Source organism: Pseudomonas sp. AM8 (assembly GCF_036346475.1).
GTDB classification, from domain to species: domain Bacteria; phylum Pseudomonadota; class Gammaproteobacteria; order Pseudomonadales; family Pseudomonadaceae; genus Aquipseudomonas; species Aquipseudomonas marginalis.
In genome coordinates this window covers 619,678-735,020 of record NZ_JAOTNX010000001.1, presented here as the reverse complement: position 1 = coordinate 735,020, position 115,343 = coordinate 619,678, and the positions used below count along the sequence as shown (strand labels likewise).

Below are 115,343 nucleotides of genomic sequence, written 5' to 3'. Positions count from 1 at the left end.
ACTTCCGTCGTGCCTACCTTGAATTCGGCGGAACCTTGTACCGCGACTGGAAATATCAGGTCAACTACGACCTGTCCCGTAATACCGGCAACGACTCCGATGGTTACTTCGACGAAGCGAGCTTGACTTATACCGGTTTCAAACCGATCCAGGTGCGCTTCGGCCGCTTTTATACCGATTTCGGTCTTGAGAAGGCCACCAGCTCTAAGTGGACTACTGCTATGGAGCGGAACCTCTCCTACGATATAGCAGATTGGATCAACGACAACGCCGGTATGGGTATCCAGGCCACCAGCACTATTGCTGACATGGCTTACCTGTCCGGTAGCGTGTTTAGCGAGACCAACAATAATACCAATGGCGACAGCGTCAAACGCTATAACGTGCGCGGTGTATTTGCACCGTTGCACACCGATGGGAATGTCCTGCACGTCGGCGCCCAGTACGCTTATCGCGATCTGAAGGACAGCGCGGTGGATACACGGATCCGCTCTCGCTTGGGTGTCCGCGGTGTAGATACCAACGGAGGTGGAGATGCCGGCACCAACGGCAATCGGATGCTGTTTGGCGGCACTGCCGCACAAGACGGCTTGTGGAGCGGCGATTCCGTTTGGGGGATTGAAGGTGCCTGGGCCACCGGTCCGTTCTCGGTGCAAGGTGAGTACCTCCGCCGCAAGTTGAAGGCCGAGCAAGCCAGAAACGACCTTAAAGCTTCGGGTTACTACGCTCAGATGGCCTACACCCTGACTGGCGAGCCTCGCATCTATAAGCTCGACGGTGCTAAATTCGACACCGTCAAGCCACAGAGCAAAGAGCTGGGCGCATGGGAGGTCTTCTACCGCTTTGATGACATCAAAGTAGAAGATGGTAACCTAGTCACTGCAGCGGATCTGTCGAATGAGCGTAAAGCCAAGAGCCACACCGTCGGCGTGAACTGGTATGTCAATGATGCCGTGAAAGTCAGTGCCGACTACATTAATGTTCGCACTGATAATGCCGAGAACACTGTCGGTGATGACGGGGGCAGTGCAATCGTGACCCGCCTGCAGTACGTCTTCTGATAGGCCTCGAGTAGGACGGAAAATCCTGGAGCGCACTGAGCGCTTCAGGTTTTTTTGTCAGTGTTCCAGGATCAGGCGTCTTTGCGATAGGCCAACAAAAGCAAAGCGTTAAATACTACGTGCAGCATCGAACTCTCGTGAACGGGTACTGCGGCGGCAATACTCAATCCTATGATGGTAGAAGGTAAAAGGTGACGACAAGACCCGAGCTGATGGAGTGCTGAGCCTCCGCTCATCCCAAAAGAGCTGGGGCAAAATGTGCTCGACACACACTTACTCTGTTCCCGCCTTGTCTTTCAACTAAAGACGACCTGCAGTGACGCCACCATCGACCGGTAAGACAGTCCCGAGAATTCAAGAGACCTCAGCTGAAACAAGAAATACAATAGTTCAACGTTGATAAGGCTCATAGGCAGCCATCTATCATTGACTTGGAAAACCCCAAGGAAACAGTCCCTCGCTGACGATATGCAGGCGCCCTCATGTGCGCAACTTCCTGCAAGACTGGAAAGGCAAACTGGTGTGCGACGATTTTGGTGGCTACAAGGCCAGTTTCGCATTGGGCGTCACCGAAATCGGTTGCATGGCCCATGCCCGGCGCAAGTTTTTCGACCTGCATGCCACGAACAAGAGCGAGCTCGCCGAGCAAGTACTGCACTCCATCCAGTTGCTATACGAAATCGAAAGGGGGATCCGCGACCTGAAGCCAGATTTACGCCGACGTCTACGGCAAGAAAAAGGTAAGCGTCCGCTCAACACACCTTGCGCAATTCAGTGGGCGCCCAGCATTTTGATTTGCTTAGGAGCAGCAACCAGAGCGAGCCCCAGCAGCAGGTTCGAACAATGACTCAACAATCGTACAGTCTGGAGTTTTCGAACCTAGGCATGTTGACTCACACTTGCTTGCCATTGATAGCAGCTCTATACGGATCTGCTGGAGCTTGGCGACCTTCGACTCTACTTCTGCCAAGTGCTTCTTGACCACCGACAGCGCATCAGCACACGGACGATCAGCATCTGCTGCGAGCGCAATGAGTTCTCGGATATCGTCGAGTGGAAAGCCCAATTCACGATTCTGCCGGATGAAGACGAGTCTTGAACGATGCTTTTCGGTATAGATTCGATGCCGCCCTGTCGACCGCAGAGCTGGAGGTAGAAGGCCTATTTTCTCGTAGTAGCGAATCGTTTCAATGTGGCAACCCGTTGATTTCGACAGCGCCCCGATTCCTGACATGCAAACTCCCCAAGCATTTTCTTGAACCTGTAGTAGCTACAGATATTAACCTGTCTTCAGAAAATAATTTCACGCGTTTGAAGGGCATTTCGTGGACAGAGAACAGCTAGAGAAGAACCAGATTCCCGTTTACTTCGTCGCGGTCATTGTCGCGGCCATCGGAGGCCTGCTCGCACCCAATGCGTCTCAAGCTCTAGGGGCGATGGTGACACCCGCCATCGCAGTGCTGATGTACGCCATGTTTCTACAGATTCCGTTCCTGGATCTCCGTAATGGGCTTGCGAATAAGCGTTTCATGGCGGCGTTGCTGACTGCCAACTTCGTGGCCATCCCCTTGTTGGTCTGGGCATTGACGATGGGGCTAACCGATCACCCTGCGATTTTGGTGGGTGCCCTGTTGGTTTTGCTGACGCCTTGTATCGACTATGTGGTGGTGTTTACCCATATCGGTAAGGGTGACTCCAAACTCACTCTGGCGGCGACGCCATTGCTACTTTTGCTACAGCTTGTGTTGTTGCCGCTTTACTTGGCCTTCATGCTGGGTAACGACTCAGCGGTAGCCATATCTATCGGCCCATTTATTGAGGCTTTTGTAGTGCTGATCGCTTTGCCTCTGGTCTTGGCGGTAGCAACGGCTGCCGGGGCAAAGAGATCCAGCATCGTTGAGGGCTGGAATGATGCATGGACTTGGATGCCTGTACCGGCTATGGCGGCTGTGTTGGTCGTTGTGATCGGCTCTCAGATTTCAGCGGTGATCAGAGACATGGACAAGCTGCTGCCCGTTATTCCCGTCTACATTGGTTTCATGCTCTTGGCACCGTTGGTGGGCGCGCTGGTGGCCGGCGCCTTTAAATTGCCGGCCAGCACGGCAAGATCAGTCGCTTTCAGCAGCTCGACACGAAATTCACTGGTAGTTCTGCCACTGGCACTGGCCTTGCCCGATGAAATCAGAGGGCTCGCGGCGGCAGCAGTCATTACTCAAACGCTGATTGAATTGGTCAGCGAGCTAATTTACATCCGGGCAATTCCTGCTTTGTTGTGGCGCAAAATGTAGATGCCAAGGAAGGCATCAGCCCAAAACACCTTGCGCGATTAAACGGGGGCCCACCTGTGAGGCAGCAGCTCGCTAATCTCACTTGCGCGCTGCGTCGGCAGGCGCGTGAGTACATCTTTCAGATAGGCATACGGATCATGACCATTCAGTCTCGCTGACTGGATCAGACTCATGATCGCCGCTGCCCGTTTTCCGCTGCGTAGCGACCCTGCGAAGAGCCAGTTTTTACGTCCAAGAGCCCAAGGGCGGATCTGGTTCTCACACCAGTTGTTATCTATGGGTACGGCCCCGTCATCAAGGTAGCGCGACAGCGCTGCCCAGCGTTTCAGGCTGTAATCGAGTGCTCTGCTGATGGCTGAGCCTTCGGGCACGAGGTCACGCTGAGCGATCATCCAGGCATGCAACATATTCATCACTGGGACGGCTTTTTCTTGCCGTATTCGGCGCCGTAAATCCGGCCCCAGATCGCGGACTTCGCTCTCGATTTCGTACAACAACTGGATATAGCGCAAGGCTTGCTCGGCGAGCGTGCTTTTATTCGTGGCGTGCAGTTCGAAGAACTTGCGCCGTGCATGGGCCATGCACCCAATCTCGGTCACACCGAGTTCAAAGCTGGCCTTGTAGCCGCCAAAATCGTCGCAGACCAGCTTGCCCCTCCAGTCTTGCAGGAAGTTGCGAGCATGCTCACCGGCACGGCTGGGACTGAAGTCATAAACCACCGCTGCCAAGTCCGAGAACTGGCTGGTGGCTTAGGCCCACACATAGGAACGGTGAGTTTTCTTTGTTCCCGGCATGAGCATCTGCACCGGTGTTTCATCTGCGTGGATGACTTGTTGCCCAAGCACTACTTCGCGCAGCGCGTCGACCAGAGGCTGCAACTGCACGCCCGTCACGCCAACCCATTGAGCCAATGTTGAACGTGGAATCTCCAAGCCTGCTCGACCGAAGATCGATTCCTGACGGTAAAGCGGCAGATGGTCAGCAAACTTGGCAATCATGACGTGTGCAAGTAGGCCCGCAGTCGGGATGCCCTTATCAATAACCTGCGCCGGAACCGGTGCCTGGATCAGCGTTTCGCAGTCATCGCAGACCCACTTGCCACGGACATGGCGTTCGACGGTGAACACGCCGGGCGTGTAGTCCAGCTTCTCACTAACGTCCTCACCGATGCGCTTGAGTGCGCAGCCGCATGGGCAGTGAGTGTTGTCCGGTTCGTGATGCATCAGTGTGCGTGGAAACTCAGCCGGTAATGCAGTGCGCTTGGGTTTCTGCTTTTTCTCGGTCGCAGCTGGCACTGTATGCAAGGCCTGAAGCTCTGCTTCAATCGCTGCGATATCGGTATCGATCAGGTCATCGAGCAAACTGGCCTGCTCAGGATTCATCTGCTCGCTGCGCTTGGCAAACTTCAAACGCTTGAGCTGGGCGATCTCGTGGGTCAGTTTCTCGATCAGCGTTTGGTCGCGGTTGATTTTCTTGCCCATCGTGTCGACTTGCGACAGCAACTGCGCTGCCAAAGCACGCAGTTGGTCGGGGGACATTTGGTCGAGATTGGGAGAAGAAGTCATGCGCCGGATTTTGCCAGAGCAGGCGCTTCGCGGCGATAGACCGATAGACTAATGGCAGCCGTTAAAGCAGTGTGATCGAGCCTCCAGAACCTGCGCGTTGCCATGGCAGACCCAGCACCAATGCCTGAAGTTGCTCGGTATCCAGTTCCATCTCAGAACCATGGCGAATGCCAGGCCAATGGAACTTGCCTTGGTTCAACCGGCGCGCCGCCAGCCATATTCCAAAGCCGTCATGCACCAGCACTTTCATGCGATTGGCGCTGCGGTTGGCGAACAGATAAGCACAGTGCGGCTGCGCCGCACCGAACACGGCGATCACCTTGGCTAACGTCGTTTCGGTGCCTGCGCGCATGTCCATCGGTTCGGTGGCGAGCCAGATGGAGTCAATGCGGATCATCGCAAAAGGTCTCGAAGAAAAGTCGCACAGGCGGCAGCACTTTCAGTCGGCCAGTTCACTTTGATGGTGCCGCGCGGGTGCTGTATTTCAACGCAGATATTCGATGATGCTGGATGGGAGTTTGCCCCGGCCAGCGGCATGGGTAACGGAATAAATGCAGGTGGGAGCGCAGGGCTTTTCTGCGCTTGCAGCCGAATCCATTTGTGGACGAGGTTTGCGTTGAGGCTATGGCCAAGCGCGACGCTGGCAATCGAAGCGCCGGGCTGTGCACACTCTTGAATGACTTGGGCCTTGAAGGACTTGGAATAGGAACGGCGTGTTGGCTGCATGAAATACCCGCTTAAAAGGCTAGAACTGGTGCCCACTTAAATTTAAGTGCACACCATGTCTTAGCTTTGCGGGGCTGGGTAGATGACTTGGCCGGACGCATACAGAAAAAGCCGTCCCCGTGATGGACAGGCTGCACGCCCGGATGATCGCCTAGCGCGAGCTTGTGCATGATGGCATGGCCATTGCCAGGGCTCTGGATTACGGCCTGAAGCGCTGGCCAGCATTGTCACGTCATCTGGATGACGGCGCGGTTCCTATTGATAACAACCACATCGAGCAACAGATCCGGCCATGGGCTCTTGGACGCAAGAGTTGGCTCTTCGCCGGATCGTTGCGTAGCGGCAAGCGCGCGTCGGTGCTGATGAATCTGATCCAGTCGGCGAAGCTCAACGGGCATGACCCATATGCTTACTTGAAAGACGTTCTGGCTGGACTGCCAACACAGCGTGCAAGTGACATCGCCGAGCTGCTGCCCCATAAATGGGCTACGCAGGTGATGTAAATCTGAATGCATCCTCTTGGGCGAGCCGTCAGTTGCATTGAGCTACGATGGGTAAATGTTGATTAGGGGGGTTACTTTCCAAAGGCGATTCAATATAAATTTAACCTGGGTGCGCACTCACTGTTGTGCCCTTTGATATTAACAGGAGGATGCTATGTCACCGTTAAACGTGATGAAGTTCTAAAGGATCAAACTGTCACCCCCTCGCTCGAAAACCTTGAAACACGCTGGTCTCAACGTTGGCAGCTCAAAGGCACGTACGCCTTTGACCACACAGCCCAACGCGACGCTGTGTTCTCCATCGATACGCCCCCGCCCCCGCCGACGGCCTCAGGCTCGTTGCATGTCGGTCATGTCTTCAGCTATACCCACACAGATATCATCGCTCGATTCCAGCGCATGCGAGGTAAGGCTGTGTTCTACCCCATGGGTTGGGACGATAACGGCTTGCCTACCGAACGCGGGGTCGAGAATTTCTATGGCGTACGTTGCGACTCGTTGGCAGCTTATCAGCCTGATTTCAGGCCACCTGAGCCCACTCCATTAAAGCGAGGTGACTTTGCCGTCATCAGTAGGCTTATTGATGAGTGTTAGTGCCGTGCTATCTGCGATTCGCAAAGCAAAATCTGACGCCCGCCAATCCATGAAGGCTTCGGTAGCACGTGTTGAACTGGTTGACAGGGCTGCGCAGCTTGAAATGATAAAAGGCGTTCGCCAAGACTTGATCGAAGCAGGTCAGGTTGAGGCTTTGGTGTTTATAGAGGGAACTGAGCAGCAGGTTGGTGTATGGCTGAAGTGACGTAGACTTAAGGGCAATTCAATTCGCGGGGCGATCAAGGTGATCTCTTCGCGAGCAAGTCTGTAGTCGTCCATCAAACACTTGGTTCATATGCCTGATAGAAAATATGACGTAGTGGTTTGACCTGCAACCAGATCACATTCCGTGTAAGCGGATGGCGAACACACCTACCGAACTCCAGTATTTAGGGCGATGGTATTCGCGTATTTTTAAGCGGACGCGATCACCCTTATCGCCAGGATTTCCATGCGCCAACGCAGCTCTTACCCCAAACTATTTAAAGCCCAAGTCGTCCAGGAATGCCTGCAACCCGGAGCGACGATTTCCAGCGTAGCCATCCATCACGGCATCAACGCCAACGTGATCCGCAAGTGGCTACCGATTTACCGGGATCAATCACCCGCAACTCTGCCGGCCTTCATCCCCGTACAAGCTGTACCCACGCGCGGCGCAAGTTCTTCGATCTGCACGTCGCGAATAAAAGCCAGTTGACGGAGCAGGCGCTTCACTCGATTGGCGGGCTGTACGAAGTTGAGCGACACGCCAAGGAAATGAGCTACGAAGACTATTGGCGATTACGCCAGGAAACGGCGGTGCCCATCGCTGAAAAACTGCATGAGTGGATGCTGGCCACCAACGCGAACTTGTGCCCGAGGGCTCAGCTACGGCCAAGGCCCTGGATTACAGCCTTAAACACTGGGTAGCACTGACGCGCTACCTGGAAGATGGCGCTGTGCCCATCACAACAACCAAATCGAGAACTTGATCCGACCGTGTGCGCTTGGGCGGTCGAACTGGTTGTTTGCTGGGTCGCTGCGCAGCGGCAAACGGGCGCCGGCGATCATGAGCTAGATCCAGTCTGCGCGGGTCAATGGTCATGATCCGTATGCATATCTGAAAGACGTTCTCACGCGACTGCCGATGCAGCGGGCGAGTGAAATCGATCAATTGCTGCCGCATAAATGGTCGCCGGTTTAATTACGCGAGGCGTGATAGCCGGACATATAAAAGGGAATGCCAATGCCAAATGGATTACAAGATGGGAGCCAGCAGCAATGAGCTTTGACATTATTATTTTGAAGCCTACTAACCTCAGTGAAAACGATCTGTCCAACGTCGAGGACGTGCTAGATATTGGATGCCATGAGGCCGTAATCACATTTCTGGAGTTGGTGTTCCCTGGATGTGCCCAAGGTGCATTTTCGGATGGTGAACGCTACTCGCTCGAGTATGCTCAAAATGGAGACCCAGTGACCACCATACACCTTACTCTCAGATACGGGCGAGACTAGTCTGAGGCAACCGATGCTGAGTTCCTGACCCTGCTCTTGAGGCTCTGCCAATTGCTCCAGTCAGTAGCTTTTGCGGTCTCCGATAACTCAAGGATCACACCTTCCTGCTAAAGACGGCGCATCTTGCTCGCCATGGAGCGGCTCACCTAGCCAATTGGTGCGCGTACTTGATCACATGGGCAGGAAAAAATTCTTCATAAAAAGCAGTGGGAATGCCGAGGATACTTATCTCGATGCAATCGGGCAGAAGCTCTTCAGCGTAATCCAGAATGGCGACTCCCATAGATGGAATAACCAAGCCTGCTTCGGTTTTTACTGAAAGGGCCAAACCGGACTGGTTGAAGTGATTTGTGCGGCACTCGTTTTGAATAGCAGGATACCCAGTGGTTGGCTCGAATTGGCCGAAAGCAACGCCCATGGGAGGATCTCCACTCTCCAGCGACGAGTTGCCAACCAAAATCAATCCGCTATAAATCGAAAATCGCGCCATCTGATCGCCTATTGCTTGCCGTGGCATTGGATATTTATGGTGTTTATCACTTGATTAGCTTGAATGCGAGAGCGCCGTGGAGGTTCGGAAGATGACTTGGCCGAACGCTTACGGCCATCAGCAGAGCACTCGATTACAGCCTGAAACGCTGGGCAGCGCTATCGCACTAACTCAATGACGGGAGCGTTCCCATAGATAACAATTGGGCGGAAAACCAAATTAGGCCATGGCGCTTGGACGCAAAACTGGCTCTTCGCAGGGTCGTTGCGTAGCGGAAAAAGGGCTGCGGCAATCATGAGCCTGATTCAGTCTGCGCGCATGAACGGCACATGACCCGTATGGCTATCGCGGTTGTCGACGCAGAGGGCCAGTGAAATTGGACAGTTGTTGGCGCACCAGTGGGTAGCTCCATCGGATTGATCTAATGGGTGTCACCCACTGGATTTCCCATTTTTTTCCCTGTCGTTGGCTAGATTTTCTTAACCGCGCCAAGAATTTCTTAAAATGTGCGCCAAACACTCAGAAAATATTAACCGAAAATGGCCGCGTAACCACTATTTTCGGGTTTTCCGCTTATCGGCGGTAAGCGTCCCGCAATCACACCTTGCCGCACTGTGCTTTCTGGACGACCTGGACTTTGAACGGTTGGCATAAGAGCTACGTTGGCACATGGACATCCTAGCTATAAGGGTGATCGCGTTCGCTTAAAAATACGCGGGCACCATCGCCCTTAATGCTGGAGTTCGGTAGGTGACTTGGCCGGACGGTTACCATTCCGTCAGGCATCTCAGTAGTCAGAACTCCTGCCTGCCTAGATTGTTGCCGTCAGAGTTTTCGCTTTGGGTGGGTTACCAACCGCTTACCACGCACGAGCCTGCTTGGGCGGATGGAACGGCAAGCTGGTCTGCGATGACTTTGCCGGCTACAAGGCAGGCTTTGAGCTGGGCGTTACGCAGATCGGCTGCATGGCCTATGCCCGCAAAGTTCTTCGACTTGCATGCGACCAACAAGAGCTAGATCGCCGAAAAAGCACTGCCCTACATCGCGGCCTTATACGAAGTTGAACGAGAAGTCTGTGAGCTGAAACCGGGTGATCGACAGCGAATACGGCAGGAAAAGCAACGCCAATCACCGACGCACTTCATACCTGGATGACCTCCCAAAGATAGCTTGTGCCTGAGGGTTCGGCCATCGCCAAGGCCCTGGATTACAGTTTCAAAAACTAGATAGCGCGGGCGGTACTGTGCCCATCGCTTACTCTGAGAATTTAATAGCAGCGTAACGCCCAGTCTTTATTTAAAGCACGTAGCGATTTATACCTAATCCTGGCTGGTAGCGTATGGGAGTCAGGAATATTCTGTGAGAGCCTAAAGTTTTCCGACAATTTTAGTGTAGCCACTCACTCATAACGACACGATGACCGCGTAATTACAATCCCGACAGAATCCCGCCTAGACCTTTTGATTTCGCCTGAGTCGCCTTATGATCAAAATCAGTAGCAATCTACCACTTGAAACGTAGCCACCGTTTAGCATGGCGCTTAAAACTCAGCATTCGTAAAGTCGTTATTTTATCCTATACCTGACCAAAATATGATTTTTTCTAAAAGTCGGCGAACAGAATACTTAATTAAGCTATATTTAGGAAACACGTAGCTCCATAGCAGGGCAAGTGTGCGTCCTCTACGTTACGGAAGGAGAAGTATGTGGCATCTAATCACTCTCATGGCGGTGCAGCGCTAAGTGAAGGTCACCAGAAAAAGCTAGTCATGGCACTGGCCTTGACAGGCAGCTTCATGATTGCTGAAGTGATCGGAGCATGGATTACTGGCAGCTTAGCATTGCTGTCCGACGCGTCGCATATGCTTACAGATACTGCCGCCCTGATGATTTCGTTGATTGCGCTTCAAATAGCCAAGCGGCCAGCAGATCAGAAACGAACTTTTGGCTATGCTCGCCTGGAAATTTTAGCATCTACATTCAACGCCCTATTGCTCTTCATGGTGGCTATTTACATTTTGTACGAAGCTTATCAACGCTTCCTAATACCTTCTGAGATCGCAACCGGCGCGATGATGTGGATCGCTATTGGGGGCCTTGTTGTAAATCTGATATCGATGCGCTTGCTCTCCTCAGCGAGTAATGAAAGTCTGAATGTCAAGGGAGCCTATCTCGAAGTTTGGAGCGACATGCTTGGGTCATTGGGCGTGATAATTGCCGCACTTATAATCCGGTTTACGGGTTGGAGTTGGATCGATACGGTCGTCGCCGTAGCGATCGGAGTATGGGTGCTGCCGCGCACTTGGCAGCTAATGCGCGAGAGTTTGGGAATCCTTATGGAAGGGGTTCCTGGCGGCCTCAACATTAAGGAGATCGAGTCGACGATTCTACGTGTCGATGGTGTCACAGACGTTCATGATCTACATGTTTGGGCTGTAAGTAGCGGTCGCAACGTACTGACGTCGCACGTTGTAGTTCGCGACTCAGTAGATCGAGATGCTGCGCTAGCAGATGTAATCAATGCGGTAAGTCATGCGTTCGACATTCACCATTGCACAATTCAAATGGAGAATACGGACTTCCATAAGGACACTCCAATTCCTCCACACTAGTCAACCTAGAAAAATTAAATCGTAGGATTAATATTGAAGGCGTCAGCACCAAAAATTTAGATTAATTTTGGCTCATTACTTAGCGTCGAGAGACAGGTCAATTAAAAATTATTTTATTGTCACGTTGCGTTAGCAACAATGCCACCAGCTGAAGGTTACAAAACTAAAATATTGGCACGTTAACCAGGAATATAATTTTTACTCGGATCGATTGATGCCAAATCACAATGGAACTGACCAAAAAAATATCCAGCGGCTCTCGAGCAGAATAGTCTGGTGCATCCGCCAGTCGTGGCAGTGCTCAACTACCTGATTCATCAAAGCTATGCTGCACCAATAATTTAAATCGCCACAACTTTCAGTGGCCTTGCGATCAAATTAAAAATTTGTAATTTTTCGCCAAAACCCACTATTTCGCGTTAATATTCGAGCATCCTGAGTTGATCACGGCGTATTGATATAGGTAGAAATCACCACATGCCAAGCACGCAGAGAAACTTTAAACTGGCCTTAAATCACGATCAGGGAGAGCTCGGCCCCCTCCTTACTCACACCTTGAGATAAGTTATGCGCGTACTAGTTGTGGAAGACGAGATTAAAACCGCGGAATATATTCAGCAGGGTCTATCCGAAAGCGGGTACGTCGTAGACATTGTACACAATGGTGTTGATGCTCTTCACTTGTTCAATACGATTGTTTATTCGCTCGTACTCCTAGATGTGAACCTCCCTGGCATCGATGGTTGGGACCTCTTGGAAACTATCAGAAAAACTAGCCGGGTTCGCATCATCATGCTGACTGCCCGCGGACGCATTAATGACAAGCTTAGGGGCTTGGATGGTGGTGCAGATGATTATCTCGTCAAGCCCTTTGAGTTCCCCGAATTGCTTGCTCGCATCCGGTCACTGCAAAGGCGTGGCGATGAGCTTGTCGAGAAGAGCACACTTATAGTTGCGGATTTGGAATTGGATTCCTTGCGCCACAGAGTATGCCGAGGAGCGACACGCATTGATCTCACCACAAAGGAATTTGCTCTCCTGCACCTACTAATGAGCAGAACAGGCGAAGCGCTTGCCCGTTCGCAAATAATCTCGTTGGTCTGGGACGTAAATTTTGACTGCGATACTAACGTCATTGATGTCGCCATCCGGAGATTGCGCTCAAAAATTGATGATCCATTTGAGACCAAGCTCATACACACACTTCGAGGCGTCGGATACGTGTTGGAGGAGCGTACATGAGGCCTTTCAGCCTCGCTGTGAAGGTGGGATTCAAAGTTGGAATGATGAGTGCGGCGTTGCTGCTTCTTTTCGCCACCTTCGGTTATCTGATGGTGAGCCAAGCTCTTGAGAGAAACGCCCGAACCGACCTCGAAGTGAAAATGGCAGGCATGGCTCACAACCTTTCCGCAATCACTGCTATTTCTGGTGTAAATGCAGACGCCCACCAGCTTGTTGACTTGGTCATGGGGCATAACAATCTTTACGTCAGCATCTTCGAATCGACACAAACTCTAACTCCATTGCTCTCGATAGGCTCGAAGCAAGTCAACATGGAAGTGCACAAATTCCAGCCTACCGAACAGGCGGAGCAGCGAGAGTGGCGCGACTCGACGGGCCGCCCGCTAATGAGCGCCTCACGAGTCATGCGCTTAGGCGATGGAACCGAAGTTAGTGTATTCATGACCATGGACCAGTCATCTAACCATGCCCTTCTTGATGCGTTGCTCACCTGGGCATTAATGGTGTCGCCTCTTATTCTCATGCTGATCTTGGCAATTGGGTGGTGGACTGTACGCAGAGGACTGCTCCCCCTCACCAAGTTCCTGAAGGTCGCCTCAAGGATTTCCACCGAGAGCCTTGAGCATCGCCTTCCAACAAAGGGGATGCCGGCAGAACTTAAGAATCTCGCCGATGGAATTAACATCATGCTGATGCGTTTAGACGACGGAGTTCAGCAGCTTTCGCAGTTCTCTGACGACCTTGCTCACGAACTGCGGGCACCACTGTCTAACCTGATGGGTAAAGCTCAGGTCGCGTTAACCCGGGAACGATCCCTCCCTGAGTATAGAGAGGTCCTAGAGTCGTGCACAGAAGAGCTACATCGCATGAGCCGGATGGTTTCCGACATGCTATTCCTAGCCCAAGTCAGCCACCCAGCGTCAATGGTAGAGTTCGAAAGCGTATCTCTAATCGACGAAACTCAGCGGGTCTGCGATCTGTTCAGCATTTCGGCCGAAGAAGGTGAGATACAGCTCCAGATCGCAGGAAGTGGAGACGTGGTGCATGGTAATCAGATAATGATTCAGCGAGCCGTCTCGAACCTGGTCTCGAACGCGATCCGCTACTGCCCTCGTGGTCGGACGGTTTACGTGAAGGTTCAACGTGGTGCTGACGGCGCCACATTGAGTGTTGGCAATCCGGGACGTGGGATCGCCAAGGAACACCACGCGCATTTGTTCGAGCGATTTTACCGGGTGGACAAAAGTCGAGCACGAAGCGAGGGTGGCACCGGTCTTGGCTTAGCTATCGTTCAGTCAATCATGATTTTGCATCAGGGTTCGGCAAGCGTGGAAGTTACGGATCAGAATTTCACTTGGTTTCACCTTAACTTCCCCGAAGTTCAAATGAAACAACAAGAAATGAAGCCAGCTTAGCTCCGTGTAACGAAGAAGGCCCGGTTATAGATGGGCCCCCTTCGCTCTAGGTGCAGGCGCGAATGCCTGAGACGTAGCCGACGCGTGGGTGCTCAAGGACTCACTGACGTTATGCGAGAAAAAAACTCTATCGCCAGAATCCTCACATGGCGCGTAGAAAACCGACGGTCTCTGAACTTCAGACCGAATAATTCGCAACCGTTGCTTTTGCCTAGCGCTCAACGATCAGAGACCCCGCTACACTCTGCAGAATTTGAAATGCTTCGAACTGTAAGTCGATCTCGACGGCATGAGGCCGCACCTTCTCTCTTGCACCTTCCCCCGGAATATGCGGCGGAGATCGTAAACTCATGGAAAAAAATCAATTGATCTCCCCCCGACCGCGTCGCGCGCCCTAATGTGAAATGAAAGCTCACTTAGCTGTAAATTGAGTCTTGATGCATGGGCGAAAATCAAAGACTTCTGCCACTCAGGGCTCTAAAACGAACATGATTAGCTCCTTGGCAAGCAAGAAAAGCCTACAGTGTTAATGCACCGGATATCAAAATTGAAAATTAATAAAAGCCCCAGCTCTTCATCGTCTTTTGTTATCGCCTGGAAGACTTAAACCTTCTCGCCAAGCGTAAAATTACGAAATTGTAATTATTAACTCACCTTGCCGTTAGCTTCGTAATCCTAGACTAGTAACCAACAAAGGATGCTATCAAGGCAGACCTAGTGAATATCGAGGCTTCAATGAAATTCGTAAAATACTTCTCTATTGGCAGCCTGCTAATTGGGCTTACAGGTTTCGCGTTTGCTGAAGATGGTTTCGAGCGAACTAAGCAGTTCAAGGAAAACTTCCGAGCCGAACAGGCTCGCTTGTGGGGCCCTGACTCCTCGGAGCAAGGTAAACAGAAAGTTGCTCAAGAAAAGCAGGAAGAGCGTCAGGATCGTCAGGAGCAAGCCGACAACTAATAGGCGGTTAGATGTAAAATGACGATTCGTATCGACGAAAAGCCAGATTAATATCTGGCTTTTTCTTACATTTAGTGTTAGCTATTCCAGCGGTGATAGACGGAACTACTCAGATACAGAGATTATCTCTAAGACTTATTGTTCTTTTAAATCTGAAATAACGTCACGCTTTGAGTATGTCCTTCATCGGATGATCATTTTCGATTAGAGCCCGCTACGCCATCTGCTGCAAAATCTTCACTATCTTGGCCCAGTATTCTCCCAACGACAAAGAAGCAGTAGGCTTGCGTTCGTTTCGGTAACTCTTACGCAACCTAGGCCTGTAGGCAGATCAGCATTGCTGTCGCGCAAACGCCTGGAAAGATAGAAAAAGCTGTTGCGAGGCCACTCATCAGGATCTTTGATGTTTTCGGACATTCCCCTACTATAAAACTCAGAAGAATACGAACGACGGCCAGGATAGATCAGGGCACCCGATTGAGCCGACTGTGCTTTGAACCAGGCGTCAACCACATCTCGCTGGTTTTGAGGGCGTTCGTCTAGTACTCCAGCGTAAATGATACCTGCGCCCACAATTGGCAGCAGGAAAGCGCTCGCTGCAGCAGCCCGGCTGGTATAAAGGCCGACTTCACTGATTCGCCCTGCAAGAAGCAGCGCCCAGGCGGGTAGAGCCGGGAGCAGATAGGTCCAGAGAATGTTGCCAGAGAACGTGAAGAAGAGAGGCGTGGCCAATGCCCAGAGCCACATATAAGCCTCGAAACGCCGCATCGATGCTCTTCTGCGAATCATTAGAGGCAGGAAAAATGCCCAAGGCAACAGCGACAGACCGAGCTGGATCCAGATGGTGCCATATGGCTTGGCATGTGCACTGCCATATAGGTCCCCAGCCCAATCACTAATTACATATCGGCTCCAGTGTTCACCAACAAAAAAATATTCCATGAACCCAGGCGTCTTTATTTCGGCCGCGACATACCAAGGCACAGAAATACCGAGCATGAGAATAATCCCGGTTACCCACGGAAGCATCATCATCCGATTCCATTCTTTGTGGATGACGATCCAGGCGAACGCCGGCATGCCCATCAACACCAGTGTCAGTGGTCCCTTAGCGAGTAAGCCCAAGCCAAGACCTAAGAACATCAGATAGGCATCCGCTTTGCCTGCACACTTCATCCAACGCCAAAAACCATAGCTAGCAAGCAGTATCGAGAACGACAGAACAGGGTCAGTCAGTACAACACCACTGGATACCAGGCCCAGTGTCGTGCTTGAGAAGATGATGGCTCCCCAGATGCCAGCCCTGCGCGACATCTCCTGGGTCGCGAGCTTAATGATGATAAAGCAGCTTGCTAGGTGAAGTAGCCAAGCTGGAAATCGGGCAGCGAATTCGTTGATACCGAATAACTTCATGCTCGCTGCCTGAGTCCAGAAAGACAGTGGCGGCTTACCCCAAAACGGTACTCCATAATCGAACATTGGGGTAATCCAGTCATTCAGTTCGACCATCTTGCGTGCCATTTCGGCATAGCGTGCTTCGGACGTATCCATCAGGGGATATGCTCCCAGCCCCAGAAGACGTAAAAGCAGAATCGAGATTAGGATCCACAGCAGTGTCCGCTCGTTTTTCAAGTTCAGCATTTCTTACTCTCGATCGAGGAAACCGGAGGGTGAATAGTCACGGGGGTTGCTTTGTTATTGCTCTTCAAAAAATAAAGCGGTCGGCGTTTGACTTCCGCGAGCGTCACACCCAAGTACTCGCCCACCATGGCAACCCCCAAGCACATAAATGAAGCCATTCCGAGCAGCAAGTGATGGATGTCGAAGGAGCCTGTCACGAGCGCTGCGAGCAGGAAACAGATACTGGAGACGAAGAAGCCGAAGCTAATGAGGCTGAATATACGCAGCGGCTTTCGAGAGAAACTGAGAACACTTTCAATGGCTAGATTGAACAGCCCAGCGGCGTTCCATTTGGTATTACCCGCATGACGAAAAGTGCGATTGTAGGGTAGCTCTATGGTACGAAAACCCACCCAGCCGATCAGGCTCTTAAGAATTCTGGAGCGTTCGTCTAGCGCTCTCAATGCAGCCAATGGCGCAGGGCCAATCAGACGGAAGTCACTGACATCCGCCGGGAGATCAACTTTCTCCACCAGTCGCTGCATGATCCAGTAGTAACTGCGCGCACTCATGCGCTTTAGCAAGGAATCGCCGGTTCGCAAGTCGCGTTGCATGTTCACAACGTCGTAACCCATCTGCCAGTGGTGCACCATGCTCGTAATGAGTTCAGGCGGGTCCTGCAGGTCCACGTCAATAAAGATCAATGCGCTACCGCGCGCGTGGTCGATGCCTGCACTTAACGCAGCCTCTTTGCCGAAGTTTCGGCTCAGGAATAGGCAGCGTACATCAGATCCATCCTGATAGTGGCGAAGTAAGTCTGCAGTACGGTCATTGCTTCCGTCGTCGATATAAAGAATCTCGCACGAGACAGGCAAACACCTTACGACGCGGGTGATGCGCTTGTGAAATTCGGGAATGGTTTGCTCTTCTTGAAAGCAGGGCACCACAATGGTTAACAAAGGATCAGGGCGTTCGGAAAGCCGATGTAATGTCTGCATGATTGAATGTCCAGAAACGGTGTGCGATGAATCCGAGCGCAGTTAGGATTAACGTCACCAATATCTGGGATATAAACGGTGACAGGTCAATTTTAATTAAGACCCACATGCCCATTCCATTACCGAGGTTTGTCGCCAACGAAATCAGCAAAAACCTAATGGGTTGAAGCTTACAATCTCCCTTCGCTATAAAGCAGAGCCTTTTATTACCAACATAGCTAACAAACGCGCCTAAGACGCCTCCGCTAACGCTGGCCAACACTGGATCAGCAAACCCGCTCGCGACCAGTGCAAGGAAAACAGAGTAATGCATTCCCGTTGCAATAGATCCGACCCCTAGATAACGAATAAATAACGCTACAATAGGCAAGTTTTTATTTTCCATCTGCGAAGCTTAAGGAGTTCAAAGTGAAAAAAAAGTGAAAATTACATGTGATTTCAGAGCTGAATAACTTCAACATGACTCGAAAAATTACAATTTTGAAAAAAAACAGACAATCCATATCACAAGTATAGATACCCCACATTACCCTGCTGCGAGTTGAATGGGTGACCACATAGTAAGTTTGTCTGTCGCAGAGATTAGTTAGTGCAGAGAGACTGGAATCACAATTGTACGCTTCTAGGATTTCCCACATACCACAAGCTTCCAATTTACTCCACAGGTCGAAGTCTTAGAAATACACTGCCCCAATCATTCGGCCTCGCCAATTTTAGCCGTCTTAATATCAAAATATTCAAAAGGTTAAGTACCAAAAGCTCACTCTGAGCAAGCTGCGATCAGGTTAATCTAGGGAAAGTTACTATTGCTTAGCCATCAGGAGGGTCAACCAGATGTTATGAACTCGATCGTTCTGAATGCAGGTGTTCCAACCAAGTATATTAGCTATAACGTATTAAGGGTTGAGGGCGAGTAGCACCGTCGGTGCAACAATTTTTGCCTAGTACCACTCCAGGCGCCTTAAAAAACGCCAGGCATTGCCTGGCGCTTATTAAATGCCTAGCCATTCAAAAAATTCAGCTTTTGTTATTCGGGCATTGCGAGAATACAGAATAGCGAATCGTCTTGAGTTCACCCTGGGGGTCTTCGTAGCTCATCAATCGTGAATAAATCTGGCAAGTACGAGGGTCCTGGGATTGACGTACGAATTTCTCTACATCAATCTTCATACCGTATTTATAGTCGACAATCTCTGGCATAGGCTTGTTATTTTTTTTCGCGTAGGCAGCCACGGCACTTTGGTGCTCCTGGATGTATTCCATCTGCTTCTTCTCCGAAAAAGTAGTGGCTTGCGAAGTCATAGAGCAAAAAACAAGTGCAGCTGCAACAATAAGCTTTTTCATAAGTTTCTCTCGATATCAATGTCACTGGATGCAACCTTATCAATTCATAGGCATCACCGGCATGACGGAAAACTTACAATTTTGAAAGGTGAAATATCGACCCTATAAAAACGAAAAAGCCCACAACTGTTGTTGTGGGCTTTTGTTTATCGGCTATCAGCTTTCTGCTTCATCGCCGTCATCATCCTTGCGATGTGCCCATTGATACAGAGCAGGCAACACCAGCAAGGTAAGTGCGGTGGAGGACAAGATACCGCCGATCACGACTGTAGCCAGCGGCCGCTGAACCTCTGCACCGGTACCGGTTGCCAGTGCCATAGGTATGAATCCCAGGGATGCAACAAGGGCAGTCATCAGCACTGGCCGTAATCGAGTCAATGCGCCTTCATCAACTGCGTGACGTAGGGTACGCCCTTCCTCACGTAGTCCGCGGATAAAGGAAATCATTACCAAACCGTTCAACACAGCTACACCGGAAAGCGCAATGAATCCGACCCCTGCCGAGATCGACAGCGGGATATCCCGCAGCCAAAGCGCGACTACGCCACCCGTGAGTGCGAATGGGATCCCGGTGAAGACCAGCATGCCATCCTTGAGGTTGTTGAACATCAAGAACAACAACGTCATGACCAACAGCAAAGCTACCGGAACAACTACCTGCAGACGTTTGGCTGCTGACTGCAGTTGCTCGAACTGACCACCCCACGTGGTCCAGTAGCCAGCGGGAATCTCCACGCCGGTTGCCAGAGCACTGCTCGCTTCTTCAACAAACGAACCAAGGTCACGCCCCCGAACGTTTGCGCTGACCACAACAACACGCTTACCGTTCTCTCGGCTTATCTGGTTCGGACCTAGCTGCAGATCCAGGCTAGCCACTTGGGACAGCGGAATGAAGCCGATTTGATTCGCCCCTTGTGCCGCATTCGGCGGCACGGGAATCAGCAAGCCGGACAACCCCGCTACATCTGTACGCAGTGTTTCAGATAGACGTACCACCATATCGAAGCGGCGATCGCCCTCATAAAGCGTGCCGGCCTGACGACCACCTACTGCGATTGCAATCGCATCTTGCACTGCGCCGATGTTCAGGCTGTAACGTGCTGCCTTCTCCCGATCAATATTGATGGTAAGTACAGGCAGGCCTGTAGTCTGCTCTACCTTCACCTCCGAAGACCCCTGGACACCCTTTAATGCAGTGGCTATCTTCGCTGCTGTTCGATTTAGAACGTCCATGTCATCGCCGAACACCTTGACGGCCACGTCACTGCGGACACCCGAAATGAGTTCGTTGAAGCGCAGTTGAATAGGTTGGGACAACTCATAGTTGCTGCCAGGCACACTTGCTGCAGCTTTCTGAACTTCAGCAATTAGCTCTTCACGCGATCGATTGGGATCTGGCCACTGGTCTTTCGGCTTCAGCATCACGTAAGCGTCTGAGATATTCGGCGGCATTGGATCGGAAGCAATTTCCGCTGTGCCGGTACGGGCAAACATTCGCTCGACCTCAGGCACCTGCTCAATGACGGCTTTTTCCAAGCGCTGCTGCATGTCTACGGACTGAGTCAAGCTAGTCCCCGGTACTCGTAAAGCCTGCAGCGCAAAATCCCCTTCACTCAGACTCGGAATGAACTCACTGCCCATTCGGCTCGCGAGCACACCACTTAGAACGACCAAGGCTATGGCGGCGGAAAATGCGATGCTTCTATGCTTAAGCACCCACTGCAGAACGGGAGCGTAACGCTGCCGTGCAATACGCATCACCATCCCCTCTTCTTCCTTGACCTTGCCTGTGACGAACATGGCAATTGCCGCAGGAACAAAGGTTACGGAGAGAATCATCGCGCCGACAAGTGCCATCACAACGGTAAATGCCATGGGGTGGAACATTTTTCCTTCGACACCGGTGAGTGCAAAGATCGGCAAATACACAACCATGATAATCAGCTGACCGAAGATCAAGGGGCGGCGAGCTTCCCGTGCAGCTGCAAAAACCTCGTGAAAGCGCTCGGCTTTGGTGAGCATCCGCCCATGCTTGTTTTGTGCATGAGCCAGGCGCCTGATTGCGTTCTCGACAATCACTACCGCCCCATCAACAATGATGCCAAAGTCGAGTGCGCCAAGGCTCATCAAGTTGGCACTGACCTTGTTGTTGAACATGCCTGTAAACGTGAACAACATGGACAACGGGATCACCATGGCAGTGATCAGTGCCGCACGGATGTTACCGAGGAACAGGAACAAGATAACGATTACAAGAATCGCCCCTTCAATCAGGTTCTTCTTCACTGTCGATATGGCTTTTTCAACCAAATTGGTACGGTCGTAGACGGTAACGGCAACAACGCCCTTGGGTAGGGTACGGTTAATGTCAGCCAGTTTGGCTGCAACAGCTTGAGATACTGTCCGGCTGTTTTCGCCGATCAGCATGAACACCGTACCCAATACAACCTCTCGACCGTTCTCAGTAGCAGCTCCAGAGCGGAGCTCTTTCCCGATGCTGACTTCAGCGACATTGCTGACTCGAATCGGCACGCCATCGACACTGGTAATCACAATATTGGCGATATCTTCGATACTGCCTACCTGGCCGGGTGCGCGGATGAGCAACTGCTCACCGCTGCGCTCGACGTAACCGGCGCCAACGTTGGCGTTGTTGCTTTCCAAGGCAGCGACCAGATCATTAAGAGTCAGCTTGTAAGTGGCCAGACGTTTCGGATCCGGAGCAATCAGGTACTGCTTGGCATAGCCACCAATGGTGTTGATCTCGGCCACACCCCGGACGTTGCGCAATTGTGGCTTGATTATCCAATCCTGGATCACGCGCAAATCAGTTGGTGTATAGGCCGTACCATCCTCTTTGACAGCGCCTTTCTCAGTCTCGACAGTCCACAGGAAGATCTCGCCGAGACCCGTTGATACAGGCCCCATCACTGCGTCTACGCCATCCGGCAACTGCTCCTTCGCTACCTGCAGTCGCTCGTTGACCTGTTGCCTAGCGAAGAAGATGTCGGTGCCGTCTTCAAAAATGACGGTGACCTGAGATAGTCCAGAGCGAGAAAGGGAACGAGTCTGCTGAAGGCCCGGCAAGCCAGCCATTGCCGTTTCAACTGGAAAGGTAATTCGCTGTTCGGTTTCCAACGGAGAGTAACCAGGAGCAGCAGTGTTGACCTGAACCTGTACGTTGGTAATATCTGGTACTGCATCAATAGGCAGCTTTTGATAGCTGTAGACACCGATACCGGCCATGATCAGCACGGCTATCATTACAACGATGCGCTGCTCAATGGCGAATCTTATGAGACGTTCAAACATGTGGAATGATCCTGTCAGTTCGCATCAGTGACTGTGCTCGGCACTAGCCTTGCCGAGCTCGGACTTGAGCGTGAAGCTGCCACTGGCTGCCACTTGGGCGCCGGATTGGAGGCCTTCGGTTATTTCCACATAGCCACCTGCACGGCGACCAAGCGTTACCGTGCGAGTGTCAAATCCCTCAGTGGTCCTGACGAATACCGCAGGCTTTTCCTCAACGGTCTGCACTGCGGATTCTGGAACGGCTACGGCCACCCGATCAGTCTGTGAAGTGACCGCGATGCTTACGAAAAGGCCTGGTCGCCAGGCTCCATTAGGATTGGTCAGCGTGACGCGAACGGTCGCTGCACGGTTCTGCTCACCCAGGAGGCTGCCTACATAACCAACCTTGCCGTCCACCTCAGCCTTCATGTCAGGCGAAGAAACCTTTACCGCACGGCCTGTCACAACCTTCCCCAAATCGCTCGGAGGAACTGCGAAGGTTGCCCACACCTGATTGAGGTCTGAAAGAATGAAAGCGTTGGTTGCCTCGCTGACAACCTCACCGACGGTCAGGTGCTTCTCCACGACAACTGCGTCGAAGGGCGCGCGAAGCTCGTAGCGGTTACCGCCGGCAGAATTGACCGATGCCCCGATAGCTCCGACCTTTTGCTTAGCATTGGCCAAGGATATATCTGCCTCTTGCAACCCTTGACGAGCCTGGAGGTAATCCTGTTCGGCGGAGATTTTGTCCTGCCACAACTGTTTCTCGCGGTCGAAGGTCAAACGTGCCAGTTCTACACGTCGTTGAGCGGCTTGTTGCTCACTGCGTAGATCGGAGATCTGTTGACTCGCAATCACCGCAAGGACTTGCCCCTTCTTAACCGACTCTCCGAGGTTGGCCTGAACGCTTTCTACAACGCCAGGTACGCGAGGCACGACATGCGCTGTATGGTCCTCGTCAAACCGTATCTCGCCAGGAAAAGTCACGACGGTGCTAAGTTCGCGGGGAGCCGCAGCTTCGAGGACGACACCGGCAGCCTTGATCTGCTCAGCGCTAAGCGTCATCTTGCCTTCTTCCTCCTCTCCCTTTTCGCTGTCGCTGTGGCCCTCCTCACCGTGGCCATCATCCCCCCCCTCTTCAGCGGGTGCTGCGGCAATCTTCTTATGCTCATGGCCGTCCTCAGCGCCGTGTTCGGCATTACTGGCTGGCGGCTGCTCAGAACTAGAGTTCCAGGCGAAGCTGCCAAATCCAAGGGCTGCCACAGCGACTACCGCCAGTGCGATCTTACGTTTGTTGTCCATTGTTACTCCTGCTGATCGTAGGTAGCGGCTTATTCAAAGACGCGTACCGAGGAAAATGTCTAGGCGTTCAGCGAAAACTGGCATTCGATCCGACGTCGCCATAAACCCTTTCCACCTGCGCACGCGCATTGGTTGCAGCCGCCAACGAGTCGAGGTACTGGCCACGAGCGACTATCAAGGTGCGCTGCGCATCCAGCACTTCGATGAAGCCGAATTTGCCCATCTCAAATCCACGCGTTGCGGTATCCACGGCCAGTTGAGCTGAAGGCAGAATCGTCTTGTCGTAAGACTCGACCTCTTGCATGGCGGTAGCCCACTGGTTAACTGCGGTTTGGGTTTCGGAGCGTAGCCTTAGCTCTACAGCGTTTCGTTGGTCTCGGGCCTGATCTGCGCGGCGAGAAGCGGAAAGAATGTTGCCCTGATTACGATCAAAGAGCGGCAAAGGCATCGACAGCCCCACGAGGTTGACCCGCTCGCGAACAGACCGGTCATATTGGCTACCCACACTCACAGTGAGATTCGGGATACGTTGGGCCTTTTCCGACCCGAGTGAGGCATCGCTCTTGTCTATTTGAGCAAGCGCCTGTCGCATCTCTGCAGTTTGATCAAGCTTCGCCAATAATTCTGCGGCCTGCGGCGGAATGCCGGGAGATAGGTTTGGCGAGTCCAGACGATCAAATGCAGTAGCCGAGCTGCCTATTACCTGGGCCAATTGCTGGTAAGCCGTTGACTTCGCTGTTTCAGCGCGCCTTACCTGTAACTTGGCTTCAGCCAACTGCACCTGGGCGCGCGTAGCTTCCACCGGTGAGGACTTACCGGCGCGCACCCGACCATCGACTATGCGCAGACCGCGTTCGGTGAGCTCCAAAGATTGTTTTGCCAGGTTCAAGCCTGTCTGAGCCCTTAAGGCGGCGTAGAAAAACTGGACAACATCCGCACGAAGACCATTGACTCGTCGGTCCAGCTCTAGCTGCGCGACGGTTTGACCGTAGGTGGCAACTTCGATACGAGCACTTCGTTTGCCACCCAACTCTAAAGGCTGACTAAGGGTGACTGTGGTCGTGCTTGTATTACGACGGGTGTCTTCCACGTCATACGAAATTTCAGGATTAGGGATGAGTCCCGCTTGCTTGCGAACTCCTTCCGAGATGCCGATTTCCTGACGCGCAGCTGCAAGATCGGGGTTAGCATCCATTGCAGTGGAAAGCGCTTCGGCCAGGCTAATACTCTGAGCAAATGCGGCTGGCACGATCGCTCCTGAAAGGAGCGTACAGAATGCAATGGCTCTCAAGGGAAAGACAAAGACAGAGGTTTTAGATAAAACGTTGTGATTATACCAGGGCACTTTATGGTCCTCGTGCACAAACTTTGATAAAGCTTGGCGAGAACGTATTTACAGCCGCCAAGCTCCACTGGATCAGGTGATGGCACTCTAATCAGCGATCGCTATCAGTGGGGTGGCTGTAAAATTACAATTTCGTTAGAAAGTACGTTCGACATTAAAATTTCCCGCCCAGTTGCGCACGGGACAAGCTATTGAGTAAATCAGTCCGCAGCTACAAAACGTCCTTAAATACGACAGATAACAATTAGATTACCAAATTGTAATTTTTCTATCACCAATCCGTTATCTTTGATCTGCAACTATCATGTCAGGTCCTACGCAGGTGCCCGGCCGGGCCACAAAAAAAATATAGCCGTGTCGGTAAATCAAAATAAAAGCTGCCGTAATCAAAGGGGCATCAAATGAAAATTAAAGTACCGTTGTGTGTGTTGGCAGCTTCTGCTTTTTCCATAAGCTATACAGCTATAGCAAACGCGGAAGATAAGTCATCAGAAGGTTTTATTGACGGTAGCAGCCTCACTGTTTTAAACCGAAACTTCTATTTCAATCGTGATAATCGCAGCTCTTCTGCGCCAACGTTCAATAGCGGCAAGGGAAACACCAACGGATATTCTGAAGCTTGGGCGCATGCGATAATTTCTAAATTCAACTCGGGCTTCACCCAAGGCACCGTCGGCTTTGGTTTAGATGCCTTCGCTATGATCGGCCTCAAGCTCGATACAGGCGATGGCCGTAACCGCGGCCGAAGCTCCTTCGATGTGTTGCCAGTTGATGGAAAGGGCCAGGCCCGTGATGAATACACGAAGGTTGGGGGGGCTGCCAAAGTCCGCCTGTTCGATACCGTAGTGAAATTGGGTGATGTCTTCCCAGCGACACCAGTCGTTGCATCAGGAGACGCACGTCTACTGCCAGAAAGCTTCCGCGGTGTAACGGTTGAAAACACCAGCATGCAAGGCCTCACCCTGCAGGGTGGTAGACTACACGCGATGAGCCAACCAGTATCCAGCGACCTGAACGATAACTTCGTGACCTTCTATGGCGGCCCAGTCAACTCGCCTTGGATCGGTTACGGTGGCGGCGATTACAAGGTCAACGACAGTGTTACTGTAAGTCTCTATGCCAGCCAGCTAAAAGATGTATGGAATCAATACTACGCCGGGACAAGCGTCTCCTACCCGCTTAGCAATGATTTGACCCTGATCAGCGGCTTTAATTACTATAAAGCTGTTGACGAAGGCAAGAAACGTTTGGGTGAGTTCGATAATAATATCTGGAGCGCCAAGCTCGGCGTCAGGTATGGTGCACACACCCTCGCACTGTCGCATCAGCGTAACAATGGCGATGACGATTTCGACTATTTACGTCAATCAGACTCGATATTCGTCGACAACTCAATTCAGTACAGCGATTTCAACTCGCCAAAAGAACGCTCTTGGATGCTGCGCTACGACCTAAACATGACCGACTACGGTATTCCAGGCCTTTCGTTCATGACTCGCTATGCCAAAGGCTCTGGCGCGGACTACTCTAATGCCAATCAGTTTTACATGCGTACCGATGACAATGGCAATCCGCTCACCAATCAGAAACGTTGGGAGCGTGACATTGAGGTTAAATACGTAGTGCAAACAGGAGCTGCCAAAGACCTTTCTTTGAGATTGCGCCAAGCAAATACACGAGCAACTGCTTTCGAATCGGATTTGGATGAAGTGCGCCTGATCGTTGAATACCCACTTTCGGTACTATAAGCCATTGCGTTGCTCTGCTACTCCTCCAGCCGAAACTTCTGAAAAGCAAATCGCTAGTTCAACGAATTCACCTTGAGTTGCTTAAATGCTCCTTTGGTAAAAGGTGAATATTTTACGCCCTTCGGGGCGTTTTTTTTTACTAAAATTCCAATACCTGTTCAAGGATGTGCATGGCATCCCGATGGAGTTCATGGCTGCACCAGTGGCCCACGTCCTCAACGTGAGAGTCGACCCCATCATCTGAACGGAACAGAGCGCCCACGACAAATAGAACAACCCAATATTTCATAAGGTAAATTCACCTAATGGGGGAGGGTCCGCAATTGACAAACCCAGATGGCGACACATTAACCTGCGAGGTTATCAAGCGTATTGCTTAACAATTACAAGTCCGTTATTTAAGCCACGGACAGTTAGTTTTGATTTACCATTCCCCCCAATGATGACTGCGCACTTGCGTGGTTAAAACTGCTGAGTAATATCGAGACAAAATCCAATGCGAATTCTGGTAATTGAGGATGAAGTAAAAACTGCTGAATATGTACGCCAGGGCCTCACTGAGTGCGGATATGTAGTGGATTGCGTACATACCGGCTCTGACGGGCTATTTCTGGCCAAGCAGCACATGTACGAACTCATTATTCTAGATATCAATCTTCCAGAGATGGATGGTTGGCAAGTTCTAGAACTATTACGACGGAAAGATTGCTCTTCGCGTATTATGATGCTCACTGCCCGCAGCCGACTAATCGATAAAGTCAGAGGTTTGGAGAATGGAGCTGATGACTACCTAATTAAACCCTTCGAATTCCCCGAATTGCTTGCTCGAGTTCGCGCATTGATGCGTAGGTCGGATAGTGCTGCATCTGTAGAAATCATTCGCGTAGCTGACCTTGAGTTGGATCAAAGCCGCCACAGAGCGTTCAGAGATGGTCAGCGTATAGACTTAACAACAAAGGAGTTTGCTCTGCTGCACTATCTAATGCGGAATACGGGCATTGTTCTGAGCCGCACACAAATCATATCTCAAGTGTGGGATATGAATTTTGACTGCGACACTAATGTCGTTGAGGTTTCCATAAGAAGACTTAGAGCCAAGATGGACGACCCTTTTGAGAGTAAGTTAATTCACACACTTAGAGGCGTGGGATATGTTCTAGAAAAACGCTAGATTTACATTATTAAAAATAATGAACGTGCGAATAATATTTGATGCTTTCAAATAATGCCCCGTTCAAAATCCTTGGTAGCAATATAAAGCGCTCAAATTCAGACTATTAAAAGTGTTCGTTCAGGAGGGTGTTTTTAGCAGAGCAGTCAGGAAAGCCTTAAATTTTAATATGTCGCCAAATTCATGCTCCCAAGTGGCGCTCCGCAGATTCACTACTTTGAGATTGACATCATCGAAATGGCGCCGCCATAGGGCAATTACTTGTCGAATACTGCAGAGAAAATCTTACTGCCGCCTTGTTGTTGGTCTTGTAAAGACCTGTAAGCCTTCAGCCACTTCCCGGCCTCCCGCTCAGCTCTTGTTCTCTCGAACAGCATCTGGGTCTGAGACTCAAGTGCTAACTCAAAGCGCTTCTTAAGATCAATGTTTTCTTGTTTTATCTCTTCAATTTTTTTTGGCAGCCTCACCACGTTGAGGCAATTTTCTTTTTCCATTTTTTAAAACTATATCCCTCACTTAATAATATTTAGTATTTGATCAAGCTATGAGGGATCGAGACCTACCAGTCTCGTCGTCTACGGCGGACAACGTGAATTCTACCTTGGCTTTGCGCTGCATTTCTAAATTTTTATGATTACGGGGCACGTTGTTTACCAGCCTCTCAAAAGCATCGCTTATAATATCAAGCTCGTCAATAGAGCGTTTTCGAAAATTAGTCATTGATATTAAATTGCCGCCTATTCCGACTAATTACCCAAAGACAAAATCCTTATAGTTTTTCGCCTGTTCAGCCTGTTTACGGATAACAGCGAATGAAGATTCACTCTTAGGCATATCCGAAGTCAAGAAATTCGAATATTCTGAATATCGATATTTCCAGAATGATAAATGGCTTCTGTTAATAATAAAACATTGACATCCTAAACATACGCTAAGCTGCTGAGTTTTATAATTAGGTGCTCTATCTATCGGGGCCTTCTTCCGCATACTCGATGTCACTGCATCTGCGAATCATCTAGAGGAAGACCAGTGGCGTGCGGTGCGAACCAGATAACCAATCCTTTTTCAAACAAATAAGTGTCTAACATCAGCCCATCCTTGGGCCTTATTTTGACCCTTTTGCTATCGTGGATACCACATAAAGCGTTAACCAAAGTAGGAGAAAATCCTCTTCTAACAACAAACTTTGACTGACGGGAGGAGGCCACCATAACAACCACTGTCGAGTCCGCGACTAGACAATAGGCGCGTCCAGGAAAGTAAAATCCAACCTAATCTGTTGCCGCTGACCGAAAACTGACCCATTGGGTCAGTTTTCAATCGGCGCCAACATACGACAATTTCGCGGGCATCCGACAGAGCTTCGGCGGCACGTTTGAAATCTGACATCAGAAAGCTCCTCGGTAAGGAGCCACGAGACTTAAGCGAACTTGGGACTGATCGTCGACTTGCGCCTCAGGTAGAGGGGAGCGTACATCTGGTGACTGGCTGATTTGGGAGCCGGCACTGATATCCTAGGGCGGTGATTTTCCAAGCGCTTTTTCGAGAACCACACCTGTGATGTCTTTTTTTTGCGAAGGTCCAGCTCTCCCATTTTGTAAACACCGCGAGAGGTGCGATATACAACAGCACTTTCTTGAGTTGCTATGCCTTGGAAGCAAATAATTTGGTCCAGGTCCTCCAAACTCCATCTGCCGGAACGGGTCAGGGCTGGTGGGCACAGCATCTGCACGTGACTGATGACAACGTCAGGAGCAGCATTCATATAGTACTGAAGTTCATACGCACAGCTGACCATCGCAGCGCGATCACTCATCCCTGTCTGGGCTGAGGTAATGGTGATAAGAAATCCCACCCCCTCTAGTTCACAGTGTGTCCTAGTGAAAACTTTACGTTCTGCAGGGTCAAGTATGTATATCAATTGCCAACCCATTCCCGATTCAGTCCGTGCCGCTCGTACACTCACAGTGGAAAAATATTCGGTATCGCAGGACTCATCTCGACTGCGTTGTGAGTGTTTGAGGATTTGTAGAACGTTCCTGGAAGGATGAGGATTCCAAGCTTACGCGCTATATATGCATTTTATACCCCCACGATGTGATGCGTCAAAGCGTGGCTTTATTCTCTCTTTTGTGAGTACACGGAAGAGAGATGGATTATTTGGAGGCTTTGGGGCAGGTCATAAGGGAAGTCCGGGTTGCTGCTGGGCTCAGTCGAGAGGGCTGTGCACAAGTCCTAAATCGAGATCATCTTGCCAAGGTCGAACAAGGACGCCTGGCCATTTCTGTTCTCAAACTCTATTCTTTATGCGAATGCCTAGGCATCTCCCTCAGCCTTGTGCTTATGGCTGTGGAGGCGCGCATGGTTGGTATCGACCTTGAAGCCTATCGGCATCAGCAAGAACGTGATTTAAACCGACTTGTCGGAGCTGGCCTGCTGAGTAGTGTTATCAATCATGGTGCGAGCCGCGGGGTACGTGGAAAGCGGGCAGAAGATAATCGTTTGGCCATCCAGACTTTGCAAACCGAAGGATTAGCAAAAATGGAGATCGTTCGTAGACTGGGTGTCAGTCGCGCCACAGTCGACCGTTATTGGCTGAAGCGATGAGCGACCAAACACTCCCGAGGGGGTTGTAATTTTAAAAATATTCCAAACATTCCCATTACGCTGGAGCTTAGTTTGCATAAGCTCCAAACGCTTACTAAACGGTCAATCACGTTCGAAGGCTCTGACCTATTTCATCCTTCAGTACCAGTGGCTTCAGAAAGCTCGCTCAAAGCGCCCACATTGTTTTTGAAAGCTGCTGCAAACACTGAGCGATTTTTAGCCATGTAGATGCTCACATCCTCTGCGTGTTTCTCAGATAGCCCCGGTACATGCTTCATCAGTGTGTCCGTCAGCAGCTCCGCCAGCTCAAGCATTTGATCATGCGCATCAGCGAGTTTGCGGTCCACAAAAGTAGTCTCCAGGTCTCGGGTACTGCGATAAAGAGTCTCAACTGCCATTTTGGCCTCGTCGTCTGTCTGTCCAGCGTGTATGAGGAAGCATTTGTTCAAATCAAATGCTGGCCGATGAATCTTGCGAACTGTTGCGCTAAAGCCCTACGAGCTAACTAGGCAGGGTGGCAAAAGCGAAAACTAGGCAGGATAATTGGTTTCGAAGGACAATATTTCTCCATCTGGATACGTAGGCTGCTGATACTACGGCAGTTTTAGATGCAGCTACCCCGACCAATGGCCTATCTAGGCAGTCCGCTAGTCCGCAAAACGATATACAAACGCTCCAGATCTCGGCTGCTGCGGTATACCACTTCGACGGCCATTCACCACCTCACATGCCTTCACGATAGTTGTCTTTTGTGACTACTGTATTTATATACAGCTAAAAGGGTAAGCCAAACCGTGGGGTTTGGGTAGCAGTTTTTTAATGTAGCCGGGAAATAGGGGTTTGCTACACCGGAAATTTCTGACAACTTGCCGGGGTTGCGCTGGAATTGTCCGGTGGCTTACTTTCACCGGGCGCTGCAAATGCAGCTAGCGGGCTTGGCGGCCCAACAAGGAAGCGCAACAACACCCCTATAAGATTGCAGGCGTTTTTTGCATTTGCATTCTTGTGTCATGGCGGGTTGCGCATGGACCCTTCGGGGTGCCGGGTTGTTCCTTACCGGTCCGCCAACCTTGTGCAATCCGTCACCCAACCTGCTTGGCGGCAGGCGGTGATGGTTTCTTAACTAAGGAACTAATCTATGAAAAAAATCACTCCCAACCCCCCGTTCACCGATTCGACGCTATTCAGCGTCACGCCTGAAGCTGACACAGAAACCTTACTGGCTAACGCCAGCGAAACCCTGAACAGCGCCCGTGAAATGGCTAATATGCTGGCATTCGACCTTGAAGGTCCGCAGCGAAGTCTGGTATTGGCCATTCACCAATTGGTTGAGATTGGCGGTCTGTTAGTCGACCAAGCGCCAGAGAAAGTCGCACCAGTTTGATGCCAAGCCCTCTGACCGTTCCTACGTTTATGGGAACGGTCAAAAAATAGTCACAAATGGCTTCGATTTTTCCTGTTACTCACTTCATCGCTCGGAGCACGACAGTAAAAACTCCAGCGACTAGACTCCTTCTTCATCGACAACGGAGGCTTTTATGGACACTTCCTTTTCCTCAGGTATCCCCGCAGATACCGAAGAGCAGGCCGACAGCTATGACCGCTGGTTTCGCGCCAAGGTACAGGCCGCTCTTGATGATCCAAGCCCTGGCATTCCTCATGATGAAGTGATGGCAGAGATGCGCGCGTTAATTGAATCCAAACGCAAGAAAGGCGATGCTGATTGAGTGGGCTCCCGCAGCGCGGGTGCAACTCCGGCAAATTACTGATTACATCAGCGACCGCAATCCAGTTGCTGCGCTTGAGCTAAACCAAGCAATAGAAGCCTCCGTGCTGGCTCTTTCTCGTAGGCCCCATCTTTACCGCCCTGGGCGTGTCATCGGCACGCGAGAGATGGTGGTACACCCGAATTATCTGGTCGTTTATAAGGTGACAGACAACACTCGGGTCATTTCGGTTTTACACGCCCGCCAGCGATATCCTTGAAAAATCCGCTTCTCGGATGGGCAAAGTATCTACTCTGCTCATCCTCCCACGTGCCTCATGTCACCCCGCCATCATCTTATACCCGCCTCTGGCCTTTTTTCTGCATGCAGAACAACCGTCACGTCCAACCCGCATTATCCGGTCGAACCGACCTAAGGAAGCACCATCGTGAAATTTAATTGGGCCGAAAAGCTGCGCCATCAAGTCCATGGGCTGGCCGAGTCCCTGGGTAACCTGTTTGTCGAGTCGTTCCATTACCTGGCGTTGTTCGCCATCGGTGCGGTGACCGCCTGGGCAGCGGTGATGGAATTCCTGGGGATGCTGGAGAACGGGCACATCAAGATCGATGACATCCTGCTGCTGTTCATCTACCTGGAATTGGGCGCGATGGTCGGGATTTACTTCAAGACCAACCACATGCCGGTGCGTTTCCTGATCTACGTGGCGATCACCGCGCTGACGCGCCTATTGATCTCTAACGTGTCCCACCACAACCCGCCCGACATCGGCATCATCTACCTGTGCGGCGGGATTCTGCTGTTGGCGTTTGCGATTCTGGTGGTGCGCTACGCGTCGTCGGCGTTCCCGTCGGTGAAGGTCGAAGGCCCGCGTCGCAAGGGCGAGGCGAACCTGGAGACCGAGAAGGGCGAGCTTTAAAGCCCGACGCTGAAGGGCAGGGGGCGGGTCGGTGGTCGCTGCAACAATTTGTGGCTGTCGCCGTCCGTCATTACCGCCAGGATCTCCATGGCGCTGTGGCCCTGCTCGATGGCAATGCCGAATTGAATGCTTTGCACCAGGCGTTTGAGCCGTTGCGGATCGTTGCGTTGTTCGGCGCTGATCATGCGTTTGGCGACTACGCCCGTCTCGTCCGAGAGGGTGAGCATGATGCTGCCGTCGAGCCGTTGGATGCTCAGGTTGACACGGTATTTTGGGGTGAAGGTGTCGGTGATGATCTGAAAAGGATTGTCCATGGTGCGTTACCGCCTGATAAGAACATGCAGTCATTGACGACCGGTGTCGTGATTAGTTCGCGTTGCCTGACCACCGGCCACTCCGTCGCTGAGGTGGTACAAATTCCGTTTACCTCATGGGCTGTACAGCAAAGGGCGTGCCGTACAGCGGTCTGTCAAACAATGAGCTCCTTATGTGGGAGGGGGCTTGCTCCCGATAGCGGTGCATCAGTCAATGAATACTTGGCTGATGCACCGCTATCGGGAGCAAGCCCCCTCCCACATGGGTTCTATGTTGTTATTGAAATCGGTGATCCGTTTCAGGGCAACACGGAAAAAACGATCGCTGACAGCGCAATCAGCACTCCACCCAGCTGACCGCCAGGCCGCCATTGCGGGCATGGGCGTGGCGATTGCGCGACGTACCTTGCTCAATGATGAACGGGAGCGCGGCACCTTGATCGTGCCGTTCGGCCTCGCGGTGCTCAACCACAAACGCTATGTGCTGCTGTATGCGCCGGGCGCGCTGAGTCATCCGGGCGTGCGCGCGGTGCATGACTGGCTGGTGGAGGAAGCAGGGATTTTTCGCGCATTGCACCCGCTCGGAGAGGGGCAATTGTGAGGATCGCAGGGCGTAAGAAGATGTAACTAACTCCCCACCCTAACAGCGTTTTTGCTTGTCGTCAGGGTTAATTTGTAATGTAGGATTTATCTTTGCAAAGGGGTTGAAATGTTTCTCTGGCTGCTCAATTGTGTAATCAAGAGGTCATGGTTTCACCACCCCGGTGTTGCAGTTTGTGACCTCTCGCGAGCTAGCTGAAATAAGGGAAGAACTATGCAAATCCAAGTCAATAGCGATAACCATATTGAAAGCAGCATCCGACTGGAGGAGTGGGTACGTACTACCATTGAGAGCACGCTCGAACGTTATGAAGAAGACCTGACCCGAGTGGAGGTCTACCTGCGGGATGAGAACGGCGACAAGCCCGGTCCCCACGATTTAAGTTGCCGCCTGGAAGCGCGGCCAAAAGGCCATCAACCGCTGTCGGTGTCCGCCAAGGGCGATACCCTGGAACAAGCGATTGACAGCGCGGCCACCAAGCTGGATCACGCATTGGAACATCTGTTTGGCCGACTGCAAGGCAAGCCCCGCGCTGCCGCGAAAAACCAGCCCATCAACAAAGTGAACGAAGACGCGCTGGAACAGGAATTCCTGGAAAACGAAAACGCGGTCATCAACGGCTGACGTTCTTTTCACCCCCTGCAAACGGGCCTGCATCTGCAGGCCCGTTTTCGTTCAGGCGCCGCGTCGGAAAAAATACCGGCTCAACAGCGCCAGCCCCCCAGCCCCCAACCCGGCAAACAGCATCGCCCAACCGGTGCCGTGGCGCAGTGCCGCCTGGGCATCGTTGGCTGCCAGCCCCATCGACTCCAACTTTCCTGCGGCAATGTTCTGGCTGATGGCCGGCCACTCCATTGCCGTGGTGGCGGGCAGCATCTCGGCCAGCTGATGGCTGATCCCCAGCAACAGCACCAGGCCCATCAGGGCAATGTTGAGCGCCAGGGTGATCAGCCGCGCACTGAGGTCGATGCCGGAGGCCATGCCCGCGCGGTCGGCCGATACCGAGCCGGTGGTGGTATTGGTGGTGGGCGAGTTGGTCAGCGCCAGGCCTGCGCCGGCGATCACGCAACTGAGCAGCACCAGCCCGATACGTGGGTGCTCGGCGCCGTTGACGGCGGCCATGGCCAGAAAGCCCGCGCCCATCAGGCCCAGGCCGAGGGGGATGATGCGTTCGGCGCCATAGCGCAGGGCCAGGCGCTCGGCCAGTGGCGGTACCAGCAAGGTCGGCAGGGTATAGGCGAGCAGAGCGGCGCCGGTGGTCAAGGTGTCGTAACCCAGGCCTGCCTGAAAGTACAACGGCAGGTAGATCATGAACGGCCAGAAGCTGAAGTTCATGCCGATCGAACCCATCAACGCGCCGTTGAACCGCTGGATGCGGAACACCGAGAAGTCGAACATCGGGTGCGCACTGCGAAGCTCGACCGTGATGAACAGCAGCAGGCCGAGCCCCGACAACGCCGCCCAACCGAGCATGGCCGGTGTGCCGAAACCGTGTTCGCTGCCTTGGGTGATGAAGTACACCAGGGCAAACACCGACAGGGTCAGGGTGAGCATGCCGGCGATGTCCAGGCGATGGGCGGCCGGGTCGCGGGATTCCTGCACGCTGATGCGCAGCAGCACCAGGGTGAACAGGGTGAGCGGCACATGTACGAGGAACACCCAACGCCAATCCGCCACCGCCAGGATCAATGCGCCGATCATCGGCCCGAAGCCCAGGCCCACGCCGGCAATCACGCCCCATATCGCAAACGCCCGTGCCCGTGCTGCCGGTTCGCGGAACAGGTGCGAGAGGATGGCGAATTGGCAAATCATCATCGCCCCGGCACCGATGCCCTGGATAAACCGCGCCGTGATCAGCAGCGAGGCATCCTCGGCCAGCCCGCAGGCCAGTGAAGCCAGGCCAAACACCCACAGGCACAGCACCAGCATGCGGCGACGGCCAAAGCGGTCGGCCAATGTGCCCGCTGCCATCAGCACGCTGGTGCAGGCCAGGGTGTAGGCGTTCATGATCCACTGGGCGTCCTGGAAGCCCGTGCCCAACTCCCGCTCGAGCGTCGGCAGGATCACCGGCACGCTGGAAATCTCCAGGCCGAACATCAGGGCGACAAGGCACACGGCCGTGAGGGCCAGCCCATTCCTGGCGGTACGCGGGGGGCTGGCGGTAGTTAACGTGGCGGCGGGTGGCATGGGATTCTCCTGTGGATGAAGTGTCGCGTTATTTTCAGGGGAATCTGTTTCGTTATTCGTGATAAGTTTTCCGCTCATAGGGGAATTAAGGGCGACAATAGAGCCATGACGACACCGCGTTTTGATGGCGTTGAGCTGTTTCTGCACATCGTCGAAAGCGGCAACCTGACCGGGGCCGCCGAACGGCTGAACCTCACCCGCTCTGCGGTCGGCAAGGGCCTGGCGCGATTGGAAGCGCGCCTGGGCACATGCCTGTTGCAGCGCTCCACCCGCCGCCAGCGTCTGACCGAGGACGGCCAGGCGTACTACGAGCATTGCCTGCGCGCGTTGGCGGAACTCGAGGCGGCCGAATCGGTGCTGGAAAGCGGCCGGCAACAGCCACGCGGCCGCTTGCGGGCGAGTTTGCCACTGGCCTTCGGGCATCACTACGCGGCCCCGGCATTGTGGGGGTTGATGGCGCGCTATCCGGAACTGGAGATCGAGATCAGCTTCGCCGATCGGCTGGTGGACCTGGCACAGGAAGGCTTCGACGTCGCCGTGCGGATCGGCCCGCTGCCCGACACCGACCGCCTCAGTGCACGTCGCCTGGGCGAACAGGCCGTTGGGCTGGCGGCGTCACCGGCGTACTTGCAGCGCGTCGGGCCGATTGAATGCATCGAAGACCTTGCCGGCCATCGCGGCATTGCCTATCGCAGCACGACCTCGCAGCGCAATCCCGTGGCCTCGCCGTTGATGATGGACGACCTCCAGGCGGTGGCCGATGCCGCCATCGCGGGCGTCGGCCTGGCCTGGTTGCCGAGTTGGTTGATTGCGCACTATGTGCTGCGGGGGCAGTTGGTCGCGGTGTTGCCCGGCTATCGCGAGCAACCTGCGCCGATCCATGTGATCTGGCCGACAGCCGTGCATATGCCGGCCAAGACGCGTTGTGCAATCGACGCTCTGGTCGCCGCCACCCCCAGTTGCCTGGCGGGCAGTTAGAACGCGATGGAGGTCTGCACGTACAGCGTACGCGGCTCACCCACGTATTTGCCCTTGTTGTTGTCGTCGAACGAGCGGGTGAAGTACTGCGTGTTGAAGATGTTCTTCACGCCGACCGCCACATTCAGATCCGACAGTTGCGGGCCGAAGTCATAGGCTGCGCGGCTGCTGAACAGCATGTAGCCGGGGATTCGACCGTTGGCGCCGTCAGCACTTTCTGCCTGAGTGTTGGCGTTGTCGGCGAACTGGCTGCTCTGATAGCTGCTGTCCACATTGAGTTTCCAGCGCCCTTCGGTGTAACCCACGCCAAGGGTGCCCTTGTGCTTGGACGAGAAGGGCACGCGGTTGCCTTTGTTCGGGCCGTCTTCGCGGATGGTGGCGTCGACGTAGGCGTAGGTAGCGTACACATCGAAACCGGCCAACGCCGGGCTCAAGCCATCGAGGGCGTAGTTGACGCTGGTTTCAATACCCTGGTGGCGCGTTTCGCCGCGGGCGATCACCGAATCGTTGGTCTGGTTGCTTTCATACTGGTTGTCGAAGTTGATCAGGAACGCGCCGATCTCTGCGCGCAAGGTGCCGTCGTCATAGCGGGTACCCAGTTCCCAGGTGCGGGCTTTTTCCGGTTTCACTTCACCGCTGGTCACACGGTTGGGCATCTGGCTGTACTGCACGCTGCCGAATGAACCTTCGGTGTTGGCGTACAGATTCCAGTCGTCAGTCAGGTGATAGAGCACGTTCAACGCCGGCAGCGCGGTGTTGTAGTCGCCTTTGTATTTGACGTTGGTCAGGTTGTTGCTCTGCTGGGACTCGATCATCTCGTAGCGGATGCCCGGGGTGATGGTCCACTTGCCGATATCAATCCGGTCATCGACGAAGAACGCATTGGCTTCGGTGCCGCCGCGGGTGTCGCGGTCGTTGCGGCTGTCGGTGCTGGGGATTTGCTGGTTGTTGGCGGAAATCGGCGTGCGGTAGCGCAACTCGTGGCCGGCTTCGTTGATGTAGCGGTAGCCGACGCCCACTTCATGGCTGGTCGGGCCGAGGTCAAAGCCTTGGGCGAAACGGGTTTCCAAGCCGCGCACCCAATACTCACGCGGGGACAGCGACAGGAAGGTGCCCTGGTCCAGGTAGCCGCTGCGCAGGGTCTTGGTGAAGAAGCTGTTGACGGTGAATTCGCGGCGGTCCTGCTCGTAGCGATAGCCGACGTTGAACATCGTACGGCGGCCCCAGAATTTGTCGTAGGGACGGGTGGACTGATATGGATCGGCCTTGTAGTCCGCGACGTTCAAGCCCCCAGGCATATCGGCCTGGCCTTCATAGTACTGCGCCATGGCGTTGAAGCTGTTGGCGTCGTCGAGCTGGTATTTGCCTTTGAGGATCAGGTCGTCGATGCGCGTGTTGCTGTTTTCGCGCCAGTCGCCGCCACGGGTGCCGGAATACAAAATCGCGCCGCCCAGGCCATTCTCGGCAGTGCCGCCGGCCAGCAGGTTGCCGGTGGTCTTGAAGCCGTCATGGCTGGAAGACGGGCTGGTCTCGGTCTGCAAGCCACCTTTGACGGTGGGTGCATCCGGGATCGCGCGGGTCACGAAGTTGACCACGCCGCCGACGTTCTGCGGGCCGTAGCGCACCGCGCCGCCGCCACGCACCACGTCCACGGCGTCCATGTTGCCCATGCTGATCGGTGCGAACGACAGCTGCGGCTGGCCGTACGGCGCGAAGGGCACAGGGATGCCGTCCATCAGCACCGTTGAGCGCGAGGCCAGGCGCGGGTTGAGACCGCGAATGCCGAAGTTCAGCGCCATATCGTGGCTGCCGGTGCCGTTATTGTCCGGAGCGTTGACGCCGGGTATGCGGTTGAGCACGTCCTTGGCCTGGGTGGCGCCCTGGCGTTCGAACTCTTCGCGGCGGATCACGTCACGGGCGCCGGGGTGTTCGAAGACATTGGTTTGTGCCGCATCGCCGAGCCAGTCGCCGACCACGCTGGAGGTCGCCAACTCGACAGCCGCCGGCGCCGTTGCCGGTTGCAGGCTGTAGGCGTTGTCGCCTTCGGCGCGGGCTTGCAGGCCGGTACCTTCCAGCAGCTTCTGCAGGCCTTCGGCGGCGCTGTAGCTGCCGGACAAACCACGGCTTTGCATGCCCGCCGTGACTTCGGAACCGAAGGAAATCAACACGCCGGCTTCACGGCCAAACTGGTTCAGGGCTGCTTCCAGCGAGCTTGGGGCGATGTGATACGGCTTGGTATCGGCCGCCATCACGCAAGGCAGTACGGTCAGGCTGAGGCTGGCGCCCAGCAGCAGTTGGCGCAAGGTGCGGGCGAGAAGGGTGGGTTGCTGGGGCATGGAGGGCGGTCCTGAGAAGGAAGGATCAAGGTGGCTTTCCTTCTCTGTCACGCGAGGTGCGGAAAACGGCTCACGGTGGCTGAAAATAATTTATGCACGTGCCTGGACGCTCACCCAATAGCGGGTAAAACGCCGCACCTTGACCGGCAGGCTGACCTCCAGCAGGTCGAGGATGCGTTCGCTGTCGTCCAGCGGGTAGCTGCCGGACAGCAGCAGGTTGGCGACTTGCGCATCGCAATTGAGCTGGCCACGGCGGTAGCGACCCAGTTCGGCGAGAAAGTCCTCCAGGCGCATATGCGCGGCCACCAGCATGCCGTCGGCCCAGGCGCCGCTGTTGGCATCGGTAGGTCGCGGAGTGTCCCAGCCTTTACGGGTGAAATTGACCTGGCGCGCCGCTTCGACCGTCAGGGGCAGGCCGCTGTAGGTGTTGGGCATCACCTCGACGCGGCCGTCCAAGACCGCCAGTTGGGTGTGGTCGTTGAACTGGCGCACATTCAGGCGCGCCGCCTGGCTGCTGAGCAGGCCCTGGCCGGTCAACACCTGCAGCGGCGTGCTGCCGGCATTGCCGGTGAGCAGGATCTCGCCTTCGAGCAGGCGGATCAGCGGTTGCCGGCCGTCGAAATGCACATCCACGGCGCTGCCGGTATTGAGTTGCAACTGGCTGCCGTCGGCCAATTGCACCTTACGCCGTTGGCCGACGGGGCTGCGATAGTCGGCGCTCAACGGCGGCAGGATATGCTGCTGGCGCAGGCTCCAGGCGGCGGCCGAACCGGCGCCGAGGATCAGCAACAACTTCAGCGCCTGGCGCCGGCTGCTGGACTTAGGTGCGTTCAACGCCGCATGGACCAGGGGCGAGGGCATGCCGCGCAGGCGCTGGTTGACGCGCTGGATATGGTCCCAGGCGCGCTGATGTTCGCTATGGGCATTCAGCCATTGTTGCCAGGCCGCCTGCTGGCGTGGGTTGAGCGCGCCTTGCTGCATTTCCATCAGCCAGTGCACGGCCTGTTCGGCAACCTGGGTCGAGACATTCATAGGGCGAAATAGCAGCGCATGGCGGCTTTATTCAGGTGGCGTTTGACGGTGGCGATGGAGATGCCCAGTTCGGCGCCGATCTGCGCATACGTCAGGCCGTCGAGCTGGGCCAGCAGGAACGTGCGTTTGACCTGGGTGGGCAAGCCATCGAGCAACTGGTCCAGCTCCAGCAGGGTTTGCAGGATGATCGCGCGCTCTTCTTCTGATGGCGCTACCTGCTCAGGCATCTGCGCCAAGGCGTCGAGGTAGGCGCGTTCCAGGTCCTGGCGGCGGTAGAAGTTGAACAACACACGCTTGGCGACCGTGGTGAGGAACGCGCGGGGCTCGACCAGCGTCGGCGCCTCCCGTGCGGTCAGGACCCGGATGAAGGTGTCCTGTGCCAGGTCTGCAGCACTTTCCGGGCAGCCGAGCTTGCCTCGCAACCAGCCGGTGAGCCAGTGGTGATGGTCGTTGTAGAGCACTTCGACAGGGTTGGACGGCTGCAACGCAAACACTCCACAAGCATGGGCATGCTTTAGAGAACAAGAATTGTTCGCATTGTAGGGCGCCGCCAACCGTTCGGCAATGCGTGAAGGCAGGTGTTTCATCCGTTCTGTTTTGCTTATGAGAATATTTATCATTAATATTGCGCGCTGATGAACCTGGCGCCTCCCGCATGAAAAGCAAAACCTCACTGCCCGCCTCCTATCGTCTCGCCGTCACATCGCGGGTGCTCGCCGCTGTGGTCGGCGGTTACCTGATGGCGTCCCTGGCCAGTATCTGCCTGGCACTGTGGATGCCTGTCTCCCGCGCCGATGCGGTGATCACCGGGATGATGAGTTCGTTCGTGTTCTACCTGTTGGCAGTGCTGTGGTGCTTCGCCTGCCGTACGGCATGGCGCGCGTGGTGCGGCATGATGCTGCCGAGCGCGGCGTTCGCCACCTTGGCAGGCCTGGGCTTGTGGATGGCACGCACATGAAAGAGGGCTTTCGTCAGGCCATGGCCTGGTTGCATACCTGGGCCGGGCTGATCTTTGGCTGGCTGCTGTTTGCGATTTTCCTGACGGGCACCCTGGCCTATTTCAAGGATGAGATCAGTCACTGGATGCAGCCCGAAGTGCAGGCCCATCCCCTGGATGATGCGCGCAGCCTGAGTGTCGCCCAGGACTACCTGCAGAAGGTCGCACCCACGGCCGCACGCTGGTTCATCACCTTGCCGGATAGCCGCGACCCTGGCCTGTCAGTGATGTGGCAAGACAAAGTCGACCCCGGCAAACGCGGCAATTTCATTCAGAAAACCCTCGACCCCGTGAGCGGGCAGGCCGTAGAGGCCCGGGAAAGCATGGGCGGGGATTTCTTCTACCGCTTCCACTTCCAGCTGCAAATGCCTTACCCGTGGGGCCGCTGGCTGTCGACCATTGCAGCGATGGTGATGTTCGTGGCGTTGATCACGGGCATCATCACCCACAAGAAAATCTTCAAGGACTTCTTCACCTTCCGCCCCCGCAAAGGCCAGCGTTCCTGGCTCGACGGGCATAACGCGGTGGGTGTGCTGGTGCTGCCGTTTCACCTGATGATCACCTACAGCAGCCTGGTGATTTTCATGAGCATGGTGATGCCGGCGCCGATCGTGGCCTCCTATGGCAACGACACCCGGGCCTTCTTCAATGACGTGTTCCCCGCCACCAACAACGCGCCGGCGCTGGGCCAGCCAGGCCAATTGCTGTCATTGCTGCCGATGTACGAGCAGGCGAGGGCGCAGTGGGCGGGTGGGCATATCGGGCGGCTGGCGGTGAACAACCCGAGTGATGTAAACGCTTCGGTGAACCTGTTCCGTGCCAGCTCCGACCGCGTGGTGCATGACTTCGGCAGTACCGTGTCGTTCAACGGCAACACGGGTGAGTTGTTGCGGGTCAGTGCTGAACAATCGCTGCCGGCGGCGATCGGCGGCAGCTTCTATGGCCTGCACATGGGCCATTTCGCCGGTCCGGTGCTGCGCTGGTTGTACTTTATCTGCGGCCTGGCGGGCACGGCGATGATCGGCACGGGACTGGTGATCTGGCTCGGCAAGCGGCAACTCAAACATGCAAAAAGCGGCGTGATGCCGTTTGAACTGCGGCTGGTGGAAGTGCTGAACATCGCCAGCATGTCCGGGCTGTTGATCGCCATTGCAGCCTTCTTCTGGGCCAACCGTTTATTGCCGGTGGGCTTTGCCGAGCGCTCCGATTGGGAAGTGCAGGCCTTCTTTATCGCCTGGGGCCTGAGCCTGTTGCACGCGATCCTGCGCCGGGGCCGCCAGGGTTGGGTTGAGCAATTGAGCTTCGCAGCACTGCTGTTTGCCGCAATCCCGTTGCTTAATGCCCTGACCACGTCGCAGCACTTGGGCGCTTCACTGGCGACGGGCGACTGGGCCATGGCGGGCTTCGACCTGACCTGCCTGGCCAGCGGTGTGTTCCTCGCCTGGGCAGCCTGGAAGATGCAGCACCGCAAGGCCCCGCAGCCCAAGACCGAACGGGCGCGGCCGCTGCAGCTCAAGCAGGAGGCGAACTGAATGCTCCTCGCGCTGCTGATGTGTTACGCCGGGTTTACCGCCTTGTGCCTGTCCACCGACCGTCACCACGGCGAACTGCTGCACAGCAGGCCATCACCTCGGCGGCGTATTGCTTTGCGCGTCATCGGTTGGCTGCTGCTGACCGTCTCGATCTGGCCCGCCGTGGCTGTCGCCGATTGGGGCCAGGGTCTGGTGGAGTGGTGCGCGGTGTTGATGCTCAGCGCCCTGTTGCTGGTGCTGTTGTTGCCGTATCGGCCAAGGCTGGCCTTGATCCTGGCAGGCGTCGGCCTGCTGGCCTGTCCTGTTGCCGCCTTCGCAACGTTCTGAGCCGCCGCCATGATGATCAGCACCCCACCCGATTCCCAGGACAGCCCCCAGGCTGACGCGGCGGGTGGGCGCGCGCATTTCCTGCAGGTGTTCTTGTCCCAGCGTTCGCAGATGGAAGCGTTGGTGAGCCGCCGTGTCGGGTGCCGCGCCACGGCGGCCGACCTGGTGCAGGACCTGTTCCTGCGGTTTTGGCGTCGGCCATTGGTGCAGGTCGAAGAACTCAGCACCTACCTGTTGCGCTGCGCCGGCAATATCGCCATCGACCACCTGCGCAGCGAAGGCGCGCGGGTGCGCAGCAGTGAAGGCTGGCTGCCGGAACAGCAGGATAACCAGGGCTCCGAACCCCAGGCGGCGCTCGAGGCGGGCAACGACCTGCGGCATGTCGAAGCCGCCCTGCGCAGCCTGCCGGAGCGCACCCGGCAGATCTTCCTGCTCAACCGCATTCACGGGCGCAAGTACGCGCAAATCGCCAAGGCCATGGGCCTGTCCCAAAGCGCCGTGGAAAAACATATGATGCGTGCCCTCGAAGCCTGCAAAGCCAGCCTTCGAGAACCATCGCCATCGCGCACGCCAGGGAAAGCACCGTGAATCCGACCCCCACACCTGACCAGGAACAAGCCGCACTGGCCTGGCTGAGCCTGTTGCACGACCAGCCCAGCAGTGGCGACCAGGCCACGTTCAGCCGCTGGCTAAGGGCAGATTCTGCGCACGTCGAAGCCTATGCCCAGGCCCAGGTGCTCTGGGAGTTGAGCGAAGTGCCGGCACGCCAACTGGCGGATGAAGACGCGCTGGCATTGCAGGGTTACCTCAATGCGATGAACACCCCGACGCGCTCGCGGGTGGTGCGCTGGTCCGGCGCATTAGCCATGGCGGCGTGCCTGGTGTTGATGGTGTCCATGGGCGCCGGTTGGCAGCCTTCGCGGTGGATCGATGACTTCGGCGCCGATTACGTGAGCGCACCGGGAGAAGTGAAGACCGTCACCCTGGCCGATCAATCCCGGGTCACGCTGGATGCGGACAGCGCCATTGCCGTGGACTTCAGCGACGGTGAGCGGCATATCCAATTGCGTCGCGGTGCAGGTTTTTTCAGCGTCACCCACACCGGCGAGTCCTTTGTGGTCGAGGCGGGCGGCGGCGAAGCGCGGGTGCTGGGGACGCAGTTCGAAGTGCGCCTGCAACCGGCGGGGGCCGAGGTGACGGTGTTGTCGGGACGGGTGGGCGTGACCGCGTCGAAACAGGGCCCGCAGCAAATTCTGACGGCGGGCCAGCAAGTGGCCTACGCCGATGGCAGCGCCGATCCCTTGCACGCGGTCGACAGCGAATCCCGCCTGGCCTGGCGGGATGGCTGGCTCAACTACTACAAGGCGCCGCTGGCGGAGGTGGTCAAGGACTTGGGGCGTTACTACCCTGGCCGCATCCTGCTGCTCAACGAAGCGATGGGCGCCAGGCGCGTCAGCGGCAGCTTCCCGAGCAAGGACCCGCAGGCGGTACTCAACGCCTTGCAAGCGGTGTTGGGGTTCGAGCAGCACAGTCTGTTGGGGCGGGTAATCGTGGTGCGCTGATTACTTCAGCGCGGCCATGATCGCGTCAGGGTTGTAGTCGCGAATCAGCGTGCCGTTCACGTCCACAAACGGAATCCCGCCACCACCCAGCGCCTCATACGCCTTGCGCGCCTGGGCGTCCTTCTCGATATCGACGGCCTGGTACGGAATGCCCTTCTGGTCGAGGAAGCGGCGGATCTGCTTGCAGTAGCCGCACCACTCGGTGGCATACAGCACCACCCGCGCCGAGGCTCGCGTCTGCTCCGGGACCACCTGGGAGGGGTTGAACAGCCGCTCGATCTTGCCCCAGTTCTGGATAACCACCACCACCAGCAACACCAGCAGGACTTTCTTGAGGACCCCGCCGAGCATCAGTTGCGGCGCTTGAGCTGGTCGGTCAGTTGGGTCGGCAGGCCCTTGATGATCAAGGTGCCGGCGGCCTCGTCGTACTCGATCTTGTCGCCCAGCAAGTGTGCTTCAAAGCTGATGGACAAGCCCTCGGCGCGCCCGGTGAAGCGGCGGAACTGGTTGAGGGTGCGTTTATCCGCCGGGATTTCCGGCGACAGGCCGTAGTCCTTGTTGCGGATATGGTCGTAGAACGCCTTGGGCCGATCTTCATCGATCAAGCCCGACAGCTCTTCAAGGCCCATGGGCTCGCCGAGCTTGGCCTGGCTGCTGGCGTAATCGACCAGGGTCTTGGTTTTTTCGCGGGCGGATTCGTCCGGCAGGTCTTCGCTTTCGACGAAGTCGCTGAAGGCCTTGAGCAGGGTGCGCGTCTCGCCCGGGCCGTCGACGCCTTCCTGGCAGCCGATGAAGTCGCGGAAGTATTCCGAGACCTTCTTGCCGTTCTTGCCTTTGATAAACGAGATGTACTGCTTGGACTGCTTGTTGTTCTGCCACTCGGACACGTTGATACGCGCTGCCAGGTGCAACTGGCCCAGGTCCAGATGGCGCGACGGGGTGACGTCCAGCTCGTCGGTTACCGCCACGCCTTCGCTGTGGTGCAGCAGGGCGATGGCGAGGTAGTCGGTCATGCCTTGCTGGTAGTGGGCAAACAGCACGTGGCCGCCGGTGGAGAGGTTGGACTCTTCCATCAGTTTTTGCAGATGTTCGACGGCGGTGCGGCTGAACGTGGTGAAATCCTGGCCACCCTCGAAATATTCCTTCAACCAGCCGCTGAACGGGTGCGCGCCGGATTCGGCATGGAAGAAACCCCAGGCCTTGCCTTGTTTGGCGTTGTAGCTCTCGTTGAGATCGGCAAGCATGTTCTCGATGGCGGCCGACTCGGCAAGCTCGGAGTCGCGGGCGTGGAGAACTGCAGGTGTGCCGTCGGGTTTTTTGTCGATCAGGTGGACGATGCAATGACGGATCGGCATGGGCTTCTCGGCTGGTTGAAGGGGAGCGGTCGGCCTCCCCGAAAAGTCGCCCAGTGTACCGCACCCATTGGTCAAGACACGCGTCGAAGGGCATTTTGGGTGCTCTCGGACGAGGCATATGCCTTTTTTTCACGGTTTAGAGCGATAAAGCTGACCAAATGGGTAGGTAGAGGCGGATATTTCCCCGTCTCTGTGCTAGTTTTGCCCCGTCTTACGCCAAGTCTCGGCGATAAGCGTGCATTCAGCATCTGTCAGGTCGAACCAATCCCCGTTTCAAGCATCTATAACCCCGATCTCCGTGGTTATAGCCGGGGGTGCCAGGCCATGACGGTCGGGCTCGACGGCTGACACTGCACTCTGCAATCCATATGAATTTGATAGGGAAGGAACACCACAATGGCTATTACTAAAGACCAACTGATCGCTGACCTGGCTGAAGCAGTAGACGCACCGAAAACCACCGTGCGCGCTCTGCTGGACCAACTGAGCCAAGTTGTTGCTGACCAGCTGGAAAACGGCGGCGAAATCACTCTGCCAGGCGTTGGCAAACTGAAAGTGACCGAGCGTCCTGCCCGTACTGGCCGTAACCCTTCGACTGGCGCTGCCATCGAAATCGCTGCCAAGAAAGTTATCAAGCTGGTTGTGGCCAAAGGCCTGACCGACGCTGTTAACAAGTAAGACGCAGCAAAAAAAACCGTGCTCCGGAGCGATCCGGGCACGGTTTTTTGTTGCCTGCGATTTTTTACCTGTAGGAGCGAGCTTGCTCGCGAAGGCCGTTAACGATAACGCGGCCATCCCGGATGAATGCGGTTTCTTGGCGTTTTTCGCGAGCAAGCTCGCTCCTACAGGTTGGCGTCAGCGCACCCAGCGCTGGCGCCAGATCTGCTGTTCGTTCTTGGTCTGGAAGGTCCAGGCCACGAAACGGCTCTGCTTCTGGCCCTGGGACATTTCCACCACCTGGCTTTCCAGCACGCCGGCTTTTTTCAGGGCGGTCTCGATCGCGGGCAAATTTGACGCTTTTGACACCAGGGTGCTGAACCACAACACCTTGTGGGCAAAGTGCGCACTCTCGGCGATCAACTGCGTCACGAAGCGCGCTTCACCGCCTTCACACCACAACTCGGCCGATTGGCCACCGAAGTTGAGCACCGGCAATTTGCGCTTGGGGTCGGCCCGGCCCAGGGCGCGCCACTTGCGCTCGCTGCCCTTGGTGGCTTCGTCCATGGACGCATGGAACGGTGGGTTGCACATGGTCAGGTCAAAACGCTCACCCGGCTCCAGCAGGCCCAGCAGGATGTGCTTGGGGTTTTCCTGCTGGCGCAACTGGATGACCTTGCTCAGGTCGTTGGACTGCACGATGGCCTTGGCGGCGGCCACGGCGATAGGGTCGACCTCCGAGCCGAGGAAGTTCCAGCGGTACTCCATATAGCCAATCAGCGGGTAGACGCAGTTGGCGCCCATGCCGATGTCCAGCACCTTGACGATTGAACCGCGCGGGATCTTGCCCTCGTTGACACTGGCCAGCAGGTCGGCGAGGAAGTGCACGTAGTCGGCACGTCCCGGTACCGGCGGGCACAGGTAATCCGCCGGGATGTCCCAATGCTGGATGCCATAGAAGGCCTTGAGCAACGCCCGGTTGAACACCCGCACCGCGTCCGGGCTGGCGAAGTCGATGCTCTCTTTGCCATAGGGGTTGATGATCACGAATTGCGCCAGTTCCGGCGTGGTCTTGATCAACGCCTGGAAGTCGTAACGGCCTGTGTGGCGGTTGCGTGGGTGCAGGGTAGCCTCTTTGCGCGGCGCGACGGGTTTGGCCGTGGCTGCGGTCTTAGGCTTCTTGCGTGGAGGTTTGGGCGTAGTGGGGGCGGTCATGATGATTCTGGTGTTGGCTCAAAGTGGCGGCCATTGTCACACATTCCCGAGGATAACTCGGTCAAATGTGGGAGCAAGCCCCCTCCCACATTGACCGCAAGCACAAAAAAAGAGACCCGAAGGTCTCTTTTTTCACACGGATTGCCCCTTAGAGGCTGGAAATCCGCGCATGTTGCTCCGCCAGCTTGCCCAAAGCCTGTTCGGCCTCGGCCAGCTTGGCGCGTTCCTTATCGATCACTTCAGCCGGTGCCTTGTCGACGAATGCCGCGTTGGACAGCTTGCCGCCCACCCGCGCCACTTCACCTTGCAGGCGCAGGATTTCCTTGTCGAGACGGGCCAGTTCCGCGCCCTTGTCGATCAAGCCGGCCATCGGCACCAGCACTTCCATCTCGCCGACCAGCGCGGTCGCTGACAGTGGCGCTTCGGCGCCATCCGCCAATACGGTGATCGATTCCAGCTTCGCCAGCTTCTTGAGCAGCGCATCGTTCTCGGTGAGACGACGCTGGTCTTCGGCGCTGGCGTTCTTCACGAACACCGCCAGTGGCTTGCCCGGGCCGATGTTCATTTCGGCGCGGATGTTGCGCGTACCGAGCATCAGGGTCTTGAGCCATTCAATGTCGCTTTCGGCCGCCTCATCGATACGTGCTTCGTTGGCCACCGGCCAAGGTTGCAGCATGATGGTCTTGCCGTCTTTGCCGGCCAGCGGCGCGAGGCGCTGCCAGATTTCTTCGGTGATGAACGGCATGAACGGATGCGCCAGGCGCAGGGCGACTTCGAGCACGCGTACCAGGGTGTGACGGGTGCCGCGCTGACGTTCGATCGGCGCGTTTTCGTCCCACAGCACGGGCTTGGACAGTTCCAGGTACCAGTCGCAATACTGGTTCCAGATAAACTCGTACAAGGCCTGTGCGGCCAGGTCGAAACGGAACTGGTCGAGTTGACGGGTCACTTCGGCCTCGGTGCGCTGCAGCTGCGAGATGATCCAGCGGTCGGCCAGGCTAAGTTCGATGGCCTCGCCGTTCTGGCCGCAGTCTTCGCCTTTGTCCAGCACGTAGCGCGCGGCGTTCCAGATCTTGTTGCAGAAGTTGCGATAGCCTTCGACGCGGCCCATGTCGAACTTGATGTCGCGACCGGTGGACGCCAGCGAGCAGAAGGTGAAGCGCAGCGCATCGGTGCCGTAGCTGGCAATGCCGTCGGCGAACTCGTCGCGGGTCTGCTTCTCGATCTTCTTCGCCAGTTTCGGCTGCATCAGCCCCGAGGTGCGTTTCTGTACCAGGGTTTCCAGGTCGATGCCGTCGATGATGTCCAGCGGGTCGAGGACGTTGCCCTTGGACTTGGACATCTTCTGGCCCTGGCCATCCCGCACCAGGCCGTGCACGTACACGGTCTTGAACGGTACCTGCGGCGTGCCGTCCTCGTTCTTCACCAAGTGCATGGTGAGCATGATCATCCGGGCAACCCAGAAGAAAATGATGTCGAAGCCGGTGACCAGCACGTCGGTGGAGTGGAATTTCTTCAGGAATTCGGTCTGCTGCGGCCAGCCCAGGGTGGAGAACGTCCACAGGCCCGAGCTGAACCAGGTGTCGAGTACGTCGTTGTCCTGTTGCAACGCCACGTCCGGGCCGAGATTGTGCTTGGCACGTACTTCGGCTTCGTCGCGGCCCACGTAGACCTTGCCCGACTCGTCGTACCAGGCCGGAATACGGTGGCCCCACCACAGCTGGCGGCTGATGCACCAATCCTGGATGTCGCGCATCCACGAGAAGTACATGTTTTCGTACTGCTTGGGCACGAACTGGATACGGCCGTCTTCCACGGCAGCAATCGCCGGCTCGGCCAGTGGCTTGGTGGACACGTACCACTGGTCGGTCAGCCACGGTTCGATCACGGTGCCGGAGCGGTCGCCCTTCGGCACTTTCAGGGCGTGGTCGTCGACGCTGACCAGCAGGCCTGCAGCGTCGAAGGCAGCAACGATCTGCTTGCGCGCTTCGAAACGGTCAATGCCGGCGTATTCGGCCGGGATCTTGCCGTCGATGCTGTCGTTCAGCGTACCGTCCAGGTTGAACACCTGGCAGGCCGGCAGCACGGCGGCATTCTTGTCGAAGATATTCAACAACGGCAGGTTGTGGCGCTTGCCGACTTCGTAGTCGTTGAAATCGTGGGCCGGGGTGATTTTCACGCAGCCGGTGCCGAATTCAGGGTCGCAGTAATCGTCGGCGATGATCGGGATGCGGCGGCCTACCAGCGGCAACTCGACGAACTTGCCGATCAGTGCCTGGTAGCGCTCGTCGTTCGGGTTGACCGCGACGGCGGCGTCGCCAAGCATGGTTTCCGGACGGGTGGTGGCGACGATCAGGTAATCGTTGCCCTCAGCGGTCCTGGCGCCGTCGGCCAGCGGGTACTTGAGGTTCCACAGGAAACCTTTCTCGTCGTGGTTTTCCACTTCAAGGTCGGAAATCGCCGTGTGCAACTTGGTGTCCCAGTTGACCAGGCGCTTGCCGCGGTAGATCAGGCCGTCTTCATGCAGGCGCACGAAGGCTTCTTTCACCGATTCCGACAGGCCGTCATCCATGGTGAAGCGCTCGCGGCTCCAATCCACGGACGAGCCGAGGCGACGGATCTGACGGCTGATGTTGCCGCCGGACTGGTCTTTCCACTCCCAGATTTTTTCCAGGAATTTCTCGCGACCCAAGTCGTGACGGTTCTGGCCGGTGGCTTCGAGTTGGCGCTCCACCAGCATCTGGGTGGCGATACCAGCGTGGTCGGTACCCGGTTGCCACAGGGTATTGCGGCCCTGCATGCGGCGGAAACGGATCAACGCATCCATGATCGCATTGTTGAAGCCATGGCCCATGTGCAGGCTGCCAGTGACGTTCGGTGGCGGAATCATGATGGTGTAGGACTCGCCCGCGCCTTGCGGAGCGAAATAGTTCTCGGACTCCCAGGTGTTGTACCAGGAAGTTTCAATAGCGTGCGGCTGGTAGGTCTTATCCATGCGCGGCGGGACCCTAGTTGGCATATATTCAGGAAAGCCGGCAAGTATAACGGGGGATAGGGCGCAGGGCGAGGCGAAGGCGGGCTTAAGGTGCAGGCAATCAAATGTGGGAGGAGTTTGCCACCTCCCACAGGGGATCTATGGACGGTTCAAGACTGGTACTGGCTGAGCAGCCGCTCCATCCGTGCATCCATCCGGCGCTTGATCTCGGTTTCGATATGGGGGGCAAAGTCGTCGATCACGTCTTGCATGATCAATTGCGCAGCGGCACGCAGTTCGTTGTCCAGGTGCAGCAGCAGGGCGTCGGGGCCCTTTTCAGCCGCAGCAGGGGCAGCGTCCACCACAACGGGGGCTTCGACAACCGGTTCCGGGGCGACCTGCTTGCCGCCGACCATGTCGAACAACAGCGGAATCTGTACCTCGCCATCGGCCTGTTCGGTCAATAGCGGCGGTTGCAAGTCATCATCACCCAGCAACTGACGGATCGACTCGAGGTCGTCCAGCAGGTGGTCATCTTTTTTTGTCGGGTTGGGAGTGTCCATCATGTACTCAAAGTCGTTGTAGCCGGTGATCTTGCAAAGGATAGCCCTGTTCGCGGTAGAAACGGAAACTCTCCCGCGCGGCCTGACGAATAGCCGGATCTTCCACCACCACTTCCGCCACACGGGCGAAGGCCTTGGCAAAAGGCGGTACTTTCAGGTCCAGGTTGACCAGCAGGTCCTGGTGATTGCCGCAACTGTCCCCCAAACCCAGGACAACCTGGCCTTCGGGTTCTGATTCTGCGGGGCCGTGGGGCACGAAGCTTTCGCCCTTGAAACGCCACAGGCGGGCGTCGAGCTCGTCGCGTTGGGCTGCATCGCTGCAATGCAGGTAGATGCGGTGGCCCATGCGCCAGGCTTTTTCGGTGAGTTTGCAGGCGAAGTCCAGGCGCGCGAGCGGATCGGCGCTGGGCAATATATAGAAGTCGACTTGGGTCATTGCGGTTCCTGGGCTGCCGCGCCTGCCGCCGTCATAATGTAGGAGCGAGCTTGCTCGCGAAGAACCTGAGAACAATGCGTTCATCCAAGATGAACGCGTTATCGTTGACGCTCTTCGCGAGCAAGCTCGCTCCTACAGTTGACCGCGGCAGGCAGCTGGGCAGGTGTTTAGGCTTTGGCGCGGTCCAGCAGGTATTGGGTCAGCAATGGCACCGGACGGCCGGTGGCGCCCTTGTCCTTGCCGCCGCTGGTCCAGGCCGTGCCGGCGATGTCCAGGTGCGCCCAGTTGAAGTTCTTGGCGAAGCGCGACAGGAAACACGCAGCCGTGATGGTGCCGGCTTTCGGGCCGCCGATGTTGGCGATGTCGGCGAACGGGCTGTCCAGCTGTTCCTGGTACTCATCGAACAGCGGCAGTTGCCAGGCGCGGTCGTCGGCGGCCTTGCCGGCGCTGAGCAGCTGCTCGATCAACTCGTCGTTATTGCCCAGCAGGCCCGAGGTGTGGGAACCCAGGGCAACGATGCAGGCGCCGGTCAGGGTGGCGATGTCGATCACGGCCTGTGGCTTGAAGCGCTCGGCGTAGGTCAGGGCATCGCACAGCACCAGGCGGCCTTCGGCGTCGGTGTTGAGGATTTCCACGGTCTGGCCGCTGAGGGTGGTGACGATGTCGCCCGGACGGGCCGCGCCGCCGCTCGGCATGTTTTCGGCGCAGGCCAGAATGCACACCAGGTTGATCGGCAGCTTCAGTTCCAGCACGGCGCGCAGGGTACCGAACACGCTGGCGGCGCCGCCCATGTCGTACTTCATCTCGTCCATGCCCAGGCCCGGCTTGAGGCTGATGCCGCCGGTGTCGAAGGTGATGCCTTTACCCACCAGGGCGTAAGGCTTCTCGGACTTCTTGCCGCCGTTGTATTGCATCACGATCAGGCGTGGCGGTTGGTCGCTGCCCTGGCCCACGGCATAGAACGAGCCCATGCCCAGTTCCTTGATCTTCTTCTCATCCAGGACTTCGACTTTCAGGCCCTTGAACTCTTTACCCAATGCCTTGGCCTGTTCGCCCAGGTAGGTCGGGTGGCAGATGTTCGGCGGCAGGTTGCCCAGGTCGCGGGTGAACGACATGCCATTGGCGATGGCCTGGGCGTGAGTCACGGCGCGCTCGACTTCAGCCTGGGCGGCCTTGATGGTCAGCAGGGTGATTTTCTTCAGGGCGCGGGGTTCGGTTTTCTGGCTCTTGAACTGATCAAAAATGTAGCCGCCGTCCACCAGGGTTTCGGCCAGCAGGCGGGTCTTGCCGTAGCTGTCACGGCCTTTTACGACGATTTCATCGAGTGCCAGTGCCGCATCGCTGCCGCCCAGGCCCTTGAGGGTGTTGAGGATGCCGCTGATGATCTTGCGGAACGGACGGTCGCCCAGTTCAGCGTCCTTGCCCACGCCCACCAGCAATACGCGGTCGGCTTTCAGGTTAGGCAGGCTTTGCAGCAGCAGGCTCTGGCCGACTTTGCCGGCCAGGTCGCCGCGCTTGAGAACCGCGCTGATCGCGCCGCCGCTGAGTTCGTCGAGCTGCCTGGCGGCTACGCCGAGCTTGCGGCCTTCGCCGATGGCGACCACGAGGGTGGCGGTTTTCAACGTTTCGGGGCTAACGCTTTTTACAACCAATTCCATTTTCGGGTCCCTTATATAAGGTCTGAGAGCCTGGCGTCTGTACGCAGGCTTTAAAGCGTGGCGGCTGTGTAAACCACCAGCGACAAAGGCCGCAGTTTGAACCTCGCCGACGGAGCCTGACAACCCTTTGTGCCTGCGCATGAGGTTGCGCAGTGACAGGCGCGGTCAATCACAGGATAATGCGCCATCTTTTTAGCCGGCCCGGTGCAAACGGGCTGACTCGGTATGCTTGCTTGTTTGGCCGCCTTAGCCTGACAACCCTGGAGTGTCTGGTTTGATCGTCTTCCGTTATCTGTCCCGCGAAGTCCTGTTGACCCTGAGTGCCGTGAGTGCGGTCCTGCTGGTCATCATCATGAGTGGTCGTTTCGTCAAATACCTGGCCCAGGCTGCCTCCGGCGCCCTGGACCCAGGCTCGCTGTTCCTGATCATGGGCTTTCGCCTGCCGGGATTCTTGCAACTGATCCTGCCGCTGGGCCTGTTCCTCGGCATCCTGCTGGCCTACGGCCGCTTGTACCTTGAAAGTGAAATGACCGTGCTCTCGGCCACCGGCATGAGCCAGCAGCGCCTGCTGGGCATGACCATGATTCCGGCGGCCGGCGTTGCGCTGATCGTGGCCTGGTTGAGCCTGAGCCTGGCTCCCCAGGGCGCGATGCAGTTCCAGTTGGTGCTGAACAAACAGGACGCGATGACCGAGTTCGACACCCTCGAGCCGGGCCGTTTCCAGGCACTCAATGATGGCTCGCGGGTGACTTACACGGAAACCTTGACCGACGACCGCGCCAACCTGGGCGGTGTGTTCATCTCCGAGAAACGGTTTGGCCAGGACAAGAAAGACCGGGGCATTTCCGTACTGGTGGCCGATTCGGGCCGCCAGGAAGTGCGTCCTGACGGCAGCCGCTACCTGATCCTGGAAAATGGCTATCGCTACGATGGCAGTCCAGGCATGGCCGACTATCGCGCGATCAAGTACGACACCTATGGCGTGATGCTGGCCCGCCCGGATATCAGCGACGAAGTCACCGACCGCGACGCCATCCCCACGGCGGACCTGCTCGGCAGCAAGGAACTGCGCTCCATCGCCGAGCTGCAATGGCGGATTTCCCTGCCGCTGCTGGTGTTTATCGTGACCCTGATGGCCGTGCCGCTGTCGCGCGTCAACCCGCGCCAGGGCCGTTTCCTCAAGCTGTTGCCGGCGATCCTGCTGTACATGGCTTACCTCACCATCCTGATTTCCGCCCGTGGCTCCCTGGAGAAAGGCAAGCTGTCGCCGGTCCTGGGCCTGTGGTGGGTGCACGGCATGTTCCTGTTGATCGGCCTGGGGCTGCTGTATTGGGAGCCTATTCGTTTGAAAATGATGAGCCGTCGTGGCCAGAAGGAGTTGGCTCGTGGCTAAGCTCGATCGCTACATTGGTAGCAGCGTCCTGATCGCCATCCTGGCGGTACTGGGCATTATCCTGGGTCTGGCCTCGTTGTTCGCCTTCATCGATGAAGTCGGCAACGTCAGCGACACCTATACCGTATGGGACGTGCTCGGCTACGTGGCACTCACCGCGCCGCGTCGTCTCTACGACATGATGCCGATGGCCGCGCTGATCGGTTGCCTGATCGGCCTGGGCAGCCTGGCCAGCAACAGCGAACTGACCATCATGCGCGCCGCCGGTGTGTCCATCGGGCGTATCGTCTGGGCGGTCATGAAGCCTATGTTGCTGCTGATGCTGTGCAGCGTGCTGATCGGTGAGTACGTAGCGCCGCCGGCCGAAACCACCGCCCAGGCCAATCGAGCCCTGGCCCAGGGCTCGGGCGATGCACAAAGCGCCAAGCATGGCCTGTGGCACCGCCAGGGTGATGAGTTCATCCACATCAACGCCGTGCAACCGGGCGGGCTGTTGATCGGTGTGACGCGCTATACGTTCGACAAGGAACGTCACATGCTGTCGTCCAGTTTCGCCAAACGCGCGCAGTACGGCGACGAAAAATGGCAACTGACCGACGTCACCACGACTTACTTCCGCAATGTCGGCCAAGGCACCAAGGCCAGCACCGAAGTGATCAATGTGCCGAGTGAAGAGTGGGATATCGCCCTCAAGCCGGAACTGCTCAATACGGTGGTGATGATCCCCGAAAGCCTGCCGATCTCCGGGTTGTGGGGCTATATCCACTACCTGAAGGATCAAGGCTTGAATAACGGTCGTTACTGGCTGGCATTTTGGGTCAAGGTGTTGCAGCCGGTGGTGACCGCCGCACTGGTGCTGATGGCGATCTCGTTCATCTTCGGTCCGTTGCGCTCCGTGACCCTCGGCCAGCGGGTATTCACTGGCGTGCTGGTCGGTTTCACCTTCCGCATCGCCCAGGATCTGCTCGGCCCGTCGAGCCTGGTGTTCGGGTTCTCGCCGCTGTTTGCAGTGCTGGTGCCGACGGCCATCTGCGCCCTGGCCGGGTTCTGGCTGCTGCGCCGGGCCGGCTGATACCGCACCGTTGGATAAAAAATGCCCCGCTCGGATGAGTGGGGCATTTTTGTTCTGGTCAGCAAAGATGACGCCCGGCCTGAGCATCAGGTACAATTCCCGGCTATTTTTCAGCGGGCAATCTGCCTGCAGCCTTTTTGAGTGTTGATCCGTGAGTGATTTGAGTCATATCCGCAATTTCTCCATCATCGCCCACATTGACCATGGTAAGTCGACGCTGGCCGATCGATTCATCCAGATGTGCGGCGGCCTTGCCGAGCGTGAAATGGAAGCCCAGGTGCTGGACTCCATGGACCTCGAACGCGAGCGCGGGATCACCATCAAGGCCCACAGCGTTACCCTGTACTACACCGCCAAAGACGGTATCAAGTACCAGTTGAACTTCATTGACACCCCGGGCCACGTGGACTTCACCTATGAAGTCAGCCGCTCCCTGGCGGCCTGCGAAGGTGCGCTGCTGGTGGTGGACGCGGGACAGGGTGTTGAAGCCCAGTCCGTGGCCAACTGCTACACCGCCATCGAGCAAGGCCTGGAAGTCATGCCGGTGCTGAACAAGATCGACCTGCCACAGGCCGATCCGGACCGCGTAAAAGAAGAAATCGAAAAAATCATCGGCATTGACGCCACCGACGCCGTCGAGTGCAGCGCCAAGACCGGCCTGGGCGTCGACGAAGTGCTCGAGCGCCTGGTCAAGACTATCCCTGCCCCCACCGGCAACTACGAAGATCCGCTGCAGGCGTTGATCATCGACTCCTGGTTCGACAACTACCTGGGGGTTGTCTCCCTGGTACGCGTGCGCCACGGCCGTGTGAAGAAGGGCGACAAGATCCTGGTCAAGTCCACCGGCAAGATCCACCTGGTGGACAGCGTCGGTGTATTCAACCCCAAGCACACCGCGACCACTGATCTGAAAGCCGGTGAAGTAGGTTTCATCATCGCCGGCATCAAGGACATTCATGGTGCGCCGGTGGGTGACACCCTGACCTTGAGCTCCACCCCTGACGTCGACGTGCTGCCGGGCTTCAAACGCATCCAGCCGCAGGTCTACGCCGGCCTGTTCCCGGTCAGCTCCGACGACTTCGAAGACTTCCGCGAAGCCCTGCAAAAGCTGACCCTCAACGACTCGTCGTTGCAGTACACCCCGGAAAGCTCCGACGCCCTGGGCTTCGGCTTCCGCTGCGGCTTCCTCGGCATGCTGCACATGGAAATCATCCAGGAGCGCCTTGAGCGCGAGTACGACCTGGACCTGATCACCACGGCGCCGACGGTTATTTTCGAGCTGCTGCTCAAAAACGGTGAAACGATTTACGTCGACAACCCGTCCAAGCTCCCAGACCTGTCTTCCATCGAAGACATGCGCGAGCCGATCGTGCGGGCCAATATCCTTGTGCCGCAGGAACACCTGGGCAACGTCATTACCCTGTGTATCGAAAAGCGTGGCGTGCAGCACGACATGCTGTTCCTCGGTACCCAGGTGCAAGTGACCTACGATTTGCCGATGAACGAAGTGGTCCTGGACTTCTTTGACCGTCTCAAATCCACCAGTCGCGGCTATGCTTCGCTGGATTACCATTTCGACCGTTACCAATCGGCTAATCTGGTGAAACTGGATGTGCTGATCAACGGCGACAAGGTCGATGCCCTGGCACTGATCGTGCACAAGGACAACGCGCACTACAAAGGTCGCCAGTTGACCGAGAAGATGAAAGAACTGATTCCGCGCCAGATGTTCGACGTCGCGATCCAGGCCGCCATTGGCGGGCAGATCATTGCGCGAACCTCCGTCAAGGCACTCAGAAAGAACGTACTGGCCAAATGCTACGGTGGCGACGTCAGCCGTAAGCGCAAGCTGCTTGAGAAGCAAAAGGCCGGTAAAAAACGCATGAAGCAAGTGGGCAACGTGGAAATTCCACAAGAAGCCTTCCTTGCGGTGCTCAGGTTGGATAGTTAGGTCCTATGTCGCTAAATTTCCCGCTGTTGCTGGTCATCGCCGTTGCCGTTTGCGGTCTCCTGGCGTTGCTCGATCTGGTGTTCTTCGCCCCGCGTCGGCGGGCGGCTATCGCGTCCTATCAGGGCAGCGTCAGCCAGCCCGATGGCATGGTGATCGAGAAGCTGAACAAAGAGCCTTTGCTGGTTGAATACGGCAAGTCGTTCTTCCCGGTGTTGTTCATCGTGCTGGTGCTGCGCTCGTTCCTGGTGGAACCGTTTCAGATCCCGTCGGGGTCGATGAAACCTACCCTGGACGTGGGCGACTTCATCCTGGTGAACAAGTTTTCCTACGGGATTCGCCTGCCGGTGATCGACAAGAAGGTCATCGAAGTCGGTGATCCGCAGCGCGGCGACGTGATGGTGTTCCGCTACCCGAGCGACCCGAACGTCAACTACATCAAGCGTGTGGTAGGCCTGCCGGGCGACGTGATTCGCTACACCAGCGACAAGCGTCTGTTCATCAACGGCGAGTCGGTGGCCGAGAAGCTGATCGGTTCCGAACCGAACAGCCTGGGCAGTGCCGAGCTGTACCAGGAAAAACTCGGTGCGGTAGAGCACGAAATCCGCAAGGAAATGAGCCGCTACCGTGCCATGCCTGATGGTGAGTGGAAAGTGCCGGCCGGGCACTACTTCATGATGGGCGACAACCGCGACAACTCCAATGACAGCCGTTACTGGGATGACCCCAGCATTCCCAAGGACCTGCTGGGCATGGTTCCCGACCAGAATATCGTCGGCAAGGCCTTTGCGGTCTGGATGAGCTGGCCGGAACCCAAGCTCAGCCACCTGCCGAACTTCTCGCGGGTCGGGCTGATCAAGTAATACAAGCGGCGCTGTGCACACAGCGCCGAATGCTTTTCTGGGGCCTGGACATTTCCCGTCCCCGTGCAATACCAACCAGGATTTGAATTTGAACACTGCGTCAATCGTCGATGGCCGCCGGTGCCACCACACAGATATGGGTAAACCGTGACCGTTTCTCTAAGTCGTCTCGAGCGCCAGCTCGGCTACACCTTCAAGGATCAGGAATTGATGGTCCTTGCCCTCACACACCGCAGCTTTGCAGGGCGTAACAACGAACGCCTGGAATTCCTCGGTGATGCCATCCTCAATTTCGTCGCCGGTGAAGCTCTGTTCGAGCGCTTTCCCCAAGCCCGTGAAGGCCAGCTGTCGCGTTTACGCGCACGCCTGGTAAAGGGCGAGACCCTGGCCGTACTGGCCCGTGGTTTTGGCCTGGGTGAGTACCTGCGCCTCGGCTCCGGTGAGTTGAAGAGCGGCGGGTTCCGCCGTGAGTCGATCCTGGCCGATGCGCTTGAGGCATTGATCGGCGCGATCTACCTCGATGCCGGCATGGAAGCGGCCAAGGAGCGCGTCACCGCGTGGCTGACCTCCGAGATCGAAAGCCTCACGCTGGTCGACACCAACAAGGATCCGAAGACCCGACTGCAGGAATTCCTGCAATCGCGCGGTTGCGACCTGCCACGCTACGAAGTGGTGGATATCCAGGGTGAGCCCCATTGCCGCGTGTTCTTCGTGGAATGTGAAATCACCTTACTGAATGAAAAAAGCCGAGGTCAGGGTGTGAGCCGTCGCATTGCCGAACAGGTAGCGGCCGCTGCAGCACTGATTGCCCTGGGCGTGGAGAATGGCCATGACTGATTCAACCGCAACACGCTGTGGCTATGTTGCCATCGTCGGCCGCCCGAACGTGGGCAAGTCCACGCTGCTGAACCATATCCTCGGCCAGAAGCTTGCAATCACCTCGCGCAAGCCGCAAACCACCCGCCACAACATGCTGGGCATCAAGACCGAAGGCAGCGTGCAAGCGGTCTACGTCGACACCCCGGGCATGCACAAGGGCGGCGAGAAAGCCCTTAATCGCTACATGAACAAGACGGCCTCGGCGGCGTTGAAAGACGTGGACGTGGTGATCTTCGTGGTCGACCGCACCAAGTGGACCGACGAAGACCAGATGGTTCTCGAGCGTGTGCAGTACGTCACCGGCCCTTTGATCGTCGCGTTGAACAAGACCGACCGCATCGAAGACAAAGCCGAGCTGATGCCGCACCTGAGCTGGCTGCAGGAGCAACTGCCGAACGCCCAGATCATGCCGATCTCGGCCCAGCACGGCCACAACCTCGAAGCCCTGGAGCGCGTGATCGCCGGCTACCTGCCGGAGAACGAGCACTTCTTCCCGGAAGACCAGATCACCGACCGCAGCAGCCGTTTCCTCGCCGCCGAACTGGTGCGTGAGAAAATCATGCGCCAGATGGGCGCCGAGCTGCCGTACCAGATCACCGTTGAAATCGAAGAGTTCAAGCAGCAGGGCAAGACCCTGCATATCCATGCGCTGATCCTCGTCGAACGTGACGGCCAGAAGAAAATCATCATCGGCGACAAGGGCGAGCGCATCAAACGCATCGGCACCGAAGCGCGCAAGGACATGGAATTGCTGTTCGATTCCAAGATCATGCTTAACCTGTGGGTGAAGGTTAAGGGTGGTTGGTCCGATGATGAGCGTGCGTTACGCTCCCTTGGCTACGGCGACCTGTAAGGACACCGCAGGGCAAAAAATGTGGGAGGGGGCTTGCCCCCGATAGCCATGGATATCTACACAATTTTCCGTGGTCTGTGGCGAGGGAGCTTGGGCCCGTGGCGGCCTTCGGGCCGACCGCTTTTTGGGGTTTGGGGGAGTACATATCCGTTGCTGCGGTCACGGCGACTTAGGGTTCCGCCCTTACGGCGGGTCACTTTTGGAAGAGCCCAAAAGTAACCAAAAGGCTCTCGCCCCACCACTCGGTACCTCGCCTAGGCTCGGTATGCCCGAACGCAGGCTTGAATCCGTGGGCCGCCGTCATGGGCCATCCCTGGCCCAGGACGGCTAACCCGGCGTCCTGCCGGGTTACCCACGGATTCAAGCCTGCGTTCGGCCAGCGTGGTTAACGGGGCGCCTGAGATCAAGATCAAAAGCCAGAGCCAGAGCAGATCAAAAGATGGCTGACTTCGTCAGCGGTTAAGGAAGTAGAAGCCACACCGCGTACGCTTCAAAGATCAGGTCGGCTTTAAGGCCGCCTCGTCTTGTTTTTGATTTGGGGCGAAGGCCTTTTGGTTACTTTTGTGCCTTTACAAAAGTGACACGCCGTAAGGGCGTAACCCTAAGTGGCCGTTACCGCAGCAACGGATATGTACTCGGTCAAATCCAACGACATGGTCGGCCCGAAGGCCGCCACGGGCCCAAGCTCCCTCGCCACAGGCCGCTGAAAAAAGTTGTGTAGATACTTATGCCCCGATAGCGGTGGGTCAGTTAACCAATAAATGACTGACACACTGCCATCGGGGGCAAGCCCCCTCCCACATTAGGTTTGTGTTGTTTTCAAGATAGAGAACCCATGTCCCAATCCCAACCCATCAGCCAACTCGCCTACGTCCTGCACAGCCGCGCCTACCGCGAGACCAGCGCCCTGGTGGATTTCCTTACGCCCCAAGGCCGCCTGCGCGCGGTGTTGCGTAGCGCGCGGGGCAAGGCGGGGACATTGGCGCGACCTTTCGTGGCGTTGGACGTGGAGTTTCGCGGCAAGGGCGAGTTGAAGAACGTCGGCCGCCTGGAAAGCGTCGGCACGTCCGCCTGGCTCAATGGCGATGCACTGTTCAGCGGCCTCTACCTTAATGAACTGCTGATCCGCCTGTTGCCCGCCGAAGACCCGCACCCGGCGGTCTTCGATCACTACGCCGCCACCTTGCTGGCCCTGGCCGAGGGCCGCCCCCTGGAGCCGCTGTTGCGCGCCTTCGAATGGCGCCTGCTCGACGACCTGGGCTACGGCTTCGAACTGCACAACGACCTGCACGGCGACCCCGTCGCCGCCGACGGCATGTATCGCCTGCAGGTGGATGCGGGCCTGGAGCGTGTGTACCTGCTGCAACCGGGACTGTTCCAGGGCACCGAGCTGCTGGCCATGAGCGAGGCCGACTGGAGCGCCCCCGGTGCCTTGTCCGCCGCCAAGCGCTTGATGCGCCAGGCCCTGGCCGTGCACTTAGGCGGACGGCCGCTGGTCAGTCGCGAGTTGTTTCGAAAGCCCTGACATCCCCGTGTATGCTGTGCAGCGTTTCTTCCCCTTTTCAGGAGCGCTTCCGTGACCACCAGCAATCGCATTCTTCTTGGCGTCAACATCGACCACGTCGCTACCCTGCGCCAGGCCCGGGGCACCCGTTACCCTGACCCGGTCAAGGCCGCGCTGGACGCCGAAGAAGCGGGTGCCGACGGCATCACCGTGCACCTGCGCGAAGACCGCCGCCACATCCAGGAGCGCGATGTGCTGCTGCTCAAGGACGTGCTGCAAACCCGCATGAACTTCGAGATGGGCGTCACCGAAGAAATGATGGCCTTCGCCGAGCGCATTCGCCCGGCGCACATCTGCCTGGTCCCGGAAACCCGCCAGGAACTGACCACCGAAGGCGGCCTCGACGTGGCCGGCCAGGAAGCGCGGATCAAGGCCGCGGTGGAGCGCCTGTCGAAGATCGGCAGCGAAGTGTCACTGTTCATCGACGCCGACGAACGTCAGATCGAAGCGTCCCGCCGTGTCGGCGCGCCGGCCATCGAACTGCACACCGGCCGTTACGCCGACGCCACCACACCGACCGAAGTGGCGGATGAACTGCAGCGCATCATTGACGGTGTGAACTGCGGCCTCAATGAAGGCCTGATCGTCAACGCCGGCCACGGCCTGCACTACCACAACGTCGAAGCAGTGGCTGCGATCAAGGGCATCAACGAGCTGAACATCGGCCACGCGCTGGTAGCCCACGCGCTGTTCGTCGGTTTCAAAGGCGCGGTGGCCGAGATGAAAGCCCTGATCCTGGCTGCTGCCAAGGCCTAAAAAACACTGAAAATCCAATGTGGGAGGGGGCTCGCCCCCGATAGCGGTGTATCAGCCATAAAGGTGGTGGCTGACACACTGCTATCGGGGCATAGGTATCTACACAACTCTTAGAGGCAGGCACAAAACCCTGTGGTGAGCGGGGCAAGCCCGCTCACCACAAGGGCCTCGTTCGCTAAGGGTAGGTTTTCACCAAAGATGTGTAGATACCTATGGCTATCGGGGCAAGCCCCCTCCCACATGCGAAGCCTTACTGTTTAGCCAATGCAGGTGTATCGTATCTGCCCTTTGCAGGCCCTGTGCCTGCGGCAGATACGTGAGGTTGTTGTGTCCCGATCCTTTTCCCGTCGACAAATCCTGGGTGGTCTTGCAGGCCTGGCCGTAGTGGGCGTCGGTGCCGGTGGCGCCTACCGCTACTGGCTGGGGAAAGTCGCCGAAGCCGAAGCGGGGCATGATTACGAACTGATCGCCGCGCCGCTCGACGTAGAACTGGTGCCGGGGCACAAGACCCAGGCCTGGGCCTTCGGCCCTTCGGCACCGGGCACCGAGTTGCGGGTGCGCCAGGGTGAGTGGCTGCGGGTGCGCTTTATCAACCACCTGCCGGTCGCCACCACGATCCACTGGCACGGCATCCGCCTGCCGCTGGAAATGGACGGCGTGCCCTACGTCTCGCAATTGCCGGTGCTGCCCGGCGAATACTTCGACTACACATTCCGCGTGCCCGACGCCGGCAGCTACTGGTACCACCCCCATGTGAACAGCAGCGAAGAACTCGGCCGCGGCCTGGTCGGCCCGCTGATTATCGAAGAACGCGAACCCACCGGGTTCAAGCACGAACGCACCCTGAGCCTGAAGAGCTGGCATGTGGACGAAGAGGGCGCCTTTGTCGCCTTCAGCATTCCCCGTGAGGCCGCGCGCGGGGGCACGGCCGGGCGGTTGTCGACCATCAATGGTGTATCCCAGGCGGTGATCGACCTGCCTGCCGGGCAGATCACCCGTGTGCGCCTGCTCAACCTCGACAACACCCTGACCTATCGCATCAACATCCCTGACGTCGAAGCGCAGATCTACGCGCTGGACGGCAACCCCGTCGAACCACGCCCGCTGGGCAAGGAATACTGGCTGGGTCCGGGCATGCGCATCTGCCTCGCGATCAAGGCGCCGCCGGCGGGCGAAGAACTGTCGATCCGTAACGGCCCGGTGCGCCTGGGCACTTTCCGCTCAGTCGTCAACACCGATGCACCGACCGAATGGCCCCCGGCATTGCCCGCCAACCCGATTGCCGAGCCTGACCTGGCCAATGCGGAGAAACTCAACTTCAATTTCGAGTGGGTCGGTTCAGTGTCGGTGAATGTCGATAATGGCAAGCCGCCGAGCCTGTGGCAGATCAACGGCCAGGCCTGGGACATCACCGACAAGACCTGCGCCGACCGCCCGATTGCCAAGCTGGAAAAAGGCAAGAGCTACATTTTCGAATTTAAGAACATGACCCAGTACCAGCACCCGATCCACCTGCACGGCATGAGCTTCAAGGTGATCGCCTCGAACCGCCATAAGGTGATCCCGTACTTCACCGACACTTACCTGCTGGGCAAGAACGAACGTGCTCGAGTGGCCTTGGTGGCGGATAACCCAGGGGTGTGGATGTTCCATTGCCATGTGATCGACCACATGGAAACCGGCCTGATGGCCGCCATCGAGGTGGCGTGATGCGCCAGTTTCGCCCCACGGCGATTATCGACCGCAGCCGCGATCAGGATTTCATGCGCGAAGCCCTGGCGCTTGCCGCCCAAGGCGCGGCGCTGGGCGAAGTGCCGGTGGGCGCGGTGCTGGTGCAGGACGGTGAAATCATCGGTCGCGGCTTCAACTGCCCGATCAGCGGCAATGACCCTAGTGCCCACGCCGAAATGGTCGCCATTCGCGCCGCTGCGCAGGCTGTCAGCAACTACCGACTGCCGGGCAGTACGCTGTACGTGACCCTGGAACCGTGCAGCATGTGCGCCGGGCTGATCGTGCATTCACGCATCGCGCGGGTGGTGTATGGCGCGTTGGAGCCGAAAGCGGGGATCGTGCAAAGCCAGGGGCAGTTTTTTACCCAAGGGTTTCTTAACCATCGGGTGTTGTTTGAAGGCGGGGTGCTGGCCGAGGAGTGCGGCACGGTGTTGAGCGAATTCTTCAAGGCCCGCCGAGCCAAGCCCCCGCTCTAAAGAACACTTCATTTTTTCAGGGAGTTTGGGGGCTTACTTTTTAGCGATGATCACCGCCCGCATCGGCGCCGGCAGCCCTTCAATCGTCTTGCAGTGATCCTGTGGATCGAGGAAGTCGCTGAGGGACTGATACTTCATCCACGCCGTCCCGCGCTGTTCCTCCACCGTGGTCACGCTCACATCCACGCACCTCACATCACTGAACCCGGCACGCCGCAGCCACAGCATCAACGCCGGCACTGAGGGCAGGAACCACACGTTACGCATCTGCGCATAACGGTCTTCCGGCACCAGCACCTGTTGCTGGTCGCCTTCCACCACCAAGGTTTCCAGGACCAGTTCGCCGCCCTTGACCAAGGTGTCCTTCAGCGCCAGCAAATGCTCGATCGGCGAGCGGCGGTGATAGAACACCCCCATGGAAAACACCGTGTCGAAGCCTTCCAGGTTCGCCGGCAGATCTTCAAACGGGAACGGTAGGTGCCAGGCCTTGGGTTCGGACAGGTAACGCTGTACGGCCTGGAACTGGCAGAAGAACAGCCAGTTCGGGTCGACGCCAATCACGCTGTCGGCCCCGGCGCCGAGCATGCGCCACATGTAGTAACCGTTGCCGCAACCGACATCGAGAATACGCTTGCCCTTCAGGTCCAGGTGCGGGGCCACACGCGACCACTTCCAGTCCGAGCGCCATTCGGTGTCCACATGCACGCCGAACAGGTGGAACGGGCCCTTGCGCCACGGGCTCAAGCCCATCAGCGCGGTGTGCATCTGCGCGCGGGTGGCGTCGTCGCAATCGGTGTCCAGCACCAGGCCATTGAGCAAGTCGACTTCACTGGGCTGGATCTTGGGCAGCGCGTCCAGGGCACTCTGCCAACGCTCCAGGTCGCCATGACCCTTTTCCATCTTGCTATCGAGCTGCGCTTGCAGGCCTTGGGCCCATACAGCCAGGGGGGTACCGACCAGATGGCGGGCGAGGGGGGACAGATCAATCATGGCAAGGCAATCAACGAGGCAAAGTTAAGACACTGGAACCACGGCACGACTTTCGAAAACCCGGCCGCCAGCAGGCGTTCGCGGTGTTCTTTGAGGCTGTCGGGCTTCATGACGTTTTCGATGGCGCTGCGCTTCTGGGCGATTTCCAGTTCGCTGTAGCCGTTGGCGCGTTTGAACGCGATATGCAGGTCGGTGAGCAGCGCATGTTCTTCCAGGTCGTTGAAGCGCAGCTTTTCCGAAAGGATCAGTGCGCCGCCGGGCAATAACGACTGGCGGATACGCCCGAGCAACGCCAGGCGCTCATCCGGGGCGATAAATTGCAGGGTGAAGTTCAACGCCACCACCGAGGCCGGTTGGAACTGCAGCGCGAGGATGTCGCCGTCGATCACCTCGACCGGCAGCAGCTCCTGGAACATCGAGTCCTGGCCATTGAGGTATTCGCGGCAGCGCTCGACCATGGCCGCCGAGTTATCCACCGCGATCACGCGGCAACCGTCGGTGCGCACATGACGGCGCAAGGCCTGGGTCACCGCTCCCAGGGACGAGCCCAGGTCGTAGAGCACGCTGTGTGGTTGGGCAAACTGCGCTGCAAGCACGCCGAGGTTTTCGACAATCGTCGGGTAACCGGGCACCGAACGCTTGATCATGTCCGGGAACACCCGCACCACGTCCTCGTTAAAGGCGAAGTCCGGCACCTGGGGCAGGGGCTGGGCGAATAGGCGATCGGGTTCTTTGCTCACGGTTGTTCCGGCGACGAAGGGGAAAGGCCGGCATTTTAGCCAAGTTGGCCCTCGTGTGCGCGGGTTGTCTGATGGAAAGCCGAGGCGGTGATGCCCCACTGTCCGAGCCAGTAGGTGACGATCAACAAATACGGCGCGGCGTCGAATGACAGCACAAACCGATTGATGCCGATCAGCGTGTCGGAAAACACAAACGACACCGCGCCAGCCGCCGCCAGCAGCGCCGAGCGTTTCGGTACATCGCTGCCCACACGTGCCAGCGCGCGCCAGAGCATGGCGCTGATCACCAGTGCGTAAATCACCACCGGTATCAGCAGTTCACCGAGGCCATGGGAGATCAGGATGCTCAGCAGGACCGCGCCCACGCCCAGCGCCAACGCCAACGGCAGCAGCGCCAGGCGGCGGCAGTCGCTGCAATAGGCTTTGAGGTAGGCCAGGTGGGCAAACAGGAAGGCGCCGAGGCCGAAGATAAACAGGTCGCCCGGCCAGGCCAGCAATACATCGCCGACCAGGGAGAAAATCAGCCCGAGGCTGATCCAGCGTCGATACTCGGTCGGCGGCGCGTCATGCAGCCAGCCCAGCAGCGCCAGCACCGGCAGCGGCTTGACCAGCAGGCACAGCAACGTGGCATGGGTGCTCAGGCCGTAGATAAACGTGCCGGCGCCCATCAACGCAAGAATCAGCCATGGCATATCAGTTCACCGTAATGGCGCAGTCGAAGGTCTCGGCGGGTTCGGCTTCCGGTTCCCAGGGTTGCTGGGAGGTCAGGCGCAACCGCCCCTGGCCGGCCGCGAATGCCTGGAAGCGCCAGGTGGACTGGCCGCCGCCGCCGATCACACCGGATTCCGAGCTGCTGTACACCTCGGGGCCCAGGGCCCGCAATACGCCGCCGGCGGAATCCTGGATGGCCCAGCGGTAGCCGGTGGTGGGGTTGCTCGGCAGGGTGAGGATCAGGTTTTGCCCGGTCTTGAGTTGCAGCGGGCAGGCGCTCTGGTTGTCCACGGTGACGTTTTGCTTCGGCGCACTGGCGCAGGCGGCGAGCAGGCAAAGGCTCAGGGGGAGAAGCAGGCGGGCGGCGATCATGGGGGCTCCGTTGTTTGGCGACGAAGACCGAGCATAACCGAAGATGAGACAAGGTGTGACAAGAGGGCTGCCGGGTGCCGTTTGTGGCGAGCAGGCTTGCCCTGCGTTGGGCTGCGAAGCAGCCCCTCTTAAAAAGACCCCCATTCTTTCTGAAAGAACAGGGTCGTCAGTTTCGGGGCTGCTGCGCAGCCCAACGCAGGGCAAACCTGCTCACCACAGGGGCCCACTCGGGCTAATGAGGTATCAGAAGAGCACCTTCGCCACATCCGCAAAGCGCTTGGCAAAGTGCACGGTCATGCCTTCCTTCAGGTACTCCGGCAACTCTTCAAAACTGCCGCGATTGGGCTCCGGCAAAATCAGCTCGTGAATCTTCTGGCGGCGCGCCGCAATCACCTTCTCGCGTACCCCGCCAATCGGCAGCACATGCCCGGTCAACGTCAGTTCGCCGGTCATGGCCACGCCTTTTTTCGGCGCTTGATTGCGCGCCAGGGACAGCAGCGCGCTGGCCATGGTCACCCCGGCGCTCGGGCCGTCCTTCGGCGTGGCGCCTTCCGGTACGTGCAAGTGCACGAAGGCTTCGTCGAAGAACTTCGGATCGCCGCCAAACGACTTCAGGTTGGAGCTGATGTAGCTGTAGGCGATTTCGGCGGACTCTTTCATCACCTCACCCAGCTGCCCGGTGAGCTTGAAGCCGCGATTGAGGGTGTGGATACGGGTCGCCTCGATCGGCAGGGTCGCGCCACCCATGCTGGTCCAGGCCAGGCCGGTGATCACGCCGGTACCCGACAGCACCTGTTCGTTGCGGAACACCGGCATGCCGAGGGAGCTTTCCAGGTCCTTGTTGCCGATCTTGATCACCGAGTTCGGTTCGTCCAGCAGCTTGACCACCGCCTTGCGCACCAGTTTGCCCAGTTGTTTCTCCAGCTGGCGCACCCCGGCTTCACGGGCGTACCCGTCGATCAGTGCGCGCAGGGCGCCGTCACTGATGCTCAGGCTGTTTTTCGAAACGCCGGCTTTTTCCAGCTGTTTTGGCCACAGGTGGCGTTTGGCGATGGCGACTTTTTCTTCGGTGATATAGCCCGACAGGCGAATCACTTCCATACGGTCCAGCAGCGGGCCGGGAATCGAGTCCAGGGTGTTGGCGGTGCACACGAACAGCACCTTGGACAGGTCCAGGCGCAGGTCCAGGTAGTGGTCGAGGAATTCGACGTTCTGCTCCGGGTCGAGGGTTTCCAGGAGTGCCGAAGCCGGATCGCCCTGGAAGCTCTGGCCCATCTTGTCGATCTCGTCGAGCATGATCACCGGGTTCATCACTTCCACATCCTTGAGCGCCTGCACCAGCTTGCCCGGCAGGGCGCCGATGTAGGTGCGGCGATGGCCCTTGATCTCGGCCTCGTCGCGCATGCCGCCGACGCTGAAGCGATAGAACGGCCGCCCGAGGGACTCGGCGATGGACTTGCCCACGCTGGTCTTGCCCACGCCCGGCGGGCCCACCAGCAGCACGATGGAGCCAGCGACCTCGCCTTTATAGGCGCCCACCGCGAGGAACTCGAGGATGCGGCTCTTGATGTCATCCAGGCCGGCATGGTGCTTGTCCAGCACCTTGCGTGCGTGCTTGAGGTCGAGTTTGTCCTCGCCATACACGCCCCAGGGCACCGAGGTGGCCCAGTCCAGGTAATTGCGCGTGACGGCGTATTCCGGCGAGCCGGTTTCGAGGATCGACAGTTTGTTCAGTTCTTCATCGATACGTTTTTTCGCCTGGGCCGGCAGCACCTTGCCTTCCAGGCGTTGCTCGAACTGTTCGACGTCGGCGCTGCGGTCGTCCTTGGTCAGGCCCAGTTCCTGCTGGATGACCTTGAGCTGTTCCTTGAGGAAGAACTCGCGCTGGTGTTCGCCGATCTTGCGGTTCACCTCGGCGGAGAGTTCTTTTTGCAGGCGCGCGACTTCCACCTCCTTGCGCAGCATCGGCAGGACTTTTTCCATGCGCTTGAGCATCGGCACGCAGTCCAGCACTTCCTGCAGCTCATTGCCTGTGGCCGAGGTCAGCGCGGCGGCGAAGTCGGTGAGGGGCGACGGGTCGTTGGGGCTGAAGCGGTTGAGGTAGTTCTTCAGCTCTTCGCTGTACAGCGGGTTGAGCGGCAGCAGTTCCTTTATCGCATTGATCAGCGCCATGCCATAGGCCTTGACCTCGTCGGTCGGCTCGCTCGGCTGGTGCGGGTATTCCACTTCCACCAGGTACGGTGGGCGGTGGTGCTTGAGCCAGGTCTTGATCCGCACGCGGGTCAGGCCCTGGGCGACGAATTGCAGCTTGCCGTTCTCGCGGCTGGCGTGGTGCACCTTCACCAGGGTGCCGTACAGCGGCAGGGCGGAGGTGTCGAAATGGCGTGGATCTTCCGGCGGCGTGTCCATGAAGAACAGGGCCAGGGAGTGATGGTCGGATTTGCTCACCAGCTCCAGGGTCTCGGCCCACGGCTCTTCGTTGACGATCACCGGCAGCACTTGCGCCGGGAAGAACGGCCGATTGTGGATCGGGATGATGTAGACCTTGTCCGGCAGGTTTTGCCCAGGCAGGGCCAGGCCGGTATTGGACGAAGGGGTTTCAGCGTTTTCGGGGTCGGCGTAATCGTTGAGGTCGTAATCAGGGAATTCTTGCTGGTCGCTCATGGGGCACCTGCATAAGGAAGTATGCAGCTTAGATGGGGCGGGGCAGCAGTGGTTTCAATGGTGGGGGTGAGATAGCAACATATTGCAGGAAATTACTGCGGCGACATTGGTCAATATGGGTCAGCTGATTTTGTGGAGGTAGGTGGGGAGTGGCTGTTCTGGCAGCACCGAGAGCACTTTCAGGCGCTGCAACATCCGCTGCCGCGCCCGCTGCAAATGCTCGCGCAGGTTCAACGCCGCCGCATCGAATGCGCCATGCAGCAGCAGCTCCAGAATCAATCGATGTTCGGCAAGCATCGCCGGATCAGCGCCGATCCCCAGCAATCGGTAAAAAATCCGACTGATGATCATCGGGCTCTGGCCCTGGCGAATCAGCGCGGCAATCTTGCGGTTTTGCAGGCCGGCCAGGCAGCGCTGGTGCAGGTCCTCTTCGATCTGCTCGATGGCTTCCAGGCTGCACTGGGGGCTGTCCTGGGCATCCAGCACGCGCTGCAGCATGGCTTCCAGCATGTCGCGGTCGAGGTTCGGGGCACTCTGGCGCAGGGCTTCGGGTTCCAGGCAGGCGCGCAGTTCGTAATCTTCGGTGACTTCCCGCGCGGTCAGGGGCCCCGCCAGCCATTGGGAATAGGGCTCTTTTTCCACCAGGCCGCGGTCGCGCAGGCGCATCAGCGCTTCACGCACCACCGCGCGGCTGACGCCGTAGTGGTCGGCGGCGGCTTGCTCATCCAGGCGGTAATGGCCAAAGGCGATACAGGTGGACAGCGCCGCGCCGATTTCCTCGACGATGCGCTCGCCCAGCGGCCGGGTGTCCACCAGTTCGGCCTCGCCATTGAGGCCCAGGTGCCCATGGCTCAAGGGCAGGCGCAACGGCTCCATGGCCAGGCCGTCGGGGTTGATCAGGTAGCCCCGGCCGTTGAAACGGCAGATCAAGCCCTCAGCGTGCAGCAGGTCCAGCGCCTTGCGCACCGGCACGCGGCTGGTGCCGAACAGCTCGGCCAGGGGCGCTTCCAGCAATACCAGGCCATGGCGGGCAGTGCCATTGACGATCGCGTCGCGCAACACCTGGTGAATCATCGCGTAACGGGAGGCCGAGGCGGACACTGCTTTCATCGATTTCTCAAAGGCATGTAGGACGATGGCCGGGGATTCTCTCATAAGTTGCGCCTGTCACTCTGCGCCACGTCGGTGGCACTTTTTTGGGGCCTTGAATGTAGGAATGTTACTTTTCTGCACCAAAATGTACTTATTAATAAAAGATACATTATTTCATTGAGGACGCTTCGTAACCGTGGCGCAAGATTTTTTTCCATCGATCAACACCATCTATCCTGTAGCTCTGGGTAAGAATGCGTAATCGCGCCAAGAGCGCTACGCAGAGACTGGCACGAAAGCTGCCTTTGTAAAATGTACATTTTATTAATATGTACGTTTTATGAGGTTTCCCTGATGTCAGACGCCACTTCACTGGCCGAGGATTTCGCCAGCGGTCGCAGCGACCCGGTGCAAGTCCTTGAGCAGGCACTCGATCAAGCGAGCCGCTCGACCAGCGTATTTATTGCCCTGACCGCCAAGCGCGCCCGCCGTGAAGCCGAAGCGTCCGCCGCCCGGTGGCGTGCCGGCCAGCCCTTGAGCGTGTTCGATGGCGTGCCCCTGGCCTGGAAAGACCTGTTCGACGTAGCCGGCAGCATCACCACCGCCGGCGCCGCTTACCGCCGTACTGCGCCCGCCGCGTTGCTCGACGCCCCCAGCGTGGGCCTGTTGTGCCGTGCCGGGATGGTCAGCGTCGGCAAGACCAACCTCAGCGAACTCGCCTATTCCGGTTTGGGCCTGAACCCGCATTTCGGCACGCCGCACAATCCCCATGGCACGGACCAGGCGCGCATTCCCGGCGGCTCGTCGTCCGGGTCGGCGGTGGCGGTTGCGGCCGGTATCGTGCCGATCGCCATGGGCACCGACACCGCAGGCTCCATCCGCATTCCGGCAGCGCTCAACGGCCTGGTGGGGTACCGCAGCAGCAGCCGACGCTACAGTCGCGACGGTGTGTTTCCCCTGGCCCGTTCCCTCGACAGCCTTGGCCCGTTGACCCGCAGCGTGCGCGATGCCTTGGCCATCGACGACCTGCTCCATGGCCGTGCCCGGCAGCACAGTGCCCGTCGCCTGAAAGGGCAGCGTTTTGTGTTGGAACAGGGTGTGCTGGCTGACGTGGAGCCTGCCGTGCGCAACAACCTGCTGCGCGCCGTTGAGCGACTGAAGGCGGACGGTGCGCTGATTGAAGAGCGTGAAAGCACCCCGTTCCAGGCCACCCTGGACCTGATCAAGCACCAAGGCTGGCTCGGCGCGTTCGAAGCCTTCGCCCTGCACCAGGACCTGCTCGACAGTGCTGACGCCGAACACCTCGACCCCCGTGTGCGCCGCCGCCTTGAAGCCGCGCGCGCATTGCCGGCCAGCCAGTTGATCCACCTGACCGACGCACGCCGTCGCCTGCAACAGCAACTGCTCGACGCGCTTGACGGCGCGATCCTGATCACCCCCACCGTCGCCCATGTCGCCCCGGCGTTGGCACCGCTTGAGGCCGACGACGAACTGTTCGTCAAAACCAACCTCGCCACCCTGCGCCTGACCATGCCCGGCAGCTTTCTCGACATGCCAGGCGTCAGCTTACCCAGTGGCCGCGATGCCCAGGGCCTGCCCACCGGGCTGCTGCTGAGCGCCCCGAGCGGAGAAGACGCGCGGCTGTTGCGCGCGGCCTTGTCCGTCGAGTCCGTACTTAACTTTTAAGGAGACACACCATGGCTAAAGACATCCTCTGTGCATTTGGCGTCGACGTCGACGCCGTCGCCGGCTGGCTCGGTTCCTATGGCGGCGAAGACTCGCCCGACGACATCTCCCGCGGCCTGTTCGCCGGTGAAATCGGTGCGCCGCGCCTGCTCAAACTGTTCGAGCGCTACGGCCTGCGCACCACCTGGTTTATCCCCGGCCACTCGATGGAAACCTTCCCCGAGCAGATGAAGGCCGTGGCCGACGCCGGCCACGAAATCGGCGTGCATGGCTACAGCCACGAAAACCCGATTGCGATGACCGCCGAGCAGGAAGAAATCGTCCTCGATAAATCCATCGAGTTGATCACCCAAGTCACCGGCAAACGCCCCACCGGCTACGTCGCGCCGTGGTGGGAATTCAGCAAGGTCACCAACGAGCTGTTGCTGAAAAAAGGCATCAAGTACGACCACAGCCTGATGCACAACGACTTCCACCCCTACTACGTGCGCAAGGGCGACAGCTGGACCAAGATCGACTACAGCCAGCACCCCGACACCTGGATGAAACCCCTGGTGCGCGGCGAAGAAACCGATCTGGTGGAGATCCCGGCCAACTGGTACCTCGACGACCTGCCGCCGATGATGTTCATCAAGAAAGCCCCCAACAGCCACGGCTTCGTCAACCCGCGCCACCTCGAAGAAATGTGGCGCGACCAGTTCGACTGGGTCTACCGCGAGCACGAACACGCGGTATTCACCATGACCATCCATCCCGACGTGTCCGGCCGCCCGCAAGTGCTGCTGATGCTTGAACGCTTGATCGAACACATCCAGAGCCATGCCGGCGTGCGCTTCGTCACCTTCGACGAAATCGCCGACGACTTTATCCGCCGCCAACCGCGTACCTGATCCCAACCCTGTAGGAGCGAGCTTGCTCGCGAAAAGCCTGAGAGCACCGCGTGCATTCAGGATGCCCGCGTCATCGTTGACGATTTTCGCGAGCAAGCACGCTCCTACAGAAAGCCCACTCCACCTCCCGAGGCGCGATTATGTCCATCTACAACAAGCTTGACCTGACTGGCTGGAAACCCCGGCAACTGACGTCCCAGGAAGTGCGCTTCGCCACCTGGATCGCGTTTTTCGCCTGGGTGTTTGCGGTGTACGACTTCATCCTGTTCGGCACCTTGCTGCCGGAGATCGGCCGACACTTCGGCTGGGGTGAAGTGGAGCAGGCTGAAATCGCGACCTGGGTGGCGGTGGGTACCGCCGTGGTTGCCTTGGCCATCGGGCCGATCGTCGACAAGCTGGGGCGGCGCAAAGGGATCATTTTCACCGTGGCCGGTTCCGCACTGTGCTCGGCGCTGACCGCCATTGGCGGGGCGTGGGGCAAGTCGCCGCTGATTCTGATTCGTTCGCTGGGCGGCCTGGGGTATGCCGAAGAAACCGTCAACGCCACCTATTTGACCGAGCTGTATGGCGCCTCGGAAGACCCGCGACTGACCAAGCGCCGCGGCTTCATCTACAGCCTCGTGCAGGGCGGCTGGCCGGTCGGTGCGTTGATCGCCGCCGGCTTGACCGCGCTGTTGCTGCCGATCATCGGCTGGCAGGGTTGCTTCATCTTCGCCGCGATCCCGGCGGTGGTGATCGCGATCATGGCGCGCAAGCTCAAGGAGAGCCCGCAATTCCAGATCCACCAGCGCATCAGTCAGTTGCGTAAAAGCGGCGCGGTGAAAGAAGCACAAAACGTTGCCGTGACCTACGGTGTGGACTACGACGAACACAGCAAGGCCGGCCTCAAGGCGGCCTTCCGTGGCCCGGCCCGTCGCGCCACCCTGGTGATCGGCGCTGCGCTGCTGCTCAACTGGGCAGCGATCCAGGTGTTCAGCGTGCTCGGCACCTCGGTGATCGTCAGCGTGCACCACATCTCGTTCGAGAACTCGCTGATCATCCTCGTGCTGTCCAACCTGGTGGGTTACTGCGGCTACCTCAGCCACGGCTGGATGGGCGACAAGATCGGCCGTCGCAATGTGATCGGCCTGGGTTGGATGCTTGGCGGCCTGGCGTTTGCCGGCATGCTGTTTGGCCCAAGCAATATGCCGATGGTGGTCGGGTTGTACAGCCTGGGCCTGTTCTTCCTGATCGGGCCGTACTCGGCGGCGCTGTTCTTTATCAGTGAAAGTTTCCCCACCAGCATCCGCGCCACCGGCGGCGCGATCATCCATGCCATGGGCCCGATTGGTGCCGTAGTCGCGGGCTTTGGTGCGACCCAGGTGTTGTCCGCCGGCAGTGACTGGCAGACCGCCGCGCTGTGGTTCGGCGCGCTGCCGTGCTTCTTGTCCGGCGCCCTGATGTTTGCCGCCCGCCATGTGCGTCCGGAAACCGTTCAGTAAGGAGAGTTCGATGAGCCGTAAAGTTGCCTTGATTACCGGCGCCGCCAGTGGCATCGGCCAAGCCCTCGCCGTGGCCTATGCACGTTGTGGCGTGGCGGTGGTGGGCGGGTATTACCCGGCCGATCCCCACGACCCGGGCACCACCGTGTCGTTGGTGGAAGAGGCGGGGGGCGAGTGCCTGATGTTGCCGCTGGACGTGGGCGATACCGTCTCGGTGGACGCCCTCGCCGAACAGGCGGTACAGCATTTCGGTCGGCTGGATTACGCGGTGGCCAACGCCGGTTTGCTGCGCCGTGCGCCGCTGCTGGAAATGACCGACGAGTTATGGAACGAGATGCTCAATGTCGACCTGACCGGGGTGATGCGCACCTTCCGCGCGGCGACGCGGCATATGAACGAAGGCGGCGCGCTGGTGGCGATCTCTTCGATTGCCGGCGGCGTGTATGGCTGGCACGACCACAGCCATTACGCTGCGGCCAAGGCCGGTGTGCCGGGGTTGTGCCGTTCGCTGGCGGTGGAATTGGCGCCCCTGGGCATTCGCTGCAATGCGGTGATCCCGGGGTTGATCGAGACGCCGCAGTCGCTGGATGCGAAGAACTCGCTGGGTCCGGAAGGTCTGGCAAAAGCGGCGCGAGCGATTCCGTTGGGGCGGGTAGGGCGCGCGGATGAAGTGGCGTCGCTGGTGCAGTTCTTGACCAGTGAAGCGTCGAGCTATTTGACCGGGCAGAGCATCGTTATCGACGGCGGCCTGACCGTACGTTGGCCCGACTGACTGGTGTACTCGATCCAAATGTGGGAGGGGGCTTGCTCCCGATAGCGGTGGGTCAGTCACAGTAGTTCTAACTGAACCACCGCTATCGGAGCAAGCCCCCTCCCACATTGAAACTGTGTTTGCTTCAGGAGATTTAACATGTTCCAACTGACTGACCGCCGCGCCGTGATCACCGGCGCCGGCAGCGGCATCGGTGCCGCCATCGCCCGCGCCTATGCCGTTGAAGGCGCGCGCCTGTTATTGGCCGACCGCAACTCCGCCAGCCTCGCCGAAACCGCGACCGCCTGCCGTAACCTGGGCGCCGAGGTGGTCGAGTGCGTGGCCGATGTGGGCACGGTCGAAGGCGCCCAGGCCAGTGTCGACCGTTGCGTCGACCACTTCGGCGGCATCGATATCCTGGTCAACAATGCCGGGATGCTCACCCAGGCGCGTTGCGTCGACCTGTCCATCGAAATGTGGAACGACATGCTGCGCGTCGACCTCACCAGCGTGTTCGTCGCCAGCCAACGTGCCTTGCCCCATATGCTCGCGCAGCGTTGGGGACGGATCATCAACGTGGCTTCGCAACTGGGTATCAAGGGCGGCGCCGAACTGACTCACTACGCTGCCGCCAAGGCTGGAGTGATCGGTTTTACCAAGTCCCTGGCGTTGGAGGTGGCCAAGGACAATGTGCTGGTCAATGCCATCGCCCCCGGACCGATCGAGACGCCGTTAGTGGGCGGTATCAGCGACGATTGGAAGCGCGGCAAGGCCAAGGAGCTGCCCTTGGGGCGCTTCGGCCTGGCAGACGAAGTGGCGCCCACCGCCGTGCTGCTGGCCAGTGAACCGGGTGGCAACCTGTTCGTCGGCCAGACCCTGGGCCCGAACTCCGGCGATGTCATGCCATGAGCGGGGTGTAGCCATGTGCGGACTCTGCGGATTGCTCGGCGAAGACCTGCACTGGAGCGACCCCTTGGGTGATGAATTGCCCAGGCGCCGCGAACGCCTGCGCCGTATCGCCGCGATCAACCAGGTGCTGGCGGTGTTCCGGCTCAAGGTCGAAGACTTCCAGGGCGCGTCTTATCTGCTGTTGGGCGCCACCGGTAAACAGGCACTGGCGAGCGGCTTGGATCAACTGTGGCAAGCAGCTGAAGCCATGCTCGGCCGGCCGCTGGATCCCCTTGATCCGCGTCTGCTTGACCACCTGGAAAACACCCCACTGTAGGAGCGAGCTTGCTCGCGAAAAACGTCAACGATAACGCGTGTTGTCTGGATGTACGTGGCGCTCTCGGGTTTTTCGCGAGCAAGCTCGCTCCTACCGGGCGTGGAGGTAAATATGAGCATTGCTCTAAATGTGATCACCGGCTTCCTCGGCAGTGGCAAGACCACCTTGCTCCAGCGCCTGCTGCAAGGCGAAAGCCTGGGCGACACCGCGTTGCTGATCAACGAATTCGGCGATATCGGCATCGACCATCTGCTGGTGGAAGAAGTCGCGCCGAACACTGTGCTGCTGCCCAGCGGATGCATTTGCTGCTCCATCCGTGGCGAGCTCAAGGACGCGTTGCTCGGCCTGTTGCAACGCCGCGAGCGTGGCGAAATTCCTGCGTTCAAACGGGTGATCCTCGAGACCACCGGCCTGGCCGACCCGGCCCCGATCCTCGCCACCTTGAACAACGATGTGCAACTGCGCGGGCGTTTTCATATCGGCCTGGTGGTGACGCTGGTCGACGCCAGCCACGCCGCGTTGCAGGAACGCCTGCACCCGGAATGGCTGGCCCAGGTTGCGGCCGCAGACCGTTTGCTGCTGAGCAAGACTGATCTTGTGGATGACTGCGAACCGCTGCGTGCGCACCTGCAGGCGCTCAACACCGGTACGCCGATCCTCGATACCCACGCTATCCACAGTGGCGACCAACTGTTGCTCGGCGAAGGCCTGCGCAGTGCCGAACCCGCCCTGGAAGTCAGCCGCTGGCAATTGCACCAGACCACCAGCGCCAGCCATGGGGCGGCCCAAGTGTGCAGTATGACCTTTGACCAGCCGCTGGACTGGGTCGGCTTCGGGGTGTGGTTGTCGATGCTGTTAAGATGCCACGGCGAACGAATCCTTCGCGTCAAAGGACTGCTCAACGTGAACGCCAGTAACGCCCCCATCGTCATTCATGGCGTGCAGCATTGCCTGCATGCCCCGGTCCATCTGCCCACGTGGCCAGGCACCGAGCGGCAATCTCGGCTGGTGTTTATCCTGCGTGGCCTGGACCCCGCGCTGCTGCAGCGCTCGTTTGAGGTGTTCTCGCGGAGGTTCGCCGAATGATCACCTTACGAGTGCTCGGCACCTCGGTCACTTTGCTCGAATGCCTGCGCGTGCGCGCCGAACAGGAACTGGGGATTCGCCTCGTGTACCAGGTGCACGATGTGGAACAGGCCCAGCGCATCGCAGTGATGCAGCCCGACAGCTACGACCTGTACGACCAATGGTTTCACAACGTCGACTTCGTGTGGCCGGCCCGGGCGATCCAGCCCATTGACACGCGGCGCATCGCGCTGTGGCACGAGATCAACGACTTGCCCAAGCGCGGTCGCCTGTCACCCAACGACCGGCTGGGCAGCGGCAGTGTGCCCAGTGAGCGGTTGTTCGTGCAGCACGATGGCAGCCTGGGCAGCACCGTCACCGAACGCATCAGCATGCTGCCCCTTACCCACAATGCGGACAGTTTTGCCTACCGCCCCGAGCGCCTGCCCGAGGGTTTTTGCCACGGCAACGAAAGCTGGGGCTGGCTGCTGGACCCGGCCTGGCGTGCCCGCACGGCACTGCAAAGCGACGCCGCCATCGGCGCCCTGGATGCGGCGCTGGCGGTACAGGGCGCGGGGCTGGCGCGCTTCAACGACATCGGCAATATGAGCATCGAAGAGATCGACGTGCTCGCCGATATTCTGGTGCGCAAGCAGAAGGAAGGGCATTTCGCTGCGTTTTGGTCCGACGATGAAGAGGCGGCGCAACTGATGCTCAGCCCGAGCATCGATATCCAGAGCCTGTGGTCGCCAACCTTGATGCGCCTGCACCGCGCCGGGGTGAAATACCGCCTGGCGGTGCCCCGCGAAGGCTATCGCGCCTGGTTCGGCGGCTTGTCATTGTCGCGCCATGCCCAGGGGCCGGTGCTGGACGCGGCCTACGCGTACCTCAATTGGTGGTTGTGCGGCTGGCCGGGCGCGGTGATGGCGCGCCAGGGTTACTACATCGGCAACCCGGCGCGCAGCCGTGATCACCTGAGCAGTGCCGAGTGGGATTACTGGTACGCCGGCAAGCCTGCGCGGGAGGAGCTGCTCGGCAGTGATGGGTTGCCGTTGATCGATATCGGCGAGGTGCGCGATGGCGGCTCCTATGAGCAGCGCATGGGGCATATTGCGGTGTGGAACTCGGTCATGGATGAGCACAACTATCTGGTGCGGCGTTGGGGGGACTTCATGCGCGCCCGCAGCTGACAGGCGGGTATGGCCAAGCGGTTGTCGCCAATAAAATGACAGTTAAATCCCCGGTTTTATTCGGTGCGCTTCTGCTCTGTCCCAGCTACTCTGCTAAAACAAAATGTCCAGTCTAAATAGATGTTTTTTTGACGGCGGGTTTGGGCGCAGGGACTGCACATGACTAAGGGACGCGGCGGCAGAGAGAGGCGAACGCTGCCAGAGGGCACTGCCATGACATGGCGCCATACCTTTCAAACCCGCATCGCCGGGGTGTTGGCGCTGTTGCTGCTGGTGGTGGTCGCCGCCACCTATTTCGCCGTCAAGAGCGCCACCCGCCGTGCCGTGGAGAACCAGGCACAAGTCCAACTGAAAACTGGAACCCAGGTATTCGAGCGTCTGCTGGACCTGCGCGGGCGGCGCCTGCAATACGGGCTCGACTGGCTCGCCGGCGATGGTCCGTTCAAGCAGGCCGTGGCCGGAGGCAAGCCCGCGCCGATCCTGGCGGCACTGCGTCGCCACGGCACCGGCATCCGTTCCAGCGACGTGTTTGTGCTGGGCCTGGATGGCAAGGTCATGGTCAGCACACTCCCTATCCTCACCCGCGGCCAGCCGTTCCCCTATGACGCCGCCTTGCGCCATGCGCGGCGCAATGGCCTGCACATGGTGATCGTGGCCCTGGATGGGCGGCCTTACCTGCTGGTGCACGATGAAGTGCGCGACCCGTTGCCCATCGCGCGCATCGTGATGGGCTTTGCCATGGACCAACTGTTCGCCTATGAACTGCGCTCCATGAGCAACCTGGAAGTGTCGTTTCTCAGTGTGCAGGACGGCACGCCCGGCCCGCTGTTCAGCACCCAGCCCGACGCGTACCGGGCCACCGCCCTCAGCCTGCTGCACGACGCTCCGCTCAACCCTGAGGCACAGATCCATGGGTTCCACGGTCAGCGCGTGCTCAGCCGCGTGCTTCCATTGGCCAATACCGGCGACGGCGATGACGTGCGCGTATTGCTGCAAAGCCCGCTGGACCATGCGCTGGAATCCTTTGCGCCGCTGGACCGGCAGTTTCTCGGGATTGCCCTGGCGGTGCTGCTGGTGTCGTTGGCCGGCGCGTTGTTCCTGGCGCGGCGGGTGTCGCGCCCGCTCAACGCCCTCGTGGAGGCGGCGGGGCGCATCGGCGCCGGTGATTACCGCACGCCGGTGCGGGTACGCAGCCAGGATGAGTTCGGTTTGCTGGCACGCGCCTTCAACGCCATGCAAAGCGGCATCGCCGTGCGCGAACGGCAACTGGCCCACAACGCCCTGCACGACCCACTCACCGGTCTACCCAACCGGGCGCTGGCGATGGAGCGCCTGGGCAGCGCGATCAGTGCGCGGCGGCCGGTGGTGTTGCTGTACTTGGGCATCGAGAACTACCGGGTGATCAACGAAGGCTTCGGCCCCGAGGGCGTGGAGGAGATGATGCGTGAAGCCAGCCGGTGTTTGTCCATGAGCCTTCTGGCCAGCGATACCGCGGCGCGCATCACCGGCAGCGAATTCCTGCTGTTGCTGGAGAACACCGAGATCGACCGTGCAGTGACCCGCGCCGACCGCCTCTACGCACTGCTCACCGAGCCCCAGCGCATCGGCAATGACGAAGTGCGCCACGAAGTCAGCATCGGCATCGCCGCCTATCCCGCCGATGGCCAGCAGGTGGAAGAGTTGATCAGTCGCGCCGCCATCGCCCGCCACGATGCGGCGACGCTGCCGGGTTATCTGCAGATCTACCAGCAGGACCGCGACCTCGCCCACCAGCGCCAGATCACCCTGATCCGCGACCTGCGCCGGGCCGTCGTCGAAGGCGAGTTGTACCTGTGCTACCAGCCCAAGCTCGACCTCAAGCATGGCGAGGTGTGCCAGGCCGAAGCCCTGCTGCGCTGGCAGCATCCCACCCTGGGGCTGGTGTCGCCCGCCGAATTCATCCCCCTGGCCGAGCGCACCGGCAGCATGGGCGGCCTGACCCTGTGGGTGATCGAAGAAGCCATCCGCCAGATCGGCGAGTGGTCGCAGCGCGGCATGCACATTCAGTTGTCGGTGAACATCTCGGTGGATGACTTGGCCGATGATGACCTGGCGACCCGCGTCACCACCTTGCTGGCGCACTACCAGGTGCCCGCCCAGCAGCTGATTTTCGAGATCACCGAAAGCGCGATCATGCACAACCCGCAACAAGCCTTGAGCGTGCTGGAGCAACTGCGCGGCTGCGGCATCAGCCTGTCGGTGGATGACTTCGGCACCGGCTACTCCTCACTCGCGCAATTGCAGCGCCTGCCGGTGCAGGAGTTGAAGATCGACCAGTCGTTCGTGCGCAACCTCGATAGCGCCACGGGCGACGGCGTGATCGTGCGCTCCACCATCGAAATGAGCCACAACCTGGGGCTCAAGGTGGTGGCCGAAGGGGTGGAGTTCGAGCCTAGTCTCAAGTTGCTCAAACAGTGGAACTGCGACACGGCCCAGGGCTATCTCATCAGCCGACCGTTGAATGCCCTGGCGTTCGAGCGGTGGATGCGGCGTGAGCGGGTGGCACCGTGACTGACCTATTCCATGCCGTTTTGGCTGGGTGAAACAGCTTCTAAAATTTTCGTCTCGCCGATTTTTCTCCAAGTTGCACTCAGGTTACTCCGGAACTCTCTCCGGCCTTTCCTAACCTTGGCCCGCTCTCGACGGGCCTGTGAGGGGCAATTCATGCGCACCATTCCTACAACCGTCCTCCCTGGCCAATCTCGCCCTGAACTTCAGTCGCCCCTGCCCTGGGAAGGGCATCAGCGCGAACCCATCCAAATCCATGATTCAAGCTCGCCACCCGCAGCCGTGCAGGTAAACCCTGGGCGCTCGCTGCAAAGGTCACTGTCTAGCTCTGAACAGAGCCTGGATGAAGCGAGAGAACGGCTTGGCAATACCCGCAACACGCAGAGCCTGATAACGGCCTTGGGGGCGGTGCAAAAGGCCGCGCTGGAAAACCCGAGCCTGAAGGTTGCAACCTTGTTGGACCGTCAGATGATGCCTGCTGATGCCCTTTCAACGTTTGGACGCGAAAATCGGCTTGAGCCTGCTTCGCAAGTGCCGGTGGCCTGGTTTCTAAGGGAGTCCGGCTTGAATGTTCCACACACCCCGGAACAACTGGCAGACCTGCTCTACGCGAGTTCAAACCCTCTGCCCGAGCCGCTTGAACGGGGCAACTACTGGGGCCTTTTGTCCACGCCGCTTGCGCTGGACGCAGAGCAAAGGCGTCGGCTGCAGGCGATGGTCTCGCAGACCCTGGCCGAGGTTTCGCCTGGCAAGGGTTTGTTCGCGCTCTTTCAGGAGAAACACGTTGATTCAAGTCGACCCGCAGGCGTCGTGCAGCGGATTGAACAGATGATTGAAAGTCCCGAAGTCCAAGCGTTGGGGAAAAAACTCGAGGCGGCTTTCGACGGCGTATCTACACCTTCCAGCGCCGCTCAATGGGCGATGGCAGCGATGGTGCTGGAACTTGACCCGCACGCAGGCAGCCAACGCGGGCAGGTGGCCGGGTATGACTTGCTGGCGCCGGCCAACTGGGGGGTAAGCCCGGCCGTGGTAGTGGAGCGATTGAGCCAGCACTTGGTGGCGCAGGGCAAAGTCACCTCCGCCTTGGCTCCTGCGGCGGCCTGGCTGCTGCTCGTGGGCGCGGCACCGACCTTTCTTGTGCCTGATATGCCCGCCAATCTGGTGGTGGGGTCACCCGCCTGGATGAGGCTCACGGCAGTGGTTGAGGCCAGCGAACACGCGATACCGGGTGTTGCCGCGTGCATTCCTTTTGGCGAGTGGATGACGCGTGAGAGCCATGGTCCGGTCTCGCTGACTCAGGCAATCGTCGAGCGTCACGCCCAGGAGCAGGCGCTGGTCGATTGGGGCATTGCCCAGGGCAGAGTCCCGGCCAATCCGAGGGTGTATACGCCCGAACAACTGGATGGGTTACGGACAACCTTCAATGAAACCATGACCAGGCTGCAAAAGGCGCAGAGTCAGTTGGCCGCGACGATGCCCACCCGAAGAGACATTGCGCTTGCCGAACTGAAAAAAGCCTATGGAGACGATGTTTCTTTTGAAGTCCCAAACATCAGCATCACCCACATTGATGCCAGCGAGAGTGAGCTGCACTCACTGCTGGACATTTACATGGCCGGCAAAATGGACCGTATCCCGCGAGGGGTGCGTCACGATTTTTCCCTGGGTAATCGGCATTACAGGGTCACGCCGCTGCCTGACGTTGGAAAAATCTTCGATGAGCAATTCGATGCATACGTGAGTGGCCTGAAGGCGAGTCTCACGACATTGGTCGCACATCAACTCTCGCAATTGCCGCTGAGCGACAGGCAAACCATCGCGTCCGGCCAGGTAGAGTTTTTTTCCTTGCGCAAGGCCAGTGAGGCCCAGGCCGAGGGGCTGGAGTCCGACGCCGAAGCGCAGGCCGCCGTGGCGCGCTACGGTTTGTGGATGCGGGTCCTGACCCCAAGGGACAAGCGTGACACTGGCCGGGCCTATGCCGACTTCAAGCATGCGTCCTATGAGTTTTTCCCGTTGCAGGGGCTCATTCGAAAGCGCGAGGACCTGCCCAGGAATCCGCCGAATCCAGCGCCCCGAGTGGCGGATCCTGAGGGGTATGCAGCCCGTCAAGCCAAAGGGATCGGCGAATGGCTGGACTACGAGGCTTACCGTTCAGGCACTGCCCCGCGACCGGGCACGTACTCCCATGATTTATTGACCGAAAAACTCAATGCGCCGCTCTTGCCCGAGGACAGAAAGGCGATGGACGACGCGGTTCCGACTATCGACCATCCTCGCTTCGGCCAGATTGCTGAGGTCATGGCCAATCACCTGCTGTATGACCCAGCAGCGATGAAAGCGGCCGCACGCGGGTCGACGGCGGTGGAAGATGAGGAGGCGCAGATCAAGGCCGGACATGATTTTGTCACGGGTTTGATTCCGCTCAAAAACGCGATCGAGAATGCCGCCAACGGAAACGTCGGTGCTGCTGTGCGCGATTTTGCGCTGGATATCTTTGGTTTCGTCGTGCCAGTCGGCAAGGGGCTGGGTTCGGCGGCGAAGGTGGCTGGCAAAGTGACTGAGCGGCTTGGAACGCGAGCGTTCAAGGCGTCTGACATCCTGTTCCGGGCCGCCCTCAGCGGTCTGAACCCGGTGGAAGGTCTAGGGGGCTTGGGGCTGCGGGCCACCCAAGGCATCAAAACGCTCTGGCAGGCCGGTCATAGGGAACTGAAATGGCTGCAGGGGCAGGGTTTCAATCTCAACGCCTACGCAAAAATGTCGGGTGCTGTCGAAGGTGAGATGGGTTTGGCGAGTGCATCGACGCAGGGATTGAAGGTTATTGCCAAGCGTCATCGGGGCAAGTGGCATGCCTACGATGTCACTACTCGCACGGCCTATGGCCCGGCGCTCAAGGATTTTCGCCCTGTCAGCCCACCCGCAGTTGCGTCGGGTGCCGTTGATAATGTGCACTTCGACAAGTATGCGGTCAGTAAAGCGAAGTTGGCGGGGTTGACGCCTGACAGCCAGGGTATCTACCGAGGGGAGGACGGCGCACAGTACATTCGCCACGCGGACGGCTCGGGGAAAACCTCGGTTTATAAAGTTCGCGAGGTGTCGCAGGCCGGCAGCCCGGGGAGTGTGCAGGCGCGGCTGATTAACCCGAAGACCAACCGGCAAACCGAGTTCCTGTTCAGCAACCGTGGCAACGAACAGTGGCGTCGCTTGGGGTTACAGGGTGGAGACGGCATTGCGTCACAGGACTACAAGCTGGTTGAACTGCCGATGGACGAGGTTGAGCAAGTGGTGAGGAGGGATGGGCAAATAACCTTTCTCGCTAACTTTACGACTGAAGTCAGGTTTGATGCCGAACTGGGCGCTTGGCGTAAAATCGGCCGGGGCGATGCGCTGGGTGATGTTTTCTGGCGAGCCGGGCCTTACGACTGGCGCGCCGGGCCGTTACAGGAATACTTGAAAGTCAAAGACACATTGCCTTCGCCCAGCAGTATCAGAACCGTGCGCGTTGCAGCGCTGCCTATTCCCGAGGCAGCCACCGCCATCCCCAAGGAGATCAATTACATCTGGGCGGGCGGCAGCATGCCGGATGATCGGCTCGCCACTGTTCTCAGTAACGCAGAAAAGACCTCTGCTTATAAAACCATTGTGCATATCGATGCGGACACACCGCAGGTGTTCGAGCAGATAAAAGCGCAACTTCAGGGCAAAGGCCGCAACCTGGACGTGCGTAACTTGAACGATGATGCCTTTTTCAAAGCCTTCAAGGCATCGGATTCCGGCGAGGTTTATCAGTTCTTCCGCCAAGGCGCGGGGCAAAACTACGCGGCGGCCAGTGATGCATTACGTTACCCGCTGATCAATCACCGGGGCGGTATTTACCTGGACAGTGATGACGTGGTCACGGCCAATATCGGTGAGGTGGAGCTCAAGGCGACGGGTAATCAGGTGTTATTGAACTCGCATGTTTCCTATGCAGACACCGATTTTATTGGCTACAACACCAGTGTGTTTGCAAGTCATCCCAATAATCCTGTGCTGCGCGATATCAGCGATGAGCTGTACCGTCGTTTCAAAGGCAATCAGCAATGGCTCGAAGGTAATCGCCCTTACTTGAAGGGAACCCCTACCGCCGAGCAGATAAAGACGTTCAATGAGTACCAGACCAGGATTTTTGAAGTCACGGGGCCGACCTTGTTCAACGACGTGCTGAGGAAAACCATGGGCAGCGCCTATGACTTGAGTTGGGCGGCAACGGATCCGTCGCTCGCGGGTATCAAGCTGTCTTCTTCAGACGCCACAGCCTTTGCCGAGGCTTACAACCATTACTTGCCCTTCAACAGCAAGTTTGCGGTAGAGATCGGTTCGCAAACCAGCATGGCCAGGGCAGTAGATTGAGGTAGCCGTGGCGGCCGGAAAAAACGGGCGCTCGGCTACAGCTTTCTCTTGAATGGTCGACATCCTCTACAGAGCTTGACCGATTGCATAGGTTTTTGCCGACCAACGGTCAAGCCTCATCTCATAATCAGTGATGGCATTTTGCCTTGCTTGCGGCATCATGGCTGTGCTTCGTTGTGCCAGGGCTGGCCGCTCTTTTTCCATTTTTTGCGGATATCCCATGGCTCGAATGACTGACTTCTTATCCCGTGTAGCGCTGGTGCTGGCAGTGGCATGCCCCGCGTCGGCGGCCACGCTTGAGGTCTCGATGCGCCAGGCCGATGGCAGCCCGGTTGCCGATGCAGTCGTGACCCTCCAGGGCCCGGCAGGCGCGCCTGCCGGTGTGCTCAAGGCCAATATGGACCAACGTGGCCAGCGTTTTGCCCCACATGTGCTGGCGGTCCATACCGGCACCCAGGTGCGTTTCCCCAACAGCGATAACATCCGGCACCAGGTGTATTCCTTCTCCGCGGCCAAACGCTTCGAACTGCGCCTGTATGAAGGCACGCCCAGCGAGCCGCTGCTGTTCGACAAGCCCGGCGTGGTGGTCTTGGGCTGCAATATCCATGACTGGATGCTCGGCTATATCTACGTCACCGACGATCCGCACTTTGGCGTCAGCGATGCCCAGGGCCAGGTGCGCCTGGAGCAACTGCCTCCCGGCGATTACCACGCCACCCTGTGGCATCCGCAATTGGCGAATATGCAGCCCTTGGATGGCGGCACCCTGCATGTTCCCGCCGCCGGCCTGAGCCACCGCGTGGTGCTGGCCCTTGAGCCCGCGTCCGAAGATCTTCCACCCACACCGATGCCAAGCGCCTTTGGCGATGCCTTCAACCGAGCTGCCCGTGAACCTGCGCAGTAGTTTCCAGGCGCGGGTCGCCAGCGTTCTGATCCTGCTGCTGCTGGTGGTGATCGGTGCGCTGTACTTCAGCGTCAAGGCCGCCACCAGCTCGGCGGTGCGCAGCCAGGCGCTGGCCCTGTTGGACGTGGGCGCGCGGGTGTTCGAGCGCTTGCTGGACGCACGCGGCCGGCGCCTCGCCGACGGCGTGCAATTGCTGGCGGCCGACTTCGGTTTTCGTGATGCGGTGGCCAGTGGCGATTCGGCGACGATGCGCTCGGTGCTGCTCAACCACGGCAAGCGCATCAACGCCAGCGACATGATCCTGCTGGGCATGGACGGCAAAGTCCTGGCCAGCACCCTGAGCGAAGTGCCCGAAGGTTCGACCTTCCACTATGACCAATCGCTGCGCGAAGCCCTGCGCAATCGCCAGGCCATGCTGATCGTGCCGCTGCAAGGCAAGCCGCACCTGCTGGTGGAGGCCTCGGTGCTGGCGCCGTTGCCGATTGCGCGGGTGGTGATGGGCTTCAGCATGGACGGCGTGTTCGCCGATGAGTTGCGTTCGTTGAGCAACCTCGAAGTGTCGTTCCTGGCGATTGATAAAGACCAGCCCGGCGAGTTGGTCACCACCCAGCCCCAGGCGCTGCGCGGGAGTATCCTGAGCCTGATGCAGGGCGATTCCACGCGCCGTGGCGTGTCCACCACCGATCATCTGGAGCAGAGCTTCCTCAGCCAGTCGCTGGTCTTGGCCAGTGATGAAAACGGCAAGGTCCTGGCCTTGCTGCAAAGCCCGCTGGATGCGGCGATGCAGGCCTTTGTGCCGTTGGATGAAAAGATCCTCGGTATCGCATTGATCGCATTGCTGGCCTCGTTGATCGGTGCCTTGTTGCTGGCGCGCACCGTGTCGCGCCCGGTGCAGGCGCTGGCCCTGGCGGCCGAACGCATTGGCCAGGGCGATTATCAGACGCCGGTGGCCCTGGCCCGCAGCGACGAACTGGGCTTGCTGGCCCATGCGGTCAACTCCATGCAAAGCGGGATCGCCGAGCGCGAACAGCAGCTTGCCCACAACGCCCTGCATGATCGGCTCACCGGCCTGCCGAACCGCGCGCTGGCCATGGAGCGCCTGGGCAGCGCCATTGCGTTGAATCGGCCGGTCGCGCTGATTTACCTGGGCATCGACAACTTGCGCGCCGCCAGCGAAACCGCCGGGCCGGATGCGGTGGACCAATTGCTGCTGGCCGTCAGTCGTCGCCTGGAGGCGGTGTTGCGTCCCGGCGATACCCTGGCGCACTTGATTGCCGACGAGTTCCTGCTCCTGCTCGAAGGCGCCGGCAGCGACGAGGCGGTGGGCATGGCCGACAAGCTCCAGCAACTGTTGCTGCGCCCCCAGCGCATCAACGGCCATGACCTGGCGCTGGACTGCCGCCTGGGCATCGCGGCATTCCCGGCCGATGGCGAAAGCCCGCACACCTTGCTCGAGCGCGCAGCCATCGCCATGAAAGACGCCGCGCAAATGCCCGGCCGCCTGCAAATCTACGAGCAGGGCCGCGACCTCGCGCACCGCCGCCAGATCACCCTGATCCGCGACCTGCGTCACGCGCCCAACCAGGGCCAACTGCTGCTGCATTACCAGCCCAAGCTGGACATTCGCCAAGGCCATGTGCGCCAGGCCGAAGCCTTGCTGCGCTGGCAGCACCCGCAGTTCGGCATGGTCTCGCCAGCGGAGTTCATCCCCCTGGCCGAACGCTCGGGCAGCATCCAGTTGTTGACCCATTGGGTGATCGAGGAAGGCATTCGTCAGTTGTGTGAATGGAACCGCCGTGGCCTGTACCTGCAGCTGTCGTTGAACATCTCGGCAGACGACTTGCTCGGCGATGAGCTGGCTCACCGCGTCTCGGCGTTGTTGCGGCGCTATAACTTGCCGGCGGAGCAGTTGGTGTTTGAAATCACCGAGAGCGCGGTGATGCGCGAGCCGGAAAAAGCCCTCAAAGTCCTGCACCTGCTGCGCGATTGCGGCATCAGCCTGTCGGTGGATGACTTCGGCACTGGCTACTCGTCCCTCGCGCACCTCAAGCGCTTGCCGGTGCAAGAATTGAAGATCGACCAATCCTTTGTGCGCAACCTCGATGAAACCAGTGAAGACGCGGTGATCGTGCGTTCCACCATCGAGATGAGCCACAATCTGGGCCTCAAAGTGGTCGCCGAGGGCGTTGAATACGCCCACAGCCTGCGTCTTCTGGAACGCTGGCAGTGCGATACGGCCCAGGGTTATCTGATCAGCCGGCCCTTGAGCGCCGACGCTTTCGAAGCCTGGGTGGCCTTGCCCCTCAGTGCGCAAACTTCCCTGGTTCATTGAGTGGCTGACGTGCGTCTTTCTCTAGTGATCGGCTGCCTGGCCGCCCTGACGGTGCAAACCACCCTGGCCGATAACGGTCGCCTGATCGCCACCGGCGGTGCCAGCAGCATCGAGGGTACGGCCGGCGGTGGGATCACGCCGTGGGCGGTGTTGACCGGCTACGGCGAACAGCATGAGTGGGGTGCCACGGCGTTCGCCACCACGGTCAACCTGCCGGATTATCGGCTGGACGTGGCCGGGTTGGCGCTGGCCTATGACAACCGGGTCGAAGTGTCTTTCGCCCGCCAGCGCTTTGACCTCGGTAGCCTGGTGCATAAGCTCAACCTGCCCGAAGACAACCTCGGCCAGGATGTAATGGGCGTGAAGGTTCGCCTGTTCGGTGACGTGATTTACGACCGCTTGCCGCAGGTGTCCCTCGGCCTGGAATACAAGCACCAGACCAATTTCGATATCCCCAGCCTGGTCGGCGCCAAGCGCGACAGCGATGTGGAGGGCTACCTCGCCGCCAGCCGCTTGTTCATGGGCGCCGCGTTTGGCTACAACGTGCTGGTCAACGCCAGCCTGCGCTACAGCCGCGCCAACGAAACCGGCCTGCTCGGCTTTGGCGGCGACCGTCGCGACAGCCGCAGCCTGCTCAAGGAAGGCTCGCTGGCGCTGCTGTTCAACCCGCGCTGGGCGGTGGGCGTGGAGTACCGCGAGAAACCCGACAACCTGTCGTTCGCCGGCGAAAGCGACTGGGCCGATGTGTTTGTCGGCTACTTTCCCAATAAACACCTGTCGTTTGTGCTGGCCTACGCCCGCCTCGGCGAAATCGCGACCTTGGATAACCAGAACGGCACCTACCTGTCGGTGCAGGGGAGTTTCTGATGCGCTTTCTACCCATCGCCCTGGTGCTGCTGCTCAGCGCCTGCGCCCAGCAACCGCCCAAGGACGACAGCCTGTACCGCGACCTCGGCGCCATGCCCGGCATCACGCGGATTGTCGAAGGCATGCTGCTCAACATTGCCCGCGATGAGCGCATTGTCGAACGCTTCCGACGCATCGATATCCAGCGTTTGCGCAACAAGTTGATCGAACAGTTCTGCGTCGAGGCAGGCGGGCCGTGCACCTACACCGGTGACAGCATGGCCGAGAGTCACAAGGGCCAGAACGTGAGCCGCAGTGACTTTAATGCGTTGGTGGAGGATTTGATCAAGGCGATGGACCGCGAGGGCATTGCGGTAGCGGTGCAAAATCGATTGATTGCCCGGCTGGCTGCGATGCGTGGAGAAGTGATCGAGCGCTAGTCTGCTGAACACCACATTCAGTCCTGCATCACACATAAAAAAGGCGGCTACCTGTTGAGGGTAGCCGCCTTTGTTTTACCGCCAGTCTTGCTTAATCCGGCAGTTTAAACGCCATCACATAGTCACCCTGCTTAGTCCCCAGGGAACCATGACCACCCGCCACGACCAGCACGTATTGCTTGCCGTCCTTGCCGGTGTAGGTCATCGGGGTGGTTTGCGCGCCGGCTGGCAGGCGGCCTTCCCACAGTTGCTTGCCGTTTTTCACGTCATAGGCACGCAGGTACTGGTCGAGGGTACCGCTGAGGAACGACACGCCACCGGCCGTGGTGAAGGTGCCGCCCAGGCTCGGTACGCCCATGGTCAGCGGAACAGGAACCGGCGAGCTGTCACGCACGGTACCGTTCTTGTGCATCCAGATAGTCTGGTGGGTGGTCAGGTCGACCGCGGCCACATAACCCCACGCCGGTGCCTGGCACGGCAGGCCCAGGGGCGACAGCAGTGCTTCGAGGATCACGCCGTACGGCGCGCCTTTGTTCGGCTGCACGCCCTGGGTTTCGCTGACGCGAGGGCCTTGCTTGGCGATATCGGCCGCCGGGATCAGCTTGGATTTGAACGCCATGTAGCTCGGGTTCACGAAGGCGATCTGGCGTACCGGGTCGACGGAAATACCACCCCAGTCGAACACGCCAAAGTTACCTGGGTAAACGATCGAACCTTGCAGCGATGGCGGGGTGAACGGGCCGTCGTAGCGCATGGATTTGAAATCGATGCGGCACAGCAGTTGGTCGAACGGTGTCACGCCCCACATGTCACGCTCCTTGAGGGGCGGTGGCATGAAGTTCAGCTCGGACTTCGGCTGGGTCGGGGAAGTACGGTCGCCCGCGACAGCGCCCTGGGGCACGGCCACTTCGTGGATCGGCACCACCGGCTGGCCGGTGGCGCGGTCCAGCACGTAGATGCTGCCTTGCTTGGTCGACGCCATCACCGCTTGCTTCACGCCGGCTTCGGTCTTGATGTCGATCAGCGACGGCTGGCCGCCGACGTCCATGTCCCACAGGTCATGGTGAGTGAACTGGAAGGTCCACTTCACGTGGCCGCTGTCGATGTCCAGGGCGGTCAGGCCCGCAGCGTATTTCTCGGAATCGTCGGTACGATCGCCGCCGTACTGGTCGGGCATCTGGTTGCCCATCGGCAGGTAGAGCATGCCGAGTTTTTCATCCACGGCGAACATGGACCACATGTTCGGCGAGTTGCGGGTGTAGGTCTTGCCTTCGGCCAACGGGGTAGTGTCGTCCGGGTTGCCGCTGTCCCAGTTCCACACCAGCTTGCCGGTGTGTACGTCGAACGCGCGGATCACGCCGCTGGGCTCGTCGGTGGAGACGTTATCGGTGACGTGTCCACCGATCACCACCAGGTTTTTGGTCACGGCCGGTGGCGAAGTGGAGTAGTAACCGCCTGGGGCGAAGCTGCCGATGTTGGCACGCAGGTCGACCTGGCCTTTGTCACCGAAGTCTTCGCACATCTTGCCGGTGTCGGCGTTCAGGGCGATCAGGCGGGTGTCGGCGGTCGGCACGAAGATGCGTTTCGGGCAGGCATTCGGTGCGGCGGCCGGGCTGGCGCTGCCGGTCGGGCTCTGCTCGGAAGCGTAGGCGGCGTCATCGTGATACGACACGCCACGGCAGGTCATGTGCGCCCAACCCTTGAAGTTCTCGGCACCCTGGCTGCTGATCTTCGGATCGAAGCGCCAGATTTCCTTGCCGGTGTCCGGGTCCAGCGCAATCACCTGGCTGTGGGGCGTGCACACGTAGAGCATGCCGTTGACTTTCAGCGGGGTGTTTTCCGCGGTGGTCTCGCCTGGATCGTTCGGGCCGGGGATGTCGCCGGTGCGATAGGTCCATGCCGGTACCAGCTTGTGCGCGTTTTCCGGAGTGATCTGCGCCAACGGCGAGTAACGATCACCGTAGGCCGAGCGGCCATAGGAGTTCCAGTCGCCATCGGCCTGGGACGGTGCAGCGCTGGCCATGCCCGGTACCGCGTCGCGGTCCAGTTGGCCGGTCTTGACCATTTCACCGGGGTTGGTGAATTGGCTGGCCAGGGCGGTTGCACCGGCCAGCACCACGGCCACGCTCAGCGCACCAGTGCCCAGCGGGGCAGGTTGGCCGCGCAGCAACGGACGGCGAAACCACGGGAGCAGCATGACGATGCCCAGGGCGAACAGCAGCGCCAGGCGCGGCACCAACTGCCACCAGTCCAGGCCGACTTCCCACAAGGCCCACACGGTACTGGCGAACAGCACCAGCGCGTACAGGCCCAGCGCTGCGCGGCGGGTAGCCAGCAGCAGGAGGCCGGTCAGGGTGATGCCGATACCGGCCAGCAGGTAGTACAGCGACCCGCCGAGCAGGCTCAGCTTGACGCCGCCGGCCAGCAAGGCCAGGCCCATGATCAGCAGCAAGATCCCCAGCAGCCTGGGCAGCAGGCGGCTTGGGCTCGAAGCACCATCAGTGCTCATAGTGTGTTTCTCCGTGACGTTGGAATAATTGTGTAACCCCGTGCTTCATTCACTGTAGATGACGATTCGGCACGGGCTTGGTTCAGCGTTAATTCGGTTTTTCTGGGGAAAGCGGGGGTTATCCACAGGCAGGTGATATATCCCCAGGCGCAGGTCGATGTAAGACAGCGCTGTCTTGGTGGGCAGGAATAATCAGCAAGATAGGATCGACCGGGGAAGTGAAACGTTTCAGTTTATTGCCGACAAGAATAAAGCGCGGACGCGCCGAGAGAAAGCGCAAATCGCAAGATGCATCATTTCCGATTTGGTAACAGTGACAGATCGTCGCTGCCAAATAACGGTGGGAGGGGCAAGCCTCCTCCCACAGGGGAATTTCAGTGTGTTTAGAAGGTGGTGCGGATGCCCAATTGCACACTGCGTCCCGGTGCCGGCGCGATATCGCGCAGGATCGAGCTGGCATAGCGCACGGTCTGGTTGGTCAGGTTTTCACCGTTCACAAACGCCAGCCATTGGCTGCCGCCGACATTGAAGTGATAACCGGCGCTCGCGCCCAATGTGGTGTAGCCATCGGTGCCGCTTTCGTTATCCGGCACACGGCCCTGGCCAGCGGCGTGTTCGACGTCGATGCGTGCCTGCCAGCGGTCCAGTTCCCACAGCAAACCGCTGTTCAAGCGCAACGGGGCGATGCGCGGCAAAGCTTCGCCGGTGTCGAGGTTGGTGGCGCGGGTGTAGTCGCCTGACAGCTCCAGCGCAAATTTGCCGTAGGCGCCTTCGCCGAGCTTGATGTGATCCTGGGCTTCGAAGCCGGCGAAACGTGCCCGCACGCCGGAATATTCGTACTCAGGAATGCCATCCGCGTCTTCTTCGCCTTCATCGTTCAGCGTACGACCCGTGCCCAGCAGGCCGATGTAATTGGAGAAGCGGCTGTAGAACACGCCGAAGCTGCCCTTGTGCGTGCCATTGTCAAAGCGCAGGGCCAGGTCGCTGGACACGGCCTTTTCTTTTTTCAGGTTGGCATCGCCCAGTTCATAGGTGCCGGTGGCGACGTGGGCGCCGTTGGCATACAGCTCGTAGAAGGTCGGCGCGCGCTCGGTGTAGCCCAGGGTCGCGGCCAGGGACCAGATGGGCGTCAGCGTATACACCGCGCCGGACGACAGGCTGCCGGCGGTGAAGTCGTTGGTCTTGTCGGCACCGGCAAAACGCGCGTTGCCCTTGGCGTCCGGGTCGACGCTGGTGTGCTCCAGGCGCCCGCCGAGGCTGAGCTTGAGGCGCTCGGTGGCCTGCATTTCTTCGAGGATAAACAGCGCGCCGGCGTTGGTGTCGGTCTGCGGCACGAAGGCTTCTTCACCGAGGGCCGAGAATTCGTTGCGGGTTACTTGGGCGCCCACCACGCCATCGAACGGGCCAACGGGCTGGTGACGCGCTTCGACGCGGGCTTCATAGCCTTTGTTCTTGAAGATCGTGCCGGTTTCGCCGCCTTCGATTTCGCGGTGCTCGTAGTCGGTGTAGCCCGCGTCGAGTTTGACCGAGGTGAACGGGCCTTGCAGGTTGCGGATCTCGGACGCAAAGGCGTAGTGATCCTGCTTCATGCGGATGCGCACTTCCTGCTCGGCCGGCGAGCCGTAGTTGCTGTCGTAGTTGCTGTAGGACAGCCCGGCGTAACCGTCGTCCCAGGTGTAGGAGCCGCCTACCGCACCGCCGTCCTGGCGCCCGTCGCTGTTGCCCAGGCGGCCGTTCCTGCCGGGTGCGTCATCGCTGTCCGGGGCGTGGCGGCTGCGGGCCTGGCCGGGGATTTTCAGGTCGTTGAATTCCCGCGCGTTGGCGTCCAGGTGCAAGGCGAAGGTGCCATTGCCGGCTTCCAGCTTGCCCGCACTGCTGCGCGTGGTATCGGCGCCGCCGTAACGCAATTCACCGGCGCCGTGGATGCCCTCGATGGCTTCGGTGGGGATGCGGTTGTCGAAGGTGTTGACCACGCCACCGATGGCGCTGCCGCCATACAACAGCGCTGCCGGGCCGCGTACGATTTCAATGCGTTCGACGTTGACCGGGTCCAGCGGCACCGCGTGGTCATAGGACAGCGACGACGCATCCAGCGCGCCCACGCCGTTGCGCAAAATGCGTATACGGTCGCCGTCCTGGCCACGAATGATCGGCCGGCTGGCGCCTGGGCCAAAGTACGAGGAGGACACGCCCGGCTGCTTGTTCAGGGTTTCGCCGAGGCTGCCTTTTTGTTGCAGGGTCAGCTCATCGCCCTCCAGCACGGTGGTCGGCGAGGCGAGTTGCTCGCTGCCCAGCGGGTTGCCGGTGATGACTTGGGGTTGCAGTTCCAGGGCGTGGGCTTCCGAGCTGATCAACAGGGCGGCGGCGAGCGGCGACAAGCGCCACAGGGAGGAGAGGGACATCGGACATTCCTTGGCAAAACGACGAAAAGATTTGAGATTTATAGTTACAATATAACATCTCTTTTTTGCCGGGAGCGGGAACTTTTTTTACCTGCCAGGGCGGAGTGATAAGGTGTGCGCCTTCGTGAGCACTTTTTCATAGGCCCGGCATGACCGCGACAAACAACGACCCCCTCCACGGCGTGACCCTGCAACACGTCCTCACCACCCTGGTGGAACACTACGAATGGTCAGGCCTGGCCGAACGCATTGATATCCGTTGCTTCAAGAGCGACCCGAGCATCAAGTCGAGCCTGACTTTCTTGCGCAAGACCCCATGGGCGCGGGAGAAGGTCGAAGGCTTGTACGTCAAGCTGATGCGCACCAAACGCCCGCTGGATTGACCTCATGAAGCGGTATGTGGCGGCAGCGGCGCTGGCCGGTTGGGTGGGCCTGGCGATTCAGCAATACCTGATTTTCTATTCGCGCTGGGAGTCCGGCGCCAGCCTGCTCGGCGGGCTGATCAACTTCTTCAGTTTCTTCACGGTGCTGACCAATACCCTGGCAGCGGTGGTACTGAGCTATGCGTGGGTGAAGCGCGATTCTGCAGCCAGGCGGTTTTTCCTCGCCCCCGGCGTCAGCAGCGGCATCGCCGTCAGCATCGTGGTGGTCGGCTTGGCCTACAGCCTGTTGCTGCGGCATCTGTGGCAGCCCGAAGGCTTTCAATGGATCGCCGATGAACTGCTGCACGACGTGATGCCGCTGCTGTTCGTGCTGTACTGGTGGCGCTGCGTGCCCAAGGGCCAGTTGCACCTCAAGCACATTGGCCTGTGGGTCATCTACCCGCTGGTGTACTTCGGCTATGTGCTGCTGCGCGGGGATTTGCTCGGGCAGTACCAGTACCCGTTCATCGATGTCGGCACCCTGGGTTATCCACAAGTGTTTGTGAATGCCGGGGGGATCCTGCTGGGGTTCGTGCTGGTTGCCCTGGCGGCGGTCGGCCTGGACAAGACCTTGAAGTCACCCCGAATTTAACCTGTACGGATCTCTGGGCAGGGAGCAACTCCCTTCTCCCAGGCTTTAAGCCTCGTCATTCCCCCCACTGCGCACCGTCCATGGTTTTCCATTGAGCGGTGTTTCGCCACGTCGCGCACTTATCAACACGTTAGTTGATGTGCTCGAGTAAATGTTGTTATTTTTCGTTGAGTGTAATCCCTCTCTTACAGTTATATCTGAAGACAAGCTTTTGCAACTAAGACCGATGTAGTCCAATTCTTACGGATGTTTTTAAAGTTTTGGCAATTTGCCATGTTTTTCCTATGTGTTTAAGTGTTGCAGGGCTACGTAATTAGAAGAACTGGCCGACTTATGTTTTTGGAATCTGGTCGGGATAATCGCCTGGCTTCAAATGAGCTGGTTTGCAATACAAGTAATTGGAATAAATAGAGGAATTCTGTGCGCCACGGCGGCGGAATCACTTAAACGACGTTTATTACTAATGTGGGCATCTATAAATGAAAGCTAAAATGAAAACCGCGCTGTTCTCTATCGGGCTGTTGGTGGGGTCGATGTCCGTTGCCCAGGCGGCGGACGGAACTGTCACGTTCTTGGGGTCGGTCCATTCGGGTGCCTGCTCTATCAAGCCTGATTCGGTCGATCAGACCATTCCCCTTGGCGCGATCGCAAAACATCAATTGCAAGCGGGCGGGAAGTCCGAGCCGCGTCGCCTGCTGATTGAACTTGAGGGCTGCGACCTGGCGGGTCTCACCGATAACACCGTGACCACCACCTTCACCGGAGCGCCATCGAGCGTTGTGCCGGGTGCACTGGGCACCGTCGGGAGCGCGGGCAATGTGGGCATCATGATGACCCATGGCAGTAAACCCGTTGAATTGGGCGTGGCTACCACGCCGCAAGTGATTGCCGCCGGTGACAACACGCTGGAGTTCGGTGCCTATGTACAAGGCGCTGCCACGGGCGACATCGTGCCAGGCGACTTCAGCGCGGTGACCAACTTCACCTTGGCTTATCAGTAAGCGTTTTCCCCCGCCACCCAGCGTGGCGGGGGAGGCTGGTGGAGGCACAGGTGAAAACATTCATAAGTCTCGCTATCTCCTCTTCTTTGGCGATGTTCATCAGCCCTGGGGTGGTTGCCCAGGAGCCTGCTCAAGGTGATGGGCTTGTCACGCTGGGAGGAGAGGTCGTCGACTCGGCCTGCGGGCTGGAGTTGGTCAGCGTCGATCAAACCATCGATATGGACCCCGAGCCCATTGGCCGGTTCCTGCGGCGCGCCAGGGGCCAGGACCAGTCCTTCCAGTTGCGCCTGGTCAATTGCACCTTGAGTCGTACCGATCCATCCCGTCCAGGGGTAACGCTGCCCGACTGGCAGCACCTTCGGGTGACGTTTGACGGCCCCACCGACAGAGGCGGTCGTTCTTTTGCGGTCTTTGGTGGCTCCCAAGGCGTTGCGATGAATATTGAGGATTCCGCTGGCCAGTTAAGTGTTCCGGGTCGGCCGATGACTCCACATCCGTTAACGGAAGGCGATATGACGCTGCACTACACGCTTCATTTTGTCGGTAACGGATTGCCCATAGTGGCCGGAGCCCACCGTACTGCCGTGCGGTTCAAGTTGGAATATTTTTGAACGTTGATGGGTTGCTTGCATGTTAAATACAGCGAAGGTCAAAAATACGCTGCGCCCAAGCCTTTTTGGCGGGTTGATATCATTGGCAGGCACTGCACTGGCTGCTGGGGATATTGAGTTTAATACTGATGTTCTTGATCTGAGTGATCGCACTAATATTGACTTGTCTCAGTTTGCCCGCAGCGGGTTTATTCTGCCGGGCACCTATTCGATGGTAGTGCAGATCAATGCCCAGCCCATTGCTGAGCAATCGGTGGCTTTCTATCCCCCCGATAATGACCCTAAAGGCAGCCAGGCATGTTTATCGCTGGATCTTGTCGATCAATTGGGTCTCAAGGCGTCGGACGCGGCCAAACTCAAATGGTGGAAAAACGGCGAGTGCCTGGATACCGAAAGTTTGCCTGGCATGGAGGTCAGTGGCGACCTGGCCACCTCCACACTGAACATCAACCTGCCCCAGGCCTACCTCGAGTACAGCGCCATCCATTGGGATCCGCCGTCCCGGTGGGATGAGGGGGTGCCGGGGCTGCTGGTTGACTACAACATGACGGCGCAGTCCAGCTATCAAAAGAATGACGGCACCCGCAACAACCTCAGTGGTAACGGAACCCTTGGCGCCAATGCCGGGGCCTGGCGCCTGAGGGCCGACTGGCAGGGGCGGATCGAGAAAGGCGTGGAGGGGGCACCCAGGGATCAACAACAGTTGGAGTGGAGTCGTTACTACGCCTATCGCGCAGTGCCTGCACTGAAGGCACGCTTGACGGTCGGAGAGGACTACCTGTACTCGGACATCTTCGACAGCTTCCGTTTTACCGGGGCTTCGCTGATCTCGGATCAAAGCCAACTGCCACCCAACCTGCGTGGCTACGCACCGGAAGTCGTCGGGGTCGCCAAGACCAACGCAAGAATCATCATCAGCCAGAAGGGCCGCGTGCTGTATGAAACGCTGGTCGCCGCAGGCCCTTATCGCATTCAGGACCTCAGCGACGCCGTGAGTGGCACTCTGGATGTGCGGGTCGAGGAGCAGGACGGTTCGGTTCAGACCTTCCAGATCGATACGGCAGGCGTTCCCTACCTGACACGTCCTGGGCACGTTCGATACAAGCTGGCGACCGGGCGCCCGTCCGATCTTCAGTACGGCGCCAACGGCAGCGTTTTCGGCACCGGCGAATTCTCCTGGGGGATCAGCAATGGCTGGTCGCTGTTTGGCGGCGGGATAACGGATAACAACTACCGCGCATTGTCTGTCGGGGTCGGTCGCGACCTGCTGGCGTTCGGCGCCGTATCGCTGGATGCCACCCAGTCCCACGCCAGTGTGTGGAACCAGACATTCTCGGGCAAATCCTACCGCCTTCAATACTCCAAGCACTTCGAGCAGTACGACAGCCAGGTCACGTTTGCCGGTTACCGGTTTTCCGAGAAAAACTACTTGAGCATGAGCGAGTACCTGGACGCCCGTCATTACGGGTTGAACGGTGAGCGCGGCGGGATCGAGCGCGGTGAATACATCGAGGGCTGGAAGCCGATTGGCGACAGCAAGGCCCTGTATACGGTGACGCTCAACAAGCAGTTTCGTGACCTTGGGGCGACCGTCTACGCCAGCTACAACAAGCAGACGTATTGGGGGCGCCCGGACACTCAGCGTTGGAACCTGTCGATGTCGCGCTACTTCAATGTGGGAACCGTCAGGAACATGAGCCTGTCCCTGAACATGTTTCGCACCCAGGAGTATGCCTACAAGGATAACGGAATGGCGCTGACGGTCAGCCTGCCGTTGGGGCGCAGCGGCACCCTGTCGCTGGACGCCAACAGGACCTCGGGTAAAGAGAGTTTCTCGACGCGCTACAGCGATCGCCTCGATGAGCGCAACAGTTACCAGCTCAATGCAAGCGACCGCTCCGCCAGCGGCTATCTGAGTCATATCGGCGACCAGGCCGACATCGATCTCAGCGCCAGCACCCAGGAAGGCAGTGGCAGGACCCTCAGTGCATCCATTCGCGGCGGCGGCACGCTCACGCCCTACGGTGCGGCGCTGCACCGAACCAATGGCACCGGTGGCACCCGCCTGATGCTCGACACCGGAGGTGTGCCCGATGTGCCTGTGCGTGGTTACGGCACATCGACCCGCACCAACGCGTTCGGCAAGGCAGTGATTTCCGATATCAGCAGCTACCAGCGTACGGCCGCCAGTGTCGACCTGGAGAACCTGCCGAGCAACGTTGAAGCCACTCAATCGGTGACCCAACTGACCCTTACCGAAGGGGCCATTGGTTATCGGTCCCTGGACGTGATTGCCGGTGAGAAGGCCATGGCTGTCCTGCGCCTGCCGGATGGCAGTGCACCGCCCTTCGGCGCGACGGTGAAGAACACCAAACAGCAGGACACCGGGATTGTGAACGACGGTGGCGCTGTTTACCTGAGCGGTATTCAGGCCGGTGAGCAAATGATCGTCAGTTGGGGCGGCATCGAACGCTGCCTGCTCACGCTGCCCGTCGCGCTGCCCGCAGACAGTTTGACCGATGCCTTGCAATTGCGCTGCCAGAGCGTAGCCACTGATCAATCCTCACCCGAGCCAGCAGCGCTGACCGGGAAGCGTACCGATACGGAGAACAACGCCTCATGATGCTCAATACGCACCCCACACTCCTGGTCTTCGCACTGCTGGCTCTGGGGCTGAGCCAGAGTGCCGGCGCCGCGGTTGGCCTGGACCGAACCCGGGTGATTTTTGACGGTGGCAAGGATGCGACCAGCGTGAATATCACCAATAACAACACCCAACTGCCGTACCTGGCCCAAGGCTGGATCGAGGACGAGGAGGGCAACAAGATCACCTCGCCCTTGATCGTGCTGCCGCCGGTTCAACGCTTGGAGCCCGGCAAGCAAAGCCAGGTGAAAGTGCAGGCGTTGCCGGCGGCCAAGTCGTTGCCGCAGGATCGCGAGACGGTCTACTACTTCAACCTGCGGGAGATTCCACCGCGCAGCGACAAATCCAACACCCTGCAAATCGCGCTGCAGACCCGGATTAAATTGTTCTACCGACCGCAGGCCATCGCTCCCAGTCAGCAAGACCTGTCCAACCCCTGGCAGGAAAAGCTGACCCTGACCCGCCAGGGCGACCGTTACCAGGTGAACAACCCTACGCCTTACTACGTGTCTCTGGTGGATGCTCGCAGCAGCAAAGACGGCAAGACCGTGCCGGGTTTCGAGCCCGTGATGATCCCGCCTAAAGGCACGCAAACCCTCGGGCCGACGGCCAAGGCGCTGGGCAATTCACCCTACCTGGCCTACGTGAATGACTACGGCGGGCGTCCATTACTGGCGTTCACCTGCACGGGCGAAACATGCAAGGTGAACTTGCAAGTCTCGACGCCTAATGAGTAGCAGCCTGCAGCGGGAGAGCGTCATGAAGTTGCACAACGTGAAAGTCCTGGGCTGTGTGTTACTGGTCCTGGCAACGCGCGCGGGCGCCGAGGATGACGATGGAATCGATGGCCAGCGTGGCCGGTTGAACGTTTCCGGATCCATGCATGAGTCCCCTTGCACGCTGGAGATGACATCGTTGCATCAAACGGTCGACTTGGGCGCCGTGTCTGCCAGTCAGCTGCAACGACCTGGCGATCAGGCCCCATCGAAGCCGTTTCAACTGCGTTTTCAGGATTGCCAGCGCACCGCAGGCAGTATCCGCAGCGAACGTACCGGGAACCTGGCATGGAGCGCTCACCAACCGGTGTTGTCGGTGACGTTTGTTGCCCCTGCCGATGCCGACGACCCACGACTGGTCAAAGTGCAAGGCATCACCGGGATGGGACTGCGGTTGACCGATGCCCTGGGGCGCGATGTACAGCTGGGCTCCAGGGGCGAACCGTTGTTTCTGAGCGAGGGCAGCACGACCCAGACGTGGAATGTTCAACCCACGCGTACCTCCGCGCCGTTGACCAGCGGAGCGTTTCGGGCCGTGGTGGATTTCAGGCTCAGTTATGAGTAAGGGCAAAACAATGGCTAAGTCAGTCGGCTCGCGGGCCATTCTTATCGTGGGGGGCCTGTTGTGGGCGGTCAGTCAAGGCGCGCAGGCCGAGACCAGCCTGATCATCCGCGCAGTCATCATTGCGCCTCCGCCCTGCGTCATCAATGGCGGCGGTACGCTCAATGTGCCTTTTGGCAATGACCTTCTTACGTCACGGATCGACGGGGTCAACTACCGTCGCAACGTGCCTTACACCGTCACCTGTGACGCCCCGTTCAGTAACGCGATGACTCTCCAGCTCAGGGGGACCGGGGCTTCGTTCGATGGGCGTGTGCTCTCGACCCGCAACCCGGACCTGGGGGTCAAGCTGTCGCTCAATGGCGCTGACTGGGCGCTGAATTCGAGCGTGAATTTTACCTATCCGAACTTTCCCGTGGTGCAGGCGGTGCCTGTCAAGCGCGCGGGCAGCCGGCTGGTGGGAGGCGCATTCGACGCTGCCGCCACCTTCGTGATCGATTACCAGTGATGAGGAGCGCGCAATGACATGCTGGCAGCAGCGAGCCTTGCTCGCTTTGTGTTCCATCGGCCTCTGCCATAGTGCGTCGGCCAACGTAACGTTCAGCGGAACGCTTAACGAGCCCCCGCCCTGCACCATTGATGCGGGCAACGAGATTGACGTCGACTTTGGGGATGTGGGGGTCAAGCGGGTCGATGGGGTGAAATATCGCCGGGGGGTGGGTTACACCATCAATTGTGGCGTCGACACGCTCCCGTGGGTACTCAAGTTGAGTGTCAACGGTACCCCCACGACGTTCGACGGCGCGGCATTGCAGACCAGTGCACCTGACCTGGGTATTCGGATATTCCAAAACAACCTGCCGTTTCGACTCAATACGCCACTGGACATCACCCTGTCTTCCCCGCCGGTATTGGAAGTCGTGCCGGTCAAACAGCCCGGTGCAACGCTTGCCCCCGCCAGGTTTACCGCGGTGGCGACGTTGTTGGCCGAGTACCAGTAGGAGTTGGATATGGGACATGAAACTGTTCATAGGGCCAGGCTGTACGCCGTGCTGGCGTGCCTGCCGGCCCTCGGCCTGATCTGCGAAGCACACGCGGCGGATAACCTGAATTTCAAGGGCAACCTGGTTGAAGAAGCCTGCACCATCCGCCCGGGTGACGAGGCCATCAGCCTGGAACTCTGGGACCTGACCAGCAAGCACCTCTACATCAATACGCGTTCGGTGGGCAAAGGTTTCAAGCTGCACCTGGAGGACTGCGACACCACCATCGGCGACACGGTGACCATCACGTTCGGCGGCGTAGAAAACCGGGAGCTTCCGGGGTTGCTCGCACTCGATGGTGGAAGCGGCGCCTCCGGTATCGGGATCGGTATAGAGACGCTGGGTAACAAGCCCTTGCCGCTGAATAAAACCAGCGACGAACAGGTACTGAGTAATGGCAGCAATGTCATCGAACTCAAAGCCTACGTGCAAGGGGAGCCGATGGCCATCAGGGACCAGACCATAGGGCACGGCAGCTATACCGCGACCTCTACTTTTACGCTGGATTATCCGTAGTCGTGAGCCGTCATTGACCGGCTGAAAACAGCATTGGACAAACTTCACATCTCTCCTGGGCGGCTTAAGGTACGAACTCCGCGTTCGCAGGCCAACGCCTGGTGGAGGAGCAACGAGAGATCAAAATGAAACGATTCTATGGAGCCATTGCACTGCTCGCCTTGATGGGTGCAACTGCCACCGTGAAGGCCGCAGAGTGCCGTGTGAATGGCGGGCCGTGGGGGTGGTCCCTGCAGGTCCCTGTGACTGTGACCTTGGCGGCGGATCGTACGCGGATCCTGTTGGAAGGCGCCAGGCTGGAATGCCGATACAGCGCCGGGCATGGCCCAAGTTGGGGGGAAGATTACTGGGCAACGGGGAACGGCACTATTACGCCTTGGACCCCTGGCCCCAAGTTTGCAGGCGAAAGGACGGGGCTACGAATTAACGGGGCTTTTCACAACACCCCGATCCCGAACGGTATACGGTTGGCAACGATGCCCAACAATGGGATTGCTTACCCGATCAATGTCACGCCTTTTATTCTGGTACGCAACAGCCCGTCTAATCCGATCAATATTCGAGTAGGAGACAACCTTGGCCGGTTGCATCTCACTGCGACGAACAATTACAGCGCCGAAGTGGCGGAAGTCATCCTCATCTACACCGCCGCCAACAACTTCGACATCTCGCCATCCACCTGCACGATCAACAACAACAACCCGATCGAGATCAACTTTGGCAACGTACACCAACGGGCGATAGGCACCGATCCGCTGACGACCTCCATCCGCAGCAACCGCCGGCTCACCTATTCATGCCCGGACGGCGGGATTACCACGCCGATCACCATCACCTACAAAGGTACCGCCTCGTCGTTCGACACGCGCCTGCTGCGCATGACCAACCCGGACGTGGGCACGGCCCTGGTTCGTGGCGCAAGCGCGGTTCAAGTCGGTGGTTCATTCCTGACCCAAATCACCAACAGTGTGGGGAGCGACGATGTGACGTTTTCCCTCGTACGGCGTTTCGGTTCACTGCCTGCCGCTGGGGTTGTCAGCGGCAGCGGCGTCCTTGTAATGGGGGTGCCCTGAGGCTTACTCCTCTTCGCTGCCTTCCGCACGCCAGTAACCCACCGCCTTGAGGAACGCCTCATTGACCTTGTGTGTGTCCAGCAGCACCCGGCGGACCTGGCGCGACAGCCTGGTTTCGGTGGCGACAAAGCTGTACAACGAACCGCTCGGCAGCGTCAGTTTCTGCACGGTGTCGAGCAGGTCGTCCTGGCCGCGCACGATCCATTTCACCTCCACATCGGCAGCACTTGCCAGTGCCTGCCGTTCCGCCGCATTGGCGATTTCGATCACCGCCAGCACCTTGCGCCCGGCCGGTAATTCTTCCAGGCGCCGAGCAATGGCCGGGATCGCCGTCTCATCGCCGATCAGCAAATAGCTGTCGAACATATCCGGCACGATCATCGAGCCCCGTGGCCCGCCGATATACAGGTGCTGGCCGACCTTGGCCTGTTCAGCCCAGGTGGAGGCCGGGCCGTCGCCGTGCAGCACGAAGTCGATGTCCAGTTCGCCGATGTCCAGGTCGAAGCGGCGTGGCGTGTAGTCGCGCATCACCGGCTGCGGGCCGTCGCCCTTGATGTTGAAGGTCGGGCTTTCCAGCGCCGCTTGTTCCGCAGCGTTCTGTGGGAACAGCAGCTTGATGTGATCGTCACTGCCCAGGCTGATAAAGCCCGCCAGTTCCGGGCCGCCCAGGGTGATGCGGCGCATGCGCGGGGTGAGGTCGACTACCCGCAATACTTCAAGGCGGCGGCGTTTGATTTCGTGGGTGACACGGTGGATGGCTTGCGTATTCATTGAGCTGTCCCGTCGGCAATGGCTTGGGCGGCGCCGTTGAGCAGCGCCGCGACACGAACGATTTCTTCCGGGCTCCAGCGCCCGTGGTGCGAATGCAAGGCGTGGCGCAGGTTATGCACCGCCTCGTGGATTTGCGGCGGGCGGTCGTGACCGCGCAGCGAGCGTTTGCTCAATTGGATGCGCATGCGCACACCGTCCAGCGCAACCGCCTGTTCGCTTAAGAAGAGACGTCCGGCGTCGGTGATTGTGTAGCGTTTTTTTCCGCCTTCGGCGTCGCCGCTGATCAATTCGCTTTCTTCCAGAAAGGTCAGCGTCGGGTAGATCACCCCTGGGCTTGGGGTGTAGGCGCCGTCAAACAGGCCTTCGATCTGGCGGATCAGGTCGTAGCCGTGGCAGGGCTGTTCGGCGATCAGGGCGGGCAGCAGCAGCTTCAGGTCGCCCGGCGCAAAGACGCGCGGGCCACGGCCGCCGCGTTCGCGGACGGGGCGTTTTTCGAAGCCGTCGCGGTCGTCACCGTGGTCTCGGTGGTGATGAGGGTCTCTCATGATCGTTCTCTCCTGTCTAATTAAGATACAACTTAAGATATATCTTACGAGAAGCGCAAAATCGCCTGACGAACGGTAGCGCAAGCAAATCTGCGCTTGGCGGGTGGTCGGTAGGGGTGAACGGAGCGTGGCAATGCTCGCCTTTAAGTGGGCGAACACATGGCATTTGCATGAATATTAAATACAGTTGTTAGTTGGAGTGTTTACTCTAGAAGTATGCAGACTCAAGCCCGCTCTAGTCGTGTGGCCGATCTCCTACAGCTTTATGATTTATATAAGTAGTATCAGTGATGTTTGGATGTAATTAGTGGATGACAGTTAATATTTATAATATTGAATATTAAGGTTTTTTTCTTTCCGGTCGGGTCGAGATTTATTACGCGCTAAAGCGAAGTTGCTGGCATCGTCAAGTGTGATTTCCAAGCACTATTTGCCTGCGTCGCAAGACCCGGTTTATTCGTGTTTTGTCGCATTGGGAAAATCGGTTTCCCAACCAATATCTAATGCCACAACAGGTACTTAAAATGCTTAAGAAGACCGCTTTCGTACTGCCGTTTCTCGCACTGGCTTTCAGCACGTCCAGCGTGTTCGCCGCAGGTGAAGCCAGCAGTGTCATCAACATCAAGGCAACGATTCCGACCAAGCAGTTCCACGCGCAGCCACGTGACCCCAACTTCGGTCGTGACGAAACCATGAACTACAACACCGTCACCGGCGAGTTGAGCCAGTTGCGCGCCACCTACGATGTGAAAAACACCGACGGCTCGATCAAGGCTTACATCGAGGGCGGCCCTGCTTCGTTGACCAACGGTAGCGACGCGATCGCACTGACCAACACCTTCAACGGTGTCGTACTGACCGGCTCGCCGCTGGAAGTGGTCGATGATGCCAGCTCCACTCCAGGTACCCAGGCGGACCTGGTAGTGGCCGCTGCCAAACCTGCGGATGGCGTTTCCGGGCTCTTCACCACCAACTACACCATCGTGTTCGACCACGAGCCGCGCGTCACGCCGTGAAGCCAGGCTCGTTGAGCGGTAAGCACCGGCCTGTGGCTCGGTAGTCAAACCGGTCGGCAGTCAGTCTCTGTCTGTCGGTCGGCCGGTTTTCTCGTATTGAAATTCGAAATCAGAGTATTCCGTTCATGTTCCCGATGACTCCCATCGCGGCAGCGCTTGCCTTGTTGTTTTGTGCGAACGCGCTGGCGGCAGGTACTGCCGACGGCACTACACCTCGTAGTCTGCTTTCCCAGGCCAAGGGACTACCGGCGGACTTTGAAGAGCATTTCTTCGATGTGCCCCTGGCAGTCAAGGTGGATCTGGACCAAGAGTTTGTGTCCGAGGCGATGATCGTATTGACCCGTGATGACGGGCTGACCTTACTCGACTTTACCGACCATGACGGCAGCGTGGTCAAGGATGACGAGCGTGACCGCTGGGCCGAGTACCTGAAACAAGGCGTGCCCCTGGGGGCATGCGAAACCAATTGCCCCGACGGGCTCATGGCCGTGCATTACAACCTGGAAAACTCCACGGTTTCCCTGCTGACCGAAAATGCCGAGCGCGACGCCGAGGAGCAGCGCTACTACTTTCTGCCCACCGGCGGCAGCACCGGCCTGATCGTGCGCAACCAATTGAACCTCAGCGGCGGCGAAGGCCAGGACCTGGGCGGGCGCTTCGGCATCGATGCCAGCAGCAGCCTGGGCCTGTGGAGCCAGACCCTGAACATGCAGTTCTCGCGCCTCGGCGGGCCGGACGACGATGACCTCAACCACGCCGTGTATGCGCTCTATACCCAGCGTGAACTGCAGGGCAATTTCCTGCGCCTGGGTTATTTCACACCCAATGCCGAAGGCCTGACCCGCCAGTTGCGAACCTTTGGTGCCAGCCCGGACACCGCCGTGGGCGTGATGTATGGCAGTTCCGACAGCCTGATGATCAATAATTCCAAGCCTGCCGTTTACCCGATCTATGTCACCGCCAGCCGCCAGGCAGCGGTGGAGATTTATCGCAATGGCCTGCTGATCAACACCCAGCCGGTCAGCAGCGGCTTGCACAGCCTGGACACGCGGCCGCTGCCCGGTGGCATTTATGAAGTGGAAGTACGCCTGGTGGAGGACGGCCAGATCACCAGCACCACCCAGGAGTTGGTGTACAAGCCCAACAACTGGCGCAACCACGACGAGCGCTGGCGCTACAACCTGTTTGCTGGCCGGGAAAGCAAACTGCTGAGCAACTTTGATGAGCAGAGCAGCGGCAGCCCGACCGCAGGCATCTCGGTGAACTACCTGGCTCACCCCCGTGTGGTGTTGGGGGCGTCCGGTCGCCAGGTCAAGGACAACATGCAATACGGCACCTCGGTCGACTGGACCCTCGCCGACCAGGCCAGCCTGTATGCCAACGTCTACTGGACGGAAAAATACGGCACCGGCCTCGACCTCAACGGCCTGTACAACTACGGCCTGGGAAGCGTCGTGTTCAACCACACGCGCAGTTGGCTAGACACCCGTAACACCTATGAAACCCTGCCGGATGGCACGCGCATTCGCCAGCGCGATGTGTTTGTGGGCCAGACCAGTAACTCATCGATTTCAGTCAACCACCGCTTGAGCAACCTGCGCTCGATCAACGCTCGCCTGTTCTACAGCGAAGGCAACAGTGAAGGCGTCGGCCTGGACCTGGGCTGGACCGAGCGCACCCATCTGTTTGGCAACGACGCCAACTGGCGCGTGTCGGTATTTGACCGGCCAGCCACCGCCAGCACGGGCGACCGGCGCAACCGTGGGGTCGACCTGAGCATCAGCCTGGCCCTCGGCGCCCCCGGCGAGCAGTGGTCCGCCAGCATCGGCACGCGTACCTCCCGCGAGGGCACCCGCGACAACAATGCCTCGCTGACCTACCGCAAGGACCTGCAAGACCACATGCTGCAAAGCGTCTCCGCCACGGCGATCACTGACACCTACGGCATCGGTTTGTCCGGCATGGCCAGTTTCGAGAACGAGTTTGTCAGTGGTGATGGCTACGTCCAGCGTTCTTCATTCAACAATGAGCTGGCGGGCGGCCTGAACCTGGACAGCACCTTTGCCCTGGGCCAACAAAAAATGGTGCTCACCAGCCAATACCACGGCACCGGCTCCGGGTTGATCGTGGATGTCGAAACCGACGTCGACGACATCGCCCTGCGCGCCGATGACTTGAGCGGCGGTAGCACGGCCCTGCGCCCTGGTCGAAACTTCATCCCGATCACCGCCTACAAAGGCAGCTCGGTGAGCTTCGACTTCGAAGGCAACCACGCGCCCTCGGCCTCGATTCAACCGCCGCGCACGCGCTACCACCTGAACAAGGGCGGCGTGGAGTACCGCAAGGTCAGCGTGATGCAAACCGTCACCGTGCTCGGGCGCCTGGTGGACCCCCAGGGTAAACCGCTCAAGGGCCTGCATGTGATCAACCACGCCACGCGTGGGGTGAGTGAGGTCGACGGGTTCTTCTCCCTGGAAATGAATGCCAGTTCGCCGACCCTGGAAGTGCGCCGCAACAACCAACTGCTCTGCCAGTTCAGGCTTGATCCTTCCAAGGCGCGCCTTGAAAACAGTGTGCTGATGATCGGGGACTTGCGCTGCACGCCGGATACGTTGGCGGAGTCCACAGTCACCGAACAAATCGCTGGATAACGTACCTGTGACTGGCCACCGTGAAATGGGATTTTGATCTATGAAAACTGTATTACCACTGGCATTTGTCGCACTGACAAGCCTGCTGGGCGGTGGGTTCAGCGGGGCCGCGCAGGCGATGTCTCAGGACATCACCGCAGTGTTCACGCCTGACCCGGCGAACCCAATGCGAAATGAGTTTCGCAACACTACACCGGTGACAGGGGTATGTGCCTGGCATATGCCCGCTGCGTGCGAGCGGATGAAGATTTTTACGATACGCACGGACAGTTTTGTTGCCAACGCGAATGCACCTATTCAGGCGTTTCATGAGGACCCGCGCCAGGGCGCCATGTGGAAGGTGCCGTCTGAGTGGCGGGACGTGCTGGTGACCCACACGCGGACTGGAGAAACCGCAATCGTGCAGGTGCGGATCGCCGGTATCGGCCACCGATGGGATGCTCGGCCGAACACGAGTGTCTGGGCGCGGCCGGGCGTGTCCTGGACTTCGCAATGGGTCAATGCGCCAGCCCCTTGCCAGAGCACCGGATTTCTCACGGGAAGCAACTCACTTGCGCTGTTCTTCTGGCTTGTTCCCGAAAATGCAGGCGTGTGTAGCCGCTACCCCGGCACCACAATCGACCGCTTCTGGTACAGCACCTTCGAGTTTGCCTACGCGCTGCGAACACCCAACCCGTTGGGCATGTCGTCGGGGCAGTACACCGGCAATATCACTTACAGCATGGGCCCGCGCCAGGACTTCGACTTCGGTGATGTGGTGATCCCGGGTGATGATCAATTGACCCTGAATTTTACCCTGGACGTGCAGCACACCCTCCAGTTGGAGGTGCCGCCCGGTGGCAATCGCGTGGAATTGATCCCTCAGGGCGGTTGGCAGGCCTGGCTGAACCAGGGGCGTAAACCCGTGCGGCTGTTTCGCGATCAGACTTTCAATATCTCTGCGTCGTCGCGCTTCAAGATGCAACTGGAGTGCGAGCGAGTGATGGGCGACACCTGCAGTATTCGCAACGGTAATGACCATCAAGTGCCACTCACCATGAGCGTGAGCTTGCCCCACGGCCTGAACCGCGCCGATGGCTCGGCCGTGGTTCGCCAACCCTTGCTGTTGAGCGGTGCCGGCACCGAGCAATTCCAGCCGGGGTTCTATGTGAACCGCCGCCCTGGAACCTTGCATTTCGAGGTCGCCAAGGAACATGTCGACGCCATGCTCAGCCAGGGCGGCAGCACCTATTCGGGGCAGGTCACGGTGATCTGGGATTCGGACCTGTAAACGGAGAGCGTTATGTGGATCAAGTATGTGTTGGCCCTGTGGGTGCTCGGCGGCTTGCCGCTGTGGGCACACGCCGGCCCGAGCCTCAACGTCGGGGCGTTCTACGACTACCTGGAAGGCGATAAGAGTACCTACCTCAAGCGGGTCTTCAATGCTGGCGACAGCACCGCCTTTGTACGGATCCAGGTGCAGGAAATCCTCTACAACAATGACGGAACCTCCGAAGAGGTGGCGCTCAAGCCGGCCGCCGACCCCAGCATTCGTGACGGCCTGATGGCCAGCCCGACGCGCTTGATCGTTCCGGCCGAAGGCATGCAGGGCACGCGCCTGTTGTACCTCGGCGAGCGCGAAAAAGAGCGTTATTTCCGCGTGCGCTTCGTGCCGGTGATGCCAGAAAAGGACGACGAGTTTGCGGTTTCGAATGAGGAACGCGAAGCCTACAAAACGTCCTTGTCAGCCGGGGTCACGGTATTGGCAGGGTTCGGCACGGTGTTTTTCGTGAGGCCCAAGGTGACGCGCTTTGCGACGGGCACCGATGACAGTGCCGGGAGCTACCGTCTGCGTAACGACGGCAATAGCGTGGTGGTGATCGATGAGTTCAAGGACTGTTCCACCGCCGCGCCCCAGGACTGCCAGCCCACCACCAAGCACCACATTTTGCCAGGCCGCGCGTTTGACTTTGACAAGCAGGCCGGGCGGACTTACCGCTTCACTCTGATCGAAGGCGGTGACAAAAAACCTTATGAGGTCAAAGGATGATGAGCAGTGAAACAACCCACGTCGGCTGGCGCGGACGGCCGTCGGAGACGCTGTACAAAGGCCTCGCGTGGGCGGTGTTGTTGGTCGCCGTGCTGTTCAGTTCATCGGCGCTGGCGGTTCGCGAAGCGCGGGTGTTCGATGTGTCGGTGACCATCCCGACCTCGGACTTTTACGTACTGCCGATCACCCCAGGGTTCCTGGAGCGTGAGCAACAGATGGTCTGGGACCTGGTGCCGGGTCGCCTGCGTCCGCTGCGCGAACACTTCGACGTGAAGAGTTCGGCGGGCGGGATCAACGCGCGGCTGGGCGCGGTGCCCATGTTGTTCAACGGCGGGCGTACCTATATCGACTTGAGTGTCACGTTCAATGGCCAGGCGCTGAGCCTCGACGACACTCTGGTGGTGCCCCAGGACGAAGCGCGCCAGGGCAAACGTGTGCTGCTGGACATCTCGGCGGTCGAGCCGGCGGATGGGTTTACCCCCGGCGAGTATTACGGCAGCGTCGAGCTGCTGTTCGACGCGGTACGCCCATGACGATTTTTAAAGGAGGGGTTATGAAACGTGTAGCGGCAATGCTGGGCTTGATGGTGTGTTCGTTGAGTGCCCAGGCCGGGCCGAACATCAACATTGGCGACTTTTACGACTATTTGCGTGGCGATAAAAGCACCTACCTCAAGCGTGTCTTCAACGGCGGCACCAAGACTGCCTTCGTCAAGGTCAACGTCACCGAAATGCTCTACAAACCCGACGGCAGCTATGACGAAGTGCCGCTCAAGCTCGAAGCCGACGGCAGCGTGCGCAATGGTCTGGTCGCCAGCCCGGCGCGGCTGATCGTGCCGGCCGATGGCATGCAGAGCACACGTTTTGTATTCATCGGTGAGCGCGATAGCGAGCGCTATTTCCGGGTACGTTACCTGCCAGTGGCGCCCGAGAAAGACGACGGCTTTGGTGTCACCGATGAGGAGCGCAAAGCCTATGAAGAGACCTTGGTGGGCGGTGTGCAGGTGATGGCTGGCTACGGCACCGTGTTCTTCGTGCGGCCCAAGGACAGCCGCTTCGATACGCGGGTCGAAAATGGCGGGCAGCGTTACACCTTGCGCAATGCGGGGAATACGGTGGTTGTGGTGGATGAGTTCAAAGATTGCGCGGCCAATGACCGAACGTCGTGCGCCCCCACCACCAAGAATCATATTTTTCCGGGGCGGGTGTTCAGCTTTGAAAAACAGGCCGGGCGTACTTATCGGTTCTATTTGGTAGAGGGCACTACCCAAAGAATCGTCGAAATCAGTGGCTAGCAGCGGTGCACAAGGTATGGCTGCCCGGTTGCAGATAGGGCATCAGCACCGGCGCCATGCCCTTGAGCACCTGCACCGGCAGCGCTGAGGTAAAGGTGAAATTCTGCGCGCCGCTGCCGGGAACAAAGGCAGTCAGGGTGCCGAAGTGGTGTTCACCGATGTAAAACACAAAGGTCGCGGTGCGGTTGATCGCCTTGGAACTCAGGACCCGCCCACCCGCGCCAATCGCCTCAATGCGGTTATCCCCGGTGCCGGTCTTGCCGCCCATCGCCAAGGGGCTGCCATCGGCCAACTTGAAACTGCCGGAGACACGTTTGGCGGTGCCTGCGTCCACCACTTGCGACAAGGCCCCACGCAAGGCGGTGGCCACTTCGCTGGGCATCACCCGTTTGCCGCGATTCGGGTCATTGATCAGGCGGGTTTCATAAGGTGTGCCGGCGGCAAAGTGCAGGCTGTCGATGCGCAGGGTCGGTTGGCGCACACCGTCATTGAGGATCGTGCCCACCAGTTCGGCGAGGGCCGCGGGCTTGTCGCCAGAACTGCCGATGGCCGTGGCCAGGGACGGCACCAAGTGATCGAAGGGGTAGCCGACGGCTTTCCAGCGCTGATGAATATCCAGGAACGCTTCGATCTCCAGCATGGTGCGGATGCGGCTGTCGCGGGCGCTTTTGTGCCGGCTCTTGAATAGCCAGCCATAGACTTCCTGGCGTTCATGCTCGCTGGCCGCGACCGCCTGGGTAAAGGTCGCTTCGGGATGGTTGAGCAGGTAACCGAGCAGCCATAGGTCCAGTGGGTGAACCTTGGCGATATAGCCTTGGTCCGGCAGGTCGTAGGCGCCGGGGCCGTAGCTCAGGTAGAGTTTTTGCAGGCGCTCGTCGCTGAGTTTTTCGCTGGTCTTGCTGCCGCTCAGGTGGGAGCGGATGAAACGGTCGAAACTCTCTTGGCTGGCCTGGGGCAGCAGGTAGCGATGCACGGCCGCCAGACGGATGGCAGTGGGGTGCAGGCCGTCGAGGAAGGTGTTGAGCCGGGCCTGGGTGTCCTTGTTGCGGTATTTTTTCCAGAAGCGCAGCAAAAACGTCGTGCCCTCGCGGTCGGCGAACTGGGCCAGGTATTCCTGGCGCCGTGGGTCGCTGTCGTCCTTGAGTAATTGCGCGCTGTTGCCCGGGGCCTGGTAGGTGCTGTAGCGCACCAGGTCGCGCATCAGGCGGATGAAGGGCAGGTTGATCGACTCGCGCAGGGCGTCACGCAGGGTCGGGCTGCGGCCGTTGTCTTCGTTGCGAAAGTTGTGGAAGTG

Annotated in this window: 103 protein-coding genes and 6 pseudogenes (2 of these 109 only partly in view); 71 read left to right on the top strand and 38 right to left on the bottom strand. The window is 58.6% G+C overall.

The genetic code is table 11. From position 1 onward, the window contains the following. Window positions 1–1,061: the 3' portion of an OprO/OprP family phosphate-selective porin gene (locus V3W40_RS03565; RefSeq protein ID WP_153326442.1), read on the top strand. 247 nt of this gene lie to the left of the window's left edge; 1,061 of the gene's 1,308 nt are visible here — the last part of the coding sequence; the start codon falls outside the window, past its left edge; its stop codon occupies window positions 1,059–1,061. A gap of 481 nt (window positions 1,062–1,542) precedes the next feature. After that, window positions 1,543–1,800: pseudogene (locus V3W40_RS03560) on the top strand (IS66 family transposase); the annotation flags it as partial. Window positions 1,801–1,860: 60 nt separating this feature from the next. On the opposite strand, the gene V3W40_RS03555 reads toward V3W40_RS03560, so the two are convergent. Then, complete coding sequence (locus tag V3W40_RS03555; protein ID WP_003444064.1) at window positions 1,861–2,295, bottom strand: MerR family transcriptional regulator; 435 nt, start codon at window positions 2,293–2,295, stop codon at window positions 1,861–1,863. A 91-nt stretch (window positions 2,296–2,386) separates the two neighbouring features. Here V3W40_RS03555 and V3W40_RS03550 point away from each other — a divergent pair, with 91 nt between their 5' ends. After that, entirely contained in the window at window positions 2,387–3,349 is a 963-nt protein-coding gene (locus V3W40_RS03550; protein ID WP_330214445.1) for an arsenic resistance protein, read from the top strand. 38 nt (window positions 3,350–3,387) lie between these two features. On the opposite strand, the pseudogene tnpC reads toward V3W40_RS03550, so the two are convergent. The 3 genes and pseudogenes from tnpC to tnpA (V3W40_RS03535) all read right to left on the bottom strand — a co-directional run bounded on the left by tnpC (window position 3,388) and on the right by tnpA (V3W40_RS03535) (window position 5,640). Further along, a pseudogene (tnpC, locus tag V3W40_RS03545) lies at window positions 3,388–4,914 on the bottom strand (IS66 family transposase). A 61-nt stretch (window positions 4,915–4,975) separates the two neighbouring features. Beyond that, complete coding sequence (gene tnpB / locus V3W40_RS03540; protein WP_017736217.1) at window positions 4,976–5,311, bottom strand: IS66 family insertion sequence element accessory protein TnpB; 336 nt, start codon at window positions 5,309–5,311, stop codon at window positions 4,976–4,978. After that, window positions 5,308–5,640, bottom strand: a complete 333-nt coding sequence (tnpA, locus tag V3W40_RS03535) for an IS66-like element accessory protein TnpA (protein WP_003444070.1) — start codon at window positions 5,638–5,640, stop codon at window positions 5,308–5,310. The genes tnpB and tnpA (V3W40_RS03535) overlap by 4 nt, the downstream gene beginning before the upstream one ends. Window positions 5,641–5,732: 92 nt before the next feature. Here tnpA (V3W40_RS03535) and V3W40_RS03530 point away from each other — a divergent pair. From V3W40_RS03530 to V3W40_RS03510, 5 genes and pseudogenes are all read left to right on the top strand, one after another. After that, window positions 5,733–6,143, top strand: a pseudogene (locus V3W40_RS03530) (IS66 family transposase); the annotation flags it as partial. A 123-nt stretch (window positions 6,144–6,266) separates the two neighbouring features. Further along, a complete protein-coding gene (locus V3W40_RS03525; protein ID WP_442962812.1) occupies window positions 6,267–6,737 on the top strand; it encodes a class I tRNA ligase family protein in 471 nt (156 codons plus the stop codon). After that, window positions 6,727–6,942 carry a hypothetical protein gene (locus tag V3W40_RS03520; protein ID WP_017736215.1) on the top strand — a complete coding sequence of 72 codons (216 nt, stop codon included), beginning with the start codon at window positions 6,727–6,729 and terminating at the stop codon, window positions 6,940–6,942. The genes V3W40_RS03525 and V3W40_RS03520 overlap by 11 nt, the downstream gene beginning before the upstream one ends. A 246-nt stretch (window positions 6,943–7,188) precedes the next feature. Further along, window positions 7,189–7,434: an IS66-like element accessory protein TnpA gene (gene tnpA / locus V3W40_RS03515; RefSeq protein WP_081609225.1), complete on the top strand. Its 246-nt coding sequence runs from the start codon at window positions 7,189–7,191 to the stop codon at window positions 7,432–7,434. After that, a pseudogene (locus tag V3W40_RS03510) lies at window positions 7,380–7,920 on the top strand (IS66 family transposase); the annotation flags it as partial. The gene tnpA (V3W40_RS03515) and the pseudogene V3W40_RS03510, both read left to right, overlap by 55 nt. Before the next feature lie 456 nt (window positions 7,921–8,376). Here the strand turns inward: V3W40_RS03510 and V3W40_RS03505 are convergent. Continuing rightward, window positions 8,377–8,652 (bottom strand): hypothetical protein, encoded by a 276-nt coding sequence (locus tag V3W40_RS03505; protein ID WP_017736212.1) that lies wholly within the window; start codon window positions 8,650–8,652, stop codon window positions 8,377–8,379. Between the two features lie 182 nt (window positions 8,653–8,834). Between V3W40_RS03505 and V3W40_RS03500 the strand changes: the two are divergent. The 6 genes and pseudogenes from V3W40_RS03500 to V3W40_RS03475 all read left to right on the top strand — a co-directional run. Next, window positions 8,835–9,144: pseudogene (locus V3W40_RS03500) on the top strand (IS66 family transposase); the annotation flags it as partial. A gap of 419 nt (window positions 9,145–9,563) precedes the next feature. Next, window positions 9,564–9,788, top strand: a complete 225-nt coding sequence (locus tag V3W40_RS03495; RefSeq protein ID WP_153326449.1) for an IS66 family transposase — start codon at window positions 9,564–9,566, stop codon at window positions 9,786–9,788. 641 nt (window positions 9,789–10,429) lie between these two features. Continuing rightward, window positions 10,430–11,335 carry a cation diffusion facilitator family transporter gene (locus V3W40_RS03490; RefSeq protein ID WP_330214444.1) on the top strand — a complete coding sequence of 302 codons (906 nt, stop codon included), beginning with the start codon at window positions 10,430–10,432 and terminating at the stop codon, window positions 11,333–11,335. 567 nt (window positions 11,336–11,902) lie between these two features. Continuing rightward, window positions 11,903–12,577, top strand: a complete 675-nt coding sequence (locus V3W40_RS03485) for a heavy metal response regulator transcription factor (protein ID WP_017736210.1) — start codon at window positions 11,903–11,905, stop codon at window positions 12,575–12,577. Then, the gene (locus V3W40_RS03480) at window positions 12,574–13,992 is read left to right on the top strand and encodes a heavy metal sensor histidine kinase (protein WP_330214443.1); all 1,419 of its coding nucleotides are present in this window, start codon (window positions 12,574–12,576) and stop codon (window positions 13,990–13,992) included. The genes V3W40_RS03485 and V3W40_RS03480 overlap by 4 nt, the downstream gene beginning before the upstream one ends. 735 nt (window positions 13,993–14,727) lie before the next feature. Next, window positions 14,728–14,949, top strand: coding sequence for a hypothetical protein (locus V3W40_RS03475; RefSeq protein WP_026136731.1), 222 nt, complete (start codon window positions 14,728–14,730; stop codon window positions 14,947–14,949). Window positions 14,950–15,189: 240 nt separating this feature from the next. Here V3W40_RS03475 and V3W40_RS03470 read toward each other — a convergent pair whose 3' ends face one another. The 7 genes from V3W40_RS03470 to V3W40_RS03440 all read right to left on the bottom strand — a co-directional run bounded on the left by V3W40_RS03470 (window position 15,190) and on the right by V3W40_RS03440 (window position 24,849). Next, complete coding sequence (locus V3W40_RS03470; protein WP_017736207.1) at window positions 15,190–16,590, bottom strand: ArnT family glycosyltransferase; 1,401 nt, start codon at window positions 16,588–16,590, stop codon at window positions 15,190–15,192. Continuing rightward, entirely contained in the window at window positions 16,584–17,567 is a 984-nt protein-coding gene (locus V3W40_RS03465) for a glycosyltransferase (protein WP_330214442.1), read from the bottom strand. Before V3W40_RS03465 ends, V3W40_RS03470 begins: the two co-directional genes overlap by 7 nt. Next, window positions 17,533–17,952, bottom strand: coding sequence for a GtrA family protein (locus V3W40_RS03460; RefSeq protein WP_081609224.1), 420 nt, complete (start codon window positions 17,950–17,952; stop codon window positions 17,533–17,535). Before V3W40_RS03460 ends, V3W40_RS03465 begins: the two co-directional genes overlap by 35 nt. 632 nt (window positions 17,953–18,584) lie before the next feature. Further along, the gene (locus V3W40_RS03455; protein ID WP_017736204.1) at window positions 18,585–18,911 is read right to left on the bottom strand and encodes a DUF2790 domain-containing protein; all 327 of its coding nucleotides are present in this window, start codon (window positions 18,909–18,911) and stop codon (window positions 18,585–18,587) included. Window positions 18,912–19,067: 156 nt separating this feature from the next. Beyond that, entirely contained in the window at window positions 19,068–22,223 is a 3,156-nt protein-coding gene (locus tag V3W40_RS03450; RefSeq protein WP_017736203.1) for a CusA/CzcA family heavy metal efflux RND transporter, read from the bottom strand. 24 nt (window positions 22,224–22,247) lie between these two features. Beyond that, window positions 22,248–23,504, bottom strand: coding sequence for an efflux RND transporter periplasmic adaptor subunit (locus V3W40_RS03445; RefSeq protein WP_017736202.1), 1,257 nt, complete (start codon window positions 23,502–23,504; stop codon window positions 22,248–22,250). Between the two features lie 67 nt (window positions 23,505–23,571). After that, window positions 23,572–24,849: a TolC family protein gene (locus V3W40_RS03440; RefSeq protein WP_081609223.1), complete on the bottom strand. Its 1,278-nt coding sequence runs from the start codon at window positions 24,847–24,849 to the stop codon at window positions 23,572–23,574. Between the two features lie 401 nt (window positions 24,850–25,250). Here V3W40_RS03440 and V3W40_RS03435 point away from each other — a divergent pair, with 401 nt between their 5' ends. Together V3W40_RS03435 and V3W40_RS03430 are read left to right on the top strand one after the other, a co-directional pair. Continuing rightward, complete coding sequence (locus tag V3W40_RS03435) at window positions 25,251–26,597, top strand: OprD family porin (protein WP_330214441.1); 1,347 nt, start codon at window positions 25,251–25,253, stop codon at window positions 26,595–26,597. A gap of 496 nt (window positions 26,598–27,093) precedes the next feature. After that, window positions 27,094–27,768 carry a heavy metal response regulator transcription factor gene (locus tag V3W40_RS03430; protein ID WP_017736199.1) on the top strand — a complete coding sequence of 225 codons (675 nt, stop codon included), beginning with the start codon at window positions 27,094–27,096 and terminating at the stop codon, window positions 27,766–27,768. Between the two features lie 257 nt (window positions 27,769–28,025). Here V3W40_RS03430 and V3W40_RS03425 read toward each other — a convergent pair whose 3' ends face one another. Beyond that, window positions 28,026–28,262, bottom strand: coding sequence for a hypothetical protein (locus V3W40_RS03425; RefSeq protein WP_017736198.1), 237 nt, complete (start codon window positions 28,260–28,262; stop codon window positions 28,026–28,028). 926 nt (window positions 28,263–29,188) lie between these two features. Beyond that, the gene (locus tag V3W40_RS03420; protein WP_026136727.1) at window positions 29,189–29,623 is read right to left on the bottom strand and encodes a hypothetical protein; all 435 of its coding nucleotides are present in this window, start codon (window positions 29,621–29,623) and stop codon (window positions 29,189–29,191) included. A 296-nt stretch (window positions 29,624–29,919) separates the two neighbouring features. Between V3W40_RS03420 and V3W40_RS03415 the strand changes: the two genes are divergently transcribed. Further along, the gene (locus tag V3W40_RS03415; protein ID WP_017736196.1) at window positions 29,920–30,375 is read left to right on the top strand and encodes a helix-turn-helix domain-containing protein; all 456 of its coding nucleotides are present in this window, start codon (window positions 29,920–29,922) and stop codon (window positions 30,373–30,375) included. A 131-nt stretch (window positions 30,376–30,506) separates the two neighbouring features. Here the strand turns inward: V3W40_RS03415 and V3W40_RS03410 are convergent, their stop codons facing one another. After that, window positions 30,507–30,773 (bottom strand): YebG family protein, encoded by a 267-nt coding sequence (locus tag V3W40_RS03410; protein ID WP_026136726.1) that lies wholly within the window; start codon window positions 30,771–30,773, stop codon window positions 30,507–30,509. 740 nt (window positions 30,774–31,513) lie between these two features. Between V3W40_RS03410 and V3W40_RS03405 the strand changes: the two genes are divergently transcribed. The 4 genes from V3W40_RS03405 (at window position 31,514) to V3W40_RS03390 (ending at window position 33,018) form a co-directional block, all read left to right on the top strand. Continuing rightward, window positions 31,514–31,759: a DUF6124 family protein gene (locus V3W40_RS03405; RefSeq protein WP_330214440.1), complete on the top strand. Its 246-nt coding sequence runs from the start codon at window positions 31,514–31,516 to the stop codon at window positions 31,757–31,759. A 154-nt stretch (window positions 31,760–31,913) separates the two neighbouring features. After that, complete coding sequence (gene relB, locus V3W40_RS03400) at window positions 31,914–32,102, top strand: type II toxin-antitoxin system RelB family antitoxin (protein ID WP_115487608.1); 189 nt, start codon at window positions 31,914–31,916, stop codon at window positions 32,100–32,102. Continuing rightward, entirely contained in the window at window positions 32,092–32,361 is a 270-nt protein-coding gene (locus V3W40_RS03395) for a type II toxin-antitoxin system RelE/ParE family toxin (RefSeq protein ID WP_330214439.1), read from the top strand. Before relB ends, V3W40_RS03395 begins: the two co-directional genes overlap by 11 nt. Window positions 32,362–32,529: 168 nt before the next feature. Continuing rightward, window positions 32,530–33,018 (top strand): phosphate-starvation-inducible protein PsiE, encoded by a 489-nt coding sequence (locus V3W40_RS03390; protein WP_323147125.1) that lies wholly within the window; start codon window positions 32,530–32,532, stop codon window positions 33,016–33,018. On the opposite strand, the gene V3W40_RS03385 is transcribed toward V3W40_RS03390, so the two are convergent. Continuing rightward, window positions 33,015–33,332, bottom strand: coding sequence for a DUF3509 domain-containing protein (locus tag V3W40_RS03385; protein ID WP_065924197.1), 318 nt, complete (start codon window positions 33,330–33,332; stop codon window positions 33,015–33,017). The two genes, V3W40_RS03390 and V3W40_RS03385, sit on opposite strands and share 4 nt — an antisense overlap. A 361-nt stretch (window positions 33,333–33,693) precedes the next feature. On the opposite strand from V3W40_RS03385, the pseudogene V3W40_RS03380 reads away from it, so the two are divergent. Next, window positions 33,694–33,933 (top strand): annotated as a pseudogene (locus V3W40_RS03380) (LysR substrate-binding domain-containing protein); the annotation flags it as partial. Between the two features lie 213 nt (window positions 33,934–34,146). Then, window positions 34,147–34,557: an HPF/RaiA family ribosome-associated protein gene (locus tag V3W40_RS03375; RefSeq protein WP_027604683.1), complete on the top strand. Its 411-nt coding sequence runs from the start codon at window positions 34,147–34,149 to the stop codon at window positions 34,555–34,557. A gap of 51 nt (window positions 34,558–34,608) precedes the next feature. On the opposite strand, the gene V3W40_RS03370 is transcribed toward V3W40_RS03375, so the two are convergent. Next, a complete protein-coding gene (locus tag V3W40_RS03370) occupies window positions 34,609–36,120 on the bottom strand; it encodes an MFS transporter (RefSeq protein WP_330214438.1) in 1,512 nt (503 codons plus the stop codon). A gap of 105 nt (window positions 36,121–36,225) precedes the next feature. Between V3W40_RS03370 and V3W40_RS03365 the strand changes: the two genes are divergently transcribed. Next, complete coding sequence (locus V3W40_RS03365; protein WP_323147123.1) at window positions 36,226–37,098, top strand: LysR family transcriptional regulator; 873 nt, start codon at window positions 36,226–36,228, stop codon at window positions 37,096–37,098. Here the strand turns inward: V3W40_RS03365 and fecA are convergent. The 3 genes from fecA to V3W40_RS03350 all read right to left on the bottom strand — a co-directional run bounded on the left by fecA (window position 37,095) and on the right by V3W40_RS03350 (window position 40,951). Next, on the bottom strand, window positions 37,095–39,434 hold the full coding sequence (gene fecA / locus V3W40_RS03360) for a TonB-dependent Fe(3+) dicitrate receptor FecA (RefSeq protein ID WP_065948905.1): 2,340 nt from the start codon (window positions 39,432–39,434) through the stop codon (window positions 37,095–37,097). The genes V3W40_RS03365 and fecA overlap by 4 nt on opposite strands. Window positions 39,435–39,524: 90 nt before the next feature. Further along, window positions 39,525–40,466, bottom strand: a complete 942-nt coding sequence (locus V3W40_RS03355; protein WP_330214437.1) for a FecR family protein — start codon at window positions 40,464–40,466, stop codon at window positions 39,525–39,527. Further along, window positions 40,463–40,951, bottom strand: coding sequence for a sigma-70 family RNA polymerase sigma factor (locus V3W40_RS03350; RefSeq protein WP_137211520.1), 489 nt, complete (start codon window positions 40,949–40,951; stop codon window positions 40,463–40,465). Before V3W40_RS03350 ends, V3W40_RS03355 begins: the two co-directional genes overlap by 4 nt. Window positions 40,952–41,121: 170 nt before the next feature. On the opposite strand from V3W40_RS03350, the gene V3W40_RS03345 reads away from it, so the two are divergent. From V3W40_RS03345 to V3W40_RS03325, 5 genes are read left to right on the top strand one after another with little or no spacing between them, the layout of a single operon-like run. Beyond that, the gene (locus V3W40_RS03345; protein WP_330214436.1) at window positions 41,122–41,424 is read left to right on the top strand and encodes a DUF3649 domain-containing protein; all 303 of its coding nucleotides are present in this window, start codon (window positions 41,122–41,124) and stop codon (window positions 41,422–41,424) included. Next, on the top strand, window positions 41,421–42,995 hold the full coding sequence (locus V3W40_RS03340; protein WP_330214435.1) for a PepSY-associated TM helix domain-containing protein: 1,575 nt from the start codon (window positions 41,421–41,423) through the stop codon (window positions 42,993–42,995). Before V3W40_RS03345 ends, V3W40_RS03340 begins: the two co-directional genes overlap by 4 nt. Next, window positions 42,996–43,322 carry a DUF3325 domain-containing protein gene (locus tag V3W40_RS03335; protein ID WP_065924188.1) on the top strand — a complete coding sequence of 109 codons (327 nt, stop codon included), beginning with the start codon at window positions 42,996–42,998 and terminating at the stop codon, window positions 43,320–43,322. It abuts the gene before it with no gap. A gap of 9 nt (window positions 43,323–43,331) precedes the next feature. After that, window positions 43,332–43,910: an RNA polymerase sigma factor gene (locus V3W40_RS03330; RefSeq protein WP_027604674.1), complete on the top strand. Its 579-nt coding sequence runs from the start codon at window positions 43,332–43,334 to the stop codon at window positions 43,908–43,910. Beyond that, window positions 43,907–44,884 (top strand): FecR family protein, encoded by a 978-nt coding sequence (locus tag V3W40_RS03325; RefSeq protein ID WP_330214434.1) that lies wholly within the window; start codon window positions 43,907–43,909, stop codon window positions 44,882–44,884. Before V3W40_RS03330 ends, V3W40_RS03325 begins: the two co-directional genes overlap by 4 nt. On the opposite strand, the gene V3W40_RS03320 is transcribed toward V3W40_RS03325, so the two are convergent. Together V3W40_RS03320 and yejK are read right to left on the bottom strand one after the other, a co-directional pair. Further along, complete coding sequence (locus V3W40_RS03320; protein WP_065924185.1) at window positions 44,885–45,235, bottom strand: glutaredoxin family protein; 351 nt, start codon at window positions 45,233–45,235, stop codon at window positions 44,885–44,887. It abuts the gene before it with no gap. Next, entirely contained in the window at window positions 45,235–46,239 is a 1,005-nt protein-coding gene (yejK, locus tag V3W40_RS03315) for a nucleoid-associated protein YejK (protein WP_012722392.1), read from the bottom strand. The genes V3W40_RS03320 and yejK overlap by 1 nt, the downstream gene beginning before the upstream one ends. A 396-nt stretch (window positions 46,240–46,635) precedes the next feature. On the opposite strand from yejK, the gene V3W40_RS03310 reads away from it, so the two are divergent. After that, window positions 46,636–46,917 carry an HU family DNA-binding protein gene (locus tag V3W40_RS03310; RefSeq protein ID WP_003188840.1) on the top strand — a complete coding sequence of 94 codons (282 nt, stop codon included), beginning with the start codon at window positions 46,636–46,638 and terminating at the stop codon, window positions 46,915–46,917. Between the two features lie 177 nt (window positions 46,918–47,094). On the opposite strand, the gene rlmF is transcribed toward V3W40_RS03310, so the two are convergent. From rlmF to V3W40_RS03285, 5 genes are all read right to left on the bottom strand, one after another. Continuing rightward, window positions 47,095–48,111, bottom strand: a complete 1,017-nt coding sequence (gene rlmF / locus V3W40_RS03305) for a 23S rRNA (adenine(1618)-N(6))-methyltransferase RlmF (protein WP_027604671.1) — start codon at window positions 48,109–48,111, stop codon at window positions 47,095–47,097. Window positions 48,112–48,259: 148 nt separating this feature from the next. Further along, window positions 48,260–51,106, bottom strand: coding sequence for a valine--tRNA ligase (locus V3W40_RS03300; RefSeq protein ID WP_330214433.1), 2,847 nt, complete (start codon window positions 51,104–51,106; stop codon window positions 48,260–48,262). 149 nt (window positions 51,107–51,255) lie between these two features. Then, on the bottom strand, window positions 51,256–51,648 hold the full coding sequence (locus V3W40_RS03295; protein ID WP_065924183.1) for a DNA polymerase III subunit chi: 393 nt from the start codon (window positions 51,646–51,648) through the stop codon (window positions 51,256–51,258). 7 nt (window positions 51,649–51,655) lie between these two features. Further along, window positions 51,656–52,084, bottom strand: a complete 429-nt coding sequence (locus tag V3W40_RS03290) for a DNA polymerase III subunit chi (protein ID WP_027604668.1) — start codon at window positions 52,082–52,084, stop codon at window positions 51,656–51,658. A gap of 167 nt (window positions 52,085–52,251) precedes the next feature. After that, entirely contained in the window at window positions 52,252–53,742 is a 1,491-nt protein-coding gene (locus V3W40_RS03285) for a leucyl aminopeptidase (protein WP_065924182.1), read from the bottom strand. 274 nt (window positions 53,743–54,016) lie between these two features. Between V3W40_RS03285 and lptF the strand changes: the two genes are divergently transcribed. From lptF to tadA, 10 genes are all read left to right on the top strand, one after another. Next, window positions 54,017–55,135 (top strand): LPS export ABC transporter permease LptF, encoded by a 1,119-nt coding sequence (gene lptF / locus V3W40_RS03280; RefSeq protein WP_065924181.1) that lies wholly within the window; start codon window positions 54,017–54,019, stop codon window positions 55,133–55,135. Then, window positions 55,128–56,207 carry an LPS export ABC transporter permease LptG gene (lptG, locus tag V3W40_RS03275; protein ID WP_065924180.1) on the top strand — a complete coding sequence of 360 codons (1,080 nt, stop codon included), beginning with the start codon at window positions 55,128–55,130 and terminating at the stop codon, window positions 56,205–56,207. The genes lptF and lptG overlap by 8 nt, the downstream gene beginning before the upstream one ends. Before the next feature lie 151 nt (window positions 56,208–56,358). Further along, on the top strand, window positions 56,359–58,158 hold the full coding sequence (lepA, locus tag V3W40_RS03270; RefSeq protein WP_027604664.1) for a translation elongation factor 4: 1,800 nt from the start codon (window positions 56,359–56,361) through the stop codon (window positions 58,156–58,158). Window positions 58,159–58,163: 5 nt separating this feature from the next. Further along, the gene (gene lepB / locus V3W40_RS03265) at window positions 58,164–59,018 is read left to right on the top strand and encodes a signal peptidase I (RefSeq protein ID WP_027604663.1); all 855 of its coding nucleotides are present in this window, start codon (window positions 58,164–58,166) and stop codon (window positions 59,016–59,018) included. Window positions 59,019–59,165: 147 nt separating this feature from the next. Further along, window positions 59,166–59,855 carry a ribonuclease III gene (gene rnc / locus V3W40_RS03260; RefSeq protein WP_027604662.1) on the top strand — a complete coding sequence of 230 codons (690 nt, stop codon included), beginning with the start codon at window positions 59,166–59,168 and terminating at the stop codon, window positions 59,853–59,855. Further along, the gene (gene era, locus V3W40_RS03255) at window positions 59,848–60,750 is read left to right on the top strand and encodes a GTPase Era (RefSeq protein ID WP_027604661.1); all 903 of its coding nucleotides are present in this window, start codon (window positions 59,848–59,850) and stop codon (window positions 60,748–60,750) included. The genes rnc and era overlap by 8 nt, the downstream gene beginning before the upstream one ends. 835 nt (window positions 60,751–61,585) lie before the next feature. Continuing rightward, entirely contained in the window at window positions 61,586–62,275 is a 690-nt protein-coding gene (gene recO / locus V3W40_RS03250; RefSeq protein ID WP_074844002.1) for a DNA repair protein RecO, read from the top strand. A 51-nt stretch (window positions 62,276–62,326) separates the two neighbouring features. Then, window positions 62,327–63,070: a pyridoxine 5'-phosphate synthase gene (gene pdxJ / locus V3W40_RS03245; RefSeq protein ID WP_065906925.1), complete on the top strand. Its 744-nt coding sequence runs from the start codon at window positions 62,327–62,329 to the stop codon at window positions 63,068–63,070. Window positions 63,071–63,397: 327 nt separating this feature from the next. Next, a complete protein-coding gene (locus tag V3W40_RS03240) occupies window positions 63,398–64,780 on the top strand; it encodes a multicopper oxidase family protein (RefSeq protein WP_330214432.1) in 1,383 nt (460 codons plus the stop codon). Beyond that, window positions 64,780–65,277 carry a tRNA adenosine(34) deaminase TadA gene (gene tadA / locus V3W40_RS03235; RefSeq protein WP_053133694.1) on the top strand — a complete coding sequence of 166 codons (498 nt, stop codon included), beginning with the start codon at window positions 64,780–64,782 and terminating at the stop codon, window positions 65,275–65,277. The genes V3W40_RS03240 and tadA overlap by 1 nt, the downstream gene beginning before the upstream one ends. Before the next feature lie 33 nt (window positions 65,278–65,310). Here tadA and cmoB read toward each other — a convergent pair whose 3' ends face one another. From cmoB to V3W40_RS03205, 6 genes are all read right to left on the bottom strand, one after another. Then, window positions 65,311–66,267, bottom strand: coding sequence for a tRNA 5-methoxyuridine(34)/uridine 5-oxyacetic acid(34) synthase CmoB (cmoB, locus tag V3W40_RS03230; RefSeq protein WP_065926594.1), 957 nt, complete (start codon window positions 66,265–66,267; stop codon window positions 65,311–65,313). Beyond that, window positions 66,264–67,007, bottom strand: coding sequence for a carboxy-S-adenosyl-L-methionine synthase CmoA (gene cmoA / locus V3W40_RS03225; RefSeq protein ID WP_330214431.1), 744 nt, complete (start codon window positions 67,005–67,007; stop codon window positions 66,264–66,266). Before cmoA ends, cmoB begins: the two co-directional genes overlap by 4 nt. Before the next feature lie 35 nt (window positions 67,008–67,042). Then, window positions 67,043–67,699 carry a lysoplasmalogenase gene (locus V3W40_RS03220; RefSeq protein WP_330214430.1) on the bottom strand — a complete coding sequence of 219 codons (657 nt, stop codon included), beginning with the start codon at window positions 67,697–67,699 and terminating at the stop codon, window positions 67,043–67,045. Window position 67,700: 1 nt separating this feature from the next. Continuing rightward, window positions 67,701–68,090: a protease inhibitor I42 family protein gene (locus V3W40_RS03215; RefSeq protein WP_330214429.1), complete on the bottom strand. Its 390-nt coding sequence runs from the start codon at window positions 68,088–68,090 to the stop codon at window positions 67,701–67,703. Window positions 68,091–68,333: 243 nt separating this feature from the next. Further along, window positions 68,334–70,754 carry an endopeptidase La gene (lon, locus tag V3W40_RS03210; RefSeq protein WP_065926590.1) on the bottom strand — a complete coding sequence of 807 codons (2,421 nt, stop codon included), beginning with the start codon at window positions 70,752–70,754 and terminating at the stop codon, window positions 68,334–68,336. 120 nt (window positions 70,755–70,874) lie between these two features. After that, a complete protein-coding gene (locus V3W40_RS03205; RefSeq protein WP_330214428.1) occupies window positions 70,875–71,864 on the bottom strand; it encodes a GntR family transcriptional regulator in 990 nt (329 codons plus the stop codon). A 336-nt stretch (window positions 71,865–72,200) separates the two neighbouring features. On the opposite strand from V3W40_RS03205, the gene V3W40_RS03200 reads away from it, so the two are divergent. The 14 genes from V3W40_RS03200 (at window position 72,201) to V3W40_RS03135 (ending at window position 91,592) form a co-directional block, all read left to right on the top strand. Further along, a complete protein-coding gene (locus V3W40_RS03200) occupies window positions 72,201–73,532 on the top strand; it encodes an amidase (RefSeq protein WP_330214427.1) in 1,332 nt (443 codons plus the stop codon). A gap of 11 nt (window positions 73,533–73,543) precedes the next feature. Next, on the top strand, window positions 73,544–74,422 hold the full coding sequence (locus tag V3W40_RS03195) for a polysaccharide deacetylase family protein (RefSeq protein ID WP_003234086.1): 879 nt from the start codon (window positions 73,544–73,546) through the stop codon (window positions 74,420–74,422). 140 nt (window positions 74,423–74,562) lie between these two features. After that, window positions 74,563–75,903 carry an MFS transporter gene (locus V3W40_RS03190; protein WP_065926587.1) on the top strand — a complete coding sequence of 447 codons (1,341 nt, stop codon included), beginning with the start codon at window positions 74,563–74,565 and terminating at the stop codon, window positions 75,901–75,903. 10 nt (window positions 75,904–75,913) lie between these two features. Then, the gene (locus tag V3W40_RS03185) at window positions 75,914–76,675 is read left to right on the top strand and encodes an SDR family NAD(P)-dependent oxidoreductase (protein WP_065926586.1); all 762 of its coding nucleotides are present in this window, start codon (window positions 75,914–75,916) and stop codon (window positions 76,673–76,675) included. Between the two features lie 138 nt (window positions 76,676–76,813). Next, on the top strand, window positions 76,814–77,563 hold the full coding sequence (locus V3W40_RS03180) for an SDR family NAD(P)-dependent oxidoreductase (RefSeq protein ID WP_330214426.1): 750 nt from the start codon (window positions 76,814–76,816) through the stop codon (window positions 77,561–77,563). A 13-nt stretch (window positions 77,564–77,576) separates the two neighbouring features. Next, window positions 77,577–77,879, top strand: coding sequence for a hypothetical protein (locus V3W40_RS03175; protein WP_065926584.1), 303 nt, complete (start codon window positions 77,577–77,579; stop codon window positions 77,877–77,879). Window positions 77,880–77,990: 111 nt separating this feature from the next. Continuing rightward, complete coding sequence (locus V3W40_RS03170; RefSeq protein WP_065926583.1) at window positions 77,991–78,965, top strand: CobW family GTP-binding protein; 975 nt, start codon at window positions 77,991–77,993, stop codon at window positions 78,963–78,965. Continuing rightward, window positions 78,962–80,134: an ABC transporter substrate-binding protein gene (locus V3W40_RS03165; RefSeq protein ID WP_330214425.1), complete on the top strand. Its 1,173-nt coding sequence runs from the start codon at window positions 78,962–78,964 to the stop codon at window positions 80,132–80,134. The genes V3W40_RS03170 and V3W40_RS03165 overlap by 4 nt, the downstream gene beginning before the upstream one ends. A gap of 213 nt (window positions 80,135–80,347) precedes the next feature. Then, complete coding sequence (locus V3W40_RS03160; protein ID WP_330214424.1) at window positions 80,348–82,684, top strand: putative bifunctional diguanylate cyclase/phosphodiesterase; 2,337 nt, start codon at window positions 80,348–80,350, stop codon at window positions 82,682–82,684. A gap of 153 nt (window positions 82,685–82,837) precedes the next feature. Continuing rightward, window positions 82,838–87,070 carry a glycosyltransferase gene (locus V3W40_RS03155; protein ID WP_330214423.1) on the top strand — a complete coding sequence of 1,411 codons (4,233 nt, stop codon included), beginning with the start codon at window positions 82,838–82,840 and terminating at the stop codon, window positions 87,068–87,070. A gap of 220 nt (window positions 87,071–87,290) precedes the next feature. Beyond that, the gene (locus V3W40_RS03150; protein WP_083221283.1) at window positions 87,291–87,974 is read left to right on the top strand and encodes a methylamine utilization protein; all 684 of its coding nucleotides are present in this window, start codon (window positions 87,291–87,293) and stop codon (window positions 87,972–87,974) included. Next, entirely contained in the window at window positions 87,958–90,306 is a 2,349-nt protein-coding gene (locus V3W40_RS03145; RefSeq protein ID WP_330214422.1) for a bifunctional diguanylate cyclase/phosphodiesterase, read from the top strand. The genes V3W40_RS03150 and V3W40_RS03145 overlap by 17 nt, the downstream gene beginning before the upstream one ends. Before the next feature lie 9 nt (window positions 90,307–90,315). Next, window positions 90,316–91,173: a DUF3034 family protein gene (locus tag V3W40_RS03140; protein ID WP_330214421.1), complete on the top strand. Its 858-nt coding sequence runs from the start codon at window positions 90,316–90,318 to the stop codon at window positions 91,171–91,173. Continuing rightward, window positions 91,173–91,592 (top strand): group I truncated hemoglobin, encoded by a 420-nt coding sequence (locus V3W40_RS03135; protein ID WP_330214420.1) that lies wholly within the window; start codon window positions 91,173–91,175, stop codon window positions 91,590–91,592. Before V3W40_RS03140 ends, V3W40_RS03135 begins: the two co-directional genes overlap by 1 nt. 91 nt (window positions 91,593–91,683) lie before the next feature. On the opposite strand, the gene V3W40_RS03130 is transcribed toward V3W40_RS03135, so the two are convergent. Together V3W40_RS03130 and V3W40_RS03125 are read right to left on the bottom strand one after the other, a co-directional pair. Then, window positions 91,684–94,101 (bottom strand): glucose/quinate/shikimate family membrane-bound PQQ-dependent dehydrogenase, encoded by a 2,418-nt coding sequence (locus V3W40_RS03130; protein ID WP_065926576.1) that lies wholly within the window; start codon window positions 94,099–94,101, stop codon window positions 91,684–91,686. A gap of 383 nt (window positions 94,102–94,484) precedes the next feature. Then, window positions 94,485–96,503 (bottom strand): TonB-dependent receptor, encoded by a 2,019-nt coding sequence (locus tag V3W40_RS03125; RefSeq protein ID WP_065926575.1) that lies wholly within the window; start codon window positions 96,501–96,503, stop codon window positions 94,485–94,487. A 149-nt stretch (window positions 96,504–96,652) separates the two neighbouring features. Between V3W40_RS03125 and V3W40_RS03120 the strand changes: the two genes are divergently transcribed. The 11 genes from V3W40_RS03120 (at window position 96,653) to V3W40_RS03070 (ending at window position 105,743) form a co-directional block, all read left to right on the top strand. Further along, complete coding sequence (locus tag V3W40_RS03120; RefSeq protein WP_330214419.1) at window positions 96,653–96,886, top strand: VF530 family protein; 234 nt, start codon at window positions 96,653–96,655, stop codon at window positions 96,884–96,886. Window positions 96,887–96,890: 4 nt separating this feature from the next. Then, on the top strand, window positions 96,891–97,517 hold the full coding sequence (locus tag V3W40_RS03115) for a Pr6Pr family membrane protein (RefSeq protein WP_065926574.1): 627 nt from the start codon (window positions 96,891–96,893) through the stop codon (window positions 97,515–97,517). Window positions 97,518–98,008: 491 nt separating this feature from the next. Continuing rightward, window positions 98,009–98,518, top strand: a complete 510-nt coding sequence (locus tag V3W40_RS03110; RefSeq protein WP_065926573.1) for a fimbrial protein — start codon at window positions 98,009–98,011, stop codon at window positions 98,516–98,518. Window positions 98,519–98,568: 50 nt separating this feature from the next. Continuing rightward, a complete protein-coding gene (locus V3W40_RS03105; RefSeq protein WP_330214418.1) occupies window positions 98,569–99,129 on the top strand; it encodes a fimbrial protein in 561 nt (186 codons plus the stop codon). A gap of 19 nt (window positions 99,130–99,148) precedes the next feature. Continuing rightward, window positions 99,149–101,752 carry an outer membrane usher protein gene (locus V3W40_RS03100; protein ID WP_153227260.1) on the top strand — a complete coding sequence of 868 codons (2,604 nt, stop codon included), beginning with the start codon at window positions 99,149–99,151 and terminating at the stop codon, window positions 101,750–101,752. Beyond that, window positions 101,749–102,510, top strand: a complete 762-nt coding sequence (locus V3W40_RS03095) for a fimbria/pilus periplasmic chaperone (RefSeq protein ID WP_065926571.1) — start codon at window positions 101,749–101,751, stop codon at window positions 102,508–102,510. Before V3W40_RS03100 ends, V3W40_RS03095 begins: the two co-directional genes overlap by 4 nt. 22 nt (window positions 102,511–102,532) lie before the next feature. Further along, window positions 102,533–103,114, top strand: a complete 582-nt coding sequence (locus tag V3W40_RS03090; protein ID WP_065948889.1) for a fimbrial protein — start codon at window positions 102,533–102,535, stop codon at window positions 103,112–103,114. A gap of 10 nt (window positions 103,115–103,124) precedes the next feature. After that, window positions 103,125–103,619, top strand: a complete 495-nt coding sequence (locus V3W40_RS03085; protein ID WP_065926569.1) for a fimbrial protein — start codon at window positions 103,125–103,127, stop codon at window positions 103,617–103,619. Between the two features lie 13 nt (window positions 103,620–103,632). Beyond that, entirely contained in the window at window positions 103,633–104,112 is a 480-nt protein-coding gene (locus V3W40_RS03080; RefSeq protein ID WP_330214417.1) for a fimbrial protein, read from the top strand. A gap of 9 nt (window positions 104,113–104,121) precedes the next feature. Then, window positions 104,122–104,670 (top strand): fimbrial protein, encoded by a 549-nt coding sequence (locus V3W40_RS03075; RefSeq protein ID WP_065926567.1) that lies wholly within the window; start codon window positions 104,122–104,124, stop codon window positions 104,668–104,670. A 125-nt stretch (window positions 104,671–104,795) separates the two neighbouring features. Further along, window positions 104,796–105,743 (top strand): fimbrial protein, encoded by a 948-nt coding sequence (locus tag V3W40_RS03070; RefSeq protein ID WP_330214416.1) that lies wholly within the window; start codon window positions 104,796–104,798, stop codon window positions 105,741–105,743. 3 nt (window positions 105,744–105,746) lie between these two features. On the opposite strand, the gene V3W40_RS03065 is transcribed toward V3W40_RS03070, so the two are convergent. Both V3W40_RS03065 and V3W40_RS03060 read right to left on the bottom strand, forming a co-directional pair. Further along, window positions 105,747–106,514: a siderophore-interacting protein gene (locus tag V3W40_RS03065; protein ID WP_330214415.1), complete on the bottom strand. Its 768-nt coding sequence runs from the start codon at window positions 106,512–106,514 to the stop codon at window positions 105,747–105,749. Then, complete coding sequence (locus V3W40_RS03060; protein ID WP_065948887.1) at window positions 106,511–107,059, bottom strand: PadR family transcriptional regulator; 549 nt, start codon at window positions 107,057–107,059, stop codon at window positions 106,511–106,513. The genes V3W40_RS03065 and V3W40_RS03060 overlap by 4 nt, the downstream gene beginning before the upstream one ends. A gap of 524 nt (window positions 107,060–107,583) precedes the next feature. Between V3W40_RS03060 and V3W40_RS03055 the strand changes: the two genes are divergently transcribed. The 6 genes from V3W40_RS03055 (at window position 107,584) to V3W40_RS03030 (ending at window position 114,049) form a co-directional block, all read left to right on the top strand. Continuing rightward, window positions 107,584–108,075, top strand: coding sequence for a CS1 type fimbrial major subunit (locus V3W40_RS03055; RefSeq protein WP_065926563.1), 492 nt, complete (start codon window positions 107,584–107,586; stop codon window positions 108,073–108,075). A gap of 125 nt (window positions 108,076–108,200) precedes the next feature. Further along, window positions 108,201–110,726, top strand: coding sequence for a CS1-pili formation C-terminal domain-containing protein (locus V3W40_RS03050; protein ID WP_330214414.1), 2,526 nt, complete (start codon window positions 108,201–108,203; stop codon window positions 110,724–110,726). Window positions 110,727–110,766: 40 nt separating this feature from the next. Then, window positions 110,767–111,996, top strand: coding sequence for a hypothetical protein (locus V3W40_RS03045; RefSeq protein WP_330214413.1), 1,230 nt, complete (start codon window positions 110,767–110,769; stop codon window positions 111,994–111,996). A 12-nt stretch (window positions 111,997–112,008) separates the two neighbouring features. Beyond that, window positions 112,009–112,755: a pilus assembly protein gene (locus tag V3W40_RS03040; protein ID WP_065926560.1), complete on the top strand. Its 747-nt coding sequence runs from the start codon at window positions 112,009–112,011 to the stop codon at window positions 112,753–112,755. Beyond that, complete coding sequence (locus tag V3W40_RS03035) at window positions 112,755–113,288, top strand: CS1 type fimbrial major subunit (RefSeq protein WP_176718755.1); 534 nt, start codon at window positions 112,755–112,757, stop codon at window positions 113,286–113,288. Before V3W40_RS03040 ends, V3W40_RS03035 begins: the two co-directional genes overlap by 1 nt. A 20-nt stretch (window positions 113,289–113,308) precedes the next feature. Then, on the top strand, window positions 113,309–114,049 hold the full coding sequence (locus V3W40_RS03030) for a pilus assembly protein (protein ID WP_065926559.1): 741 nt from the start codon (window positions 113,309–113,311) through the stop codon (window positions 114,047–114,049). On the opposite strand, the gene V3W40_RS03025 is transcribed toward V3W40_RS03030, so the two are convergent. Next, on the bottom strand, window positions 114,039–115,343 hold the 3' portion of the coding sequence (locus V3W40_RS03025) for a transglycosylase domain-containing protein (protein ID WP_330214412.1). It continues 1,791 nt past the right edge of the window; 1,305 of the gene's 3,096 nt are visible here — the last part of the coding sequence; its start codon lies off the right edge, out of view; it ends in the stop codon at window positions 114,039–114,041. The two genes, V3W40_RS03030 and V3W40_RS03025, sit on opposite strands and share 11 nt — an antisense overlap.

Coding starts and splice junctions, on each gene's coding strand:
- V3W40_RS03555 (WP_003444064.1), bottom strand. CDS start 2,295: ATGTCAGGAATCGGGGCGCTGTCGAAATCAACGGGTTGCCACATTGAA.
- tnpB (WP_017736217.1), bottom strand. CDS start 5,311: ATGATCCGCATTGACTCCATCTGGCTCGCCACCGAACCGATGGACATG.
- tnpA (WP_003444070.1), bottom strand. CDS start 5,640: ATGCAGCCAACACGCCGTTCCTATTCCAAGTCCTTCAAGGCCCAAGTC.
- V3W40_RS03520 (WP_017736215.1), top strand. CDS start 6,727: ATGAGTGTTAGTGCCGTGCTATCTGCGATTCGCAAAGCAAAATCTGAC.
- tnpA (WP_081609225.1), top strand. CDS start 7,189: ATGCGCCAACGCAGCTCTTACCCCAAACTATTTAAAGCCCAAGTCGTC.
- V3W40_RS03505 (WP_017736212.1), bottom strand. CDS start 8,652: ATGGGCGTTGCTTTCGGCCAATTCGAGCCAACCACTGGGTATCCTGCT.
- V3W40_RS03485 (WP_017736210.1), top strand. CDS start 11,903: ATGCGCGTACTAGTTGTGGAAGACGAGATTAAAACCGCGGAATATATT.
- V3W40_RS03480 (WP_330214443.1), top strand. CDS start 12,574: ATGAGGCCTTTCAGCCTCGCTGTGAAGGTGGGATTCAAAGTTGGAATG.
- V3W40_RS03475 (WP_026136731.1), top strand. CDS start 14,728: ATGAAATTCGTAAAATACTTCTCTATTGGCAGCCTGCTAATTGGGCTT.
- V3W40_RS03470 (WP_017736207.1), bottom strand. CDS start 16,590: ATGCTGAACTTGAAAAACGAGCGGACACTGCTGTGGATCCTAATCTCG.
- V3W40_RS03465 (WP_330214442.1), bottom strand. CDS start 17,567: ATGCAGACATTACATCGGCTTTCCGAACGCCCTGATCCTTTGTTAACC.
- V3W40_RS03460 (WP_081609224.1), bottom strand. CDS start 17,952: ATGGAAAATAAAAACTTGCCTATTGTAGCGTTATTTATTCGTTATCTA.
- V3W40_RS03455 (WP_017736204.1), bottom strand. CDS start 18,911: ATGAAAAAGCTTATTGTTGCAGCTGCACTTGTTTTTTGCTCTATGACT.
- V3W40_RS03450 (WP_017736203.1), bottom strand. CDS start 22,223: ATGTTTGAACGTCTCATAAGATTCGCCATTGAGCAGCGCATCGTTGTA.
- V3W40_RS03445 (WP_017736202.1), bottom strand. CDS start 23,504: ATGGACAACAAACGTAAGATCGCACTGGCGGTAGTCGCTGTGGCAGCC.
- V3W40_RS03435 (WP_330214441.1), top strand. CDS start 25,251: ATGAAAATTAAAGTACCGTTGTGTGTGTTGGCAGCTTCTGCTTTTTCC.
- V3W40_RS03430 (WP_017736199.1), top strand. CDS start 27,094: ATGCGAATTCTGGTAATTGAGGATGAAGTAAAAACTGCTGAATATGTA.
- V3W40_RS03425 (WP_017736198.1), bottom strand. CDS start 28,262: ATGGAAAAAGAAAATTGCCTCAACGTGGTGAGGCTGCCAAAAAAAATT.
- V3W40_RS03415 (WP_017736196.1), top strand. CDS start 29,920: ATGGATTATTTGGAGGCTTTGGGGCAGGTCATAAGGGAAGTCCGGGTT.
- V3W40_RS03410 (WP_026136726.1), bottom strand. CDS start 30,773: ATGGCAGTTGAGACTCTTTATCGCAGTACCCGAGACCTGGAGACTACT.
- V3W40_RS03405 (WP_330214440.1), top strand. CDS start 31,514: ATGAAAAAAATCACTCCCAACCCCCCGTTCACCGATTCGACGCTATTC.
- relB (WP_115487608.1), top strand. CDS start 31,914: ATGGACACTTCCTTTTCCTCAGGTATCCCCGCAGATACCGAAGAGCAG.
- V3W40_RS03395 (WP_330214439.1), top strand. CDS start 32,092: ATGCTGATTGAGTGGGCTCCCGCAGCGCGGGTGCAACTCCGGCAAATT.
- V3W40_RS03385 (WP_065924197.1), bottom strand. CDS start 33,332: ATGGACAATCCTTTTCAGATCATCACCGACACCTTCACCCCAAAATAC.
- V3W40_RS03375 (WP_027604683.1), top strand. CDS start 34,147: ATGCAAATCCAAGTCAATAGCGATAACCATATTGAAAGCAGCATCCGA.
- V3W40_RS03370 (WP_330214438.1), bottom strand. CDS start 36,120: ATGCCACCCGCCGCCACGTTAACTACCGCCAGCCCCCCGCGTACCGCC.
- V3W40_RS03365 (WP_323147123.1), top strand. CDS start 36,226: ATGACGACACCGCGTTTTGATGGCGTTGAGCTGTTTCTGCACATCGTC.
- fecA (WP_065948905.1), bottom strand. CDS start 39,434: ATGCCCCAGCAACCCACCCTTCTCGCCCGCACCTTGCGCCAACTGCTG.
- V3W40_RS03355 (WP_330214437.1), bottom strand. CDS start 40,466: ATGAATGTCTCGACCCAGGTTGCCGAACAGGCCGTGCACTGGCTGATG.
- V3W40_RS03345 (WP_330214436.1), top strand. CDS start 41,122: ATGAAAAGCAAAACCTCACTGCCCGCCTCCTATCGTCTCGCCGTCACA.
- V3W40_RS03340 (WP_330214435.1), top strand. CDS start 41,421: ATGAAAGAGGGCTTTCGTCAGGCCATGGCCTGGTTGCATACCTGGGCC.
- V3W40_RS03335 (WP_065924188.1), top strand. CDS start 42,996: ATGCTCCTCGCGCTGCTGATGTGTTACGCCGGGTTTACCGCCTTGTGC.
- V3W40_RS03330 (WP_027604674.1), top strand. CDS start 43,332: ATGATGATCAGCACCCCACCCGATTCCCAGGACAGCCCCCAGGCTGAC.
- V3W40_RS03320 (WP_065924185.1), bottom strand. CDS start 45,235: ATGCTCGGCGGGGTCCTCAAGAAAGTCCTGCTGGTGTTGCTGGTGGTG.
- yejK (WP_012722392.1), bottom strand. CDS start 46,239: ATGCCGATCCGTCATTGCATCGTCCACCTGATCGACAAAAAACCCGAC.
- V3W40_RS03310 (WP_003188840.1), top strand. CDS start 46,636: ATGGCTATTACTAAAGACCAACTGATCGCTGACCTGGCTGAAGCAGTA.
- rlmF (WP_027604671.1), bottom strand. CDS start 48,111: ATGACCGCCCCCACTACGCCCAAACCTCCACGCAAGAAGCCTAAGACC.
- V3W40_RS03300 (WP_330214433.1), bottom strand. CDS start 51,106: ATGGATAAGACCTACCAGCCGCACGCTATTGAAACTTCCTGGTACAAC.
- V3W40_RS03295 (WP_065924183.1), bottom strand. CDS start 51,648: ATGGACACTCCCAACCCGACAAAAAAAGATGACCACCTGCTGGACGAC.
- V3W40_RS03290 (WP_027604668.1), bottom strand. CDS start 52,084: ATGACCCAAGTCGACTTCTATATATTGCCCAGCGCCGATCCGCTCGCG.
- V3W40_RS03285 (WP_065924182.1), bottom strand. CDS start 53,742: ATGGAATTGGTTGTAAAAAGCGTTAGCCCCGAAACGTTGAAAACCGCC.
- lepB (WP_027604663.1), top strand. CDS start 58,164: ATGTCGCTAAATTTCCCGCTGTTGCTGGTCATCGCCGTTGCCGTTTGC.
- era (WP_027604661.1), top strand. CDS start 59,848: ATGACTGATTCAACCGCAACACGCTGTGGCTATGTTGCCATCGTCGGC.
- recO (WP_074844002.1), top strand. CDS start 61,586: ATGTCCCAATCCCAACCCATCAGCCAACTCGCCTACGTCCTGCACAGC.
- tadA (WP_053133694.1), top strand. CDS start 64,780: ATGCGCCAGTTTCGCCCCACGGCGATTATCGACCGCAGCCGCGATCAG.
- cmoB (WP_065926594.1), bottom strand. CDS start 66,267: ATGATTGATCTGTCCCCCCTCGCCCGCCATCTGGTCGGTACCCCCCTG.
- V3W40_RS03220 (WP_330214430.1), bottom strand. CDS start 67,699: ATGCCATGGCTGATTCTTGCGTTGATGGGCGCCGGCACGTTTATCTAC.
- V3W40_RS03215 (WP_330214429.1), bottom strand. CDS start 68,090: ATGATCGCCGCCCGCCTGCTTCTCCCCCTGAGCCTTTGCCTGCTCGCC.
- lon (WP_065926590.1), bottom strand. CDS start 70,754: ATGAGCGACCAGCAAGAATTCCCTGATTACGACCTCAACGATTACGCC.
- V3W40_RS03205 (WP_330214428.1), bottom strand. CDS start 71,864: ATGAAAGCAGTGTCCGCCTCGGCCTCCCGTTACGCGATGATTCACCAG.
- V3W40_RS03200 (WP_330214427.1), top strand. CDS start 72,201: ATGTCAGACGCCACTTCACTGGCCGAGGATTTCGCCAGCGGTCGCAGC.
- V3W40_RS03195 (WP_003234086.1), top strand. CDS start 73,544: ATGGCTAAAGACATCCTCTGTGCATTTGGCGTCGACGTCGACGCCGTC.
- V3W40_RS03190 (WP_065926587.1), top strand. CDS start 74,563: ATGTCCATCTACAACAAGCTTGACCTGACTGGCTGGAAACCCCGGCAA.
- V3W40_RS03185 (WP_065926586.1), top strand. CDS start 75,914: ATGAGCCGTAAAGTTGCCTTGATTACCGGCGCCGCCAGTGGCATCGGC.
- V3W40_RS03180 (WP_330214426.1), top strand. CDS start 76,814: ATGTTCCAACTGACTGACCGCCGCGCCGTGATCACCGGCGCCGGCAGC.
- V3W40_RS03175 (WP_065926584.1), top strand. CDS start 77,577: ATGTGCGGACTCTGCGGATTGCTCGGCGAAGACCTGCACTGGAGCGAC.
- V3W40_RS03170 (WP_065926583.1), top strand. CDS start 77,991: ATGAGCATTGCTCTAAATGTGATCACCGGCTTCCTCGGCAGTGGCAAG.
- V3W40_RS03165 (WP_330214425.1), top strand. CDS start 78,962: ATGATCACCTTACGAGTGCTCGGCACCTCGGTCACTTTGCTCGAATGC.
- V3W40_RS03160 (WP_330214424.1), top strand. CDS start 80,348: ATGACATGGCGCCATACCTTTCAAACCCGCATCGCCGGGGTGTTGGCG.
- V3W40_RS03155 (WP_330214423.1), top strand. CDS start 82,838: ATGCGCACCATTCCTACAACCGTCCTCCCTGGCCAATCTCGCCCTGAA.
- V3W40_RS03150 (WP_083221283.1), top strand. CDS start 87,291: ATGGCTCGAATGACTGACTTCTTATCCCGTGTAGCGCTGGTGCTGGCA.
- V3W40_RS03135 (WP_330214420.1), top strand. CDS start 91,173: ATGCGCTTTCTACCCATCGCCCTGGTGCTGCTGCTCAGCGCCTGCGCC.
- V3W40_RS03130 (WP_065926576.1), bottom strand. CDS start 94,101: ATGAGCACTGATGGTGCTTCGAGCCCAAGCCGCCTGCTGCCCAGGCTG.
- V3W40_RS03125 (WP_065926575.1), bottom strand. CDS start 96,503: ATGTCCCTCTCCTCCCTGTGGCGCTTGTCGCCGCTCGCCGCCGCCCTG.
- V3W40_RS03120 (WP_330214419.1), top strand. CDS start 96,653: ATGACCGCGACAAACAACGACCCCCTCCACGGCGTGACCCTGCAACAC.
- V3W40_RS03115 (WP_065926574.1), top strand. CDS start 96,891: ATGAAGCGGTATGTGGCGGCAGCGGCGCTGGCCGGTTGGGTGGGCCTG.
- V3W40_RS03110 (WP_065926573.1), top strand. CDS start 98,009: ATGAAAACCGCGCTGTTCTCTATCGGGCTGTTGGTGGGGTCGATGTCC.
- V3W40_RS03100 (WP_153227260.1), top strand. CDS start 99,149: ATGTTAAATACAGCGAAGGTCAAAAATACGCTGCGCCCAAGCCTTTTT.
- V3W40_RS03095 (WP_065926571.1), top strand. CDS start 101,749: ATGATGCTCAATACGCACCCCACACTCCTGGTCTTCGCACTGCTGGCT.
- V3W40_RS03090 (WP_065948889.1), top strand. CDS start 102,533: ATGAAGTTGCACAACGTGAAAGTCCTGGGCTGTGTGTTACTGGTCCTG.
- V3W40_RS03085 (WP_065926569.1), top strand. CDS start 103,125: ATGGCTAAGTCAGTCGGCTCGCGGGCCATTCTTATCGTGGGGGGCCTG.
- V3W40_RS03080 (WP_330214417.1), top strand. CDS start 103,633: ATGACATGCTGGCAGCAGCGAGCCTTGCTCGCTTTGTGTTCCATCGGC.
- V3W40_RS03075 (WP_065926567.1), top strand. CDS start 104,122: ATGGGACATGAAACTGTTCATAGGGCCAGGCTGTACGCCGTGCTGGCG.
- V3W40_RS03070 (WP_330214416.1), top strand. CDS start 104,796: ATGAAACGATTCTATGGAGCCATTGCACTGCTCGCCTTGATGGGTGCA.
- V3W40_RS03065 (WP_330214415.1), bottom strand. CDS start 106,514: ATGAATACGCAAGCCATCCACCGTGTCACCCACGAAATCAAACGCCGC.
- V3W40_RS03060 (WP_065948887.1), bottom strand. CDS start 107,059: ATGAGAGACCCTCATCACCACCGAGACCACGGTGACGACCGCGACGGC.
- V3W40_RS03055 (WP_065926563.1), top strand. CDS start 107,584: ATGCTTAAGAAGACCGCTTTCGTACTGCCGTTTCTCGCACTGGCTTTC.
- V3W40_RS03050 (WP_330214414.1), top strand. CDS start 108,201: ATGTTCCCGATGACTCCCATCGCGGCAGCGCTTGCCTTGTTGTTTTGT.
- V3W40_RS03045 (WP_330214413.1), top strand. CDS start 110,767: ATGAAAACTGTATTACCACTGGCATTTGTCGCACTGACAAGCCTGCTG.
- V3W40_RS03040 (WP_065926560.1), top strand. CDS start 112,009: ATGTGGATCAAGTATGTGTTGGCCCTGTGGGTGCTCGGCGGCTTGCCG.
- V3W40_RS03035 (WP_176718755.1), top strand. CDS start 112,755: ATGAGCAGTGAAACAACCCACGTCGGCTGGCGCGGACGGCCGTCGGAG.
- V3W40_RS03030 (WP_065926559.1), top strand. CDS start 113,309: ATGAAACGTGTAGCGGCAATGCTGGGCTTGATGGTGTGTTCGTTGAGT.